This window comes from Nonomuraea sp. NPDC052634 (assembly GCF_040678535.1).
Lineage (GTDB): Bacteria > Actinomycetota > Actinomycetes > Streptosporangiales > Streptosporangiaceae > Nonomuraea > Nonomuraea fastidiosa.
This window is the reverse complement of the sequence record NZ_JBFATY010000002.1, coordinates 645819-748247: the sequence shown is the minus strand read 5'-3', so window position 1 is coordinate 748247 and position 102429 is coordinate 645819. Positions and strand designations below refer to the sequence as shown.

General features: G+C 69.7%; 95 protein-coding genes and 2 rRNA genes (2 of these 97 running past the window's edge). 50 read left to right on the top strand and 47 right to left on the bottom strand.

All coding sequences use genetic code 11. The annotated features are described in order from the left end of the window. The 3 genes from AB0K67_RS16040 to AB0K67_RS16030 all read left to right on the top strand — a co-directional run. A 23S ribosomal RNA gene (locus AB0K67_RS16040) occupies positions 1–1173 on the top strand; it begins 1784 nt to the left of the window's first position. A 64-nt stretch (positions 1174–1237) separates the two neighbouring features. Then, positions 1238–1354, top strand: a 5S ribosomal RNA gene (gene rrf, locus AB0K67_RS16035). 824 nt (positions 1355–2178) lie between these two features. Next, positions 2179–3159 (top strand): serine hydrolase, encoded by a 981-nt coding sequence (locus AB0K67_RS16030; protein WP_364059527.1) that lies wholly within the window; start codon positions 2179–2181, stop codon positions 3157–3159. Here the strand turns inward: AB0K67_RS16030 and AB0K67_RS16025 are convergent. The 5 genes from AB0K67_RS16025 to pstS are packed head-to-tail and all read right to left on the bottom strand — an operon-like array spanning position 3128 to position 7611. Beyond that, on the bottom strand, positions 3128–3853 hold the full coding sequence (locus AB0K67_RS16025; protein ID WP_364059524.1) for a response regulator transcription factor: 726 nt from the start codon (positions 3851–3853) through the stop codon (positions 3128–3130). The genes AB0K67_RS16030 and AB0K67_RS16025 overlap by 32 nt on opposite strands. Continuing rightward, a complete protein-coding gene (pstB, locus tag AB0K67_RS16020; RefSeq protein ID WP_364059522.1) occupies positions 3853–4632 on the bottom strand; it encodes a phosphate ABC transporter ATP-binding protein PstB in 780 nt (259 codons plus the stop codon). The genes AB0K67_RS16025 and pstB overlap by 1 nt, the downstream gene beginning before the upstream one ends. 15 nt (positions 4633–4647) lie before the next feature. After that, a complete protein-coding gene (gene pstA, locus AB0K67_RS16015) occupies positions 4648–5523 on the bottom strand; it encodes a phosphate ABC transporter permease PstA (RefSeq protein ID WP_364059519.1) in 876 nt (291 codons plus the stop codon). After that, a complete protein-coding gene (pstC, locus tag AB0K67_RS16010) occupies positions 5520–6500 on the bottom strand; it encodes a phosphate ABC transporter permease subunit PstC (protein WP_364059516.1) in 981 nt (326 codons plus the stop codon). The genes pstA and pstC overlap by 4 nt, the downstream gene beginning before the upstream one ends. 7 nt (positions 6501–6507) lie before the next feature. Next, entirely contained in the window at positions 6508–7611 is a 1104-nt protein-coding gene (pstS, locus tag AB0K67_RS16005) for a phosphate ABC transporter substrate-binding protein PstS (RefSeq protein WP_364059513.1), read from the bottom strand. A 201-nt stretch (positions 7612–7812) separates the two neighbouring features. Between pstS and AB0K67_RS16000 the strand changes: the two genes are divergently transcribed. Together AB0K67_RS16000 and AB0K67_RS15995 are read left to right on the top strand one after the other, a co-directional pair. Continuing rightward, positions 7813–8286, top strand: coding sequence for a low molecular weight protein-tyrosine-phosphatase (locus AB0K67_RS16000; protein WP_364059510.1), 474 nt, complete (start codon positions 7813–7815; stop codon positions 8284–8286). Further along, positions 8273–9058, top strand: a complete 786-nt coding sequence (locus AB0K67_RS15995; RefSeq protein ID WP_364059507.1) for a fructosamine kinase family protein — start codon at positions 8273–8275, stop codon at positions 9056–9058. Before AB0K67_RS16000 ends, AB0K67_RS15995 begins: the two co-directional genes overlap by 14 nt. A gap of 16 nt (positions 9059–9074) precedes the next feature. Here the strand turns inward: AB0K67_RS15995 and AB0K67_RS15990 are convergent, their stop codons facing one another. Beyond that, complete coding sequence (locus tag AB0K67_RS15990; protein ID WP_364059504.1) at positions 9075–9971, bottom strand: TetR/AcrR family transcriptional regulator; 897 nt, start codon at positions 9969–9971, stop codon at positions 9075–9077. A 60-nt stretch (positions 9972–10031) separates the two neighbouring features. On the opposite strand from AB0K67_RS15990, the gene AB0K67_RS15985 reads away from it, so the two are divergent. Further along, entirely contained in the window at positions 10032–11732 is a 1701-nt protein-coding gene (locus AB0K67_RS15985; RefSeq protein ID WP_364059501.1) for a right-handed parallel beta-helix repeat-containing protein, read from the top strand. Here AB0K67_RS15985 and hisN read toward each other — a convergent pair. Further along, on the bottom strand, positions 11729–12526 hold the full coding sequence (hisN, locus tag AB0K67_RS15980; protein WP_364059498.1) for a histidinol-phosphatase: 798 nt from the start codon (positions 12524–12526) through the stop codon (positions 11729–11731). The genes AB0K67_RS15985 and hisN overlap by 4 nt on opposite strands. A gap of 98 nt (positions 12527–12624) precedes the next feature. Here hisN and AB0K67_RS15975 point away from each other — a divergent pair, with 98 nt between their 5' ends. Next, positions 12625–13071 carry a DUF4442 domain-containing protein gene (locus tag AB0K67_RS15975; protein WP_364059495.1) on the top strand — a complete coding sequence of 149 codons (447 nt, stop codon included), beginning with the start codon at positions 12625–12627 and terminating at the stop codon, positions 13069–13071. A gap of 431 nt (positions 13072–13502) precedes the next feature. Here the strand turns inward: AB0K67_RS15975 and rsgA are convergent, their stop codons facing one another. Together rsgA and aroA are read right to left on the bottom strand one after the other, a co-directional pair. Continuing rightward, the gene (rsgA, locus tag AB0K67_RS15970) at positions 13503–14558 is read right to left on the bottom strand and encodes a ribosome small subunit-dependent GTPase A (protein ID WP_364059593.1); all 1056 of its coding nucleotides are present in this window, start codon (positions 14556–14558) and stop codon (positions 13503–13505) included. A 1085-nt stretch (positions 14559–15643) separates the two neighbouring features. Beyond that, entirely contained in the window at positions 15644–16918 is a 1275-nt protein-coding gene (gene aroA, locus AB0K67_RS15965) for a 3-phosphoshikimate 1-carboxyvinyltransferase (RefSeq protein ID WP_364059492.1), read from the bottom strand. Between the two features lie 397 nt (positions 16919–17315). Here aroA and AB0K67_RS15960 point away from each other — a divergent pair, with 397 nt between their 5' ends. Both AB0K67_RS15960 and AB0K67_RS15955 read left to right on the top strand, forming a co-directional pair. Beyond that, the gene (locus AB0K67_RS15960; protein ID WP_364059489.1) at positions 17316–18062 is read left to right on the top strand and encodes an SOS response-associated peptidase; all 747 of its coding nucleotides are present in this window, start codon (positions 17316–17318) and stop codon (positions 18060–18062) included. A gap of 155 nt (positions 18063–18217) precedes the next feature. Then, positions 18218–18550 carry a TraR/DksA C4-type zinc finger protein gene (locus AB0K67_RS15955; protein WP_364059486.1) on the top strand — a complete coding sequence of 111 codons (333 nt, stop codon included), beginning with the start codon at positions 18218–18220 and terminating at the stop codon, positions 18548–18550. Positions 18551–18595: 45 nt separating this feature from the next. On the opposite strand, the gene AB0K67_RS15950 is transcribed toward AB0K67_RS15955, so the two are convergent. Continuing rightward, the gene (locus tag AB0K67_RS15950; RefSeq protein WP_364059483.1) at positions 18596–19336 is read right to left on the bottom strand and encodes a methyltransferase domain-containing protein; all 741 of its coding nucleotides are present in this window, start codon (positions 19334–19336) and stop codon (positions 18596–18598) included. A 233-nt stretch (positions 19337–19569) separates the two neighbouring features. Here AB0K67_RS15950 and AB0K67_RS15945 point away from each other — a divergent pair, with 233 nt between their 5' ends. The 7 genes from AB0K67_RS15945 to AB0K67_RS15915 all read left to right on the top strand — a co-directional run bounded on the left by AB0K67_RS15945 (position 19570) and on the right by AB0K67_RS15915 (position 26001). Beyond that, a complete protein-coding gene (locus tag AB0K67_RS15945) occupies positions 19570–20175 on the top strand; it encodes a sigma-70 family RNA polymerase sigma factor (protein ID WP_364059479.1) in 606 nt (201 codons plus the stop codon). Further along, positions 20172–20438, top strand: coding sequence for a mycothiol system anti-sigma-R factor (gene rsrA / locus AB0K67_RS15940; protein WP_364059476.1), 267 nt, complete (start codon positions 20172–20174; stop codon positions 20436–20438). Before AB0K67_RS15945 ends, rsrA begins: the two co-directional genes overlap by 4 nt. Before the next feature lie 10 nt (positions 20439–20448). Continuing rightward, positions 20449–21390 carry an NAD-dependent epimerase/dehydratase family protein gene (locus tag AB0K67_RS15935; RefSeq protein ID WP_364059473.1) on the top strand — a complete coding sequence of 314 codons (942 nt, stop codon included), beginning with the start codon at positions 20449–20451 and terminating at the stop codon, positions 21388–21390. A gap of 224 nt (positions 21391–21614) precedes the next feature. Then, positions 21615–22970: an HD-GYP domain-containing protein gene (locus AB0K67_RS15930; RefSeq protein ID WP_364059470.1), complete on the top strand. Its 1356-nt coding sequence runs from the start codon at positions 21615–21617 to the stop codon at positions 22968–22970. Further along, positions 22967–24259, top strand: a complete 1293-nt coding sequence (locus AB0K67_RS15925) for an HD domain-containing phosphohydrolase (RefSeq protein ID WP_364059467.1) — start codon at positions 22967–22969, stop codon at positions 24257–24259. The genes AB0K67_RS15930 and AB0K67_RS15925 overlap by 4 nt, the downstream gene beginning before the upstream one ends. Before the next feature lie 132 nt (positions 24260–24391). Beyond that, on the top strand, positions 24392–25747 hold the full coding sequence (locus tag AB0K67_RS15920) for a biotin carboxylase N-terminal domain-containing protein (protein ID WP_364059464.1): 1356 nt from the start codon (positions 24392–24394) through the stop codon (positions 25745–25747). A gap of 41 nt (positions 25748–25788) precedes the next feature. After that, positions 25789–26001, top strand: coding sequence for a biotin/lipoyl-binding carrier protein (locus AB0K67_RS15915; RefSeq protein WP_364059461.1), 213 nt, complete (start codon positions 25789–25791; stop codon positions 25999–26001). Here the strand turns inward: AB0K67_RS15915 and AB0K67_RS15910 are convergent. Then, a complete protein-coding gene (locus tag AB0K67_RS15910; RefSeq protein ID WP_364059458.1) occupies positions 25991–26374 on the bottom strand; it encodes a hotdog domain-containing protein in 384 nt (127 codons plus the stop codon). The genes AB0K67_RS15915 and AB0K67_RS15910 overlap by 11 nt on opposite strands. A 243-nt stretch (positions 26375–26617) precedes the next feature. Between AB0K67_RS15910 and AB0K67_RS15905 the strand changes: the two genes are divergently transcribed. Then, positions 26618–28285 (top strand): protein kinase, encoded by a 1668-nt coding sequence (locus AB0K67_RS15905; RefSeq protein ID WP_364059455.1) that lies wholly within the window; start codon positions 26618–26620, stop codon positions 28283–28285. A gap of 4 nt (positions 28286–28289) precedes the next feature. Here the strand turns inward: AB0K67_RS15905 and AB0K67_RS15900 are convergent, their stop codons facing one another. From AB0K67_RS15900 to AB0K67_RS15875, 6 genes are all read right to left on the bottom strand, one after another. After that, positions 28290–29936 (bottom strand): acetolactate synthase, encoded by a 1647-nt coding sequence (locus AB0K67_RS15900; protein ID WP_364059452.1) that lies wholly within the window; start codon positions 29934–29936, stop codon positions 28290–28292. A gap of 83 nt (positions 29937–30019) precedes the next feature. Continuing rightward, complete coding sequence (locus tag AB0K67_RS15895; protein ID WP_364059449.1) at positions 30020–30823, bottom strand: DUF4097 family beta strand repeat-containing protein; 804 nt, start codon at positions 30821–30823, stop codon at positions 30020–30022. After that, entirely contained in the window at positions 30820–31476 is a 657-nt protein-coding gene (locus AB0K67_RS15890; protein ID WP_364059446.1) for a response regulator transcription factor, read from the bottom strand. Before AB0K67_RS15890 ends, AB0K67_RS15895 begins: the two co-directional genes overlap by 4 nt. Further along, positions 31467–32627 carry a histidine kinase gene (locus tag AB0K67_RS15885; RefSeq protein WP_364059443.1) on the bottom strand — a complete coding sequence of 387 codons (1161 nt, stop codon included), beginning with the start codon at positions 32625–32627 and terminating at the stop codon, positions 31467–31469. Before AB0K67_RS15885 ends, AB0K67_RS15890 begins: the two co-directional genes overlap by 10 nt. A 102-nt stretch (positions 32628–32729) precedes the next feature. After that, positions 32730–33443, bottom strand: coding sequence for a dethiobiotin synthase (bioD, locus tag AB0K67_RS15880; RefSeq protein ID WP_364059440.1), 714 nt, complete (start codon positions 33441–33443; stop codon positions 32730–32732). 66 nt (positions 33444–33509) lie between these two features. Then, positions 33510–34229, bottom strand: a complete 720-nt coding sequence (locus tag AB0K67_RS15875) for a GntR family transcriptional regulator (RefSeq protein ID WP_364059437.1) — start codon at positions 34227–34229, stop codon at positions 33510–33512. A gap of 536 nt (positions 34230–34765) precedes the next feature. Between AB0K67_RS15875 and AB0K67_RS15870 the strand changes: the two genes are divergently transcribed. Continuing rightward, positions 34766–36235, top strand: coding sequence for a histidine kinase N-terminal domain-containing protein (locus AB0K67_RS15870; protein ID WP_364059434.1), 1470 nt, complete (start codon positions 34766–34768; stop codon positions 36233–36235). 34 nt (positions 36236–36269) lie between these two features. Here AB0K67_RS15870 and AB0K67_RS15865 read toward each other — a convergent pair whose 3' ends face one another. Together AB0K67_RS15865 and AB0K67_RS15860 are read right to left on the bottom strand one after the other, a co-directional pair. Continuing rightward, positions 36270–36524 carry a WhiB family transcriptional regulator gene (locus AB0K67_RS15865; RefSeq protein WP_364059431.1) on the bottom strand — a complete coding sequence of 85 codons (255 nt, stop codon included), beginning with the start codon at positions 36522–36524 and terminating at the stop codon, positions 36270–36272. Between the two features lie 274 nt (positions 36525–36798). Next, positions 36799–37761, bottom strand: coding sequence for a diacylglycerol kinase family protein (locus tag AB0K67_RS15860; RefSeq protein WP_364059428.1), 963 nt, complete (start codon positions 37759–37761; stop codon positions 36799–36801). 89 nt (positions 37762–37850) lie between these two features. On the opposite strand from AB0K67_RS15860, the gene AB0K67_RS15855 reads away from it, so the two are divergent. Further along, positions 37851–38234, top strand: a complete 384-nt coding sequence (locus AB0K67_RS15855; protein ID WP_364059425.1) for a hypothetical protein — start codon at positions 37851–37853, stop codon at positions 38232–38234. 75 nt (positions 38235–38309) lie between these two features. Here the strand turns inward: AB0K67_RS15855 and AB0K67_RS15850 are convergent, their stop codons facing one another. The 3 genes from AB0K67_RS15850 to sodN form a co-directional block, all read right to left on the bottom strand. After that, entirely contained in the window at positions 38310–39089 is a 780-nt protein-coding gene (locus tag AB0K67_RS15850) for an RNA polymerase sigma factor SigF (protein WP_364059422.1), read from the bottom strand. Positions 39090–39106: 17 nt separating this feature from the next. Further along, positions 39107–39544 (bottom strand): anti-sigma factor, encoded by a 438-nt coding sequence (locus AB0K67_RS15845; protein WP_364059419.1) that lies wholly within the window; start codon positions 39542–39544, stop codon positions 39107–39109. 128 nt (positions 39545–39672) lie between these two features. Beyond that, positions 39673–40074 carry a superoxide dismutase, Ni gene (gene sodN / locus AB0K67_RS15840; protein ID WP_364059416.1) on the bottom strand — a complete coding sequence of 134 codons (402 nt, stop codon included), beginning with the start codon at positions 40072–40074 and terminating at the stop codon, positions 39673–39675. On the opposite strand from sodN, the gene AB0K67_RS15835 reads away from it, so the two are divergent. Beyond that, positions 40038–40490 (top strand): S24 family peptidase, encoded by a 453-nt coding sequence (locus AB0K67_RS15835; protein WP_364059413.1) that lies wholly within the window; start codon positions 40038–40040, stop codon positions 40488–40490. The two genes, sodN and AB0K67_RS15835, sit on opposite strands and share 37 nt — an antisense overlap. On the opposite strand, the gene AB0K67_RS15830 is transcribed toward AB0K67_RS15835, so the two are convergent. The 4 genes from AB0K67_RS15830 to AB0K67_RS15815 all read right to left on the bottom strand — a co-directional run bounded on the left by AB0K67_RS15830 (position 40427) and on the right by AB0K67_RS15815 (position 43383). After that, positions 40427–40885, bottom strand: a complete 459-nt coding sequence (locus AB0K67_RS15830; RefSeq protein WP_364059410.1) for a CGNR zinc finger domain-containing protein — start codon at positions 40883–40885, stop codon at positions 40427–40429. The genes AB0K67_RS15835 and AB0K67_RS15830 overlap by 64 nt on opposite strands. 69 nt (positions 40886–40954) lie before the next feature. Continuing rightward, positions 40955–41698, bottom strand: coding sequence for an amino acid ABC transporter ATP-binding protein (locus AB0K67_RS15825; RefSeq protein WP_364059407.1), 744 nt, complete (start codon positions 41696–41698; stop codon positions 40955–40957). Beyond that, positions 41695–42522: an amino acid ABC transporter permease gene (locus AB0K67_RS15820; protein ID WP_364059405.1), complete on the bottom strand. Its 828-nt coding sequence runs from the start codon at positions 42520–42522 to the stop codon at positions 41695–41697. Before AB0K67_RS15820 ends, AB0K67_RS15825 begins: the two co-directional genes overlap by 4 nt. A 3-nt stretch (positions 42523–42525) precedes the next feature. Next, a complete protein-coding gene (locus AB0K67_RS15815; RefSeq protein WP_364059402.1) occupies positions 42526–43383 on the bottom strand; it encodes an ABC transporter substrate-binding protein in 858 nt (285 codons plus the stop codon). Positions 43384–43746: 363 nt separating this feature from the next. Here AB0K67_RS15815 and AB0K67_RS15810 point away from each other — a divergent pair, with 363 nt between their 5' ends. Further along, positions 43747–44937 (top strand): NADP-dependent malic enzyme, encoded by a 1191-nt coding sequence (locus tag AB0K67_RS15810; RefSeq protein ID WP_364059399.1) that lies wholly within the window; start codon positions 43747–43749, stop codon positions 44935–44937. Positions 44938–45198: 261 nt separating this feature from the next. Continuing rightward, positions 45199–46557, top strand: coding sequence for a hypothetical protein (locus tag AB0K67_RS15805; RefSeq protein WP_364059396.1), 1359 nt, complete (start codon positions 45199–45201; stop codon positions 46555–46557). Positions 46558–46617: 60 nt separating this feature from the next. On the opposite strand, the gene AB0K67_RS15800 is transcribed toward AB0K67_RS15805, so the two are convergent. The 6 genes from AB0K67_RS15800 to AB0K67_RS15775 all read right to left on the bottom strand — a co-directional run bounded on the left by AB0K67_RS15800 (position 46618) and on the right by AB0K67_RS15775 (position 56545). Then, positions 46618–48102 (bottom strand): hypothetical protein, encoded by a 1485-nt coding sequence (locus AB0K67_RS15800; protein ID WP_364059393.1) that lies wholly within the window; start codon positions 48100–48102, stop codon positions 46618–46620. Between the two features lie 175 nt (positions 48103–48277). Continuing rightward, positions 48278–49831: a hypothetical protein gene (locus tag AB0K67_RS15795; protein WP_364059390.1), complete on the bottom strand. Its 1554-nt coding sequence runs from the start codon at positions 49829–49831 to the stop codon at positions 48278–48280. 483 nt (positions 49832–50314) lie between these two features. Beyond that, positions 50315–51847 (bottom strand): hypothetical protein, encoded by a 1533-nt coding sequence (locus tag AB0K67_RS15790; protein WP_364059387.1) that lies wholly within the window; start codon positions 51845–51847, stop codon positions 50315–50317. A gap of 752 nt (positions 51848–52599) precedes the next feature. After that, entirely contained in the window at positions 52600–53760 is a 1161-nt protein-coding gene (locus tag AB0K67_RS15785) for a hypothetical protein (protein WP_364059384.1), read from the bottom strand. Positions 53761–53958: 198 nt separating this feature from the next. Then, positions 53959–55068, bottom strand: a complete 1110-nt coding sequence (locus tag AB0K67_RS15780; protein WP_364059381.1) for a trypsin-like serine protease — start codon at positions 55066–55068, stop codon at positions 53959–53961. 301 nt (positions 55069–55369) lie between these two features. Continuing rightward, positions 55370–56545: a serine protease gene (locus AB0K67_RS15775; protein ID WP_364059378.1), complete on the bottom strand. Its 1176-nt coding sequence runs from the start codon at positions 56543–56545 to the stop codon at positions 55370–55372. A gap of 293 nt (positions 56546–56838) precedes the next feature. On the opposite strand from AB0K67_RS15775, the gene AB0K67_RS15770 reads away from it, so the two are divergent. The 6 genes from AB0K67_RS15770 to AB0K67_RS15745 all read left to right on the top strand — a co-directional run bounded on the left by AB0K67_RS15770 (position 56839) and on the right by AB0K67_RS15745 (position 61604). Next, a complete protein-coding gene (locus tag AB0K67_RS15770; RefSeq protein WP_364059375.1) occupies positions 56839–58275 on the top strand; it encodes an acetyl-CoA synthetase in 1437 nt (478 codons plus the stop codon). Between the two features lie 95 nt (positions 58276–58370). Then, entirely contained in the window at positions 58371–58634 is a 264-nt protein-coding gene (locus tag AB0K67_RS15765) for a hypothetical protein (RefSeq protein WP_364059372.1), read from the top strand. After that, complete coding sequence (locus tag AB0K67_RS15760) at positions 58621–59049, top strand: type II toxin-antitoxin system VapC family toxin (RefSeq protein ID WP_364059369.1); 429 nt, start codon at positions 58621–58623, stop codon at positions 59047–59049. The genes AB0K67_RS15765 and AB0K67_RS15760 overlap by 14 nt, the downstream gene beginning before the upstream one ends. A 45-nt stretch (positions 59050–59094) precedes the next feature. Further along, positions 59095–59973 (top strand): hypothetical protein, encoded by an 879-nt coding sequence (locus AB0K67_RS15755; protein ID WP_364059366.1) that lies wholly within the window; start codon positions 59095–59097, stop codon positions 59971–59973. 162 nt (positions 59974–60135) lie between these two features. Next, entirely contained in the window at positions 60136–61092 is a 957-nt protein-coding gene (locus tag AB0K67_RS15750; protein ID WP_364059363.1) for a zinc-binding dehydrogenase, read from the top strand. Positions 61093–61166: 74 nt separating this feature from the next. Further along, on the top strand, positions 61167–61604 hold the full coding sequence (locus AB0K67_RS15745; RefSeq protein WP_364059360.1) for an oxygenase MpaB family protein: 438 nt from the start codon (positions 61167–61169) through the stop codon (positions 61602–61604). Positions 61605–62441: 837 nt separating this feature from the next. Here AB0K67_RS15745 and AB0K67_RS15740 read toward each other — a convergent pair. From AB0K67_RS15740 to AB0K67_RS15720, 5 genes are all read right to left on the bottom strand, one after another. Next, positions 62442–63194, bottom strand: a complete 753-nt coding sequence (locus AB0K67_RS15740; RefSeq protein ID WP_364059357.1) for a helix-turn-helix transcriptional regulator — start codon at positions 63192–63194, stop codon at positions 62442–62444. Further along, on the bottom strand, positions 63194–63994 hold the full coding sequence (locus AB0K67_RS15735; protein WP_364059354.1) for a DUF4097 family beta strand repeat-containing protein: 801 nt from the start codon (positions 63992–63994) through the stop codon (positions 63194–63196). Before AB0K67_RS15735 ends, AB0K67_RS15740 begins: the two co-directional genes overlap by 1 nt. 122 nt (positions 63995–64116) lie before the next feature. Then, on the bottom strand, positions 64117–64296 hold the full coding sequence (locus tag AB0K67_RS15730; protein WP_364059351.1) for a DUF6104 family protein: 180 nt from the start codon (positions 64294–64296) through the stop codon (positions 64117–64119). A gap of 257 nt (positions 64297–64553) precedes the next feature. Beyond that, positions 64554–68186, bottom strand: a complete 3633-nt coding sequence (locus AB0K67_RS15725; RefSeq protein WP_364059348.1) for a multifunctional oxoglutarate decarboxylase/oxoglutarate dehydrogenase thiamine pyrophosphate-binding subunit/dihydrolipoyllysine-residue succinyltransferase subunit — start codon at positions 68184–68186, stop codon at positions 64554–64556. 204 nt (positions 68187–68390) lie between these two features. Continuing rightward, on the bottom strand, positions 68391–69035 hold the full coding sequence (locus tag AB0K67_RS15720; protein WP_364059345.1) for a phenylalanine--tRNA ligase beta subunit-related protein: 645 nt from the start codon (positions 69033–69035) through the stop codon (positions 68391–68393). A 74-nt stretch (positions 69036–69109) separates the two neighbouring features. Here AB0K67_RS15720 and AB0K67_RS15715 point away from each other — a divergent pair, with 74 nt between their 5' ends. The 3 genes from AB0K67_RS15715 to AB0K67_RS15705 all read left to right on the top strand — a co-directional run bounded on the left by AB0K67_RS15715 (position 69110) and on the right by AB0K67_RS15705 (position 71456). Next, positions 69110–69676 carry a winged helix-turn-helix domain-containing protein gene (locus AB0K67_RS15715; protein WP_364059342.1) on the top strand — a complete coding sequence of 189 codons (567 nt, stop codon included), beginning with the start codon at positions 69110–69112 and terminating at the stop codon, positions 69674–69676. Positions 69677–69704: 28 nt separating this feature from the next. After that, complete coding sequence (locus AB0K67_RS15710) at positions 69705–70988, top strand: MFS transporter (RefSeq protein ID WP_364059339.1); 1284 nt, start codon at positions 69705–69707, stop codon at positions 70986–70988. 309 nt (positions 70989–71297) lie between these two features. After that, complete coding sequence (locus tag AB0K67_RS15705) at positions 71298–71456, top strand: hypothetical protein (RefSeq protein WP_364059336.1); 159 nt, start codon at positions 71298–71300, stop codon at positions 71454–71456. Positions 71457–71732: 276 nt separating this feature from the next. Here the strand turns inward: AB0K67_RS15705 and AB0K67_RS15700 are convergent, their stop codons facing one another. Continuing rightward, positions 71733–72578, bottom strand: coding sequence for a glutathione S-transferase C-terminal domain-containing protein (locus AB0K67_RS15700; protein WP_364059333.1), 846 nt, complete (start codon positions 72576–72578; stop codon positions 71733–71735). A gap of 46 nt (positions 72579–72624) precedes the next feature. Between AB0K67_RS15700 and AB0K67_RS15695 the strand changes: the two genes are divergently transcribed. From AB0K67_RS15695 to AB0K67_RS15660, 8 genes are all read left to right on the top strand, one after another. Beyond that, positions 72625–73683 (top strand): MBL fold metallo-hydrolase, encoded by a 1059-nt coding sequence (locus AB0K67_RS15695; protein ID WP_364059330.1) that lies wholly within the window; start codon positions 72625–72627, stop codon positions 73681–73683. 96 nt (positions 73684–73779) lie between these two features. Then, entirely contained in the window at positions 73780–74652 is an 873-nt protein-coding gene (locus tag AB0K67_RS15690) for an SDR family oxidoreductase (RefSeq protein WP_364059327.1), read from the top strand. A 245-nt stretch (positions 74653–74897) separates the two neighbouring features. Then, positions 74898–76055, top strand: coding sequence for an ROK family transcriptional regulator (locus AB0K67_RS15685; protein ID WP_364059324.1), 1158 nt, complete (start codon positions 74898–74900; stop codon positions 76053–76055). 12 nt (positions 76056–76067) lie between these two features. After that, entirely contained in the window at positions 76068–77552 is a 1485-nt protein-coding gene (locus AB0K67_RS15680) for a sugar ABC transporter ATP-binding protein (RefSeq protein WP_364059321.1), read from the top strand. Next, positions 77552–78559, top strand: coding sequence for an ABC transporter permease (locus AB0K67_RS15675; protein WP_364059318.1), 1008 nt, complete (start codon positions 77552–77554; stop codon positions 78557–78559). The genes AB0K67_RS15680 and AB0K67_RS15675 overlap by 1 nt, the downstream gene beginning before the upstream one ends. After that, positions 78556–79605 (top strand): ABC transporter substrate-binding protein, encoded by a 1050-nt coding sequence (locus tag AB0K67_RS15670; protein WP_364059315.1) that lies wholly within the window; start codon positions 78556–78558, stop codon positions 79603–79605. Before AB0K67_RS15675 ends, AB0K67_RS15670 begins: the two co-directional genes overlap by 4 nt. Positions 79606–79622: 17 nt before the next feature. Next, on the top strand, positions 79623–80774 hold the full coding sequence (locus AB0K67_RS15665; RefSeq protein ID WP_364059312.1) for a Gfo/Idh/MocA family oxidoreductase: 1152 nt from the start codon (positions 79623–79625) through the stop codon (positions 80772–80774). Beyond that, on the top strand, positions 80771–81778 hold the full coding sequence (locus tag AB0K67_RS15660; protein WP_364059590.1) for a sugar phosphate isomerase/epimerase family protein: 1008 nt from the start codon (positions 80771–80773) through the stop codon (positions 81776–81778). Before AB0K67_RS15665 ends, AB0K67_RS15660 begins: the two co-directional genes overlap by 4 nt. A gap of 182 nt (positions 81779–81960) precedes the next feature. Here the strand turns inward: AB0K67_RS15660 and AB0K67_RS15655 are convergent, their stop codons facing one another. From AB0K67_RS15655 to AB0K67_RS15645, 3 genes are read right to left on the bottom strand one after another with little or no spacing between them, the layout of a single operon-like run. After that, entirely contained in the window at positions 81961–83052 is a 1092-nt protein-coding gene (locus AB0K67_RS15655) for a Zn-dependent alcohol dehydrogenase (RefSeq protein WP_364059309.1), read from the bottom strand. A gap of 42 nt (positions 83053–83094) precedes the next feature. Then, entirely contained in the window at positions 83095–83286 is a 192-nt protein-coding gene (locus AB0K67_RS15650) for a ferredoxin (protein ID WP_138716482.1), read from the bottom strand. Then, entirely contained in the window at positions 83283–83735 is a 453-nt protein-coding gene (locus AB0K67_RS15645) for a pyridoxamine 5'-phosphate oxidase family protein (RefSeq protein ID WP_364059305.1), read from the bottom strand. The genes AB0K67_RS15650 and AB0K67_RS15645 overlap by 4 nt, the downstream gene beginning before the upstream one ends. 85 nt (positions 83736–83820) lie before the next feature. Here AB0K67_RS15645 and AB0K67_RS15640 point away from each other — a divergent pair, with 85 nt between their 5' ends. Next, positions 83821–84450 carry a class I SAM-dependent methyltransferase gene (locus AB0K67_RS15640; RefSeq protein WP_364059587.1) on the top strand — a complete coding sequence of 210 codons (630 nt, stop codon included), beginning with the start codon at positions 83821–83823 and terminating at the stop codon, positions 84448–84450. A 24-nt stretch (positions 84451–84474) separates the two neighbouring features. Here the strand turns inward: AB0K67_RS15640 and AB0K67_RS15635 are convergent, their stop codons facing one another. From AB0K67_RS15635 to AB0K67_RS15620, 4 genes are all read right to left on the bottom strand, one after another. Next, on the bottom strand, positions 84475–85455 hold the full coding sequence (locus tag AB0K67_RS15635) for a DUF1702 family protein (protein WP_364059302.1): 981 nt from the start codon (positions 85453–85455) through the stop codon (positions 84475–84477). Positions 85456–85662: 207 nt separating this feature from the next. Next, entirely contained in the window at positions 85663–86712 is a 1050-nt protein-coding gene (locus AB0K67_RS15630) for a prenyltransferase (RefSeq protein ID WP_364059299.1), read from the bottom strand. Then, positions 86709–87419 (bottom strand): methyltransferase domain-containing protein, encoded by a 711-nt coding sequence (locus AB0K67_RS15625; RefSeq protein ID WP_364059296.1) that lies wholly within the window; start codon positions 87417–87419, stop codon positions 86709–86711. Before AB0K67_RS15625 ends, AB0K67_RS15630 begins: the two co-directional genes overlap by 4 nt. Beyond that, positions 87419–88672, bottom strand: a complete 1254-nt coding sequence (locus AB0K67_RS15620) for a glycosyltransferase family 4 protein (RefSeq protein WP_364059293.1) — start codon at positions 88670–88672, stop codon at positions 87419–87421. Before AB0K67_RS15620 ends, AB0K67_RS15625 begins: the two co-directional genes overlap by 1 nt. Positions 88673–88922: 250 nt before the next feature. Here AB0K67_RS15620 and AB0K67_RS15615 point away from each other — a divergent pair, with 250 nt between their 5' ends. Then, positions 88923–89948 carry a GDP-mannose 4,6-dehydratase gene (locus tag AB0K67_RS15615; protein ID WP_364059290.1) on the top strand — a complete coding sequence of 342 codons (1026 nt, stop codon included), beginning with the start codon at positions 88923–88925 and terminating at the stop codon, positions 89946–89948. A gap of 208 nt (positions 89949–90156) precedes the next feature. Here AB0K67_RS15615 and AB0K67_RS15610 read toward each other — a convergent pair whose 3' ends face one another. After that, entirely contained in the window at positions 90157–90990 is an 834-nt protein-coding gene (locus tag AB0K67_RS15610) for an AraC family transcriptional regulator (RefSeq protein WP_364059287.1), read from the bottom strand. Positions 90991–91042: 52 nt separating this feature from the next. Between AB0K67_RS15610 and AB0K67_RS15605 the strand changes: the two genes are divergently transcribed. The 4 genes from AB0K67_RS15605 to AB0K67_RS15590 all read left to right on the top strand — a co-directional run bounded on the left by AB0K67_RS15605 (position 91043) and on the right by AB0K67_RS15590 (position 94452). Next, positions 91043–91621, top strand: coding sequence for a helix-turn-helix domain-containing protein (locus AB0K67_RS15605; RefSeq protein ID WP_364059284.1), 579 nt, complete (start codon positions 91043–91045; stop codon positions 91619–91621). Next, a complete protein-coding gene (locus AB0K67_RS15600) occupies positions 91614–92450 on the top strand; it encodes an SRPBCC domain-containing protein (protein ID WP_364059281.1) in 837 nt (278 codons plus the stop codon). Before AB0K67_RS15605 ends, AB0K67_RS15600 begins: the two co-directional genes overlap by 8 nt. Positions 92451–92677: 227 nt before the next feature. Next, positions 92678–93088: a DUF2000 domain-containing protein gene (locus AB0K67_RS15595; protein ID WP_364059278.1), complete on the top strand. Its 411-nt coding sequence runs from the start codon at positions 92678–92680 to the stop codon at positions 93086–93088. A 662-nt stretch (positions 93089–93750) separates the two neighbouring features. Continuing rightward, entirely contained in the window at positions 93751–94452 is a 702-nt protein-coding gene (locus AB0K67_RS15590; protein WP_364059275.1) for a DUF559 domain-containing protein, read from the top strand. A gap of 1113 nt (positions 94453–95565) precedes the next feature. On the opposite strand, the gene AB0K67_RS15585 is transcribed toward AB0K67_RS15590, so the two are convergent. Beyond that, complete coding sequence (locus AB0K67_RS15585; RefSeq protein ID WP_364059272.1) at positions 95566–96750, bottom strand: cytochrome P450; 1185 nt, start codon at positions 96748–96750, stop codon at positions 95566–95568. A gap of 455 nt (positions 96751–97205) precedes the next feature. On the opposite strand from AB0K67_RS15585, the gene AB0K67_RS15580 reads away from it, so the two are divergent. From AB0K67_RS15580 to AB0K67_RS15560, 5 genes are all read left to right on the top strand, one after another. Beyond that, complete coding sequence (locus AB0K67_RS15580) at positions 97206–98051, top strand: fumarylacetoacetate hydrolase family protein (protein ID WP_364059269.1); 846 nt, start codon at positions 97206–97208, stop codon at positions 98049–98051. After that, complete coding sequence (locus AB0K67_RS15575) at positions 98048–99367, top strand: enolase C-terminal domain-like protein (protein ID WP_364059266.1); 1320 nt, start codon at positions 98048–98050, stop codon at positions 99365–99367. Before AB0K67_RS15580 ends, AB0K67_RS15575 begins: the two co-directional genes overlap by 4 nt. Then, the gene (locus tag AB0K67_RS15570) at positions 99364–100104 is read left to right on the top strand and encodes an SDR family oxidoreductase (RefSeq protein ID WP_364059263.1); all 741 of its coding nucleotides are present in this window, start codon (positions 99364–99366) and stop codon (positions 100102–100104) included. Before AB0K67_RS15575 ends, AB0K67_RS15570 begins: the two co-directional genes overlap by 4 nt. Positions 100105–100361: 257 nt before the next feature. Further along, entirely contained in the window at positions 100362–101384 is a 1023-nt protein-coding gene (locus AB0K67_RS15565; protein ID WP_364059260.1) for a sugar ABC transporter substrate-binding protein, read from the top strand. Next, on the top strand, positions 101384–102429 hold the 5' portion of the coding sequence (locus tag AB0K67_RS15560; RefSeq protein ID WP_364059257.1) for a sugar ABC transporter ATP-binding protein. The gene runs 433 nt beyond the window's last position; only the first 1046 of its 1479 coding nucleotides appear in the window; the start codon lies at positions 101384–101386; its stop codon lies off the right edge, out of view. The genes AB0K67_RS15565 and AB0K67_RS15560 overlap by 1 nt, the downstream gene beginning before the upstream one ends.

Below are 102429 nucleotides of genomic sequence, written 5' to 3'. Positions count from 1 at the left end.
CGGGAGCTGGTGGGGGTCGCAGTGGCCAGGGGGAAGCGACTGTTTACTAAAAACACAGGTCCGTGCGAAGTCGTAAGACGATGTATACGGACTGACGCCTGCCCGGTGCCGGAACGTTAAGGGGACCGCTTAGCTGACGTAAGTTGGCGAAGGTGAGAACTTAAGCGCCGGTAAACGGCGGTGGTAACTATAACCATCCTAAGGTAGCGAAATTCCTTGTCGGGTAAGTTCCGACCTGCACGAATGGCGTAACGACTTCCCCGCTGTCTCAACCGCAGACCCGGCGAAATTGCACTACGAGTAAAGATGCTCGTTACGCGCAGCAGGACGGAAAGACCCCGGGACCTTCACTACAGCTTGACATTGGCGTTTGGAGCGTCTTGTGTAGGATAGGTGGGAGACTGGGAAGCTCGGACGCTAGTTCGGGTGGAGTCGTTGGTGAAATACCACTCTGGTCGTTTTGAACGTCTAACTCTGGTCCGTGATCCGGATCGGGGACAGTGTCTGGTGGGTAGTTTAACTGGGGCGGTTGCCTCCTAAAGGGTAACGGAGGCGCCCAAAGGTTCCCTCAGCCTGGTTGGCAATCAGGTGTTGAGTGTAAGTGCACAAGGGAGCTTGACTGTGAGACTGACGGGTCGAGCAGGAGCGAAAGCTGGGACTAGTGATCCGGCATCGGCGTGTGGAAGCGGTGTCGCTCAACGGCTAAAAGGTACCCCGGGGATAACAGGCTGATCTTCCCCAAGAGTCCATATCGACGGGATGGTTTGGCACCTCGATGTCGGCTCGTCGCATCCTGGGGCTGGAGTAGGTCCCAAGGGTTGGGCTGTTCGCCCATTAAAGCGGTACGCGAGCTGGGTTTAGAACGTCGCGAGACAGTTCGGTCCCTATCCGCTGCGCGCGTAGGAGACTTGAAAGGGGCTGTCCCTAGTACGAGAGGACCGGGACGGACGAACCTCTGGTGTGCCAGTTGTACCGCCAGGTGCACGGCTGGTTGGCTACGTTCGGAAGGGATAACCGCTGAAGGCATCTAAGCGGGAAGCTCGCCTTGAGATGAGGTCTCCCACCCACGTTGTGGGGTAAGGCTCCCGGGTGATGACCGGGTTGATAGGCCGGAGGTGGAAGCGCGGTAACGTGTGGAGCTGACCGGTACTAATAGGCCGAGGACTTGACCACAAAGCTTTTGCTCGCGTTCACTAGGCAATTCTGAGACAGCAAATGGTGTGCTGTTTCGTGGGGTTACGGCGGTTATGGCGGGAAGGAAACACCCGGTTACATTCCGAACCCGGAAGTTAAGCTTCTCAGCGCCGATGGTACTGCACTCGGGAGGGTGTGGGAGAGTAGGTCACCGCCGGACAATCTTTGATGAGAGGGGTCTTGGTATCTGGTTTCGGATACCAAGGCCCCTCTTTTTTGTGTGTGTTGGGGTGGGGTTCTGGCATCTGTTGTGGTGTCGGAGCCCCTCTCTCTTTGTGTGTGTGTTTTGTGTGTGCGTGTGTGGGGGTGGGGTTCCGGCGTCTGGGGTGTCGGGGCGCCTCCCCCTTTTTGCGTGCGGGGCCGGTGTTCTTGGTGTCGGGGTTCTTTTGGTGCGTGGGGGGTGCTAGCGGTTGTGGTGTCAGGGCTTTTCTTCGGTGTGGGGAGGGGTTCTGGTGCCTTGGGTGTCTCCCTTTCTTCGTGTGGGGGAGGGGATGTGACGTTTTAGGGCGTCGTGGCCCCTCCCTTTTTTGAGTGGCTGGGTTTTTCTCCCTGGAGGGGCTTTTCGTGGCGGGTGTGTGGGGTTTCGTGCGTTGAGAGTGTGTGGGTGCGGTCGGGTTTTCTGTGGGGTGGGTTTTCGGCTGTTGCCGACCTTGCTTGGGCCTGTTCGCGCGCTCCAGGGTGCATTTGTCAGCGCGGGTGGGTCGGGGGTTCGTTGCTGCCGGTGGTGTTCGGGTGTGCCTTACAGGATGGACTGTTCGGGGTGGTGGGTTTTGGTGCCGGACTTGGGCGAGGGCGCTTGCCGGGGTGTGAGGGCTGGGGGTGGACGGGTCGGCTGGTGTTGCGGGTCGCGTGCTTGAGAGCCTGGGGTGGCTGGGTGGGAGAAGTTGTCGGGGGCGGTCTTCGGGTGAGGGCTGGGTTTCGGGGGCGGGAGTGGGGCTTCGGGCGGGGTGGCGGGGGTGTCGGGGATGTCGTGATAATGCTCGAATGGTCGGGGCCTGGGGCAGGGTGGCGTGGCTGTTCGTGGGGTTGCTCGCGTTGATTTCGCCGCTGGTCGTCGCCGGGGATGTCAAGGCGGTGGCTCGGGCGCCTGAAGGACGTGCGCGGGTGGGCCGTGTTGCGTCGCTGACCGTGCGGGTGCCGCTGCTCACGGCCGGGTGGGGGGTCTTACGGAGGCCGGAAGACGGACGACTGCTGGTGGAGCAGCAGCGGGTCGTGGCGAGGGGAGAGGTGCCGGGCAAGGAGATCTCGCGGCGGCTGGATCGGTATCTCGCGGGGCGGACCGGGCGGGTGGCGGTGATGGTGAAGGAGCTGGGGTCCGGGCGAACCTACGCCTATCACGCCGAGGAGCGGATGATCACGGCCAGCGTGGCCAAGGTGCAGATTCTCATGGCCTTACTGTTGCGCACGCCGTGGAAGAAGCTGCCGGCGGCGGTGCGGCGGGATGCCGATCGGATGATCCGCTACAGCGACAACCACGCGGCCGATCGGCTGTGGGAGCGGATCGGTGGGGTGAGAGGGTTCGACGCGGCGGGGCGGAGGTTCGGGCTGCGGCATACCCGGGGAGTGGCGGGCAGGTGCGTGGACCTGTACTGCTGGGGGATCACGCAGACGTCCGTCGACGACCTGGTACGGCTCATGGCGGCCCTCGTCGCGAAGAAGAGCCCGCTCAGGCGGCAGGACCGCGCTCAGGTGCGCAGGCTCATGGGCGCGGTCGTGGACGGGCAGGACTGGGGCATCAGTGCCGCCGCCTGCCGCGGTGAACGGGTGGCGCTGAAGAACGGCTGGCTGCGCCGGGTGTCGAACGGGCGCTGGGCCACGGCCAGCGTGGGCCTCGTCAGAGGTGACGGGCGGGACTTCGCCGTGGCCGTGCTGAGCGAGGGCAGCCCTCAGGTGGAGTACGGCATCGCCACCGTCGAAGGCGTGGCCGAGCGCGTCATGCGGGCTTTTCGGAGTTGCCCGGGGTGACCAGCCGGTAGCCCACGCCGCGTACGGTCTGGATGAGCTGGTCGTCCTCGTCGCCCAGGCGCGCCCGCAGCCGTTTGACGTGCACCGCGATGGTGTTCGTCGAGGTGTTGGCGGCGGCGTGCCAGACGTGGCGCATGATCTGCTCGCGGGTGACCGTGCGGTCGGCGTTGCGCATGAGGTACTGCAGCAGCTCGAACTCGCGCAGCGGCAGGTGGACGGCGCGGCCGCCGACGCGTACCTGGTAGGCGTGGACGTCCAGCTCGACGCCGCCGACGGTGAGGACCTTGCGCGGCTCGGGGGAGCTGGCCTGGATGAACGGCAGCAGTTCCGGCACCCGGTAGGGCCGGGCCACGCAGGCGGCGGCGCCGGCCGCGAGCGCGCGTACGGCCTGGTCGGCGTGCCCCTCACCGACGCCGAGCAGGACGGGCACCGAGCGCGCGAGCCGTACCGCGCGGACGAACTCGACCGGGTCGATGACCGGCAGCGTGGCCGCGACGAGCACCACGTCCGGCTGGAGCGCTCCGGCCTGCAGCAGCCCTTGGGCGCCGTCGGGCGCCCCGGTGACGGCCACGCCCTCGCGTTCGAGGGCGGTGGCGACGTCGTCCACCACGGAGCCGTCGGGGTCGGCGATGAGCAGTACGGGCTTGGCCCTGGTGTCCCCGTTCATCGTGGGCGCCGCCTGCTGGTGGGTCATCAGCCGAAGCGCCCCGTGATGTAGTCCTCGGTGGCCTTCTGTGAGGGGTTGGTGAACATGCGCGACGTCTCGTCCATCTCGATGACCCTGCCGGGCTTGCCCTGTTCGGCGAGGTTGAAAAAGGCGGTGCGGTCGCTGACCCGGGCGGCCTGCTGCATGTTGTGGGTCACGATGACGATCGTGTACTGGTCCTTCAGCTTGGCCATGAGGTCCTCGATGGCCAGCGTGGAGATCGGATCGAGGGCGGAGCAGGGCTCGTCCATCAGCAGGACCTCGGGCCGTACGGCGATCGCGCGGGCGATGCACAGGCGCTGCTGCTGGCCGCCGGACAGGCCGGCGCCGGGCTTGTTGAGGCGGTCCTTGACCTCGTTCCACAGGTTGGCGCCCTTGAGCGAGTCCTCGACGATGTCGTCCATCTCGGACTTGCTGATGCGGCCGCCGTTGAGCCGGAGCCCGGCGGCGACGTTCTCGTAGATCGACATCGTGGGGAACGGGTTCGGGCGCTGGAAGACCATGCCGATCATGCGGCGCACGGAGACGGGCTCGACGTCCGGGGCGTACAGGTCCTCGCCGTCGAGCAGCACCTTGCCCTCCACGCGCGCGCCGGGGATGACCTCGTGCATGCGGTTGAGCGTGCGCAGGAACGTCGACTTGCCGCAGCCGGACGGGCCGATGAACGCGGTGATCGACCGCGGCTCGATGGTCATCGACACGTCCTCGATCGCCTTGTGCGACCCGTAGTACGCGTCGAGGCCCGAAACCTGGATCTGCTTGGACATTGTGGTTATTACCCCCTATCGGCCCTTGGCGGGCGCACGCCACCAGGCGATCAGGCGCGCCACCAGGTTCAGCAGCATGACGATCAGGATCAGCGTGAGGGCTCCGGTCCACGCCCGGTCGATGGCGGTGTCGTTCGGACGGGCCGCCTGGTCGAACACGAAGAGGGGGAGGCCCATCTGCGGTCCGTTGAACGGGTCGTGGTTGATGGAGTTGGTGAAGAACACCGTCATCAGCAGCGGAGCCGTCTCGCCGGCGACGCGGGCCACGGCCAGCATGACGCCGGTGACGATGCCGGTGAACGCGGTCGGCAGCACGACCTTGACGATGGTGCGCCACTTGGGCACGCCCAGCGCGTACGATGCCTCGCGCAGGTCGTTCGGCACCAGCCGCAGCATCTCCTCGGCGGACCTGACGACCGTCGGCATCATCAGGATGGACAGGGCGAGCGCGCCCGCCCAGCCGGAGTAGGGGAAGCCGAGGAAGAGGATCCAGAACGCGAGGATGAACAGCCCGGCGACGACCGACGGGATGCCGGTCATGACGTCGACGAAGAAGCTGATGGCCCGGGCCAGGCGGCCGCCCGCGCCGTACTCGACGAGGTAGATGGCGGTGAACAGGCCGATCGGCACCGAGATGACGGAGGCCAGCAGGACCTGTTCGAGGGTGCCGACGATGGCGTGGTACGCGCCGCCGCCCGCGTCCCTGGCGCCGATGCCGTTCATGGAGTGGGTGAGGAACTCCATGTCGAAGCGGGCCAGGCCGTTGGAGACCACCAGCCACAGCACCGAGACCAGCGGCACCACGGCCAGCACGAACGCCACATAGACCAGGGCCTGAACGACCCGGTCCTTGATGCGGCGGCCGGTGGAGATGCGTTGAATCGAGGTCATGCGCCGGCCCTCGCGTACTCCTTGCGGCGGTTGATGATCAGTCGCGCGGCCATGTTGACCAGCAGCGTGATGAGGAACAGCACCAGACCGGAGGCGATCAGCGCGCCCCGGCCGATGTCGGTGGCCTCGCCGAAGCCGTTGGCGATGTTGGCGGCGATGCTGTTGGCGTGCGGGGTGAGGATCTCGAAGGTGATGTCGAAGGTGGCCGGGAAGATCAGCGCGACCGCGATGGTCTCGCCCATGGCGCGGCCGAGGCCGAGCATGGCGGCGCTGATGACACCCGGACGGCCGAACGGCAGCACGGCCATCCTGATCATCTCCCAGCGGGTCGCGCCGAGCGCGAGCGCCGCCTCCTCGTTCATCTTGGGCGCCTGGAGGAACACCTCGCGTGAGATGGCCGCGATGATCGGCAGGATCATGATGGCCAGCACGATGCCGCCGGCGAGCATGGTCTTGCCGCCGATCACGCCCTCGCCGGCGAACAGCGGGAACCAGCCGACGTGCTCGTTCAGCCACTGCGACGGCGTCCGCATGAACGGCACCAGGAACGCCAGGCCCCACAGGCCGTAGACGACGCTGGGCACCGCGGCGAGCAGGTCGATGAGGTAGCCGAGCGGGGCGGCGAGCTTGCGGGGCGCGTAGTGCGAGATGAACAGCGCCACGCCGACCGCGATCGGGGTGGCGATGACCAGCGCGAGCGCGGAGCTGAGCAGGGTGCCGAAGGCCAGCGCGGCGATGCCGAAGACCTGCTGCCCGTTGGGGTCCCAGGTCAGCTCCGTGAGGAAGTTCGCCTTGTTCGCCTGCAGCGCCGGGATCGCCTCGCTGATGAGGAACACGGCGATGGCCGCCATGATCGCCAGCAGGATGACGCCCGCCGCCGTGGAGACGAACCGGAAGGGACCTTCACCGATGCTGCGCCGCGAGGCGGACCGGCTGGTGTCCGGTCCGCCTTCACGGGTACGTACGTCCGTCGTCATGAGCCGCTCAGGAGATGGCCTCGACGGCGGTCCTGACCTTGGTGAGCAGGTCGCCCGAGAGCGGGGCGTAACCCAGCTCCTTCAGCACCGCCTGGCCCTCGTCGCTGGCGGTGTAGGTCAGGAAGCTCTTGACGATCTTCTGCTGGTCGGCGGGCAGGCCCTTCTCGCAGGTGATCTCGTACGTCACCAGGACGATCGGGTAGGCGCCCGGGGTCTTGGTGGCGTAGTCGATGGACAGCGCGAGGTCGTTGCCGGTGCCCTTGATCTCGGCGGTCTCGACCGTCTTGGCCGCGCTCTCCGGGGTCAGCTCGACGAACTCGCCGGAGCCGTTCGCGATCTTGGCTTTCTGCAGCGAGGAGTTCTCGGCGTACGAGAGCTCGACGTAGCTGATCGCGCCCTCGGAGTCCTTCACGCTGGCGGCGATCTGGTCGGAGCCCTTGGCGCCCTGGCCGCCCGCCTCGGCGGGCCACGCCTTGGCCGGCTCGTACGGCCAGTCACCGGTGGCCTTGAGGAACTTGGTGAAGTTGTCGCTGGTGCCCGACTCGTCCGAGCGGTGGACCGCCTGGATGGGCGTGGACGGGAGCTGGGCGTCCGGGTTCTCGGCCTTGATGGCCGGGTCGTCCCACTTGGTGATCTTGCTGTTGAAGATGCCGACGAGCGTCTTCGGCGACAGCTGCAGGCCGTCGACGCCGGGGAGGTTGTAGACAACCGCGATCGGGCCGGTGACCATCGGGATGTTGATGGCCTTGCCGGTCTTGCACCGGGCGTCGGCCTGGGCCGGCTCGTCGTCCTTCAGCGCCGAGTCGGAGCCGGCGAAGGCGACCGTGCCCTGGATGAACGCCTGCACGCCCGCGCCGGAGCCGCTGGGCTGGTAGTTCAGGGTCACCCCCGGGTTCGCTGCCGTGAAGTTCTTCGTCCACTCGGTGATCGCGTTGGCCTGGGCCGAGGAGCCCGCGGCGTTGATGGAGCCGCTCAGACCGTTGTCCGCCGCGGGCGCGGCGGCGCTTGCGGAGGTCGTGCTGCCCGAGGGGTTGTTGTTGTCTGTGCCGCACGCAGCGAGCGAGAGCGCGCCGGCGACGGCGACGGCGGCGAGCCGGCCTGCATACTTCACGGTTGGGTTCCTCCCACTTGGTCCTTAGTCGGGCATGAAGCTAGGCGGCGAAAGTGACTCGGCCCCCGAGAGCGGATGAACGGACAGTGAACGCTGTGGGTCGGTGTGCTGCACCGGCCCCGCTGCGGCCGGTTCATCCGGCGCGGTCCGTACGTGAACGGCGCAGGTCGGAGCACTTGCCCGGCTGGCCACAATGGAGGCATGACGTATCGCGTATGCGTGGTGTGCATGGGGAACATCTGCCGGTCGCCGATGGCCGAGGTCGTGCTGCGGAAGGTGCTCGCCGACCGGGGTCTCGACGGCCAGGTCGTCGTCGAGAGCGCCGGCACCGGAGGATGGCACGTGGGCGACCCGATGGACGAGCGGGCGCTGGAGACCCTCTCCCTGCGCGGCTACGACGGCTCCTCGCACCGGGCCAGGCAGTTCACCAGGGACTGGTTCGACCGGTACGACCTCGTGCTCGCCATGGACCGGGACAACCTGTCCAACCTGCAGCGGATCGCCCCCGAAGGGGTCGAGGTGCGGTTGTTCCGGTCGTTCGATCCGGCCGCGCCGGAGGGGGCCGAGGTGCCGGATCCGTACTACGGGGGCCGCGAAGGGTTCGAAGAGGTCCTCGACCTGGTCGAGTCGGCCGCCGAGGGCGTCGCCAAGCACATCGCCGATGAGATTCACTGAGGAGCTGGGCACCTCGCACGGCAGGCGGCTGCGGCGGGGCGTGCTGGACGACGGGCGGGCGGTGTTCGTCAAGAGCGGTCCCGCCTCCGAGGTGCTGCTGTCGGAGGCCGCCGGGCTGCGCTGGCTCGGCGAGGTCGCCGCGGTGCCCGAGGTCATCGAGGCGGAGCCGGACCGGCTGGTGCTGGCCTGGGTACGCGAGGAGCGGCCCACCCCCGAGGCCGCCGAGCGGTTCGGGCGGACGCTGGCGAGGATGCACCGCGCGGGGGCGCAGAAGTTCGGCGCGCCGTGGCCCGGGTTCATCGCCGAGCTGCCGATGGACAACGCGGCCGCCCCCGACTGGCCGGCCTTCTACGGCGAGCGACGGGTGCTGCCGTTCCTGCGGCAGGCGCGGCTGCCCGCCTCAGACGTCGCGCTGGTCGAGCGGGCGGTGGAGCGGCTGCCCGAGGTGGCGGGGCCCGCCGAGCCGCCCGCGCGGATCCACGGGGATCTGTGGAGCGGGAACGTGCTGTGGTCCGGCGGGCAGGGCGTGCTGATCGATCCGGCGGCCCATGGCGGGCATCGGGAGACGGACCTTGCGATGCTCGATCTGTTCGGGCTGCCGTATCTCGATCGGGTGCTGGGGGCGTACCAGGAGGAGTGGCCGCTTGCCGACGGGTGGCGGGAGCGGGTGCCGCTGCATCAGCTCCATCCGCTGCTCGTGCACGTGGTGTTGTACGGCGGGGGATACCGGGACGCTTTGATGGCCGCCGTGCGGCGGGTGCTGGCGCTCTGAGCGGCCTCTGTGCCCGTCACGGCTTCTTTCTTGTGCGGTACGCGCGTTGCTGGCAGGCGCGCGAGCAGTAGACGCGGGGGCGGCCTGTGGCGGCCGGCTCCAGCGGTTTGCCGCATTCGCGACATGAATCGTCACGGGTTTCGTCACGTTCTTGAATGAGGGCCTCGATGCCGTCGAGGATGCGGCGCAGGCCGAACTCGAAGGAGTCCTCGGGGTCGTCCCAGCCGCCGGACTCCCACAGGCGGGTGATCGTGGGGTAGGCGGTCAGGCGTTCGTACAGGGAGTCGCGGGCGCCCCACCACTCCTCCTCGGAGACGCCGCTGCGGCGCTCCTCGCGCAGGGGCTCGACCAGGCTCAGGGCCTCGGCGTCCACGAAGCGGCCGATCAGGTTGACGGCGGCGATCACCTCGTGGGGGCGCAGCGGGGTGCCGATGAGGGTGCTCAGCATGCGTTCGAAGGTCGCGACCGCGTTCGGGCCGGGGATGTTGCGTGAGCCCCGCACCTCGGCCAGCCATGGGTGGCGGCGGCGGAGGCGCCAGCCCTGCCTGGCCAGGGCTTCGAGTCGGGGGCGCCAGTCCGCGCCCTTCTGGTCGCTTCCGTCTTCCTGTGGGCCGGCGTCCTGGTGGTCGCTTCGTGGCTCGTCCGTACGGTCGCTCGGGTCCTCCGGTGCGTGCTCGCTCATCACGGCGTCGCGCATGAGGGCGACGAGCTGGTCGCGGCCCGGTACGTGGCGGTAGAGCGACATCGTGGTGAAGCCGAGCCGGTCGGCCACCTTGCGCATCGACAGGCCCTCAAGACCCTCGGCGTCGGCCAGCTCGATGCCCGCGCGCACGATCCGGTCAAGGGTCAGCCCGGCGCGCGGCGCGCTCTCCTCGCCGCGCTCCCGCCACAACAATTCGACGCCGTCGTCCATGGGTCTAGTTTATGGTGTACAAATCTGTGTACGGCATAAACGAGGCAGAGGCGGTTTGTCATGATCCAGATCTATGTGTCGCCGTCCGGTGACGACTCCGCGCCGGGCACCGAGGACCGGCCGTTCGCGACGCTCGAACGCGCCCGGGCGGCGGCCCGCGAGGCGGGTGGGAAAGCGGTCGTGCATCTCGGGGGCGGTGTCCACGTACTGAATCGGCCGTTCGAACTGGGCGAGGCCGACTCGGGGACGGTTTACCAGGCGGCCGGCCACGGCACGTCCGGGCAGGAGGAGGCCGTCATCAGCGGCGGGCGGGAGATCGCCGGCTGGCGCGTGCGCGACGGGGTGTGGCTGGCCGACGTCGGCGGCCTCGACATCCGCCAGCTCTACGTAAACGGCCGCCGCGCGTCCCGTGCCGCCGTACCGGGGCTGCCTGGCACGGTCACCGCGACCGAGACCGGTTACGTCACCGACAGCCCCGAGCCGCTGACCTGGCAGAACGTCGAGTTCGTGCACCGGGGCGTCTACCCGTGGACCGAGGCCCGCCTCCAGGTGGCCCGGATCGCGCGCGAGGGCGACTCCACCGTGATCACCATGGCGCAGCCGGGGTTCGGGTGGGCGTACGAGCTGTACCGGTCCGTCTACGAGGGCCACACCTCGATCGGACCCGGGCTGCCCACCTCCGTCGAGAACGACCCGAGCTTCCTGCGCGAGCCCGGCACGTTCGTGCTCGACCGGTCGCGGCCGGGCCGGCACGTGCTGATGTACCTGCCGCTGCCGGGGGAGGAGCCGGGGTCCGCGCGGGTCGTCGCGCCGGTCCTGGAGACGCTGGTGCGGGTGGCGGGGGCGCGGGACGTGGCGTTCAGGGGGCTGGTGTTCGCCGAGGCCACGTGGACGCGTCCCGGGCGGCCCGAGGGGTTCGTGCACTATCACGGCAGCGGGTTCTACGAGGGCGGGCCGGTCGAGCGGGCGGAGCTGGGGGAGGGCGCATATGTGACGTATCCCTTGAGTTCCGTCACGATTCCGGCGTGTGTGGAGTTCGTGGACGCGGGTGGGGCCGAGGTCGAGGGGTGCCGGTTCACCCGGCTGGGCGCCACCGGACTCGGCGTCAGCGGGGGCGAGGGCGTCACCGTATCCGGGTGCGAGTTCGACACGCTGTCCGGCGGCGGCGTCACCATGAACGGCACCCGGGGCGGCGTGATCGAGGACAACCGGGTGCGCGGGATCGGGCTGGAGTTCAGCGGGTCGCCCGGCATCGCCGTCACCGGCACCCGAGGCTGCGTCGTCGCCCACAACGAGGTCACCGACGTGCCCCACTGCGGCATCGTGGCCGGGCCTGGCGAGGGCACTCGGATCCTGCGCAACCTGACCGCCGGCACCATGCAGGTGCTGGCCGACGGAGGCGGCGTCTACCTCTCCGGGCCGCAGGGCGACTCGGCCGAGACCGGGGCCGTGGTGCGGGGCAACGTCATCAAGGACACGCGCACGCCGTACAACTTCGGGCTCTACACCGACTACGGCGCGAGCTGGGTGCTCGTCGAGGAGAACGTGGTCATGCGCGCCGACAACACGGCCGTGCTGCACGTCGGGCCGCCGCTGGAGAACGTCACCTACCGGGGCAACTTCTGGGACGCCGATCCGATCGGGCACGACGATCCGCCGAGCGGGGTGACGTACGAGGAGAACGTCACGATCGCCGACGAGGACGCGCTGGCCGCCGCGACCCGGGAGATCCGGGGCAGGGCGGGCGTGCGGCGTTCCTAGGTCCTGACCGTCGTGCCGTTGAGGCGGTCGATGACCTGGTCGTGCAGCAGGCCGTTCGTGCAGACGAGGCTGCCGCCCTCAAGGCCCTTGACGCCGGCGACGTCCGTCCAGACGCCGCCGGCCTCCTCCACGATCACGGTGAGCGCCGCCATGTCCCACGGCGACAGCTCCGGCTCGGCCGACACGTCCACCGAGCCCTCGGCGACCATCATGTGCGACCAGAAGTCCCCGTACGCGCGGGTCCGCCAGCAGGCGCGGCTCAGGTCGAGGAAGTTGTCCAGCTTGCCGGCCTTCTCCCAGCCGCCGAAGCTCGAGTACGAGAACGACGCGTCCTCCAGCGACGACACCGATGACACGTGCATGCGGGTCGCCTTGGTCAGGCTCTTGCCCGTCCACGCCCCGCCGTCGGCCGCCGCCCACCAGCGCCGGCCCAGGGCGGGGGCCGAAACCAGGCCCACGACGACCTTGCCGTACTCCATGAGCGCGATCAGCGTCGCCCAGACGGGCACGCCGCGAACATAGTTCTTGGTGCCGTCGATGGGGTCGATGATCCACGAGCGGGCGCCCCAGCCGGTCTTGCCGAACTCCTCGCCGACCACCGCGTCACGCGGCCTGGCGCGGCGCAGCGTACCCCTGATGGCCTCCTCCACCGCGCGGTCGGCGTCGCTGACCGGCGTCAGATCGGGCTTGGTCTCGACCGTGAGGTCGACCGCCTTGAACCGTCGCATGGTCAGGTCGTCGGCGGCGTCCGCCATGACATGCGCGAGGCGCAGATCATCGTTATAACTCTGCACGGTCGCCCACGCTACCGTGTCGGCCTTACGGACATCAGTTACCAACGCCCCTTTTCTGGTAACCGCCTTTTCAGTTACTCATCAGTAGCATGTCCTGCATGTCGCAAGATGTCGGTGAGCTTCTGCTGCGGTCGGTCCCTTTCGCCCGGACCCTGGGCATCGTCTTCGACACGGCCGAGGACGGGCGGGCGGTCTGCCGCGTACCTCCGCGGGCGGACCTCGCCAACCACGTCGGCGGGCCGCACGCGGGGGTGCTCTTCACGCTCGCCGAGTCCGCGTCCGGGGCCGCCGTGCTGTCTCTTTTCGCCGATCAGCTGGACCGGGCGGTGCCGCTGCCGACCACGGCGACCATCGCGTTCCGTAAGGTCGCCACCGGCGAGGTGCGGGCCTCGGCCCGGCTGTCGGCGTCGCGGGATGACGTCCTGGCGCGGCTGGACGCGGGGGAGCGGCCGGAGTTCGATGTGGAGGTGGAGATCACGAACGCGGACGGCGTCGTCGTCTCCACCCTCACCGTCACCTGGACCCTCCGCCCCAACCGCCCCTGACCACCGCCGTGGCGGGTCGGTGGCCTGGGGCGCATCCGTTCGCTTCGCTTTCGCTGCCCGGCTCTCGGGGGTGGACTCGCTGGCTTTCGGGGTGGACTCGGTGGCTTTCGGGGTGGACTCGGCGGCCGGACCGCGCCGCCGGCCGCCACGCTTCCACCTCTGCCAGGCGAATCTCATGACGACCGCTCGCCTCGGCACTTGGGGTGGCATCGCCGAACCGGGGTGCTCGCCGGCGCCTGGTAGGGCGCGCGGCCGGGAGCCGGTCGTGGAGCCGCCCGGGGCCAGGGGCCGTGCGCCGGTGCTGAGCAGCGGCGTGCTGCACCGCTTCGTACGCGTTGTGGCAGCGGTGTGCAGCACTGCTTCGCACGCGTTGTGGCAGTGGCCGGTCGCTGGAGACGTTGCCTGGTCGGGGGTGTCAGCGGGCGGAGGGTTCAGGCGCTGCGGGTGGCCGTGGGGTCGTCCAAGGTGCCCTCGCGGCTCGCCAGGAGACGGCGCAGGGACTCCAGGCGGGCGGGGTCGGCGTTGCCCGCCGCTACCCAGGCGTCCAGAGCGCAGCCCTCGCTCAGGTGGTTGCAGCCCTTCGGGCAGTCGACGGTGCCCTCCACCAGGTCAGGGAACGCCGCCAGCACCGTCTCCGTCGAGACGTGGGCCAGTCCGAAGCTGCGTACGCCCGGCGTGTCGATGATCCAGCCGCCCTCCGGCAGCTCCAGCGCGACGGCCGAGGTCGAGGTGTGACGGCCGCGGCCGGTGACGGCGTTGACCTGGGAGACGGCGCGGTTGGCGTTCGGCACCAGCGCGTTGACCAGGGTGGACTTGCCCACTCCCGAATGCCCGACCAGGACGCTGATCCGCCCCACCAGGCGCTCGCGCAGCTCGTCGAGCGGGCCGCCCTTGTGCACGACGACGTACGGCACGCCCAGCGGCTCGTACAGGGCCACCAGCTCGTCGGGCGGCGCGAGGTCGGACTTGGTGAGGCAGAGCAGGGTGTCGATCTCCGCGTCGAACGCCGCCACCAGGATGCGGTCGATCATGCGCGGTCTCGGCGGCGGGTCGGCCAGCGCGGTCACGATCACGAGCTGGTCGGCGTTGGCCACCACCGGGCGCTCGATGCCGTCGCTGTCCTCCACGTCGTCGGCCGAGCGGCGCAGCATCGACGTGCGCGGCTCCACGCGTACGACGCGGGCCAGCGTGTCGGGCTTGCCGGATACGTCGCCGACCAGCGCGACCCTGTCGCCCACGACGATGCCCTTGCGGCCCAGCTCGCGGGCCTTCATGGCGACCACGAGCCGGCGCTGGGGCGGCTTGCGTTTCTGCGCCGAGCCCTTGGGGCGTTCGGCCTCGACCAGCGTGGTGTAGCGGCCGCGGTCCACGGCCACCACAAACCCTTCCACAGCGTCCTCATGCGCAGGACGAATTCGGGTCCGCGGCCTGGAACCCTTGCCCGGCCTGACCCTGACGTCGTCCTCGTCGTACTCCCGCCTCCTCAGCGGTCCGCTCCCATGCGCTCGCTCCCCTTTCGTGAAAATTGTCTTGGTTTGTAGTGGTGATGGTAGGCAGGTGCGGAACGTCCTACGACATCCCGCGACCGATCGTCACCCGATCGTCAATCTGCCTGCCTGCCCGTTCGGTCGCACGCTCGTCGATCCGTCGGCTGCCGTCCGCTCGTCTCCCTGCGCCGGCCGTTGTCCGCTCGTCTCCCGCTGTCGACCGGCGCTGTCGACCGGCGCTGCCGATCGTCGTCCGCTCGTAGGCAGCGCATCCCGCCCCCCTGGCTTGTGTGCTCGGTCTGCAGGTGGGAGGGGCCAGGTGGTCGGTCGGTGCATCGGGTGTGCGTTGGTCTGCGTGCCGGTTTGTGCGGCGGCCTGCATGCCGACCCGTGCGAAATCTGCACGCCGGTCCATGCCGACCTGCGCGCAGACCCGTGCGAAACCTGCATGCCGGTCCGTGTTGGCCTGCGTGCCAACCCATGGGTGGCCTGCGTGCCGATCCGTGCGTGGCCAACGTGCCGGCGTGCGGTGGTGCGAGTCGGCGGGTCATGTGAGTCGGGTGGGTGGGGCCAACCGGGTGGTGGGGCGAGCCGGCGGGCTGGGGCGAGCCGGGTGGGCGGCTGGTGTCCGGCTCTCCGTGGGATGCGGTCGGGCCTCGGGTGGTGGGCGAAGGTACGCCTTCTGCCCGAGCGAGTGGCTTTCGGGGTGGGATGGGCGGCTTCACCCGGGGTCGCTCGGGCGGCGGTGTCGTGCTGGTGGGTCTCATGGTCGTCATCCGGGCGACGTGCTCTCACGTGGTGGCCTTCACCGACGTGCCCGGGGCTTCCACGGTGAAACCAGCGGTGCCGGAAAAGTAGCCGTTCGCGCAGGTGAGGCGCGTGACGCCGCTCTGGTGAGCGGAGGGCGCCCGCAGCCGGGCCCCGGAGGCCGAGGCCGCCGGGGCGTGGTGCGCGTGGGGCTGAGCGGAGATCCTCGCGGATCCAGTGTGTGCAGTCCGCAGGGCCAGGCTCACTGCGGGCCCTACATCCGGTGTCCGCATGGGCAGGCTCATCGCGGGTCCGGCATCGACGTCCACGTGGCGGTGGTCACTGGGAGGCCAGCATCGTGGTCCACATCTGGACGAACTCCGGCAAGGTCTTGGCGGTCGTCGCGATGTTCTCCACCTCGACATCCGGCACCGCGAGGCCGATCACGGCGCCGGCCGTGGCCATGCGGTGGTCGTCGTAGCTGTGGAAGACGCCGCCGTGGAGCGGGCGGGGCCGGATGATCAGGCCGTCGTCGGTCTCCTCGGCGTCGCCGCCCAGGCGGTTGATCTCGGTGACGAGCGCGGCCAGGCGGTCGGTCTCGTGGCCGCGCAGGTGGCTCACGCCCCTGATGCGGCTCGGCGTGGTGGCCAGGGCGGCGAGCGCGGCGATGGTCGGGGTCAGCTCGCCCACCTCGTGGAGGTCGGCGTCGAGACCGGTGACCTTCCCGGTGCCGGTGACCACGAGGTCGTCGCCGGAGCGGGTGACCGTGGCGCCCATGGACGTGAGCAGCCCGCGCAGCGCGTCGCCCGGCTGGGTGGTGCGGGCCGGCCAGGCCGGGATCGTCACCGTGCCGCCCGTCACCAGGGCCGCCGCGAGGAACGGGGCCGCGTTGGACAGGTCGGGCTCGACCGTCACGTCTCTGGCCGTGATCGGCCCTGGCTCCACCCGCCACACGTCGCGCTCGCTGGCGTCGACCGAGACGCCCACCGCCCGCAGCATCTCGATCGTCATCTCGATGTGCGGCTGCGAGGGCACCGGCGGCCCCACGTGGCGTACGGTGATGCCCTTCTCAAAACGCGCGGCCGTCAGCAGCAGACCCGAGACGAACTGCGACGAGCCGGACGCGTCGAGCGTCACCTCGCCGCCCGTCGTCGGCCCGCTGATCGTGAACGGCAGCGCGTCGTTGTCGACGCGGGCCCCGAGCGAGCGCAGCGCGTCGAGCATGGGGCCCATCGGGCGCTTGCGTGCATGGGGATCGCCGTCGAACGAGACCGGCCCATCGGCCAGCGCCGCCATCGGCGGAACGAACCGCATCACCGTGCCGGCCAGGCCGACGTCGATGTGGGCGCCGCCGCGGATCGGGCCCGGCGTCACCGCCCAGTCGACGCCCGCCGAAGTCTCGCGCGTGGCCTCGAACGTGGTGCCGAGCGCGCGCAGCGCCGCGACCATGAGGTCGGCGTCGCGGCTGCGCAGGGCCTGGCGTACGACGCCTGGACCGTCGGCGAGCGCGGCCAGCAGGAGCGCGCGGTTGGTCACCGACTTGGAGCCGGGCAGCGGGACGGTGGCGACGACGGGATCTGTCGCCGTCGGGGCGGGCCAGTGCTGAGCGGGCATGGTCAAAGAGTACTGGCCGTGGGTGGCCGGAGGCCGCAGGCTGTGGATGACGGGGCTGTTGTCGTCGCTCCCTGTGGACGACCGTCACATGCTCCGTCGGTGGTCGCCGCAGACGATCGTGTGCGGGTCGGTGTGTGAGAGCGGGGCGTGTGAGGGCGGGGGCGTCCCCGCGCGTGGGCGTGTGCGGGTCGGCAGGTGAAGGTGAGGCACCGTGACAGTGGGGCGGGTGAACGGTGGGCACGCGCTGGTGGGGAGTGTGACGGCGAGGCCGTGCGCCGCCCGACCCGGTACGTGCCGGTAGGCGCCACCCCAGCGGTTGGACCGCATGGGCGGCTGCAACCGGCCGGCACCGTGAGGCGAACATGCGCGCGAAAGCCTGACGTGGCAGTGTGGGGTCATGTGCGGTAGATACGCCTCGGCGCGCAAGAAGCACGAGTTGCTGGAGGAGTTCCAGGTCGAGCAGGACCCGGAGCCCGACAAGGAGCTCGGGCCCGACTACAACGTCGCGCCGACCAAGAACGTCTACGCAGTGCTGAGCCGCGTGCCCAAGGATGCCGAGCGGGCGGTGCGGCAGCTGAGGGTCGTCAAGTGGGGCCTGGTGCCGGCGTGGGCCAAGGACCCGTCGATCGGCTCCCGGCTGATCAACGCCAGGGCCGAGACTCTGGCGGAGAAGCCGTCGTTCCGGCAGGCGTTCGCCAAGCGCAGGTGCCTGCTGCCGGCCGACGGCTACTTCGAGTGGATGCCGGTCGAGGGCGAAAAGAAGAAGAAACAGCCGTACTTCATCCATCCGGCCGATGGCGGGGTGCTGGCCATGGCCGGTCTGTACGAGTTCTGGAAGGACCCGTCCAGGGACGATGACGACCCGCTCAAGTGGCTGGTGACCTGCACCGTCATCACCACGAACGCCGAGGACCAGCTCGGCCGCATCCACGACAGGATGCCCATGATGATCGACAAGGATCACTGGGCGGAGTGGCTCGATCCCAAGCTGACCGACACCGAGCAGGCGGGGCGGCTGCTGGTGCCCGCCGAGCCGGGACGGCTCACCGCGTACCCGGTGTCCACGGACGTCAACAACGTCCGCAACAACGGACCGGACCTCATCAAACCCCTCCCCGACGAGGAGGAGACCGCGCTCTTTTAAAGGTGTAAGAAGCCCGGTAAGTGGGCATCCGGTGAGGAAAGCGATGCAACCGTTCACACGGTGTCACCGCTGAACCTTGCCCCCTTGATCACACCGGGCGGGACATCCGGGGGGTCCTGGCCGCGGCGTACCCCTTTACCCGGAGGTGCGGATTCGTGGATGTCACGACCGCTCGTGAGCGGCTGGAAGAAATGCTCGCCGACCTCGACCGTTCGATCGGGGTCCTGCGCGGCGAGCCGGTCGGCGTGCGCGACCGCTCTGCGGCCGACGCCGGCTCCGACCTGACCGACGCCGACCGGGCCCAGGCCATGCTGACCGTTGCCACGAGCCAGCGGCAGGCCATCGTCGAGGCGCTCAAACGCATCGACGAGGGCGCGTACGGCCGGTGCGTCGACTGCGCCAAGCCGGTGCCGGAAGGCAGGCTCGAAGCCCGGCCCGAGGCGGCGCGATGCGTGCCCTGCCAGGGCAAACGCGAACGCCGCCGCTGATCCGATCCGGTCGTACAGGAGGGAGTGGAGGGCGCGGCCCTGGCCTCACTTCTTGCGGGCGCTGGCCACCAGGTGGATGCCGACCGTGTCGTCGTCATCGGGATGGGCTTCGAGCTCGGTGCGCACCAGGTAGTTGAGCGCCCGCGCGTCCGAGCCGAGCACGTGGTCGACCGTGGACGGCGACAGCACCGTACGGGGCCGCATCCACTCGATCTCGAGGCCGGCGCCCTGGAGCAGCTCGCGCAGCTGCGTGCTGCTGAAGCAGCGCGTGATGCTGCCGTCGGGCCACGGCACCAGCATGACCTCGCCGGTCTGCCGGAGGTGCTGCCACTGCTCCTGCTCGGCCAGGATGGCCATGCCGAGCACCAGGGAGTCGACGCACACCAGAGCGCGCCCGCCGGGCCGCAGCACCCTGGCCACGTCGTTCATGGCGGACTCGGCCATGAGCTCGATGGACATCACGCGCTCTTCGGCGAGCACCGCGTCCACGCTCTCGTCGGGCAGGAACGCCAGGTCGTCGGCGCGCACGTGGCGTACGCGGTCGGCGTCGCGCAGCCGGGACTGACTGTCGGCGGTGCGGCGGAAGTCGAGCACCTCGATCACCCGGTGCCCGGCTCTGGCGGCCTGGCCCGACCATCGCCCGCGGCCGCCGGAAAGGTCGAGGATGACGGAGGGTTCGGCGGGAAGCCATCGGTTGAGTTGTTCGGCGGCGACGGCGCGGTAGAAGGTCCAGTACGGCCCGAGCGTCCCTGAGCCGTTCAGTTCCTCGGCCGGAATGGGCAGCACACGCGACTCCTGGGTTCCGGAAAAAGGGCTACCAGCCGGTACGTATGACGTTCCCCGCACCGGGTCCTTCGTACCTTCTATCTTGCGGGAACAGACAAGGGCTCGGGTGTGTTGCGACGAGCATGCTCACATTGGCTGAACCCCGACCCGCTGACCCATCGGTCGCGAGCCAGCGGGTATCCTCCCCTGAGTACGGTGTACCGCCACAGCCGGCCACCGGTGATCTTAGGGGGGTGGGTCCGGTGCCCGCGACAGGCGCGGAGACGCTGGAGCAACGAAGCGAGCGCTTCGAGCGCGACGTCATGCCTTATCTCGAGCAGCTCTACTCCGCGGCGCTCCGGATGACCCGGAACCCCGCGGACGCGGAGGACCTGCTGCAGGAGACGTTCGCCAAGGCGTTCGCGTCCTTCCACCAGTTCCAGCAGGGCACCAACCTGAAGGCGTGGCTTTACCGGATCCTCACCAACACCTTCATCAACAGCTATCGCAAGAAGCAGCGCGAGCCGAAGCAGTCGGGCACCGAGGAGATCGAGGACTGGCAGCTCGCGCGGGCCGAGTCCCACACCTCGAGCGGTCTGAAGTCCGCCGAGGTCGAGGCGCTCGAGCACCTGCCCGACGGCGACATCAAGAAGGCGTTGGCGTCTTTGCCCGAGGAGTTCAGGATCGCGGTCTACCTGGCCGACGTCGAAGGCTTCCCCTACAAGGAGATCGCCGACATCATGGGCACGCCGATCGGCACCGTGATGTCGAGGCTGCACAGGGGACGCAGGCAGCTGCGGGGCCTCCTTGAGGACTACGCCCGCGAGCGCGGCCTGGTCCCGGCGGAGGGATCGAAATGAGCTGTGGCAACCCGCACGACACCGACTGTCGTGAAGTGCTCGACAAGGTCTACGAGTACCTCGACGGCGAGCTGACCGAGAGCGACGTCGCGCAGATCAAGGTGCATCTCGACGAGTGCGGTCCCTGCCTCAAGGAGTACGACCTGGACAAAGCGGTCAAGGAGCTGGTCCACAAACACTGTGGTTGTGACCCGGTTCCGGCCGACCTGCGGTCCAAGGTGCTCGATCGCATCGCGCAAGTGAGGGCGGAGCTCGCCGACTAAGATTCACTTCATGCGCGTGTTGGTCACCGGTGGTGCCGGGTTCATCGGATCGAATCTCGTCGATCGCCTGTTGGCCGACGGCCATGAAGTCGACGTCGTCGACGACCTGTCGTCCGGCAGTCGCGACAATCTCGCCGAGGCGGCCACCAGCGACCGCTTCCGGCTGCACGAGATGGACATCCGCGACCGCGCGCTCGTCGACCTGATGACCGAGCTGCAGCCGGAGGTGGTCTGCCACCTCGCGGCGCAGATCAGCGTGCGCAAGAGCGTGGCCGACCCGGCCTACGACGCCAGGCTCAACGTCGAGGGCACGGCCGCGGTGCTGGCCGCCGCCCACGAGGGCCGCACCCGCAAGGTGGTCTTCGCCTCGTCGGTCGCCGTCTACGGGCGGCCGGCCACGATCCCGGTGCCCGGTGACGCGGCCACCGACCCGCGCTCGCCGTACGCGGCGTCCAAGCTGAGCGGCGAGATCTACCTCGCCACGTTCAAGGCCCTGTACGGCCTCGAATACACCACGCTGGTGCTGTCCAACGTCTACGGCCCCCGCCAGGCACCCGACGGCGAGGCCGGCGTGGTCTCGATCTTCACCGACGCGCTGCTCAACGGCACGCCCACGGTCGTCTACGGCGACGGCAGCCAGACCCGCGACTACGTCTACGTCGACGACGTGGTCGACGGTTTCGTCCGCGCCTGCGGCCCCGAGGGCAACGGCCGCCGCTTCAACCTCGGCACCGGCATCCAGACCACCGACCGGCGCCTGCACAGCCTCATCGCCGACGCGGCCGGCGCGCAGGACAAGCCGGGCTTCGCGCCGCCGCGGCCGGGCGACCTGCCCGCGATGGCCGTCGACCCGGTGCCCGCCCACGAGGGCCTCGGCTGGCAGCCCCGCACCGACCTCGCGACCGGGCTGAAGAAGACGGTCGAATGGGCCGCCGCGCGTCGCGGCAAGTAGTGACTTGATTACGCTTTGCTTGCGATTTCCGACTCTCCCCTTGCGGCCACCCTGTCTTCTGTAGCGTGAGACCCACAAGTCGACGTGGAGGCATGTGGATGTCGAAGGTTACGGTCGCCCGGCTGCTCACCACCCTCGTGCTGATCGCTCCCGCGGTCGCGTTGATGTCCGGCGGCATCCTGCCTCCCGGAGTGACCTGGACCTGATGGCTATGGGGGGCCGCCATGCGTGATCTGCCGTGGCCCGCAAGGGTCTATCTGGTCGCCGTGATCGGGGCGGCGGCCGCTCTCATCGTCCGCGGCGTGATCGTCTCCGGCGCGCCCGTGGTCACCGAGGACCTGGACATTCTCCTGGTCCTCGCCCTGCTGTTCCTGGTGTGCGAGTCGATGCCGACGCTGCTCAACGTGGAGCAGACCGCGGTGTCCGTCAGCTTCTCCGCCTCGCTCGCGGCGGTGGTGCTGATCGGCCCCGAGGGCGCCGCGCTGGTCGGGCTGACCGCGATGGTCAGCGTCAGGCCCGGACTGCCGCTGGTCAAACGGCTGTTCAACGGCGCTCAATTCGCCATCTGCGGTTACACCGCCGGGCGGGTCTACGAGGCGTTGGACGGCCGGGTCGGCGTGCCCGACGTCAACGCGTTCGACGACCTCATCGGCCCGTACGCCGCGGCCACGGCCGTGTTCGTGCCGCTCAACATCGCGCTCACGCTCACCATGATCGGGCTGGCCACGCACGTGCGGGCCACCGAGATGCCGATGCGCGGCATGGCCCAGTTCCTGCTGTCGTATCTGGGCTACGGCACGTTCGGGCTGCTGGTGGCGGGGCTGTGGGCCACGGTGGCGTCGATCTCCGCGGTGCTGGTGCTGGTGCCGCTGTTCGTGGCGCGCTGGGCGTTCGGGCAGTATCACGCGCAGCAGCGCTCGTACGACGCGACGATCGCCGCGCTCTGTCAGGCCGTGGAGACGAAGGACTACTACACGCGCGGTCACTGCACGCGCGTCTCACACGCGTCGTCCATGATCGCGCAGGAGATCGGCATGGGCCCCCAGCGGGTGCGCGCCATCCGCTACGCGGGCATGCTGCACGACGTGGGCAAGCTCGGCGTGCCCACCAAGGTGCTGCAGAAGGAGGGGCCGCTGACGGAGGAGGAGTTCGCCGCGATCCAGCTTCACCCGATGCGCGGGCTGGAGATCGTGCGCGGCATCGGCTTCCTCGACGAGGCGTACGCCGGGATCATGCACCACCACGAGCGGCACGACGGCACCGGATACCCGATGGGGCTGGCGGGCGACGAGATCCCCGAGTTCGCCAAGGTCATCGCGGTGGCCGACGCGTTCGACTCGATGACGTCGGACCGTTCCTACCGGGGCGCGCGGCCGGTGCCGGTGGCCATCGACGAGCTGCGCAAGAGCGCGGGCACGCACTTCGACCCGGTCATGGTGGCGGCGTTCATCCGCGCGCTCGAACGCGAGCCGTGGCAGCCGCCGCGCCGTGTCGATCCGCCGCCGCCCGAGGTCGCCGAGACGCAGATCAAGGACCACGACGACCCGACGATGCCCATCCAGGTCGTGACCGGGCCATGATCACCACTGAGCGTGTGAGGAGACGGGATCGGTCGCTGCACACGGTCCTGCGCAGGCTCGACTCGGGGCAGCTGCTGCTCATCTGCGCGGCCGGGCTGGTGGCGCTGACCGGTGTGGCGTACACGGCGGCCGAGGGGCTCGACCGGCCGGAGATCGCGGTCGGGTTCGGCGCGCTGATCGCGGTCGGCGAGCTGGCCAGGCTGACCATGCCGGGCAACAGGGAGGTCGCGCCCATCGGGGCCGCCGCCGCGCTGGGCTACACGCTGCTGCTCGACCTCAGCCAGAACCCGCTGCGCCACTCGGCGCTGCAGGTCGTGGCGGTGATCGCGGTCGGCATGCTGGCGGGGGCGCTGCCGCACCTGGCGGTGGGCCGCCCGCCGCGCCTCGACGCGATGGCCAGGCGGCTGCTCACCGGCGCGCTGCTGGCCTTCGCCTTCCGCCCGCTGGCCGACCCCCTGTACGAGCTGACCACGCCGCCCACGAGCACCTGGTGGCCGGCGCTGGCGGTGATGGTGACGTTGATCACGATCACGCTGCTGGTGGACGTGCTGATCGCCGCGCTGCTGCGGGCCGAGCAGGTGCGCACCGCGTTCCGGGTGGCGGTGCGCGACGAGCTCAACATGGCGTTCCCGCTGGGGGCCGCCGTGGGGTCGTCGGGCGTGCTGCTGGCGCTGGCCACGCACAGCATGGACCTGGTGGCGCTGCTGGTGTTCGCCGCGCCGCTGCTGGTCACGCAGGTGGCCTTCCGCAAGTACGCCGGCATCCGCGCCACCTACCTGCAGACCGTGCGCGCCCTGTCGCGGGTCACCGAGGTCGGCGGCTACGTCGAGCCGGGGCACTCGCGCCGGGTCAGCCGCCTGGCCGTGGCCATCGGCAGGGAGCTGGGCATGGCCGAGCCCGAGCTGCTGGAGCTGGAGTACGCCGCGCTCATGCACGACATCGGCCAGCTCTCGCTGCGCGACCCCATCCCGGGCGGGGCGACCGTGCTGACCGAGCCCGACCAGGCGCGCCGCATCGCCGAGCTGGGCGCCGAGGTCATCAAGCAGACGGGCGTGCTCGACCGGGTGGCCGAGGTGGTGCGCAGGCAGTGCGACATGATCGCCGACGATCCGCCGCTGTCGAGCCGCATCATCAAGGTCGCCAACGCCTACGACGACCTGGTGGGGCCCTCGACCGACCGCGACAGGAGCGGGGCGGCGCTGGAGCGCATCCGGTTGTCGGCCGGCAGCGCGTACGATGCCCATGCGGTGGAGGCGCTGGCCCGCGTGATCGACCGCGGCCGGATCTGAGATCTACAGCCGGCCGCGCTCCGGAGGTGTTTCCAGCCGTTCACTTTTGTGGGTTTCCTACAGATCGTGCTCGCCGGATCGGTGGTTTAGGGGGAAAGGGGTCAAGGCAGTGGCGGTCGTAGGGTTGTCGGCGTGCTTACTGAGACGCTCGGACCCGTTCTGATCGCCAACCGAGGGGAGATCGCGCGGCGGATCATCCGCACGGTCAAGCGGATGGGCCTGCGAGCCATCGCGGTCCACTCCGAGGCCGACGCCGACCTGCCCTACGTCCGCGAGGCCGACGAGGCCGTGCTGCTCGGACCGGCCAACCCGGCGCAGAGCTACCTCGACGTCGCCAAGGTGCTGCAGGCGGCGCGCGACACCGGCGCCAAGGCGATCCACCCCGGCTACGGCTTCCTCGCCGAGAACGCCGCGTTCGCCAGGGCCGTGATCGAGGCCGGGATGGTGTGGATCGGCCCGTCGCCCGAGGCCATCGACAAAATGGGCGACAAGATCAACGCTCGTAACCTCATGGAGGCCGCCGGCGTGCCGGTCGCGGCGGGCACCCGCGAGCCGGTGACGGACCTGTCGCAGGCGCTCAAGGCCGCCGAGTCCATCGGCTACCCGGTCATGGTCAAGACCGCGGGCGGCGGCGGTGGCATCGGCATGAGCGTCGCCCACGACGAGGAGGCGCTGGCCAAGGCGTACGAGCAGGCCGCCAGGGCGGCGGCGCGGTTCTCCGGCGACGCGCTCGACGGGCCCGCCGTGCTGCTCGAGCGCTACATCGAGCGGGCCCGCCACGTCGAGGTGCAGATCCTCGGCCTGCCCGGTGGCGAGGTCGTCGCGCTGGGCGAGCGCGACTGCTCGGTGCAGCGCCGCCACCAGAAGGTCGTCGAGGAGTCGCCGTCGCCCGGCATCAGCGCCGAGCTGCGCGAGCGCATGCTCAAGGCGGCGGTGCGGGCCGGCGAGGCGGTCGGCTACGTCGGCGCGGGCACGGTCGAGTGCCTGGTCGACGCCGACAAGCAGGACTTCGTGTTCCTGGAGATGAACACCAGGCTGCAGGTGGAGCACCCGGTCACCGAGCTGGTGACCGGCCTCGATCTGGTCGAGCTGCAGCTGCGGGTGGCGGCCGGCGAGCGCCCCGAGGTGCGGCCCGAGCCGCGCGGCCACGCCATCGAGTTCCGGGTGTACGCCGAGGACCCCAAGCGGTTCTTCCCCGGCCCCGGAAAGATCACGGCGTGGGAGGAGCCTGCGGGCGACGGCGTGCGCGTCGACTCGGGCTACGCGGAGGGCAACACCGTCACCCCGTTCTACGACCCGCTGATGGCCAAGCTGTGCGTCCACGGCTCCGACCGGGCGGAGGCGCTGGAGAAGGGCCGCAAGGCGATCGCGGAGTTCGTCGTCGAGGGCCCGAAGAACAACCTGCCGTTCTGCGCGGAGCTACTGGAGAACGCGGAGTTCGCCGCCGGCGACTATGACACCGGCCTGGTCGCGCGGATGCGCGCGTAGGCCGCATGAGATTGTTGGATCAGTGAAAGAGGGAGGTCCCGGTGGCTGAGGTACGCGCTGAGATGGTGGCGAACGTGTGGAAGGTCCTCGTCAAGGAGGGCGACACCGTCTCCGACGGCGACACGCTCGTCATCCTCGAGTCCATGAAGATGGAGATCCCGGTGATCGCCGAGGACGACGGCGTGGTGGCGCAGCTCAAGGTGGCCGAGGGCGACGTGATCCAGGAAGGCGACCTGATCGCGGTCATCGAGTAGTGCGGGCGAGGAACCTGGCACGGTCGACCACGACGCGCTCGATCGTGCCCTTGCCGACCACGGCGCCGCGCTCGTCGTGGGCCTCGAACGCGAAGACCAGCCGCCGCCCGTCGACCTCGGTCAGCTCGACGCCGACCTGCACGCGCGCGCCGAGCGGGCTGGCGGCCAGGTGATCGAGGGCGACCCGGGTGCCGACGGAGGTCTCGCCGGGCGCGAGATGCCGGCCGACGGCGCGTACGGTCGCGGCCTCGGCCAGGGCGAGCAGCCGGGGTGTGGCCAGCACGGGCACATCACCGCTGCCGATCTCCTTGGCGGTGTCGGCCATCTCGACGACGGTCGAAAGCTGGGCGCGCAGCCCTGGTGCGAGCGTCATGGGGATCAGCCTAAGGGCGGCGGAATGGGCCCGCTGACTTCCCGGAAACGCGGACAAGTGCTCCTGCAAGGCCTCAGGATAGGCTTTGTACGGCTTGAGGCTTTTGAGTGGCATGTGAGACAGGTGAGTCGTACACTCTCTGAGTTCCGTGACCACTGTGTAACCTCACCGCGACAAAACTTCGCTTTGTTGGAGATCCGCGGGGTGGGAGAGGTACGGACGTAGGGGGGTAGCGGGGGAATCATGGTGGCCCAAGGGACGACGCTGGCGGGACGGTATCGCCTGGATACCCGCATCGGCGCCGGTGGCATGGGCGAGGTGTGGCGAGGCGAGGACACCGTGCTCGCCCGCACCGTCGCCGTCAAAGTGCTGCTCCCAGGCCGCATGCAGGACCCCGGCTTCGTCGCCCGCTTCCAGGGGGAGGCGCGGGCGATGGCCACGATCAACCACCCCGGGGTCGTGGACGTCTACGACTACGGCGTCAGCGGCGACACCGTCTACCTGGTGATGAAGTTCGTCGACGGCGAGCCGCTCGACCGGCTGCTCGCCCGGCTGGGCCGCATCCCGCCGCAGGCGGCCATGGAGCTGATCGCGCAGGCCGCCTCGGCCCTGCAGGCCGTCCACGACCAGGGCATCGTGCACCGTGACGTCAAGCCGGGCAACCTGCTCGTGCAGCGCGACGGCACGCTCGTGCTCACCGACTTCGGCATCGCGCGCTCCGACATCGCAAGCCGGCTCACCGACGCCGGCATGGTGCTCGGCACCGCCGCCTACTGCGCTCCCGAGCAGGCCGAAGGCGCCCCCGTGACGCCCGCCGTCGACATCTACGCGCTCGGCGTCGTCGCGTACGAGTGCCTGGTGGGCCAGCGGCCCTTCGACGGCGACAGCGCCGTCACGATCGCGCTCAAGCACATCCGCGAGGCTCCGCCGCCGCTGCCGGCCGACATCCCGCAGCCGGTGCGCCGGCTCGTGGACATCGCGCTGTCGAAGGACCCCGCCAGGCGCTACCCCAACGCGCGCGCGATGAGCGAGGCCGCCAGGGCGATCGCGAGCGGGCAGACCCCGGCCGCGCCCGAGGCGCTGTCCGGCGCGCTGTCCACCGCGCCGTCCACGGGGGCGACGATGGCGCCGCCGCCCGAGGCGTACCAGCAGACCGGCTCCTACCAGCCGCGCGAGACCGACCCCTACCAGACCGGCGCCCGGCTGGCCCAGGAGGACACCAACGTCTCCGAGCGGCGCGGGAGCCGGCGTGCCGCCAAGGCGCCGCGCAGGACCGGGCTGGTCGCCGGCATCGCGGCGGCCGTCGTGCTCGGCGCGGGCGCCGGTGCGGTCGCGCTGACCGGCATCACCGGCACGCCCGCGGAGCCGACCCAGACCACCTCCGCTGTGGCCAACCAGGGCGACGGTAAGGAGGGCAAGCCCAAGACGAGCAGGCCCCCCAAGACCAGGACGGCCGAGCCGCCCACCCGCGAGCCCGAGCCGACGCGAGCCGCCGAGCAGACGGTCAACCGCCCCTACAGCCCGAAGCCCTCGGTCACCCGGAGCACCCCCGTGGCGACCGAGGAGCCCGCCAAGACGCCCACCACCACGCCTTCCACCAGCCCGACGCCGTCGAAGTCGCCATCCGCGAGCCCGACGGTCAAGAAGGTGCTGGTGCCGAACGTGGTGGGCAGGCGTCTGCTCGAGGCCCAGGGCATGATCGAGGCGGCCGGCCTGCAGCCGGTGATCGAGGACCGCACGACCACCACCGACGGCCGGCGCTGCGGGCGGATCAAGCAGACCACGCCGGGGCCGGGCAAGGCGGTGGACAAGGGCACGGAGATCAAGATGGTGCTCATCGACAGCGTCTGCCCCGAGGACAGCCCGCCGGAGACGCCCACGCCGACCCCCACGCCCTCCAAGGCGCCCTGACGGGTCAGACGCCCGTCGTGTTGCGCGGGTAGGCGATCTGCGGGTCCGTCGCGATGTTCACCATGTACGGCACCCCCGAGTCGAACGCCCTGCGCAGCGCGGGACCGATCTCCGACGGCTTGGTCACCAGCTCGCCGCCGCCGCCGAGCGCGGTGACCACCTGGTCGTAGCGGCACTGCGGCTGCAGCTCGGCCGCCACGTCGTAGCCGTACAGCAGCTGCATGGGGTGCTTCTCCAGGCCCCAGATGCCGTTGTTGCCGCAGATCATGACGACCGGCAGCCTGTGCCGCACCAGCGTGTCGACGTCCATCAGCGAAAAGCCCGCCGCGCCGTCGCCGAGCAGCAGCACCACCTGTGAGGACGGCCTGGCCAGGCGGGCGGCGATGGAGTAGCCGAGCCCGGTGCCGAGACAGCCGTACGGGCCGGGGTCGAGCCAGTTGCCCGGCCGCTTCGGCTCGACGTACTTGCCCGCGTACGAGACGAAGTCGCCGCCGTCGCCGATCACCACGGCGTCGTCGTCGAGCACCTTGGCCAGCTCGCCGTAGATGCGCATCGGGTGGATCGGGTCGGCGTCGGAGGCCAGCAGCTCGGCGTCGCCGGCGATGGCGGCCTTGGCGGCGCCGGACAGCTTCTCCACCCACGGCGCGTACGCGTCGGGCTTCACCCCCGCCTCCGCGCAGGCCGTGCCGAGGCTCCAGAACACCACCGACAGGTCGCCCGCGGCCGACGCGGCCGGCTGCATGTGGGTGGTGAGCTGCGAGGGCGCGTCGGCGATGTGCACCACCCTGGCGAGCGGCGCGCCGTCCTTGCCGCCGAACCAGCCGTAGCCGAGCCGGAAGTCGAGCGGCGTGCCCACCACGATCACCAGGTCGGCCTGGCCGAAGGCCATGCCCCGCGCCCTGGTCACCAGCAGCTCGTGGCCCGATGGCAGGATGCCGCGGCCCTGCCCGTTGGGGATGACCGGCAGCCGCCACGTCTCGGCGAAGTCGCGGGCCGCCTCCTCCGCGCGGTCCATCCACACGTCGGAGCCGTACACCAGGACCGGGCGCTCGGCCTCGGCCAGCAGGCGCGCGATGCCCGCCAGGTCGTCGGGGTCGGGCTCCAGCGGGGACGGCGTCTGCGTGCGCACCTCGTGGACAGGGGAGGGCGAGAACAGGTGGTCCATGTAGAAGTCGAGGAAGACGGGGCCGCGATGCGGCGCCACCGCCGTACGGAAGGCCACCTCGACGTCCTGCCCGATCGAGTCGGCCCCGCTCGCCGTGAACGACAGCTTGGTGATCGGGTCGAGCAGCGGCGGATGGTCCATCTCCTGCAGCGCGCCGCTGCCCCAGCGCGACTGGGGCGCCCGGCCGCCGAGCACCACGACGGGCGAGCCGTTGAAGTGTGCCGTCGCCACGCCGCTCACCCCGTTGGTGACGCCCGGGCCCGCCGTCAGCACCGCCAGGCCGGGGCTCCTGGTCAGCCGTGCGGTCGCCTCGGCGGCGAAGACCGCGCTCTGCTCGTGGCGTACGTCGAGGATGCGCATGCCCTCGTGCACCGCGCCATCGTAGAGGGGGAAGACGTGGCCGCCCGAGAGGGTGAACATGGTCTCGACGCCATAGGCCTTGGACACGGCGACGGCGGCGTCACCGGCGTGCTTCGCAGACTCCATGCCCGGAACTTACCAACCAGTCACAGGAGTAAACAGACCTCGACCGGCGCGTTGACCGGCCTTTGGCGCGCGACGAACCAGGACTATTGGCAGCAGACCGTCACGATGCCGTCTTCGGTCGTCGCGACGATCGTGCGCTTGGCGTCCTCCCTCTGCGGGACGTCCACCGTGGTGTTGGTGCCGGAGACCGTGACGTTGTACGCGTGGGCGCCGTCCGTGCCCGCGCGCGCCTGCGGCGGCACGTTCACGGCGACGTTACCCGAGGTACGGACGACCGCCTTGACCTGCGACGGCGTCACCGCGAACATCAGCTCCACGTCGCCCGAGCCGACCTCCACGTCGGCCTTCTTGCCGGTGAGCCCGTCGGCGTCCACGCTTCCCGTGCCCGTACGCGCCCAGACGTCGCCCGAGACCTCTCTGACGTCGACGTCCCCCGACACCGACGTCAGGCGCACGTCGCCGAACAGCTCGTGCACCGTGATCCGACCGCCGCGGGTGCTCGCCTCAAGGTCCGTCTCCGGCGGCAAGAACAGCGTGTAGTCGGCCTGGCAGAGGGGGCCGTCGGGCTGGTCGGAGCCGGGGCAGACCGCGTCGAGCAGGAGCGTACCGGAGGCGGGGTTCCAGTCCTCCGTCACCTTCGGCCGGTCCCGGTCCCAGCGCAACGAGCGCTCCACGAGCAGCTCGCCCGCCTTGCCGGGCAGCACGGACAGGGCGACCTGCCCCTTGCCGGCCTTGACGCGGACGCTGTCGCCGTCGAACGGGATCGAGCGCAAGGTGACGTCCCTCGGCGTACGCGCCTGGGCGAACACCCGCCAGAGGGTCACCGTGGAGAGCGTCAGCGCGATGACCGTGGCCACCGCGCCCGCCACGAGCCACGCCGACCTCACGGCAGGCTCCTGATCTTGAGAAACTGCAGCACCGCGAGCACCCGCCGGTGGTCGCCCTCGTCCGGGGCCAGGCCGAGCTTGGCGAAGATGTTGCCGATGTGCTTGCCCACCGCGCCCTCGCTGAGCACCAGAGCCTGCGCGATGCCCGCGTTGGAGCGGCCCTCGGCCATCAGCTTCAGCACCTCATGCTCGCGCGGCGTCAGCCGCTCCAGCGGGTCGCTGTTGCCGCGCAGCAGGAGCTGGGCGACCACCTCCGGGTCGAGCGCCGTGCCGCCCGCCGCCACCCTGCGCAGCGCGTCGATGAACTCCGCCACGTCCGCCACCCGGTCCTTCAGCAGGTAGCCGACACCGCCCGTCGCGGCCGACGCGAGCAGCTGAGCGGCGTAGCGCTCCTCGACGTACTGCGAGAGCACCAGCACCGCGAGCTTCGGCTGCTGGCGGCGCAGCACCAGCGCGGCGCGCAGGCCCTCGTCGGTGTGCGTGGGCGGCATGCGCACGTCGGTGATGACCAGATCGGGCCGGTGCTCCTCGGTCGCGCGCAGCAGGCCCTCGGCCTCGTCGACGGCCGCCACGACCTTCATGCCGGCCGCGTCCAGTAGCCTGATCAGCCCTTCGCGCAGCAGTACGGAATCCTCTGCGAGCACTACTCGCACGGCAGCTCCACCTCGATCGTCGTCGGTCCGCCCAGCGGGCTGGACAGTCGCAGCGTCCCGTCCACGGAGTCGACCCGCTGGGCCAGGCCGCGCAGCCCGGTGCCGCCGTCCATCCTGGCACCGCCGCAGCCGTCGTCCCAGACGAGCACGTGCAGGCGGTCGCGCTCACGCCGCACGCGCACCTCGGCCTTGGTGGCCGCCGCGTGCTTGGCGGTGTTCGTCAACGCCTCGGACACGACGAAGAAGGCCACCGCCTCGATGGTCGGAGTCGGCCGCCGCTCGATGTCGACGTGCAGTTTCACCGGGAAGGGCGCGCGGGCCGCCACACCCGACAGCGCCGCGTCGAGACCCTGGTCGTTCAGCACCGCGGGGTGCAGGCCGCGGACGAAGTCGCGCAGCTCTTTGAGCGCCTGCTTGGCCTCCTCGTGGGCCTGCGCGATCGCCTCGCGCGCGGGATCCGGCAGGTCCGTCAGCGTCGCCCTGGCCAGCCCCAGGTTCATGGCCAGCGACACCAGCCGCTGCTGCGCGCCGTCGTGCAGGTCGCGCTCGATCCTGCGGCGCTCGGCGTCGGCCGCGTCGATCACCCCGGCCCGGCTCTCGGTCAGCGTCTCGATCCGCTGGTCCAGCTCGCTGCGGCTCGGGCCGAGCAGCGTACGCGCCACCGCCAGGTCGAGCGCCGCCATGCCGCGCGCCAGCAGTGGCGCGAGCAGCGCCAGCGTCAGCCCCACGAGCATGTAGACGAGCACGACCCGGTTGTTGCGCAGGTCGAAGAGGAACTCAAGTGGCGGCTTCTGGAACTTCGCGGGCAGGAACGCCAGCAGCCCCACCACGGCACCGCCCCACGCCGTCGCGACCAGCCCTGCGGCGATCACGGTCACCCAGGGCGAGAGCAGGTGGTAGCCGATCTGCCGCCACGTCGCGGGCGTGCGCAGGTTCGCCGGAGAGCGTACGGGCGGGATGCGGGCGTCGAGGAACGCCTCGAACCGCGATCGCTGCACCCCCGTGAACCTCGGGACCACCCGCGCCAGCAGCGGCGGCACCACGGCCAGGGCCAGCGTGAGCATGCCGAGCAGCAAGGAGACGGGCACGCCGGCCATGACATGCGCCGTGTCCAGCCAGGCACGCGCCGACCAGGGACGGGGGACTTTCATGGCTCAACGGTATTGATCGGCGGCAGGGATTTGAAATGGGCCTGGTGTGCCGGTGGAAGGTAGGGAAAACCCCACCCTCGTGCCCGTCTCGCCGGCCCGGCTTCAGGTGGTCTGGCGGAAGACCGACGGGTCGAACGTGCCGCCCAGCATGGGGCTCAGCCCGCGCCGCGCGACGTCGAGGAACGCCTCAGGGCCCGCCAGGTCGCCGGCGCCGTCGGGGAGCACTCCCGCGAGGGGCCGCGCCGCCAGCATCTCCAGGTCGGCCACGGCGGCGCGCTCCGCCTTCCCCGGCTCGGCCGGCCAGCGCCCGATGACGACCCCCGCCAGGTCGAGCCCCCGGTGGGCCAGCGCCTCCAGGGTGAGCGCGGTCTGGTTGACCGTGCCGGCCCCTGCGCCCACCACGACGAGCACCTGCGCGCGCAGCGTACGCGCGAGGTCGGCGATGGTGGCGCCGTCCTCGTCGTAGCGGTCGAGCAGCCCGCCTGTGCCCTCCACCAGCACCAGCCGGTTGCTCTCCGCCAGCTCGCGCGCCAGCGTGGCCGCCGAGGCCATCGACGCGGGCGGCATCTCGCAGGCGCGGGCCGCCGCCGCGGGCGGCAGCGCGTCGGGGAAGCGGCTCAGCTCGAACGTCGTCCGCACCCCGGACAGCCGCATCACGCGATCGACGTCGCCATCGTCAAGGGGGGCCGCCCCGGTCTGGGCGGGCTTCACCACGGCGACGTCGGCCCCGCGGTCCACCGCTAGCGCGGCCACCGCGGCCACCACCACGGTCTTCCCCACACCGGTCCCGGTGCCTGCGACGACGAGAACGCTCATGCGCCCAAGCGTAGAAGATCGGCGTCAGGGGAGAGGATCCGGTCAAGGGCCGTCGTGCCGGGAGGGTCAGGGGCGGCGCAGGCGGGTGACGAACTTGTACCGGTCGCCGCGGTAGAGCGACTGCGCCCACTCCACGGGGTTGCCGTCGGCGTCGAAGGCGTGGCGGGTGAGCAGCAGCATGGGCAGGCCCACGTCCACGCCGAGCGCCTTGGCGTCGTACGGGGTGGCGAGGACGGTCTCGATGATCTCCTCGGCGTCCGTCAGGCGCACGTTGTAGGCGTTGTGCAGGGTCTCGTACAGCGAGGAGTGCACCTCGAGCTCGCGGCGCAGGCGGGGGAAGCGGCGCGCGGACAGGTGGGTGGTGTCGATGGAGACGGGCTCGCCGTTGGCCAGGCGCAGGCGGTGGATGCGCAGCACGCGGCCGCCTGGCTTGATGGCGAGCCGGCGGGCGAGCGTCTCGTCGGCGGTGATGTAGCCCATCTCGAGGATCTTGGTGTCGGGCTCGAGACCGGCGGTGCGCAGGTCGCCGATGTACGAGGTGAGCTGGAGCACCTGGGCGACCTTGGGCTGTGCGACGAACGTGCCCTTGCCCTGGATGCGCAGCAGCCGCCCCTCGACGACCAGCTCGGTGAGCGCCTGCCTGACGGTGGTGCGCGAGGTCTCGAACCGGACGGCGAGCGTACGCTCAGGGGGCAGCGCGGTGCCCGGGGGAAGGGTCTTGGTGAGTTCGAGCAGGGCCCGTTTCACGTCGTAGTACTTCGGTACGCGGGGGCTGTCGTCGCTCACGCTCTCACCTTCACTTCTGCCACGGCGGTGAGGGCGTGTCTGGTCACCGCGAGATCATCGGAACTCACTTCGGCCCGAGTGGTCAACCGCGGGCCGCGGCGGCCGACCGGCGCCGGGCGCGTGCGGGTGTGGGCACGCGCGGATCCGGGCAGCTCAGGTTGATGGTGAAGAATATCCACAGCACCGTGCGCGATCGCAACCGAGGCGGCTTCGCGCGCCGTGTCGCATGGGGGCCGGGAGAACCTCGCGCTCGTGGGGATCACCTCCGGCTGGTCGCGTACCGGCGCGTTCTCGTGGGCTCGCGGCTTCGGCGGTATGACGCTTCTCACAATATGAGATTTCGTGATGAGTCCAGCGAAGTGGCCGGTGTCGTGTCCGTCTCACTGTACGAGTGAGCAGCCGTGCCACCGGTCCGCACGCCGGCCGTGCCGGAGGAAAGGGCGCAGCGCGCCCACCCGTCACCTCTGTAGTGAAACATGTCCGCCCGCCCGGGGGTCGGTTTGGTTGTTGCGGCCGAAAGCACGCATGATGCACTCGTGCCGACACTCAGCGACCTCGTAGCCCGCCACACCGCTCTCGACGAAGCGGATCTCGACTGGCTGCACTCGCTGGTCTCCGACTGGCAGCTGCTGGCCGACCTGTCGTTCGCCGACCTCATCCTGTGGGCGCCGCTGCTGGGGGAGAACGGCTGGATCGCCATCGCCCAGATGCGCCCGACCACGGGTCCCACGGTCTATCACGACGACATCGTGGGCACGGTCGCGGCGAAAGGCGAGCGCCGGCTCATCGACACGGCGTGGAACGAGCGGCGCATCTGCCGCGAGGGCGACCCCGACTGGTCCACGGGCGTGCCGGTCAGGGAGGAGACCATCCCCGTGCGCCGGGCGGTCGAGGGCGGCGAGGGCCGCTTCCTCGCGGTCATCCAGCGCTCGACGAACCTCTCCTCGGCCCGCACCCCGTCGCGCCTGGAGCTGACCTACCTGCAGAGCGCCTCCGACCTGGCGCAGATGGTGGCCGAGGGGCGCTTCCCGTTCTCGGAGGACGAGCCGATCCTGGTCCGCTCGCCGCGCGTGGGCGACGGCCTGCTCAGGCTCGACAGGGCGGGGCGCGTCACGTACGCATCGCCCAACGCGCTGTCGGCCTACCGCAGGCTCGGCCTGCACGCCGACCTGGTGGGCGCGGAGCTCGGCCGGGTCACGGCCCAGCTGTGCTACTCCGACGAGCCGATCAACGAAGACCTCATGGTCGTGGCCAGCGGTAAGGCGGCCAAGGAGACCGAGGTCGAGTCGGGCGGCACGATCGTCCAGCTCCGCGCGATCCCGCTGATCGTCGGCGGCGGCCGCATCGGCGCGCTCGTCCTCATCAGGGACGTCACCGAGCTGCGCAGGCGCGAGCGCGAGCTGATGACGAAGGACGCCACCATCCGCGAGATCCACCACCGGGTCAAGAACAACCTGCAGACCGTGGCCGCGCTGCTGCGGTTGCAGGCCAGGCGGCTGCAGGTGCCCGAGGGGCGCGAGGCGCTCGAAGAGGCCGTGCGCCGGGTCGGGTCGATCGCGATCGTTCACGAGACGCTGTCGCACGCTCCCGAGGAGTTCGTCGACTTCGACGAGATCGCCGACCGGGTGATCGCCATGGCGGGGGAGGTCTCGTCTCCCGAGGTGGCGGTCACGCCGCGCCGGGTGGGGGAGTTCGGCGTGCTGCCGTCGCTGATCGCGACCCCGCTGGCGATGGCGCTGACCGAGCTGTTGCAGAACGCGATGCAGCATGGGCGGCCCAAGCGGCTGGAGGTGATGGTCGAGTCCGCGGACGAGCGGCTGAACGTGACCGTCTGGGACGACGGCCGCGGGCTGCCCGACGGCTTCGATCTCGACAGCTCCACCAGCTTGGGGCTGCAGATCGTGCGCACGCTGGTGGAAGGGGAGCTGTCGGGGCGACTCGCCATCGAGCCGCGCCTTGAGGGCGGTACGGAGGTCGTGTTGTCGATCCCGCTTCCGCCCGGCTGACAGCGCCGTCGTAGGGTGGGGAAGGTGATCGGGGTCAGGCGGTGGCACGGGCGCGGGCGCGAGCGGTGCGGCGCTTGAGCGCGCGACGCTCGTCCTCGCTCATGCCGCCCCAGACGCCGGCGTCCTGGCCGGACTCCAGGGCCCACTTCAGGCAGGCGTCGATGGCCGAGCAGGAACGACAGACCTGCTTGGCCTCCTCGATCTGCAAGAGTGCCGGGCCGGTGTTGCCGATCGGGAAGAACAGCTCGGGGTCCACGTCACGGCAGGCAGCTCGGTGGCGCCAGTCCATGCGTCCACTCCTTAGTAGATGGAGCCTTCGGTCGGGCTCCGCGCGGCTACTACTTTGTGAAGAGTTTCACTAACTCGTGCGAACAATGACCCGGATCCTGTGGGGGATCGGGCTTGTCCGCCGTCCGCCGGAGGACCCTGGGGTTGTTAAAGGTCCTACGTTCGGACGTCATGCTTGAGCCTGTCAGCCACGCAGAGTGCACGCAAGGGGGTTGCAGGTAACTTTTGGCGGTTATGGGTGTCGGATGCGTCACACAATGACCGAATGTAACCGCCTAGACCAGAACTTGTAACGCGTTCGGTGTAGACCGGAACGTTACGGTCTCGCGTTCGCCCAGGTAGTCACCGTCCAGCTGGAAGGCCACGGGACGGTCCGCGGTGATCGTGAACTCGGCCTCGTCGTGGAGCTGGACGAGGTTCCGGCCCGACGGAAGTGCCTCACTCTCCGTGAGGATATGCCGGATCACCGGCGCGAGCGTCAGCGGGCCCATCTTGCGCAGGCCCAGAAGGTCGAGCCCGGTCTCGAAGCTCGCCCACGGGGTGGGGCGCACCGGGTGGCTGCCGACGTACGTCCACGGCGAGGTGTTGGAGATGATCGCCATGAACACCCCTCCGGCCGCCGGGATGCCGGGGCCGGTCACGGTCATCGCAGGATGCCGCTTGTCCGTGGCCAGATAGTGCCTCAGAGCCGTGTTCACATACCGGGCGGGGGTCGCTTTACGGCCGGTGCCTCTCAGGCCTTCTACGGCCCGTACAACCTCGGCGTCGTACCCCATGCCCGAGCAGAAGGTGAAGTAGCGGCTCTGGCCCTCCCAGAGGGCCTGCCCCAGGCCCACGGTCCTGCGCCGGCCGCGGCTGAGCGCTTCGAGCACCTGGCCCGTCGCCTCCACCGGGTCGTTGGGCAGGCCGAGCGCGCGGGCGAAGACGTTGGCGCTGCCGCCGGGGATGACGATCAGCCCGGGCCGGCCTGTGCTGGGGTCGCCGGGCGGCGGCGCCTCGCCGTTGACCGGGTTGAGCAGGCCGTTGACGGTCTCGTTGACCGTGCCGTCGCCGCCCAGCACCGCCACCAGGTCGTAGCCTTTGGCGCGGGCGGTGGCCGCCAGTGACGCCGCGTGGCCCCGGTAGAGGGTCTCCTCGACGGCGAGGTCCACGGCCGCCCCGAGCGCGCGGATGAGCACGTCGCGCGTGCGGGCGTTCGTCGTGGTGGCCTTGGGGTTGACCAGCAGCATGGCGCGCATAGCGCCAGCGTATCCGGTGAGCTTGTCCGGCTTATCAGCCGAAAGTCCCATTTCTCGGGGCGGCCGCCCTTGGAGGTAGGGTACGGACCGTGAACGGTCGCCCGCTTACCCTTCTCATCGCCGCCGCGATCGTCGCCGTCGAGGGTTTGATCGCGCTCGGGCTCGGCGTCTTCGTCGCGGTCGAGACACTGACCGGCCAGCCGGACGACACGACCACCGCCCTGGCGGAGGCGGCGTTCGGGTTCCTGGTCGGCGCCGGGCTGCTCTGGGTCGCCCTGGGCGGGCTGTTCCAGATGGAGAAGTGGGGGAGGTCGCCGGCGGTGCTGACCCAGATCTTCATGCTGCCGGTCTCCGTCACGCTGATGCAGTCGGGCCAGGCGCAGCTCGGTATCCCGCTGCTCGTGGTGGCCGTCGCCGGGATCGTGACGCTGCTCGCTCCCCCCACCACCCACGCGCTCTACGGCGACGGATAGGCGCGCAGGACGGCGGCAAGGCGTGTTTTCCGCACGTCGCCCCCTTTCGCGGCGCGGGTGCGGAAAACCCGGGTGTCAGTCTTCGGCCGTCAGGCCCTCGCGGAGCTGGGCCAGGGTGCGGGCCAGCAGGCGAGAGACGTGCATCTGTGAGATGCCCAGCTCGGTGGCGATCTGCGACTGCGTCATGTTGCCGAAGAAACGCAGCAGCAGGATGCGCTTCTCGCGCGGCGGAAGCCGTTCGAGCAGCGGCTTGAGCGATTCGCGATATTCGACGCCCTCAAGCGACTCGTCCACGATGCCCAGCGAGTCGGAGACCGCGGGCGCGTCGTCGTCGCCGGAGTCGGGCGCGTCGAGCGAGACCGTGGAGTAGGCGTTGGCGGACTCGAGCCCTTCGAGCACCTCCTCCTCGGTCATCTTGAGGTAGGAGGCGAGCTCTGCCACCGTCGGGGCACGCCCCTCGCGCTGCGACAGGTCGCTGATCGCCTTGGTCAGCGAGAGCTTCAGCTCCTGAAGCCTGCGCGGCACGCGAACCGCCCAGCCCTTGTCACGGAAGTGCCGCTTGATCTCGCCGACGATGGTGGGCGTGGCGTAGGTGGAGAACTCCACGCCGCGGTTGAGGTCGAACCGGTCGATGGACTTGATCAGACCGATGGTCGCGACCTGGGTGAGGTCGTCGAGCCACTCGCCCCGGTTGCGGAAACGGCGCGCCAGATATTCGACCAGGGGAAGGTGAAGCTCGACCAGCTCATCCCTGATGCGCTGGCGGCGCGGCTCGTCGGGGCCCAGCTCGGCCAGCTCGGCGAAGAGCATGCGAGCACGCACCCGGTCGGGCACGGCGTGTTCGCTGGTGGCCATGGCTCCAGTCCTTTCCGTCACGCCGGCCCCGCCGCATTCTGGGCCGCGCCTCGGCGCTTACGCAGGACGATCGCCATGCGATCGGGGGAGTCGGTCACCGCGTCGACGTCGTCGGCCAGAGCGGTCAGGACCATCCAGGCGAAGTCGTCGCGTTTGGGCGCGGAGCTGCCGACCGTGGTCACCTCCACTCTGACCTGCATCTCCTGCCCCGTCAGCTCGAACTCGGCGGTGAGGTCCGTGCCCGGCACCGCCTCGCTCAGCAACATCGCGCAGGCCTCGTCGACGGCGATGCGAAGGTCCTCGATCTCGTCCAGGGTGAAGTCAAGCCGCGCAGCCAGGCCGGCGGTAGCCGTACGCAGCACAGACAGGTAGGCACTCGCCGCGGGAAGCCTGATGCTCACCACATCGCGGATGCCGGCCACGCCCTCCGCGCGCGTCTCGGTTTCCTCGGTCACGTTCCTCCTCGCGAATCCGACGCTGACTGCAACTTACCGCCCCTGAGCGGTGCTTGGACGATTCAGACTCGCCATCAACGGAAAAGGCTCTGTGCGGTACGTAACCGCACAGAGCCTTATGTGCCGTTTTAGGCGGCCTTGGTCTCCCAGAAGATCTTGGAGATCTCGTCGATCTTGCCCAGCAGCTCCTCGGCCTTCGACACGTCGACCGTGCCCTTGGCACCGGCCGCGCCGGCCAGCTTCGTGGCGTCCCAGAAGAGCTGGTGCAGCTGCGGGTACTGCTCCAGGTGCGGCGGCTTGAAGTAGTCGGTCCAGAGCACCCAGAGGTGGTGCTTGACCAGCTCGGCGCGCTCCTCCTTGATCTTGATGGCGCGGGCGCGGAAGACCGGGTCCTCGTTGGCCGCGTACTTCTCCATGATCGCCTTGACCGACTCGGCCTCGATGCGGGCCTGGGCGGGGTCATAGACACCGCAGGGCAGGTCGCAGTGTGCGGATGCGACATGCCTCGGTCGTAGCAGTCGTGCGAGCATCAGAAAGTCCTTCCTGGATGCTGAATCAGCTTGGTCCACAACCGACCTTACTCGGGTCCCGACGCCTGCGGAGTAGGGGGTCACAGCCGATGAGAGTGCGTGTCGAAGGGGATTCGATGCGGCCGGCGCTGCTGCCGGGCGACTGGCTGCTCGTACGCAGGGGCGCCGCCGTACGGCCCGGCGACCTCGTCGTCGCGCGCATGCCCGGTGACGGCAGGCTGATCGTGAAGCGCGCCCAGTGGCACTCCGACGAGGGCTGGTGGCTGGAGAGCGACAACCAGCGGGCCAGCGGGCGCCGCGACAGCTGGGACTTCGGGCCCGTGCGCGACATCGTGGGCCGGGTGGTGCTGCGCTACTGGCCGCTGACGCGCGGGCCGCTCGTCGGCAGGACGCCCTCGCGGCGGCGGGCGCGGTAGGCGGCCACGTTGGCGCGGCTGGCGCAGCGGGTCGAGCAGTAGCGGCGCGAGCGGTTGGACGAGGTGTCGAGGAACGCGCGGCCGCAGCGCGCGTCCTGGCAGCGCCCCAGGCGGTCCACGCCCAGCTCCGCCACCACCGCGGCCAGTCCCATCACCGCCGTCGCCGCGGGATCCTCGGCCAGGTGCAGATGCCAGCCCGAGCCGTCGTGGTCCGTGAGCTGCGGGCGTACGGGATAGCGCTCGAGCAGGGCGTTGAGCCGCGCCGCCACCGCGCGCTCGTCACCGGCGGCGCCGAACACGGCGGCCAGCTCATCGCGCAGCCGCCGCAGCTCGGCCGGCGGCGCGAGGTCGTTGACCAGCCGGACCGCCCACTCCGCGTAAGAGGTCAGGTCCATGCCGGTGTATTACACCAGAAGGGCGGGGACGCCGCTCGCGTCCCCGCCCTCCCGATCGCGGAGAACCGATCAGTCCTCCGGGTGCAGCACGCGGTGCAGGAACGTCCGCGTACGCTCGTGCTGCGGATCGCCGATGACCTGGGACGAAGGGCCGTCCTCGACGATCACACCGCCGTCCATGAACACCACGCGGTCGGCCACCTGGCGGGCGAAGCCCATCTCGTGGGTGACCACCATCATCGTCATGCCCTCCTCCGCCAGCTTGCGCATGACGGTGAGCACATCGCCGACCAGCTCGGGGTCGAGCGCCGACGTCGGCTCGTCGAAGAGCATGAGGTCGGGGTTCATGGCCAGGGCCCTGGCGATGGCCACCCGCTGCTGCTGGCCGCCGGAGAGCTGGCCGGGCAGCGCGTCGCACTTGGCGCCGACGCCCACCTTCTCCAGGTTCTCCCTGGCGACGGCCTCGGCTTCCTTCTTGCTCCGCTTCAGCACCCGCCGCTGGGCGATCATGACGTTCTCCAGCACGGTCATGTGCGGGAACAGGTTGAACTGCTGGAAGACCATGCCGATGCGGCGGCGTACGGCGTCGATGTCCACGTCGGGGTCGGTCACCTCGACGCCCTCGACGAACACCTTGCCCCTGGTGGGCGTCTCCAGCAGGTTCACGCAGCGCAGCAACGTGGACTTGCCGGAGCCCGACGGCCCGATCACGCAGACCACCTGGCCGGGGTCGACGGTCATGTCGATCCCCTTGAGCACCTCGTTCTTGCCGAAGTGCTTGTGCAGGTCGCGCAGTTCGATGGCGTGCGTCATCGCGTCCCTCCCTTACGTCCCTCAAGCCGGGACGCGAGGTAGCCCAGCGGGATGGTGACGATCAGGTACGTCACGCCGGCGACCATGATGGGCGTGGCGTTGGCGAACTGGGACGCCAGGTCGTTGCCGAACTTGGCGAGCTCGACGTACTCGCCGGAGACGCCGAGGAACAGCACCAGCGACGAGTCCTTCAGCAGGGCCACGAACTGGTTCGTGGTGGGCGGGATGACCATCCTGACCGCCTGCGGGATCACCACCGTGAGCTGCGCCCTGAAGGCGGACATGCCGAGCGAGCGCGCGGCCTCGATCTGCCCCTTGGGCACGGCCTGCAGGCCCGCGCGGAACACCTCCGCCTGATAGGCCGAGCCCACCAGCCCGAGGCCCAGGATGCCCTGACCGTACGTGCCGAACGGCACCTCGAAGCCGGGCAGCGCCAGCGGCAGGAACGTGATCAACAGGAAGATCAGCAGGGCCGGCAGGCCGCGGAAGATCTCGATGTAGAGGATCGCGATCCACCGGTACGGCAGCACCTGCGACAGCCGCATCAGCGCCAGCACCAGGCCGAGCACGAACGAGAAGACGAACCCGCCGACCGCGTAGATGATCGTGTTGCGCAGCGCGATGGTGAACAGGTCCGGCAGGGCCTCGCGCGCCACCTCGCCCTTGGCGAAGTTCTGGGCGAGGCTGCCCCAGTCGGCGTACAGGATCACGCCGACCAGCAGGACGGCCAGGATGGCGTACTGGATGCCCCGGCTGATCTGCTGCTTCTTGCGGGGGCTGAGCCTGGCGCGGGCAGGCTCAGCCGTCTTGGGCTGTTCGGCCATGGATCAGCCCAGCTCGCCGGGCTTCTTGCCGAACCACTTCACGTAGATCTTTTCGTAGGTGCCGTCCTGCTTGGCCTTGGCGATCTCCTCGTTGATCGTCTTGAGCAGCACCGGGTCGGCGTTCTTCTTCAGGCCGATGCCGTACTGTTCGCCGGTGTCGAGGCTGGCGATCATCTCGAACTTCTCCGCGATGTCGGGCTTCTTCAGCCAGGTGAGCACGACGGGCAGGTCCTGGACGATCACGTCGGCCTGCCCGGCCTGCAGCGCGAGCAGCTCCTTGGCGGAGTCGGCGTACTCGGTCGGGTCGAAGCCCTGCTTCTTGACGTAGTCGAGGCCGGTGGTGCTGGCCTGCGCGCCGAGCTTGAGCCCCTTGGCCTTGACGTCCTCAAGGGACTTGGCCCCGGTGCCCTTCTTGGCCAGCAGGGCCTGCGTGGCGTCGAAGTAGGGGTCGGAGAAGTCGATGTTCTGCTGCCGCTCGGGCGTGATGGTCATGCCGGCGGCGGCGACGTCGCACTTGCCGGCGGCCATGGCGGCGCCGCTCTTGATCACCGCGAAGTCGATGTCGACGATGTTCTGCTCGACACCGAGCTTCTTGGCGGCCAGGTCGACGATGTCCACGTCGAACCCGACGATCTTGCCGCTCTCGTCCTTGAACTGGAACGGCTCGTACGGAATGTTCGTGCAGACGGTGAGCTTGCCTGGCTGCACCAGCTTGACGCCGGCTGCCGCGCCGGAGGCGCTCGCGCTGGTGGTGCCGGAGCTCGAGCCGCTCTCGCCGCCGCACGCGGTCAGCGTGAGAGCGGCGGTCAGGGCGAGCACGCCGGCGGCGTAGCCGCGGCGGCCCTTCGGGCTGAGGGCCATGTACGGCCTCCTCGGGAAGTCAAGTGCCATGAAGTGCGTTTTGTGCAGTTTAAATGGGGTTTTGTCCGTAACTGTCATCGGGCGTTTAACGATGCGTCAACGGAACGGCGTCGGCGGTGACACCGGACGGCCCGGAACAGCGGCGGGCACGGGGAAACGGCACGTGACCGGCCCTCGGGCCGCCGTGGCTCCGCGGAAACGACATCGATCACCATCTCACGATGTGGCAGTATGGGGACACGGGTGACCCCCGAACCCCCTCAACGAGACGTTCGGCGAGGGGACTCTGGCAGCTACCGAAGCCAGCCCGCTCGCGCTCGTCCGCAGAAGGTTTCTCCGCTACCAATCACTACAGGGGTCGCTGTGGCTGCCACGCCCGCTTCAGATTCCACTTCATCGCTCGACGACGATCCGGCCTTCGCGCTGCACCGCGGCGGAAAGATCGAGATCCGCTCCACCGTGCCCGTCCGCGACGCCGCCGACCTGTCGCTCGCCTACACGCCCGGCGTCGCCAGGGTCTGCTCCGGCATCGCCGACGATCCCGCGCTCGCCGCCGACTACACCTGGGTCTCCCGGGTGGTCGCGGTGATCTCCGACGGCACCGCCGTGCTCGGGCTCGGCGACATCGGCCCGTCGGCCGCCATGCCGGTCATGGAGGGCAAGGCGCTGCTGTTCAAGGAGTTCGGCGGCGTCGACGCGGTGCCGCTCTGCCTCGACTGCACCGACGTCGACGCGCTGGTCGAGACCGTCGTACGCCTCGCGCCCTCGTTCGGCGGCATCAACCTCGAGGACATCGGCGCGCCGCGCTGCTTCGAGATCGAGCGGCGGCTGCGCGACGCGCTCGACATCCCCGTCTTCCACGACGACCAGCACGGCACCGCCATCGTCGTGCTCGCCGCGCTGAAGAACGCCGCCCGGCTGACCGGCCGCGCGCTCGGCGACCTGCGCGCCGTCGTGGCGGGAGCCGGGGCGTCCGGCGTCGCCGTCACCCGCATCCTGCTGGAGGCCGGCATCGGCGACATCGCGGTGGCCGACTCCAAGGGCATGATCTACGAGGGCCGCGACGGGCTCAACCCGGTCAAGCAGGCGCTCGCCCGCGACACCAACAAGGCCGGGCACACCGGCTCGACGGAGGAGGCGCTGGCCGGGGCTGACGTGTTCGTGGGGCTGTCCGGCTCCACGGTCCCCGAGCGGGCGATCGCCTCCATGGCGGAGAACGCCATCGTGTTCGCGCTGTCCAACCCGACGCCCGAGGTGCACCCCGATGTGGCCGCGAGGCACGCCACCGTGGTCGCCACCGGCCGCTCCGACTTCCCCAACCAGATCAACAACGTGCTCGCCTTCCCCGGCGTCTTCAGGGGCGCGCTCGACGTGCGCGCCACGGCGATCACCGAGAACATGAAGGTGGCCGCCGCCGACGCGCTCGCCGAGGTGGTGGGCGACGAGGTGTCGGCGACGTACGTCATCCCGAGCCCGTTCGACGAGCGGGTCGCGCCCGCCGTCACCGCCGCGGTGGCCGCGCAGGCCAGAGCCGACGGCGTCGCGCGCCTCTGACCTGCGCGGCGTTCATGCGTCCGCGACCACGGGGCGGGCGAGGGCTTTCCGCTCTCGCCCGCCCTTTCCGATCTTCTCGTACGCGCCGATTGCCCGCCCGTTTCACGGGTAGCTGCGTTCCCCGTCCAGGAGCGTGGCCGGCGCCGGGTGCGGACGGAATTTGGGGTGACCTTGGCGAACCGTCACGGATCTTTTACTCAAGGTGATATAACAGTAGCTCTCTGTAAGGATGTGGGCGCCGACTCCTTGACGAGGAGAGCGATGGAACGCGAGCCGAACCGACTGCTGCAGCAGCTCATCGCAGAGGCGGGCTTCTCCCACAAGGGACTGGCCAGGCGTCTCAACGATCTCGGAGCCGCCCGTGGCACCCCGGGCCTCAAGTACGACCACAGCTCCGTGCTGCGCTGGATCGGCGGACAACGGCCGCGCGATCCGGTTCCCGCCCTGCTCAGCGAGATCTTCGCGCTGCGGCTGGGCCGGCCGATCACCTCTGAGGATCTCGGCATGCCGGCCACCATCACACCCCTCGATCTCGGACAGCAGTTCACGCACACGTGGCAGGAGGGGGTCGCGACCGTGACGGCACTGTGGCGGGCCGATGTGGAGAGACGGAGGTTCCTGATCGACTCGACGTTCGCGATAGGAGCCGGCTCCGTCGGAGCCGTACGCTGGCTGACGTCTCCACAAGAAGGACGCTTGAGCGGCACAGGGACGCGGCGGGTAGGCCGCGCCGACATCGCCGCCATCCACGAGGTCACTCGATCGTTCAGTGAGCTCGACAACCGATTCGGCAGCGGCAGGGTCCGCTCGTCCGTCATCAAATATCTCGACACCGCCGTCTCGCCTTTGCTGAAGGACGGCGCCTACGACGAGGCCACCGGCCGCCGCCTCGCCTCCGCCGCGGCGGAGCTGACCAGGCTGGCCGGATGGATGGCCTACGACATGGAGCAGCACGGTCTCGCCCAGCGCTACCTCATCCAGGCCCTGCGCCTGGCCAGGGGCGCCGACGACCAGACCCTGGGCGGCGAAATCCTGGCCGGGATGGCCCACCAGGCCATCTACATGGGCCAGCCGGCACACGCGCTCGACCTGGCCAGGGCCTCCCAGCTCGCGGCCCGCAAGGCCGGCGTGCAGACGCTCCTCGCATCCGCCCACGTCCTCGAGGCGCACGCGCACGCCGGCCTGGGCGACGCCCGCGCCTGCGGCGCCTCGCTCAACGAGGCCGAACGCGCCTTCGAGGCCAGAAAGCCCGATGACGAGCCCACCTGGCTCGGCTACTTCGACGAGGCATACCTGTCCGCCAAGTTCGCCCACTGCTTCCGTGACCTCGGTGAGGGCGAGCGCGTCGTACGCCAGGCGCGGCGCTCCCTCGACATGGACGGCCGCTACGTGCGGGGGCGGATGTTCAATCTGTCCCTGCTCGCGGCGGGCCTGCTGCAGTGCGGTGAGCTCGAGGAGGCGTGCTCGGCCGCGGCCGAGGCGCTGGCGCTGGCGGGGGAGCTGCAGTCGGCGAGGTCCCGGTCGTACGCGGCCGACCTGCGGCGGCGGCTCGAACCGTACAAGAACGAGCGGCCGGTGCTGGCGCTGCGGGAGCGCACCCGCGAGCTGACGGCCGTCTGAGCGCGCGAACGGCCAGCACCCTGACGCGTCGCCGGGGTGCTGGCCGTCAGCGGGCGGTGCTTACTGCAGCAGCTCGCCCTTGGGGGTCACGATGGCCCCGGTGTCCTTGTACTGGGCCTTGTTGTAGACGTCGGCGACCTCGCCGTCGAAGATGGCCGAGCTGATGTGGTCGATCCGGCCGTTGCCGTCGTTGTCGGCGAACACGCTGGTCACGCCGTTGACGTAGCCGGTGCGCTTGCTGTTGTTGTACTTGAGGAGCCAGGGGCCGCCGTCGGCGCCGCCGGTCATCGTGCACTTCAGCATCTGGTGCGTCTCGACCTTGAAGGTGTTGACCTGCACGCTCTTGGTGTAGGTCTTGCCGGCGCACCACTTCGGCGTCACGCCGGTGAACGGCTTGTCGCCGTCCGGGTGCGGGGCGCTCGGGTAGCCGAAGGCCGTCACCTGCTGGCCGAGCGGCTGGTTCCAGGCCACACCCTGGCCGCCGACCACGTCGCCGAGCGCGCCGAGGTCCTTGGCGATGCCGACGATCCACTGCGCGCGGTAGTACTTGCGGCCGCTGTCGGGCTTGACCCACTTCTGCGTGTAGTAGTGGGTGATGGTGTAGTTGCCGAGCTTGTCCTTGCCCTTGGTGCCGGGGCCCTTGTAGGCGGCGTACTCGCGGGCGGTGACCTGCTCGGTCACGGGCGTGCCGAACTTGTAACCCTGGCCCTTGCCGACGCGGGCGCGGTCGTAGACGGCCTTGGAGACCTCGACCCGCTCGACCACGGCGTCCGGGTGGTCAGGACCGACGAGGCTCGGCGCCCCGTGACCCTGCGTCCAGCACTCGCCGAAGTTGAGCTTGCACTTGATGTACTCCTGCGGGCTGATCTCGCGGGCCTTCACCCACTTGTCGCCCAGCCAGGCGTCGAACTCCTTGCGGGAGACCTCGCGCTCGGGGGCGAGGGCGAAGCCGTTGTGGACCGCGACGAACGCGAAGTCGCCGTCGTAGTCGTCGTAGGTGTCGAGGTCGTAGGCGGTGTAGGCGTACGCGCCGACGTACACGCCCCAGGGGGCCTTGCCCTGGTAGTAGCCGGGGACGAACACCCACTTGTCGAAGACGTCGTCCTTGCCGTGCTCGAACACGCAGTGACCGGCGGTCGCGACCAGGTTGCGGTTCCTGGACTGGATCGCGGTGGCGGAGCACCAGCGGTACCGGCCCTTCTCGTCAAGGAAGAAGACCTTGCCGATGGTCTTGGGCAGGTTGACGTTCTTGCTGGTGGTGGCCTTGGTGTTGGTGGTGGGGCCGGTCATGCCGGGCTTGCCGCTCGGCGCGGACTTGCTTCCGGTGGAGACGAGCTTGGGCGCAGCCTTGGTGTCCAAGGTGTACTGCGTCGCCTTGCGGAGGGCGGCCCCGTTGGCGTCGAGCCAGAAGTAGGCGGCTCCGTACGCGTCGGCTGGTTTCGGCGTCAGGGGATCGGAAGCCCAGTGCGGCTGGGCGGTGGCGGGTGCTGCCAGAACTGCGGCGCTGAGGCCGGCGCTAACTAGGGGGATGAGCAGGCGCTTCAACGGAGGCTCCACTGTTGTCAAAAAGGGCGTAAAGACCCTATCGACTCACAGGTCACTCTGGTATGCGAATTGCTCACAAATTCCTCACGAAAGGCCGAAAGGCCCGGCTAGCTGCCGAGCCCTTCGGGGTGCGCCGTCTCCGATCAGGAACGTTCGCTGATCACGAAGCCGCGTCTTACGGAACGAGCTTGCCGGACCACGAGTTCGCGGCGGCCTGGTAGACCACGTTGGTCTCACCGTCGAAGTAAGGCGAGGTGATCGTGTCGTAGCGGTCGTTCTTGTCGAGGTCGACGAAGAGGCTGGTGACACCGTTGACGTAGCCGAGACGCTTGGCGTTGCTGTAGTTGTACAGCCACGGACCACCGTCGTAGCCCGCCGTCACGGCGCACTTGAAGGACAGCTGCTCCTCGACCTTGCGGGATTCGATGATCAGCTTCTTGTGCGAGGTCTTGCCGTAGCACCACTTCGGCGTGACGCCGGTGTACGGCTTGTTGCCGTCCGGGTGCAGGCCCTGCGGGTAACCGAAGGTCCGGACGTTCTTGCCGGCCGGCTGGTTCCACGCGAAGCCCTGACCGCCGACGTTGTCGCCGAGGCGGCCACCGCTCTTCAGGCCACTGACGACGATGTAGAAGTCCTTGCGGACCCAGCCCCGCTCAGTGCCCTTCTTCACCCAGTGCTGCACGAAGTAGTGGGTGATGGTGGAGTTGCCGCGCTGGTCGAGCTTGACCGTGCCCGGGAACTTCTCGTTGGGAACGGCCGGCTTGTTGTTCTTCGGGTCCCAGCCCTGGCCCTTGAGGTACTCGATGGCCTCGTTGTACGTGACCTGCTCGACCTCCGGCTCGCCGTACTTGCGACCCTGGCCCTGGCCGGTCTTGGCACGGAAGTACTCCTGGGCCGTGACCTCGCGCTTGGTCAGCTCGGCACCCGGGTAGTCGGGGCCGACCTTCTCGTCGGGCACAGCGCCCTTGAGGTAGTACACGTCCTTGTTGTGCGGGTCCAGACGCTTGCGAGCCTCTTCCCGGGAAACAGGGACTTCCTTGACGAACTTCTCGCCGCGGTACTTCTTGAACTCGTCCCAGTACACCTTCTTCGGCTCCTTGACGGAGCCCTTGAGGGCGTCGTACACCGTGACGAAGGCGTAGTCGCGGTCGAAGTCCTCGTAGACCTCGAAGTCGTAGTGGGTGAAGGCCTGCTTGCCCACGTACAGACCCCACGGGGTCTTGCCCTGGTAGTAACCGGGGACGAACACCCAGCGGGAGACGACTTCCTTGTTCGAAACCACGTCGTAGACGCAGTGCCCGGCCGTGGCGACCAGGTTGCGGTACTTCGACTGGATCGAGGTGCCGGAGCACCAGTAGAGCTTGCCGTCGTGGCCCTCGAAGAAGACCTTACCGATGGTCTTCGGCAGGTTGACGTTCTGAACCTTGACGGACGCCTTCTTCTCGCCGCCGATCGGCGCGGTCATGCCCGGCTTTGTGTCGGCCGTATAGCCGCCACCGGAGACGGTCTTCTTGACCTCGAGCGAGTCGGGGCTGAAGGCCACGGCCTTCTTCAGGGCCGCGTTGTTCGACTTGGTCCAGAACTCGACGATCTCCTGGGCCGCGGCGACGTTCTTCGCCAGGTCGGCGTTGGCGACCTTCGAGTCGGCCTGCGCGGTAGTGGACAGGCCGGCGGCGAGGAGGCCGGTGGCCAGTACGGCACCACCAGCCGGGAGGAGGATGCGCTTCACAGTAACTCCTTGCGCTGTCGTGGGACGCCTTTTGCGTCCCATGCGTCAGTAAAGGGATGCGAGGAACATACAGTCTCGATCTTGAGCTCCGGTAGAAGCTTTGAGATGAAAAAGCGCGACATGCCGGGCGTAATCGATCTGTGATGTTTAAAAGGCGTAAACGCGCGGAGTTAACCGGTGGTGATCGCCGGCCCGTCTTGGCTGATCAACATAAAGAAGGTGTCAGTGTGACGTCCGGAGGGTGATGGGACGCCCCGAATCGGGGCGAAATGTCAAGTGTGATGCAGATCACACAGGTTTGGTGGCACCGTATCGGGCTCCCGTACGTCCAAGGAACCCACAAAATCAGGCGAAACCGGGCGGGGTTCGTTCGGGGGTCGAGCGGAGAGCGCGGTCCGGGAACAGCAAAAGGGCCCGGCGGGATGCCGGGCCCTTCGCTTGTAACGTTGAACGATCGGTCAGAACCGGTCGCTAAGCGTTACGTCAGACAACCTTGCCGGACCAGCTGTTCGCGGCGGCCTTGTAGACCGTGTTGGTCTCGCCGTCGAAGTACGGCGACGAGATGTAGTCCACGCGGCCGTTGCCGTCCTGGTCGTTGAAGGTGCTGGTGACACCGTTCACGTAGCCGAGACGCTTGTTGTTGCTGTAGTTGTACAGCCACGGGCCACCGTCGGCGCCCTCGGTCATGGCGCACTTGAGGGCGACGTGCTCCTCGATCTTCTTGGCAGCAGAACCGACCAGCTTCTTGGTGGTCTTGCCGTAGCACCACTTCGGAGTAATGCCGGTGTAGTTCTTGTTGCCGTCGGGGTGCGCAGCGGCCGGGTAGCCGAACACGCGCACGTCCTTGCCGGTCGGCTGGTTCCACGCGAAGCCCTGACCGCCGACGTTGTCACCGAGACGCCCGGCGTCGAGCGACTTGTGGTCGATGATGTAGAAGACGGTCTTGAAGTACTTCGTGTCGGTGCCGGGCTTGTACCACTGCTGCACGTAGAAGTGCGTGATGGTCCAGTTGCCACGGCGGTCCCGCTCGACCTTGGCCGGGTAGCGGCTCGGGCTGCGGCGCTGCTTGGCCTTGTAGGCGGCGGCCTCGTTGGCGGTCACGACCTCGGTGACGGGCTCACCGAACTTGCGACCGTTGCCCTTGCCGATGCCGGCGCGCTTGTACTGGGCCTCGGACACCTCGACCTTGCCGACCTCGGCGCCCGGGTAGTCGGGGCCGGTCGCCTCGGGGGCGGAGCCCCGCTTGACCCAGAAGGACTCGGTCGAGGTCGGGTCGAGCTTGCCCTTAAGGAACTCTTCCTTGCTGATCTCGACGTCCTTGGCGCCCTTCAGGCCCGTGTACTTGTCCCACTCGGCCTTGGAGACGTTGGTGCTCTTCTCGCTGCCGTCGACCTTGACGCCGTTGTAGACGGTGACGAACGCGTAGTCGCGGTCGTAGTCCTCGTAGACGTCGAAGTCGTAGTGGGTGAAGGCCGTCTTACCGACGTAGATGCCCCAAGGAGCCTTGCCCTGGTAGTAGCCGGGGACGAAGACCCACTTGTCCATCACGTCGCGGTTGGCGCCAGTGTCGTACACGCAGTGACCGGCCGTGGCGACCAGGTTGCGGTACTTCGACTGGATCGAAGTGGCGGAGCACCACTTCTTCTCGCCCTTGCTGTTGACGAAGAACACCTTACCGATGGTCTTCGGCATGTTGACGTTCTGCACCTTAGCGGCGGTCTTCTTCTCCTCGCCGATCGGCGCGGTCGAGCCCGGCTTGGTGTCCGTGGTGGCGCCGCCCTTGCTCTGCAGCTTGGCGACGTCCGTCTTGTCCCAGACGTTGGACTCGGTGGCGGCCTTGAGGGCAGCACCGTTGTTCTCGGCCCAGAACTGAGCGATGGCGTTCGCGTTCGCAGCAGAGGTCGCCAGGTTGTCCTTGGCAACGTCAGACGCGGCGGAGGCCGTACCGGCGAGGCCGGCGGCCAGCAGACCGGTGGCCAGAACGGCGCCACCGGCGGGGATGAGGATGCGCTTCAAGGGAACTGCTCCTTGCTCTGTCGTGGGTCGCAACTTGCGTCCCATGCGTCAGTAAAGGGATGGCAAGGACCATAGCGTGGTGATCTCCGCAGGTGAAACCCGCTTCGCAAGATCCGGCACCCACCCTTACCTCCGTTACCTTTCCGTTATCGGTCAGAGATCTTCGCGCGGCGTGACTAGTGGATCACGTTGTCGCAGGGTATGTGGGAGATGATGCTCTTGAGGTGGAAGTACGGTTAGTATGTCGATACGACGGGTTACCAGATGAATGTGACTTAGATCACAGGAACCAGATTGGAGCCTCCGCCCGTCTAACCTCCCCCTCGCCTCCCAGGTGATCTTCAGCTCCCGCCTCTTGACTCTTCAGGAACCCCGCTCGTACCGGGGGTTTCGTGCATGCGAGGCCCTCTGCGCCGCTGGAGAGCGAAGATCGCGAACGGGCCCTCAGGGCCGCTCTGGCCGTCCCATGACCCCTGTGAAGGCTTGGAGCCGTGCGCGGGCCTCCGCGGGCTCCCAGGCGCGTGTGAGGCGCTTCTAGAGGGGTATGGCGGGGTTCGTTCCGGGGTGAACCGCCGCAAAACCGCGGCTTTATGGCCGATCCACCAGGGAAATCGGACTTGCGGGTGGAACTCTCGCAGAGGCTGAGCTTCAGTACTTAATAGCCTCAGAGACCACGTGTCCGGGCTGAACCGCCCCAGAAAACAAGGCGAGGGTCTCGGTGACCCGAGACCCTCGCCTTCCCCTGGTAGGGCTTACTTGTACAGCTCGCCGTTCCGGCCGACGATCTTGCCGGACCAGACGTTCTTGGCCGCGTTGTAGACCGCCGCCGTCTCGCCGTCGAAGTACGGCGAGGTGATGTAGTCGATCCGGTCGTTGCCGTCCTGGTCGGCGAACGTGCTGGTGACGCCGTTGACGTAACCGGTGCGCTTGCTGTTGCTGTAGTTCAGCAGCCACGGGCCGCCGTCGAAGCCGGGGGTCACCGCGCACTTCAGGCCCACGTGCTCCTCGATCTTGAGCCAGGAGGCGCCGACCCGCTTGCCGGTGGGCTTGCCGTAGCAGTGCTTCGGCGTCACGCCGCTGTACGGCTTGTCACCGTCGGGGTGCGGCGCGGCCGGGTAGCCGAACGCGCGCACCGGCTTGCCGGTGGGCTGGTTCCAGGCGAAGCCCTGGCCGCCGACGTTGTCGCCGAGCCGGCCCGCGTCCTTGACCAGCAGGAGGTGGTAGCGGCCGCCCCAGGCGCGCTTGGGGCCGGTGAAGCGCTGGTATTCGCGCCGGTTCACCGGCTTGACCCGCTGGAGCGTGATGCCGTTGTAGACGGTGACGAACGCGAAGTCGCGGTCGTAGTCCTCGTAGACGTCGAAGTCGTAGTGGGTGAAGGCCTGCTTGCCCACGTAGATGCCCCAGGGAGCCTTGCCCTGGTAGTAGCCCGGGACGAAGACCCACTTGTCCAGCGTGTCCCTGTTGCTGTCGGTGTCGTACACGCAGTGGCCGGCCGTGGCGACCAGGTTGCGGTAGTTCGACTGGATCGAGGTGGCCGAGCACCAGCGGTACTTGCCGTTCGCGTCGACGAAGAAGACCTTGCCGACGGTCTTGGGCAGGTTCACGTTCTGGCCGCCCGCCGCCTTCGTGCCACCGGTCGGCGCGGTCGTGCCAGGACGGCCGTCAGGGGTGTAGCCGCCCTTGGAGACGACCTTCCTGACCTCCTTCGAGTCCCACGTGTACTGGGTCGCGGAACGCAGCGCCGCACCGTTCGCGGCGAGCCAGAAGGAGGCGATGGAGACCGCGGCGGAAGAGTTGCGGGCCATCGGGTCGTGGGCGACGCGGCCGGCGGCCTGCGCGGTGACGGGCAGGCTGGAGGCGATCAGGCCGGTCGCCAGAAGGGCGCCGCCGGCGGGCAGGAGGATTCGCTTCAACGTAACTCCAGGTTGCGCTGGCAGGGAGGTGCCTCTTGCCCCTCCTGAACTCAGCAAACGGACAGCCCGGAACCTACAGCTTTGATCCTCTTCCTGGGAATTTGCTGGAGATCATCCCCGCACGTTCCAAGCGCGCCGTGATCGTCTCGTGACAGAGAAGGCGCTGGACACCTGAGTGGCTCGATCGGTTGCTATGATCTACGTCACATTTGCCGGGGTGGTCAGCCTGGCGGCGTGCCGGTAGACCTCTCCGGTGGTGGTGTCGAAGTAGGGCGACGACACCGCGTCATAGCCGCCCTTGGCGTCCCTGTTCCAGGTCAGGCTGTTGACGCCGTTGAGGCTGCCGAGCCGGCGCGTGTCGTCGTAACCGATCACCCAGGGCCCGCCGCTCGCGCCGGGGCTGAAGTCGCACGGCGCGAGCTCCACGCCCTTTTGCAGGTCGCGGCTCGGCGCGACGGTGAAGCGGGTGGTGCGCTCCGGGCACTTGCGCAGCGTCTTGCCGTTGAACGGGGCCGAGCCGTCGGGCTGCAGCCCCGCCGGGTAGCCGAACGCGGCCACCGAGTACGTGCCGGGCTTCTTGTTCAGCTCGATGCCGAGGCCGCCCACGTTGTCCTGGAGCCGGCCGACGTCCTGCATGACGTAGCCGCCGTTCTTGGCCGTCCAGGTGAAGCCCCGGTGCACGGTGACGAACGCGTAGTCGTAGTCGTAGTCGGCCTTGCCCGACCAGTCCTCGTGCAGGGCGATCGACGAGCCGACGTAGATGCCGTCGGGCGTCTCGCCGTTGGGGCCGGGGTTGGGGACGAAGATCCAGTAGTCGGCGGGCTTGGCGTGGCGGGAGTCGTACGCGCAGTGTCCCGCCGTGGCGACGACGCTGCGGTTCCTGGCCGCGACCGAGGCCGCCGAGCACCAGTACTCCTTGTCGCCGAACCGGAAGAAGACCTTGCCCATGGTCCGCGCGGCGCCGCCCTTGCGCGGCGGCACGGCGTTCACGCTCTGCGCTGCCGTCGAACGCCGGACCGCCGCCACGGGGGCGGCGGATGCGGTGGTGGTCGTGGAGACGTTCTCGGAGGTGCCCGGCGTGGCGGGGTTGAAGCTGTCGGCCTTCTTCAGCCGCTCGGGCTTCCAGTACTCGGCCACCCGCTTGACGTCCGCGGCGGTCTTGGCCAGCGGGGCGGCGTAGACCTTGCTCGTGGGGGCGGCCACCGCGGCCGTCCTGGCCTCCGCGTGCGCGGGCGTCGTGAGCGCAGGCAGCACAAGCAGCGCGCTGCCCAGGGCAGCGGCCGCGAGGTGCCTGGCTCGGGGGATCATGAATTGCCTTTCTCGGGTGGTAACGGTGGATTTTTCCAGAAGTACAGACTCTATTGCAGCTCGGATAGAGATTCGTTACCTGATCAAGAGTGCATCGTGAGCTATAAGGATGTCGTCAGTGATAGCGCGACGATACGCGTAAATGATCATTATCTTGCGGCGTTCGCGCAGGTCAGGGGTGGTGTCAGCGTACCCGAATTTGCGCGTGACGCAGTACCGCGCGCGAGCCGCCCGCGGCGGCTTTCCGTGCACGGCGAGAGGCCCCGGAACCAGGGGAACCGGGGCCTGAGGCGCCGTTCGATCAGCGCGGCATGTTGCCCGTCCAGCGGTTGGCCGCCGCCTTGTAGACCTTGTAGGTGTCGCCGTTGAAGTACGGCGAGGAGATGTGGTCGTAGCGGTCGTTGCCGTCGGTGTCCCACGCGACGCTGTTGACGCCGACGAGGTAGCCGGTGCGCGCGGCGCTGTTGTAGTTGACCAGCAGCGGGCCGCCGCTCGCGCCCGCGGTGAAGGCGCACTTGACGCCGAAGTGCTCCTGGAGGTTGTACTTCTTGGACTCCGGCATCGGCTTGGTCTTGCCGTAGCACCACTTCATGGTCCGCCCGGTGTACGGCCTGTCGCCGTCGGGGTGCTGGCCCGCCGGGTAGCCGAACGAGAACACGTTCAGCTTGGTGCTCCTGTTCCACGTGAAGCCCTGGCCGCCGACGTTGTCGCCGAGCCTGCCGACGTTCTTGACCGTCCAGCGCCAGCGCTTGCCGGCCTTCTCCCAGTCGACCTTGATGCCGTTGTAGACGTTGACGAACGCGTAGTCGTAGTCGTAGTCCTCCTTCACCACGAAGTCGTCGTGGGCGTTGAAGGTCTTGGCGGCGTAGATGCCGTAGGGGGCCTTGCCGGTCCAGGCGGTGTCGCCGTCCCAGTACGACGGGATGAAGACCCAGTTGTCGTAGAAGGTGTTCTTCTTCGTGTCGTACACGCAGTGGGCCGAGGTCGCCACGAGGTTGCGGTACTTGCCCTGCACGGATGTGGCCGAGCAGTAGCGCCAGTTCTTGGGGTTACGGGGGTTGGCCTTCGGCAGCGTGAAGAACACCCGGCCCACGGTGTTGGGCAGGTTGACCTGCTTGCTCTTCGTGCTCTTGGCCTTCTCCGCGCCGATGGGCGGGACGGAGCCGGATGGGCCGTCGGGGGTCTCGCCGCCGGCGCGCTTGAGGCCCTTGGTGGTGAGGTCGAGGCCGTCGTTGTGGTCGGTGGCCCGCTTGACGCGGTCGGGGGTCCAGAACCGGACGGCCTGCTCCGCGGGGGTGGCCGCGTTCCTGGAGACGACGTCGGAACGCGCCGTGCTGCTGCTGGTGGTCGTGGCGGCGGCGGTGCTTGTCGCGGTACCGGCGGTGCCGGCCGCGGCGCTGCTGACCGTCCCTGCCGTGAGCCCGATGGCCATCAGGCCGGCGAGGGGGATCGCGATGCGCCTTGCTCGGGAAGACATGGAGCTCCTCTCAGCTTTCGGCGGCCCAGAGCGGGGTGCTGCGCCCCGGTGGGCCAGGAAAACGCCCGAAACGCTAATGAATGGCTTGAGCGGGCTTCCAGAAAGCGACGAGAAAAAGCATGGGACGGTTCCGTTCTGTTATCTGAATAGCGAATATGCATGTATTCGTGATGGGCATCTCTGCTGGTCGAGGCTGTGTTTAATGTCACTGGCAACAGCTGTAACGGGCATTAGCGTGCGCCACTCGATATGCGGTGCTTATCAACAGAGCGATGTTCTGGTTAGCTGTGCTCATGGATTCACGCACCCCCTGTCTCATCGGCATCGCGCAGCGCACGATTCGCGAGCAACCCGGCCCTGAACCGCTCGATCTGTGGGAGTCGGTCGCGCGCGAGGCCGCCGAGGACGCGCGGCTGCCACCCGACCGGCTCGGCTCGATCCAGATCGTCTGGACCGACTCCTGGCAGTACGACTCGCCCGTCGGCCGCCTCGCCGAGCGTCTCGGGGCCCACCCGCGCCACCGCGCCTACTCGGCCGTCGGCGGCACCGCGCCCCAGCGGCTCATCGGGGAGGCGGCGGCCGGGATCGCGGCGGGCGAGTTCGACAGCGCGCTCGTCGCCGGGGCCGAGGCGCTGGCCACGCGGCGGGCGTACCGGAAGGCGGGGGAACACGCGCCGTGGAGCCACCCCGCCGACCCCAAGCCGCCGTACGGATGGGAGCGCCCGCCGCACCCGTCGGCGCTCGCGCACGGGCTGTTCATGCCCGTGCACACGTACCCGATCATGGAGACCGCCCGCAGGGCCCGGCTCGGCCTCACCATCGAAGAGGAGATGAGCGAGCGGGCCCGGATCATGGCGCCGATGACCGAGGTGGCCGCCGCCAACCCCTACGCCTGGCGCAGGACCGCGCGAACCGCCGACGAGCTCGCCGCCGACCGGCGGTTCGTCGGCTGGCCGTATACGCGCTCCACCGTGGCCGTGCTCGAAGTCGACCAGGCGGCGGCCGTCGTGCTGGCCGGTGCCGGGCTCGCCGACCGGCTGGGCGTGCCTGAGGAGCAGCGGATCTACCTGCGCGGGTGGGCGTACGCCGAGGACACCTGGGAGGTGGCCCCGCGGCCCGACCTCGCCTCGTCCACCGCCGCCGGGGCCGCCGCACGTGCCGCCTTCGAGCGTGCCGGGCTGGAGCTCGGCGACATGGACGCACTCGACGTCTACAGCTGCTTCGCCATCGCGCTGCGCCAGGCGTGCGACGCGTTCGGGCTCGACCCGTGCGATCCGCGCGGGCTCACCGTCACGGGCGGGCTGCCGTACGCGGGCGGGCCCGCCAGCGACTACGTGCTGCACGCGACCGCCACCATGGCCGGGCTGCTGCGCGCCAGGCCCGGGCACGGGATGGTGACCGGCGTCGGGATGCATCTGACCAAGCACACGTGCGCGGTGTGGTCCAGCGAGCCCGGCGGGCGGCTCGGCGACCCTTCGCCCGTGCACGTCGCGCGCGAGGTACCCGTGGTTTCTGCTTACTCGGGCTCCGGGGTGGTGGCCGGGTACACGGTGGCGCACGGGCGGGACGGCGTCGTGGAGAAGGGGTTCGCGGTGGTGGAGGTGCCCGGCGGGCGGGCGTACGCGGTGATCGAGGACGAGGCGCTGGCGACCGAGGCCGAGCAGCGTGAGCTGGTGGGCCAGGAGGTGCGGGTGAGCACGGACGGCAAGGTCAATGTGGCCAGGTGGTGAGGGAAAGCGGATGCGAAGCCGTGTTCGAGTGACTACTATCCGTGGTTGACATTTTTATGTCACGGGCTCACGCTGGAGTCATGCGGAGGACAACCGTGCGCATCGACGAGGCGCTCCTCAACGAGGCGAAGGCGTACGCGGCCAGAAACGGACGGAGTCTCACCTCAGTGATGGAGGACGCCTTGCGGCAACTGCTCAACCGCGCCACGGAGGCGGCCGAACGGCCCCGCGTGGAGCTCGTCACCAGCGACGCGCGGCTCAAGCCGGAGATCGACCTGACCCCTGAGCTCATCTACCACCTGATGGAGCAAGACGACATCGAGGGATACGGAAAGGCGGAGGCCGATGCAGCTCGCTGACGTCAACATCCTCGTCAACGCCTTCCGTACGGAGGCGCCGCACCACGTCGTCTGCCACAAGCTGATCGATGAACAGGTCAACGGCGAATCCGCCTACGCGGTCTCCGACTTTGTGATCAACGGGTTCATCCGCGTGCTCAGCAACGGAGCCATTCACCAGGATCCGCCGGACATGCGGAAGATCCTCACCTTCGCCGACCAGGTGCGAAATCAGCCTCATGCCATCGTCGTCACTCCAGGGAAGCGTCACTGGGAGATCTTCACCAGGCTCTGCAGGCAGACCGACGCCCGGAGAAAGCTCATTCCCGACGCCTATCTCGCCGCGCTGGCCATCGAGCACGGATGTGAGTTCGTGACCTGCGACAGGGATTTCGCCCGGTTCGAGGGGTTGCGCTGGCGGTCGCCGCTCAACTGAACTGAGCACAAGGGCGCACGCCAGCACTACTCGGCTAGGAACGTCGTGGCGGACCGGTTCGACGTCATCGAGTCAGACGAGCGTGGCCACCGCCGATGGGTCGAGTGGACGGTGGTGGTGGCGCTCGTGGCCATCTGCGCCGTCAGTGTGCTCACCAGCCGGGAGCCCGAGCCCGAGACCGACGCCGAAGGGCCGACGCCCGCGCCCATCCGGTCGCTCACCAGGGTCGAGAGCGCGCCCAACATTCTCACCGCGCGGCCCGCCCGCAAGGGCGGCGACGAGCTGCTCGAGGTCGTCTTCCCCGACGGCACCCGCGCCGAGGTGCGCTACCCGGCTAAGCTGGGGCTCGCGGAGATGGGGTCGCGGCCGTTCTGGAGCGCGTGGGTGGACGGCCGCTTCCGGCAGTTCGTGGCCCCTTACGCCGGTGAGATCGAGATCACCCGGGGCGGCAAACCGATCAGGAACTTCACGCCCAACGTCACCCTCTGGCCGCGTCCTGCGGGCAGCGGGGCGCGCGGGCAGGTGCTGCTGTTCGCGTTCGGGCGGTGGCGGCTCGCCCTGCACGACGTCGGGCAGGGGCTGACGTTCGAGCAGCGGATGACGATGGCCCGCCAGGTGAAGGGACGGGTGACCAAGGACGGCTACCTCGTGCTCTCGGCCGGCAAGGGAGTCCGGCTGGCAGCGCCGGGCACGGTCGTGCAGGGCCGTCCCGTGGGGCCGCAGCTCTGGTTCGGCGGCTTGGGGGAGCGGGTGGCCCTCGTTCCGACGCCTGACTGCGCCGACAGGGCGCGGATGCCGGCCGTGATCGACGGGCCCGGGCGGCGCGGCGAGATGGTGTGCCGGGGTGACGTCCTGGTCGCGGTCACCGGGCCACCCGAGTTCCGGCGCACGGTGCTCGACCAGCTCCGCGTCACGCTCACCTGAGCGCGTCCGTGGCCGGCGGCTGAGCGCGGGCGGCTGGTCGCGGGACGGCCCACCTGAGCGGCGGGCGCGCGGTCGCGCGTGCGCATGCTCACTTGAGCGCGGTCTGGTGGCCGCGCCGGTGCGGGGCTGGGGTGACGGGATGGGCTGAAGTAGGGTGCGGCCATGTTCGCCGTTACCGCCACACAGATCGATCCCGACAATCCGCTCACCGGGCTGACGCTGGGCGAGCACCCCGAGCCGAAGGTGCCGGACGGGTGGACGACGGTCACCGTACGCGCCGCCGCGCTCAACCACCACGACCTGTGGACGCTCAAGGGCGTCGGCATCACTCAGGACCGCCTGCCGATCGTGCTGGGCTGCGACGCCGCCGGCGTGGACGAGGACGGCAACGAGGTCATCGTGCACTCCGTGATCGGCTCGGGCCCCGACGAGACGCTCGACCCGAAGCGGTCGCTGCTGTCGGAGGTGCACGACGGCACGTTCGCGGACCGGGTGGCGGTGCCGCGCCGCAACCTGGTGCCCAAGCCCGCCGCGCTGAGCTTCGAGCACGCCGCCTGCCTGCCGACGGCGTGGCTGACCGCGTACCGGATGCTGTTCGACAAGGCCGGGCTGCAGCCCGGCTCGACCGTGCTCGTGCAGGGCGCGGGCGGCGGCGTGGCGACGGCGCTGATCGCGCTCGGCCGGGCGGCCGGATACCGCATCTGGGCCACCAGCCGCTCGGAGAGCAAGCGGCAGCGGGCCCTGGAGCTGGGCGCCGACCAGGTGTTCGAGCCGGGGGCGCGGCTGCCCGAGCGGGTGGACGCGGTGATGGAGACCGTCGGCCAGGCCACCTGGAGCCACTCGCTCAAGTCGCTCAAGCCGGGCGGGCGCATCGTGGTGTCCGGGGCGACCAGCGGCGCGGTGCCGCCGGCCGACCTGCAGCGGGTCTTCTTCCTGCAGCTGTCGGTGGTCGGCTCGACGATGGGCACGCTGGAGCAGCTGCGGCGGCTCGCGGTGTTCCTGGAGCAGACCGGGGTGCGGCCGGTGGTCGACCGGGTGATGCCGATGACGGAGGCGCGCGACGGCTTCGCAGCCCTGGCGTCGGGCGAGATCTTCGGAAAGATCGTCTTTACCCGGTGAATAAGTGACAAGTTACTTCTGCTGGCTTCTGGGCGATACAGAGGGGATGGGCCCCTCACCCAGGAGTGATCAGCATGGACGTTGTGCCGTTCGGCCCGGGCTCGATGCACTGGGACACCGCCGGCGAGTACCGCAACCTCCTCGTCGCCGGCAGCGCGCTGGTGCTTCAGATCATGCATCCGGCGGTGGGGGCGGCGGTCGCCGAGCACTCCACGTACCGGCAGGATCCCTGGGGGCGGCTGCAGCGCACGCTGATCTCCGTGCAGAAGTGGGTGTACGGCGGGGCCGAAGGGCCCGCAGAGGGGCGGCGGCTGCGGCGGTTACACGCGCCGATCGGCGGCGTGGACGCGCGCGGGCGGCGCTACCACGCCCTCAACGGTGAGGCGTGGGCGTGGGTGCATCTGACGCTGTTCGAGCGCTTCATCGCGCTCAACCGGTACTTCGGCACGCCGTACACCGAGGAGCAGCAGCGGCGCTTCTACGAGGAGTCGCGGCAGCTCGCGGCGATATGACTCGCGCGGGCCTGCGGGTGCCCGAACGTGAGGTGCCGCGCGACCTGCCGCCCCGGCGGTACCGCCTCCGCTACATGCCCTCGCCTACCACGCCCGCCGCGCCGAACGCCGCTCCTGCCGCGACGCCGCCTGACTCTCGCCTGCCGGTAGGCGGCCCCCACCTTGGGGCTGACGACGTGGGATCGCCGGGGCCCGGCTCGCACGCCTGCTCGAGCGCGCCCGGCTCGCACTCCATGCTGTCTCGCGCTCCATGCTGTGGGGTGGGCGTCATGCTGCGGGGTGGGCGTCTGGTCGCGCACCGCCCATAGCGGGGCGGCGGGGTGTTGCGCCGGGCGAGGGGTGAGGCTTCGGGCACTTGGCCGGAGGGCGGCTGGTGCGCGGGGCCGTAGGAGATCGAGCGGGATCGTGCTCAGCGGTGGTCGGGGCGTAGGTCGGTGGGCGTCTGGGCGGAACGCGCCTGTGGCCGTCGGACCGGTCAAAGGAAGGCGGTCGATTCGCGCCAGTGGCCGTCGGACCGTGTGCGGGAAGGCGGTCGATCCGCGCCGCCTGGCCTGCGTGTGGCTGCGGGCGGCGCAGGACGGCCGGGGCGCATGGCTGGTCAGCGGTGACCGCTGCGCGCGCCTGGCCGAGGGCGGCCTGTTCGCGTGCCCGGCCTCGGCGAGCCGCAGAGGTTCGGGGCGTGCGACTCCCGGCAGGCCCCGGTGGTCGGGGCGCGGGTCTCGGGGCGGCTCCCGGTGGTCGGGGCGCGGGTCCCGGGGCGGCTCCCGGTGGTCGGGGCGCGGGTCCCGGGGCGGGCCCCGGTGGTCGGGGGCGTGGGTTTCGGGGCGGGCCCGGTGGTCAACGTTCGAGGATTTCTCTTACGTTGCGGGAGGCGGCGTCGAGGGCGGCGCGGAGGTCGGCGAGCTTCCGCGGGGTCAGCCGGGCCTGCGATGCCTCGCGGCGGGCCTGCCCGACGAAGTCGGCGAGGAGCTCGCCCAGCTCGGCGTCCAGGGCGGCGCGGTTGGCGGGGCCGTCGGACGGCGGGCCGCCGAGCGTGCTCCACGCCTCCTGCCAGATCCTGCGCCACTCTCTGCGCAGCCGCTCGCTCTCGTCCTGCCAGTGCGAGGCGTGCTCCATCCACTGGCGCTTCTGCTCGTCGCGCAGCCGCTTGAGCGCCTCCTTCTGCCGCTGTCGCTGCCGCCGGGCGTCCTCGGCGGTCCCGGTGCGTACGTCCCGCGCCATCCGGGTCAGCTCTTCGCGCAGCGACTTGACGGTGTCGCGGACGTCCTCCTTGACCTCGCGGGCGATGTCGCGGACGGAGGCGGAGATCTCCTGTTCGAGGTCGGCGAGTTCGTCGAGCCGGTCGTTGAGCTCGTCGCGTCCCTTGTCGGTGATGGAGAAGACCTTCTTGCCCGAGACCACCTCGTGGGTCACCAGGCCCTCTTCCTCCAGCCGGGCCAGGCGCGGGTAGATGGTGCCGGGAGAGGGCGAGTAGACGCCGAGGAAGCGGTCCTGGAGCAGCCGGATGACCTCGTAGCCATGGCGCGGGCTCTCGCTCAGCAGCTTCAGCAGGTACAGCCGGAGCCGGCCGTGACCGAAGACAGGGCTCATTACCTCTCTCCCTTGAGCAGCGCGACCTCGCCGTTGACCGTGATGGCCGACAGGGAGGCCATGCCGCCGCCGAGTCGTCCCGACATCGACTTGCTGCCGGGAGCGCTCTTGGTGGACAGTTCCTCGAACGTGCTGACGAGCCGCCCGGAGGTGGACTTGACGCTGACGTCCGCCTCCACGTTCTTGGGCAGCCTGACCAGGATGTCACCGGAGACGCTGTTGAGCGTCACATGCCCGGTGGGGCGGAGCATGAGGTCGGCGGTGATGCGGCCGGAGACGGTGCTGGCCTTCAGCCGCCGCGGCGTGCCCTTGGCCACGGTGAGGTCGCCTGAGACGCTGATGAACGACAGATCGCCCTCCATGGCCCGGCTCTCGACCGCGCCGGAGACGGTGTTGGCCAGCACCTCCCCGCTGACGCCGTCGAGCACGATGTCGCCGGAGACGCTCTTGACGTTCGTGACCCGCTCGAACCCGGCGACCACGGCCGGGGCCGTCACCACGCCCGCCTTGACCCGGCAGGTCCTGGGGACGGCGATGGACAGCACGGTTCTGCGTTTGTCGCGGCGCAGCCAGCCGAGCAGGCCGTCCCAGGTGAGGTCGCGGTAGGCGACGGTGAGCGTGCGGGTCTCCTCTTCGTAGGTGACGAGCAGCGGGGAGGCCGAGTCGATCTCGGCGACCTCCAGGGTGGACGAGCCGTCGCTGGCCAGGACGTCGAGCCGGCCGGCGACGATGCGTACATCGAGGTCGTCGACCTGGTCGAACGTGAGCCGGTCCGGCGCGTCGATCGTCCACTGCGGCATGCTTCCCACCCCTTCTCCACGGACATCGTCTCTACGCAAAACACGATATGTCGCGTTCGAGTCGAACTCAAGATGTATCGCGTCCTGTTTTCGAGACTACCGCCGTGGCCCCGGGCGTGCGGTCACTCGTCCTCGTCGTCGTCCAGCCGCGCCAGCCACGTGGCCAGCCGCTCGATCGGCGTTTCGAACTCGGGGTTGAGGTCGACGAACTCGCGCAGCCGCTCGCCCAGCCACAGCAGGCTGACCTCTTCCTCGCCGCGCCGCTCGACCAGCTCTTCGATCCCCCGATCGGTGAAGTACATCGTCCTCCCTCGAACCTTCCTGGGGCGCGCCCCAGCGCCCCGCCCCGACTTTAGCCTGCCGTGACAGCAGTGAGCCCCCGGCCACCGAAGGCAGGGGGCTCACCGGAGGTCACGCGAGCCGGTGATCACGAGCCGGCGATCGCGAGCCGGTGATCACGAGCCGGCGATCACGAGCCGGTGATCACGAGCCGGTGATCACGAGCCGGCGTTCGCGAGTCGATGATCAAACGCGGGTGATCACGCGAGCTCGCACGAGATCAGCCGAAGATCTGGCGCAGGATCTCCTCGGACTCACGGTCGTGCTGGTTGTGCGAACCGGTCGCCGGCGAGCTGTTGGGCGTACGCGACACCCGCCGGATCGGCCGGCCGCCCAGCGTCTGCGGGTCCTCGGCCAGCTTGAGCGTGAGGTACGGCCACGGGCCCATGTTGACCGGCTCGTCCTGAGCCCAGACCAGCTCGGCCTGCGCGCCGTAGCGGCCCAGCTCGGCGGCCAGCTCCTCCGCCGGGAACGGGTAGAGCCGCTCCAGCCGGACCAGCGCCACGTCGTCGCGCCCGAGCTTCTCGCGCTGCGCCAGCATCTCGTAGTAGATCTTGCCGGAGCTGAGCACCACCTTGGTCACCTTCGCCGGGTCCACGGTGGTGTCACCGAGGACCGGCTGGAAGGTGCCCGAGGTGAAGTCGGACGCCTTGGACGTGGCCGCCTTGTGGCGCAGCAGCCACTTCGGCGTGAAGACCACCAGCGGCTTACGCCGGCCCGACTGCACCTGCCAGCGCAGCAGGTGGAAGTAGTTGGCCGGCGTGGTGGGCTGGGCGACGGTCATGTTGTCGAGCGCGCAGACCTGGAGGAAGCGCTCGATGCGGGCCGAGGAGTGGTCGGGACCCTGACCCTCGTAGCCGTGCGGCAGCAGCAGCACGACCGAGGACTTCTGGCCCCACTTCTGCTCGCCCGAGGCGATGAACTCGTCGATGATCGTCTGGGCGCCGTTGACGAAGTCGCCGAACTGCGCCTCCCAGCAGACCAGGGCGTCGGGCCGGACCACGCTGTAGCCGTACTCGAAGCCGAGCGCCGCGAACTCGCTGAGCAGCGAGTCGTAGACGTAGAACTTCGTGGTGCCCTCGTTGAACGCCTTGAGCGGGGTGTGCTCGGCCCCGGTCATGCGGTCGACGAGGACGGCGTGGCGCTGGGTGAACGTACCGCGCCGGGAGTCCTGGCCGACCAGGCGCACCGGGTGGCCGTCGATGAGCAGCGAGCCGAAGGCCAGCGTCTCGCCCATCGCCCAGTCGATCGCGTCCTGCTCCACCATCTGGCCGCGGCGCTGCAGCACCGGCGCGAGACGCGGGTGCGGCGTGAAGCCCTCGGGGAGGTTGAGCTGGGTGTCGACGATGCGCTTGAGCGTCTCGTCGGTGATCGCGGTGTGGGTGTCGGCGTGGGACCACTTGACGACCTCGGCCGGCGGCACCCGCATGGCGGCCGCCTCCTGAGGCTTCTTCGCCGCCTCGCGGACCTCGGTGAACGCCTGCTCCAGCTTGGCCTGGTAGTCGCGCAGCGCCTGCTCGGCCTCTTCGACCGTGATGTCGCCGCGGCCGATCAGGGCCTCGGTGTAGAGCTTGCGGGTCGAGCGCTTGGCGTCGATGAGGTCGTACATCAGCGGCTGGGTGAAGGCGGGGTTGTCGCCCTCGTTGTGGCCGCGGCGGCGGTAGCAGATGAGGTCGATGACGACGTCCTTGCGGAACGCCTGCCGGTATTCGTAGGCCAGCCGGCCCACGCGCACCACGGCCTCGGGGTCGTCGCCGTTGACGTGGAAGATCGGCGCCTGGATCATCCGCGCGACGTCGGTGGCGTAGACCGACGAACGGGACGAGGCGGGCGAGGTGGTGAAGCCGACCTGGTTGTTGACCACGACGTGGACGGTGCCGCCGGTGCGGTAGCCGCGCAGCTGCGACAGGTTGAGCGTCTCGGCCACGACGCCCTGGCCGGCGAAGGCCGCGTCGCCGTGGACGAGGACGGGAAGGACGGTGAAGCCCTCCTCGCCGCGCTCGAGGAGGTCCTGCTTGGCGCGGACGACGCCCTCGAGCACCGGGTCGACCGCCTCCAGGTGGGAGGGGTTGGCGACCACGGACGCGGTGATGGTCTTGCCGCTCGGCGCGGTGAACGTGCCGGTGGCGCCCAGGTGGTACTTCACGTCGCCGGAGCCGTGGGCGGTGCGCGGGTCGATGTTGCCCTCGAACTCGCCGAAGATCTGCGCGTAGGACTTGCCCACGATGTTGGCGAGCACGTTGAGGCGGCCGCGGTGGGCCATGCCGATGACGACCTCGTCGAGGTCTTCGTCGGCGGCCTTGCTGATCACCGAGTCGAGCAGCGGGATGAGGGACTCGCCGCCCTCCAGCGAGAAGCGCTTCTGGCCGACGAACTTCGTCTGCAGGAAGGTCTCGAACGCCTCGGCGGTGTTGAGCCGCGACAGGATGTTGAGCTGCTCGTCACGCGCGGGCGACTTGTGCGGCTTCTCCACCCGCTCCTGGATCCAGGCCCGCTCCTCGGGGTTCTGGATGTGCATGTACTCGATGCCGACCGTACGGCAGTAGGAGTCGCGCAGCACGCCCAGGATGTCGCGCAGCTTCATCAGCGGACGGCCGCCGAAACCGCCCGTGGCGAACTCGCGCTCCAGGTCCCACAGCGTCAGGCCGTGGCTCTGGATGTCGAGGTCGGGGTGCTTGCGCTGCTTGTACTCCAGCGGGTCGGTCTCGGCCATCAGGTGGCCGCGCACGCGGTAGGCGTGGATCAGCTCCAGCACGCGAGCGGACTTGGCCACGTCGTCGTCGTGGGAGGCCGAGATGTCCTGGACCCAGCGGACCGGCTCGTACGGGATCCGCAGCGCCTCGAAGATCTCGTCGTAGAAGCCGTCCTCGCCGAGCAGCAGCCGGTGGATCTGGCGCAGGAAGTCGCCCGACTGGGCGCCCTGGATGATCCGGTGGTCGTAGGTGCTGGTCAGCGTCATGACCTTGGAGACGGCCAGGCGCGACAGCGTGTCGGGCGATGCGCCCTGGTATTCGGCCGGGTATTCCATGGCGCCGACGCCGATGATGGTGCCCTGGCCGGGCATCAGGCGGGGGACGGAGTGGACGGTGCCGATGGTGCCGGGGTTGGTCAGCGAGATGGTGGTGCCGGTGAAGTCGTCGACCCCGAGCTTGCCCGCCCGGGCCTTGCGCACGATCTCCTCGTAGGCCATCCAGAACTGCCGGAAGTCCATCTGCTCGGCGGCCTTGATGGAGGGCACGAGGAGCTGGCGCTCGCCGTTGCTCTTCTGGACGTCGATCGCCAGGCCGAACCCGACGTGCTCGGGCTTGACCAGGGTGGGCTTGCCGTCGATCTCCGCGTAGGAGTAGTTCATCTCCGGCATGGTCTTCAGCGCCTTGACGATCGCGAACCCGATCAGGTGCGTGAAGGAGACCTTGCCTCCGCGACCCCGCTTGAGGTGATTGTTGATCACAATGCGGTTGTCGATGAGCAGCTTGGCCGGGATGGCGCGGACGCTGGTCGCGGTCGGCACCGACAGCGACGCGTCCATGTTGGCGGCCGTGCGTGCCGCCGCGCCGCGCAGCCTGACCTCTTCGGCGCCCTGGGGCACCGGGGTGGCCGGCTGCTTCGGCTTTTCGGCCGGTGGCGCCTTCGGCGCCTGGGGAGGCGCGGGCGCGGTCACACTGCCGTTCGCCGCCTCCCTGGCCGGGGATCGGCCCGGTCCATAGTCAGGGTTGTAGTCAGCGAAGAAGTTCCACCAGGCCTTGTCGACAGACTCAGGATCTTGGAGGTACTTCTGATACAGCTCGTCGACAAGCCATTCGTTCTGACCAAAGCTTGCCAGCGGGTTTGTCCGCGACGACTCAGACGACACGGCGGAAATCGCCCTCTTCCGCAGATCGGCGTTGATGTTAGAGAACCTGTCCAAGGCTACTCGCCCAGACCGGTAGCGCGCGCCCAAGAGGGCGTGCCGCCTCGAACGATCGTCTCAGGACCGTGCAAAGACGTCACGCCCCCCTCGTCAATCCGGGTGGTGCAGCCTTTATTACTCTTTGGTATCAACACCGTGGGCGGAGGTTTATTTCCCGGATGTCAGTACTCTGCGCGCGATGCTGACGTCCGGCGACAGCTCCCTGAGGAGTGCGGCCAGCTCATCGCCTGCCTGCTCCAGCTCCTCCAGCGACATCGGCTCGAGGCGTTCGAGCAGGAAGATCGCGTTGGTGGTCTCCTCGGTGAGCCGGGTGCGCACGACCTGGCGCCAGTTCCAGCGGCGGCAGGTGACGCCGATGTCGTCGCGCCAGATGACCTCACCGGGCTCGGGCTGCCCGAGCGCCTCCTCCGACGGCTCGTCGCCGGTGGCGCGCACCAGCCGGGCGGGGCCTGAGTAGCGGTCGAGGTCCTCGCCGCCGATGGGCAGCGCGTGCTTGACGCTCACCGAGTTGTACGCGTCGACCGCCAGGTTGATCTCCGGCAGCGGCATGCGCCGGGTGAGCGCGTCGACCGAGGGCCTGGTGCGCGACGGCTTGGCGCCGAACGCGCGGTAGGCGTCCTTCCAGGCGTCGATCTTGGCCGTCTGGACCTCCACCTCGGCCGCCTCTTTCAGCCAGCCGCGCGACCTGTCGTCCGTGGGCCCGTTGCGCAGGCCGTGTGCGGTCATGGCGAGCACCGCGAAGTCGGGGCGGAGTGCGAAGACGGAGTCGTCAACCCAGATGTCGTCGAGCATCCCCACAGTCTAGGAGCGCGCAAAACCGCAAAAGTACCTTTGCAAAATTGCTTTTGCGGGTTATCGTCGGCGGCATGGAGGACCGCTACAAGATCAGTGATCCGCAGGCGCTCAAGGTGGTCGCACACCCGCTGCGCGGCCGGCTGCTCGGCCTGCTGCGCACCGAAGGGCCCGCCACGGCCAGCGAACTGGGCCGCAAGACGGGGGAGAGCTCGGGCTCGACCAGCTATCACCTGCGCGAGCTGTTCAAGTACGGCTTCATCGAGGAGGACCCGGGCGGCCGTGACGGCCGCGAGCGCCGCTGGCGCGCCCGCCACCGCTACACCTCGTGGAACAGCCGCGAGATGGTCGGCGTGCCGGGCGGGCGCGAGGCGGTCGAGGTCATCAGGACCCGGCAGGCCGAGGTGCTGGCGGAGCGGATCCTGGGGTTCGACGAGGACGACTGGCCGCCGGAGTGGGTCGAGGCGGCGGGCGTGGACGACCACTTCGCCGAGCTGCCGCCGCAGGCGCTCGCCGAGTTCATGAGGCGGGCCGAGGAGCTGCTCGGCGAGCTCACCGCCCGGTACGCGGGCGCGCAGGACAGCCGCCCCGTCCACCTGTTCGTGGGCGGCTTCCCGCAAAAGCGGGAGGAACGGACGTGACGGCCCCGCGAGAACGGAAGGAGCGGACGTGACCGCGCGCTCGGCTCTGCGGCGTTACATGCTCGTCAGCTTCCTGACCTGGCTGCCCACCGGGCTCCAGATGACCGTCATGGTGCTGCTGATGAGCGAGCGCGGGCTCGGCCTGGCGGAGATCGGGCTGGCTACGATGGTGTTCTCGGTCGTCACCGTGAGCCTGGAGCTGCCCACCGGCGGGCTGTCCGACGTCGTGGGGCGGCGCGTGGTGCTGGCCGCATCGGCCGCGTTCACCGTGGCGGCGCTCGTGCTGATGAGCGTCTCGACGACGTTCTGGATGTTCCTGGCCAGCGGCGTGCTCAAGGGCGTGGCGCGGGCGCTGTCGAGCGGCCCGGCCACCTCCTGGTACGTCGACACGCTGCACGCCGTCGAGGGCCGGGAAGCCGACCTCGCGCCCGGCCTGGCCAAGGGCGCGATGATGGAGTCCGTCGCCCTGTGCACGGGCGTGCTGGGCGGCGGCTGCCTGCCGCTGCTGGTGCCGTCGTCGCTGATGTTCCCGCTGGCCGCGCCGCCGCTTGCGGGGGTGGTGGCCGCCGCGGCGCTGCTGGTCGTGGTGCTGTTCGCGCTGCCCGAGCCGGCCCGCGCGCGCAGGTCGCTCGGTGGCGTGCTGCGCGAGGTGCCCGCCACGGTCGTGGGCGGCGTCCGGCTGGCGGCGGGAGCGCCGGTGCTGCGCCGCATGATGGGCGCCGCCGCCGTCTCCGGCCTCATGCTGGTGAGCGTCGAGCTGCTCACGCCGGGCCGGCTGGCCGAGCTGGCGGGCACGGCCGAGCGGGGCAGCCTGTTCTACGCGGTGGTCGCGGCGCTCGGGTTCGCCGGCAGCGCGGCGGGCAGCGCGCTCGCGCCCCGTACGGCCGCGCTGGCGGGCGGCTCGGCGCGGGGAGCGATGGCAGGGACGCTGCTGAGCGCGCTCGCCGTCGCGGCGCTCGCCGCCACGTCGTCGCTCGACGGACTCGCGGGTACGGCGAGCGCCGGTGTGGCCTACGTCGTGCTGTTCGTCGGCGCCGCGATCACCTCGGTGCTCTGCCTGGAGCTGACGCACAACGCGGTGACCGCGGCCGAGCGCATCACCGTGACCTCGACCGGCTCGCTGGCGTTACAGGGCGGCAGCGCGGTGGGGAACCTGGCGCTCGGCGCGCTGGCCGCCCAGGCGGGCCTGGCGTGGGCGTGGACGGTCGTGGTCGTGGTGCTGCTGGCCTCGGTCCTGTTCTTCGTACGGCTGCCGGTGGCTCAAGGCTCCAGTCCGGCTCAGGCCCCGCGGGCGCGATCCGGCTCGGGTTGATGCCGATCCGCGGCCTGCTCGGTCGTCGTCCGGGCGGGCTGTCGTCGTCCGGGCGGGCTGAATGCCCCCACGCCGGGGGATCCGGCAAGGCGGCCCCCGACCCCGTCCGAATGGTGCCGGTCGTTCCGGATTTGCGGCTTTGTTGCTCCACGTTGGTTCACGGATCGGGAAAGAATTCTTGCGACACGCCGATCACTTGAATGCATCGGTCCTGGTAGATGCGCGATGATCCTCGGCATGCCAGGAATACCAGGGAGAGTGCAGCGGCCTAAGGGGACCGGTGGGGGCAATGTGCCTTTGCAGACCCGTGTGCCGGAAGTGCTCAAGAAGCGATTCGACCTGGCCGCCAAGCGGCGCGGGATCTCGTTGTCGCTCTACATGGAGTGGTTGATCGATCTGGACCCGGAGGCGCCCACGCCTGCCGAGGTTCTGGCCGAGGAGGGCGGCGACAGGCTTCTGACCGCATAAAAAGGCAGGCCCCGGCAGGCCGGCGGCACGCGCCAGAGGGGGCGGCCTTACCGCCCGCCTTCCTGGCAGAGAGGAGGGCCTCAGGGGCGGGCGTCCCGGGCGGCCTGCGCGCCGGCCGCCCCGGCCGGCCTGCCTGGGCGTGGGCGGGTCGTGACCGCCCAGGCCGGCCCCAGGCAGGGCGTGGGTGAGGCGTGGTCGCGGTGCTGACGGCCCCGGGCAGGGTGTGGGCGGGTCGTGGTCGCGGTGCCGGCGGCCCCGGGCCGCCGGTGGCCGGAGCTAGAGGCTCCAGTCCAGCTCAGGCCCCACGGGCACGATCCGGCTCGGATTGATGTTGGTCTGCGTCATGTAGTAGTGGCGCTTGATCTGGTCGAAGTCGGTGGTCTCGCGGAAGGCCGGGATGGCGTAGAGGCGGCGCGCGTACGCCCACAGCGCCGGATAGTCCACCAGCCGCCGGACCGAGCACTTGAAGTGCGAGTAGTAAACGGTGTCGAAGCGGGCCAGCGTGGTGTAGAGGCGGATGTCGCTGTCGGTGAGCGTGTCGAAGAGGAACTCCGACTCCGCCAGGCGCACCTCGAGGAAGTCGAGGGTGGTGAACACGCGGGCCACCGCCTCCTCGTACGCCTGCTGGCTCCGCGAGAAGCCCGCCTCGTAGACCGCGTTGTTGAGCCCGTGGTAGAGGCGGTCGTTCATGATGTCGATGTCGGGACGCAGGCGCTCAGGATAGAGGTTGGGCGAGGTGCCCCAGGACATCTCCAGATCGAGGGTGATCTGGGGGAAGTCGTTGGTGACGATGCGCTTTTCCTTGATGTCCCAGATGCAGGGGACGGTGTAGCGGCCGGTGTAGCCGGGGTCGGTGGCGTGGTAGAGCTCCGACAGGTATTCGGGGTCGCCGCCGGGGACGCGCCAGCCCTTCTCGTCGCGGATGGGGTCGGTGATGGCGACCTCGAGCAGCTCCTCCAGGCCGAGGAGCTTGCGGACGATCAGTACGCGCTGGGCCCACGGGCAGGCGTAGGAGGCGTAGAGGCGGTAACGGCCGGGCTCGGGCGGGCCGAGCCGTTCCGTGAAACGGTTCGGCTGGCGGACGAAGCGGCCATCATCGGAGATCTCGCGGCTCGGCTTCATGACCCCTAGTAGAACACGATTCTGTGACAGAACTATATTCGGGCGTGTGGCGAAATTTGTGGTGACCCCCGCGAACGCGGCACAGCGGGAGGCATGGGCCGGTGGGAGCGTTCCCGGCGTCGAGCGCGTACGCCCCGGCCTGTGGTCCATCCCGGTGCCGATCCCCATCAACCCCCTCCGGTACGTGCTGGTCTACGCGCTCGAACTCCCCGACGGCGTCGCGATCATCGACGCCGGATGGAACACCGACGAGGCGTACGACGCGCTCGTGGCCGGCCTGGGGGTGGCCGGGTACGCGATCACCGACGTCAAAGGGGTGCTCGTCACCCACATCCACCCCGACCACTACGGCCTGGCCGGGCGGGTCCGCGAGGTGTCGGGCGCCTGGATCGCGCTGCACCCCGCCGACGCCCGCCTGATCCGCGAGCGCTACGACGACGACGTGATCGACGCCCTGGTGCGGCGGGAGCGGGCGCTGCTGCGCCGCTGCGGCGTGCCCGAGCTGACGCTGGACGAGCTGGCCGGCGCGTCCATGATGATCAGGCACGTGGTCACCATGGCCAAGCCGGACCGCCTGGTCGAGGACGGCGACGACCTGGGCCTGCCCGGCTGGGACCTGCGCGCCGTCTGGACCCCCGGTCACTCGCCCGGCCACCTGTGCTTCGTCTCGCCCGAGCGGCGGGTGCTGTTCTCCGGCGACCACGTGCTCGCGAAGATCACGCCGATCGTGGCCGTGCACCCGCAGTCGGGGCCGAACCCGCTCGCCGACTACCTCGACGCGCTGGCCGCCGTGCGCAAGCTGGAGGTGGACGAGGTGCTGCCCGCCCACGAGTACCGCTTCCTGGAGCTGGCCGAGCGGGTGGACGCCGTGATGGCGCACCACGACGCGCGCCTCGCCGAGATCGAACGGGTGCTCGCCGAGGGCGGCGCGGCGGCCTGCTGGGACGTCGCCACCAGGCTCACCTGGTCGCGGCCGTGGGAGACGATCCCGCCGTTCATGCGGCGCTCGGCCAACAACGAGACGCTGGCGCACCTGGCCTGGCTTGAGGCCAAGGGCAGGGTGGTGCGCGAGCCGGGCGAGCCGGACCTGTGGCACGCGCCTTAAGGCGATCGCGAGCGGGGCGAGCCGGATCTGTGGCGCGCGCCCTGAGCCGGTTATCGTAGGCGTACTAGAACGATGTTCTCCTGCCTGGGAGGTTCGATGCTTCGGTTCGACGACAGGGTCGCGATCATCACGGGGGCCGGGCACGGCCTCGGCAGGTCGCACGCGCTGCTGCTGGCGGAGCGCGGGGCCAAGGTCGTGGTCAACGACCTCGGCGGCGCGCTCGACGGCACCGGCGCCTCGGAAGGGCCCGCCGCCGAGGTCGTCGACCTCATCACGAAGAACGGCGGCCAGGCCGTCGCGAGCACCGACAACGTCGCCACCCCCGAGGGCGCGCGGGCCATTGTGCAGACCGCCGTCGACGCCTTCGGCAAGGTGGACATCGTCGTGAACAACGCGGGCATCCTGCGCGACAAGTCGTTCGGCAAGATGACCGTCGAGGACTTCGACGCGGTGCTGGCCGTCCACGTACGCGGCTCGTACCTGGTCAGCCAGGCCGCGTACCCGCTGATGAAGGCCGCGGGCTACGGCCGCGTCGTCAACACCTCCAGCCCGGCGGGCCTGTTCGGCAACTTCGGCCAGGCCAACTACTCCACCGCCAAGATGGGCCTGGTCGGCCTGACCAAGACGATCGCCATCGAGGGCGCGCGCAACGGCATCAAGGCCAACGCCATCGCGCCCATCGCCTGGACTCGCATGACCGAGGCGCTGCTGCCGGCCGAGTTCGAGGCCAAGTTCACCCCCGAGCGGGTCAGCGCGCTGGTCGCCTACCTCGTGCACGAGTCGTGCGAGACGAGCGGCGAGGTGTTCAGCGTCGGCGCCGGCCGGGTGGCACGGGTGTTCGTGGCCGAGGGGCCGGGCTGGAAGACCGACGACATCACGCCCGAGGCGATCGCGAGCAACTGGGAGTCGGTGATGGCCGAGCAGCCGTACGTGCTGACCGCCGGAGACTCCATGAAGGCCATGCTCTAGCACCGTACGTTCCTCGGGGGCCCCGTCGCCGCACGCCGGCGACGGGGCCTTCGTGTCGGTCCGCTTCCCGAGTGCGCGTAGGCCCGGAGCCGCGCCGTCGCCGCACGTCGGCGAGGGGGGCTTTTGTGTCAGAACGGTGGATTTTTGAGAACAAACAGGTCTTTGTTCGATCTTCGGCGGAAGTAAGGCGAGTTTGGTCGATACAGGCTCTTGATTTGCCGCATCAGCGATCTTATTGTCGCGGCATGACCCCCCAGCCGGGTTCCGCCGGCGACGTGCTGACGCTGATCAGCGCGGGCTCGGCGACCACCCGTTCCGACCTGGCGAGGCTCACCGGCCTGGCCAGATCCACGATCTCCCAGCGCGTGGACGCCCTCATCGAGCGCGGCCTCATCGAGGAGACCGAGAGCGGCGAGTCCACCGGCGGCCGGCCGCCGCGCCAGCTCCGCCTGCACACCGAGGACCACGCCTTCGCGGGCGTGGACCTGGGCGCCACCCACTGCCGGGTCGCGCTCATGGACATCTCCGGCAACGTGCTGGCCGAGTGCGAGGACCCCCTGCTCATCGCCGACGGCCCGGAGAGCGTGCTGGCCCACGTGAACCAGCGCATCGACCACCTGCTCGCCCAGGCGGGCCGCCCCCACAGCGCGCTGCGCACGATCGGGATCGGAGTGCCCGGACCGGTCGAGTTCGCCACCGGACGGCCCAACAACCCGCCGATCATGCCGGGCTGGAACGATTACCCCATCCCCGAGTACTTCGAAGGCGTCGACGTCCTGGTGGACAACGACGTCAACGTGATGGCGCTGGGCGAGCACCGCAACGCCTTCACCGACATCAAGCACCTGCTGTTCGTCAAGGTCGGCACCGGCATCGGCTGCGGCATCATGGCCGACGGCAAGCTGCACCGGGGCGCCCAGGGCTCCGCGGGCGACATCGGTCACATCCGGGTCAGCGGCCACGACGACGCCGGCTGCCGGTGCGGCAACAGCGCCTGCCTGGAGGCCGTGGCCGGCGGCGCCGCCATCGCGCGCCGGCTGAGCGAGCTGGGCCTGCCCGCCGAGTCGGGCGCCGACGTCGTGGCGCTCGTGCAGTCGGGCAACACCCAGGCGCTGCGCCTGGTCAGGGAGGCGGGCCGGCTCATCGGCGAGGTGCTCGCCAGCCTGGTCAACTTCTTCAACCCCGAGGTCATCGTCATCGGCGGCGCGCTGTCGCGGGTGCACGAGCACCTCGTCGCCGGCATCAGGGAGACCGTCTACCGCAGGTCGCTGCCCCTGGCCACCCATCACCTGTCCATCACGCCGAGCCGTACGGGGATCAACGCCGCCGCCCTGGGCGCCGGGATCCTCGCGATCGAGCACTACCTGTCACCGGAAAACATCAACCGCATCGTCAACGCCTGAAAGGGACTCCCGATGCTGGTCATGAAGGGCATCGTCAAGCAGTTCCCCGGCGTGCGCGCGCTGGACGGAGTCGATCTGGACGTACGGGCGGGCGAAGTGCACTGCCTGCTCGGCCAGAACGGCGCCGGCAAATCCACCCTGATCAAGGTGCTGGCAGGGGTGCACCAGCCGGACGAGGGCACGATCACCTTCAACGGGACCGAGGCCCGCCCGAGCAGCCCCATCGACGCCATCAGGCTCGGCATCGCCACCATCTACCAGGAGCTCGACCTGGTCGACGGGCTCACCGTGGCGGAGAACATCTTCCTCGGTCACGAGCACGCCCGCTTCGGCTTCGTCAACAGGGCGGCCGGCCGCCGCGCCGCCGCCGCCGTGCTGGAACGCCTCGGCCACCCGGAGATCCGGCCGTCGGCGGAGGTCGGGCGGCTGTCACCGGCCGCCAAGCAGGTGGTCTCCATGGCCCGCGCGCTCTCCCACGACGCCCGCCTCATCATCATGGACGAGCCGTCGGCCGCGCTCGCCCACGACGAGGTGGAGAACCTCTTCCGCATCATCCGCGAGCTGACCGCCCAGGGCGTCTCCGTGGTCTACATCTCCCACCGCCTGGAGGAGATCCGCGAGATCGGCGACCGGGTGACCGTGCTGAAGGACGGCCGCACGGTCGCGGTCGGCCTGTCCGCCCGCGACACGCCCACCTCCGAGATCGTCTCGCTCATGACCGGCCGCAACGTCGAGTACGTCTTCCCGCCCAGGGCCGAGCGCCCTCCGGGTGAGGAGGTGCTGCGGGTGGAGAACCTGAGCTCGCCCGGCGTCTTCTCCGGGGTGTCGTTCTCGGTGCGGGCCGGGGAGATCGTGGGGCTGGCCGGGCTCGTCGGCTCCGGCCGTTCGGAGATCCTCGAAGCCGTGTACGGCGCCCGCCCCGCCACCGGCCGCGTCCTGCTCGACGGCCGCCCGATGCGGCGCAGCGTCGTCGGCACCGTACGCGGGGGCATGGGCCTCGCCCCCGAAGAGCGCAAGGCTCAGGCGCTGCTCCTCGACCAGAGCGTCACCGCGAACATCACGCTGGGCACGCTGCCGGGCTTCGCCAGATTCGGCTGGCTCGACCGCAAGCGGGAGCGCGCCGAGGCCCGCCGCCTGGCGGAGATGCTCGACATCCGCCCGCCCGACCCCGAACGCCCGATCAGGACCCTGTCGGGCGGCAACCAGCAGAAGGCCGTGCTGGCCCGCTGGCTGCTCGGCGGCCGCAAGCTGCTCCTGCTCGACGAGCCGACCAGGGGCGTGGACGTGGGCGCGCGGGCCGAGCTGTACGCGGTCATCCGCGACCTGGCCGAGCAGGGCATCGGCGTCCTGCTGGTCTCCAGCGAGGTGCCCGAGGTGCTCGGCCTGGCCGACCGGGTGCTGGTGCTGCGCGAGGGCCGGGTCATCCACGAGGGCGAGGCGGCCGAGCTGGACGAGCATCGCGTACTGGACATGATCATGAATGGGAGGGCGGCGTGATGAGCGAGCCCGCAACAGACCAGCCCGCCGCGAAGGCGGTGCTGCCGATGCGGCCGTCGATCCGCGGGGTGACCGAGATGCGCCACCTCGGCCTGATCGGCGCGCTGGCGCTGCTGGTGATCGTCGGCCTGATCACCAGACCCGAGAACTTCGCGACCGCCTCCAACCTGGTCAGCATCCTGTCGCTGGCCGCCACGATCGGCGTCATCACCGTGGGGGCGACGTTCGTCATCATCGGCGGCGGCATCGACCTGTCGGTGGGCGCGGTCATGGCGCTGGCCAGCGTGTGGGCGACGACGGTCGCCACACAGTCGTACGGGCCGGCGGTGATGGCCATGTGCGCCATCCTCGTCGGCACCGGGGCAGGGCTGGTCAACGGCATCCTCATCGCCTACGGGCGGCTGGTGCCGTTCATCGCCACCCTGGCCATGCTGGTCGCCGCCCGCGGCCTGGCCCAGCGCATGTCCGACCGCAAGACGCAGCTCATCCAGCCCGAGAACACCGCCATCGTGGAGCTGTCGACCACCCGCGTGCTCGGCATCCCGCTGATGGTCTACATCTTCGCCCTGGTCGTGGTGCTGGGCTGGATCGTGCTCAACCGCACGACCTTCGGGCGGCGCACGTACGCGGTGGGCGGCAACCCTGAGGCCGCCCGCCTGGCCGGCATCGACGTACGCCGGCACACGATGCTGCTGTACGCCCTGTCGGGGCTGTGCTGCGGCATCGCCGCGATTCTCATCATGGCGCGCACGACGACGGGCTCGTCCACCCACGGCGACCTGTACGAGCTGGACGCCATCGCGGCCGTCATCATCGGCGGCACGCTGCTCACGGGGGGCAGGGGCACGATCATGGGCTCGATCCTGGGCCTGCTGATCTTCACCCTGATCACGAACCTCTTCATTCTCAACGGGCTCAACACCAGCGACCAGCTGATCGCCAAGGGCCTGATCATCGTCGTCGCCGTCCTTCTCCAGCGGCGGAACCTGAAGGAGAGAGCACCATGAGTGACCACGTCGCGCGCAGGGGATTCCTCGTCGGCGGAGCCGTGCTGTTGGCGGCGGGCTGCACCAGCAACGAACCGGCGGCGGCGCCGAGCAGCGCGGCGCCCGCGCCGTCCGCCGCGGCCACCGGCGGCAACGACCAGCCGGGCGAGAAGGTGACGATCGGCTTTTCGGCCCCCGCCGCCGACCACGGCTGGATCGCCGCCATCGCCAAGAACGCCGAGGCGACCGCGAAGCAGTACTCCGACATCGACTTCAAGCCCGTCGAGCCCACCAACGACATCAACCAGCAGATCTCCGCCGTGGAGTCGCTGATCGCGGCCAAGGTGGACGCGCTGGTGATCCTGCCCAACGACGGCCAGCAGCTCAACCAGGTGGCGCTGCAGGCCACCGAGGCGGGCATCCCGGTCGTCAACCTCGACCGCATCTTCCCCGACAAGCTGGCCTACCGGACGTGGATCGGCGGCGACAACTACGGCATGGGCGTGGCCGCCGGCCACTTCATCGGCAAGCAGCTCAAGGACAAGGGCGTGTCGAACCCGGTGATCGTCGAGATCCAGGGCATCGCCACCCTGCCGCTGACCCAGGAGCGCAGCAAGGGCTTCGAGGACGCGCTGAAGACGTACGGCTTCAGCGTCACCGCCAAGCAGGACGCGCAGTTCACCGTGGAGACCGGCAACGAGGTCGCCACCTCCCTGCTGCAGGCGCACAAGAAGATCGACGCGATGTGGAACCACGACGACGACCAAGGCGTCGGCGTGCTGGCCGCGATCAAGGAGGCGGGCCGCGACGAGTTCATCATGGTCGGCGGCGCCGGCTCGCTGAACGCGATGCGGGAGATCCAGTCGGGCACGTCCGTGCTCAAGGCGACGGTCACCTACAGCCCGACCATGGCCTCCTCGGCGATCAAACTGGCGCGTCTGATAGCACAGGGGAAGGGCATGAGTGATCTGGTGGAAAACCAGGTGCCCCAGTCCATAACGCTCGCGTCCGAGACCATCACCAAGGACAACGTCGAGAACTACCTGGCGCTCGGCTTCGAATCCTGAACCTGATCGGGGGTTGCATGTCAGACAAGACCACCATCGGCGTGGGCATGGTCGGCTACGCCTTCATGGGCCGCGTCCACTCCCAGGCCTGGCGCAGCGTCGGAGCGTTCTTCGACCTGCCGCTCGCACCGCGCATGGCGGTGCTCGCGGGACGGTCGAAGGAACGCACCGAGGCGGCCGCTGCGCAGCTCGGCTGGGCCGACGTCGAGACCGACTGGAGAGAGCTGGTCAGACGCGACGACGTGCAGATCGTGGACATCTGCACGCCCGGCGACTCGCACGCCGAGATCGCCATCGCCGCGCTTGAGGCCGGCAAGCACGTCATCTGCGAGAAGCCACTGGCCAACACCGTCGCGGAGGCCGAGGCCATGACGCAGGCGGCGGCCAAGGCACCGGGCAAGAGCATGGTGGCCTTCAACTACCGGCGGGTGCCCGCGGTCGCGCTCGCCCGCCGGTACGTCGAGGAGGGACGCGTCGGCGAGATCCGCCACGTCCGCGCCGTCTACCTGCAGGACTGGATCGTCGATCCGGAGTTCCCGCTGGTCTGGCGGCTGCAGAAGGACAAGGCGGGCTCGGGCGCGCTGGGCGACATCGGCGCGCACATCGTGGACGCCGCCCAGTTCATCACCGGCCAGAACCTCCTGGGCGTCTCCGCGCTGACGGAGACGTTCATCAAGGAGCGCCCGCTGGCCACCGAGTCGGCGGGGCTGGGCGCCACCGGCTCGGCGGAGCGCGGTCCGGTCACGGTCGACGACGCCGCGCTGTTCATCGGCAGGATGTCCGGCGGCGCGCTGGCCTCCTTCGAGGCCACCCGCTTCGCCAACGGGCGCAAGAACGCCATGCGCATCGAGATCAACGGCTCGCGCGGCAGCCTCGCGTTCGACTTCGAGTCGATGAACGAGCTGTGGTACAGCGAGGGCGGCGGCGGGTTCGAGCGGATCCTCGTCACCGAGCCCGACCACCCGTACGTCGGCGCCTGGTGGCCGCCGGGCCACGGCCTCGGCTACGAGCACACGTTCACTCACGAGGTCAAGGACTTCTTGGAAGCGATCGCCAACGGGACCGACCCGTCGCCGTCGTTCGCCGACGGCCTGCGGGTGCAGCGGGTGCTGGAGGCGGTCGAGCGCAGCGCGGCCGACAACAGCCGCTACACGGAGGTGGAGGACTGATGAGACCGATCACGCTGTTCACCGGGCAGTGGGCCGACCTGCCGTTCGAGGAGGTGTGCAGGCTCGCGGCCGAGTGGGGCTACGACGGCCTGGAGATCGCCTGCTCGGGTGACCACTTCGACGTCGAGCAGGCGGTGTCCGACCCCTCCTACGTGGAGCAGAAGCGCGCCCAGCTCGAAAAGCACGGCCTGAAGGTGTGGACGATCTCCAACCACCTGGTCGGCCAGGCCGTCTGCGACCACCCCATCGACGAGCGGCACAAGGCGATCCTGCCGGCCCGCATCTGGGGCAACGGCGACCCCGAGTCGGTGCGGCAGGCCGCGGCCGAGGAGATGAAGAACACCGCCCGCGCCGCCGCGGCGCTCGGCGTGAAGACCGTGGTGGGCTTCACCGGCTCGTCGATCTGGCACACGGTCGCGATGTTCCCGCCCGTGCCCGCCTCGATGGTGGACGCCGGCTACCAGGACTTCGCCGACCGCTGGAACCCGATCCTCGACGTCTTCGACGAGGTCGGCGTGCGCTTCGCCCACGAGGTGCACCCGAGCGAGATCGCCTACGACTACCACACCACCGTGCGCACCCTTGAGGCCATCGGCCACCGGCCGGCGTTCGGCCTCAACTGGGACCCGTCCCACATGGTGTGGCAGGACATCGACCCGGTCGGGTTCATCCTCGACTTCAAGGACCGCATCTACCACGTCGACTGCAAGGACACGCGGGTCCGCGTCGGCGACGGCCGCAAGGGCCGCCTGTCGTCGCACCTGCCGTGGGCCGACATGCGCAGGGGCTGGGACTTCGTCTCCACCGGCCGCGGCGACGTGCCGTGGGAGGACTGCTTCCGCGCCCTCAACGCGATCGGCTATGACGGGCCGATCTCGATCGAGTGGGAGGACGCCGGCATGGACCGGCTCGACGGGGCCAAGGAGGCGCTGAGCTACATCCGCAGGCTCAACGCCATCACGCCGCCGAGCCAGGCCTTCGACGCCGCTTTCTCCACCACCTGAGCGGCGGGGGACCGGACCGGCCGGCGTCCCTGCGGGGGCGCCGGCCGGCGTATGTCCGGATGTCCGCTTTCTCTCCTCTTGGGCGGGAGGCCCCTGTGCGGGAGGCCCCTGTGCGGGAGGCCCCTGTGCGGGAGGCCCCGACCACGCCGGCGTCTCCTTGCGGCGCGGAGCGCGTCCGGGCGTCAGTCCATCACCACGATCTGGCGCAGCACCTCGCCGCCGCGCAGCGCCTCGACGGCGTCGTTGAGGTCGCCGAGCCGGATCCGGGCGCTGATCAGTGATTCGAGGTCGAGCAGCCCGGCCTTGTAGAGCTTGGCGAAGTACGGGAAGTCATGTCGCACGTCGGCCTCGCCGTACAGGCTGGACAGCAGGTTCTTGCCGTCGAAGAGCAGGTTGAACGCGGAGATCGACACCATGTCGTCCAGCGCGCCCGCACCCACCACGATCACGTCGCCGCCCGCGCGGGCGAGCTGCCAGGCGCTCTGGATGGTCGCGGACTTGCCGACCACCTCGAAGGCGTAGTCGAAGCCCGCGCCGCCGGTGAGCTCCTTCACCGCCTCGGCCGCCTGCTCGGGCGTGGTGGTGTGGGTGGCGCCGACCTTCCTGGCCAGCTCGTGCTTGGACACCAGCGGGTCCACGGCCAGGATCGTCCGCGCGCCGCTGACCCTGGCGCCCTGGATGACCGACAGGCCGACGCCGCCGCAGCCGATCACCACGACCGTGGAGCCGGGCCGCACCTTCGCGGTGTTGATGGCCGCGCCGACGCCGGTCGTGATGCCGCAGCCGATCAGCGCCGCCGCCTCCCACGGCAGGTCGTCGTCGATCTTGATCGCGCCCTGCCAGGGCACGATCACCTCCTCCGCCCAGGTGCCGCACCCGGCCATGCCGAACGCCGTCGCGTTGTCGCCGCCGAAGCGGAAGTTGCCCTTGCTGAAGGACTCGATCAGGTACTTCATGCACAGGAACGGCTGACCGCCCACGCACAGGTCGCACTCGCCGCACGCGGGACGCCAGCTGATCACCACGTGGTCGCCCGGCTTGACCGAGCTGACGTGCTCGCCCACCTCGACCACCTCGCCCGCGCCCTCGTGGCCGGGGATGAGCGGCACCGGCTGCGGCAGCACGCCGGACATGGCCGACAGGTCCGAGTGGCAGACGCCGGTGGCCCGGATCCGTACCCGGACGTCGGCCGGCCCGACGGGGGCGAGGGTGACGTCGTCGCGGAGGTCGAGCTTGCTGTCGGTGCCTACGGCGTGCAGGATCGCGGCGCGCATGGAAGTTCCTCCTCGTGCCTGGGGGTGGTCCGCCGTGTGCGGCTATTCTTCGATGGACAGGGCGGCTTTCGGGCAGGACCTGACCGCGTGGCGGACGCGGTCCTGCAGCTCGGGGGGTGGTTCGGGGAGCAGGATGTGCAGCTGGTCGTCGTCGTCCACCTCGAACACCTCGGGTGCGAGCCCCATGCACACGGCGTTGGCCTCGCAGACCAGCTCGTCGACCTTCACCTTCATCTGAGCCTCCTGTGATCCCATGAGACCACTCTGGTGCGCTCGACGACGTACGCGACCCGCTTGAGCCCGGTTTTCTCGACGTAGGGGAGCAGCAGCTCGTCGGCCACTCCCGGCGTCGTGCGGCGGGCGACCTTGAGGCCGATGGCCATGACGTGGTCGCGGTCCTCCACGAGCGTGGCGGTGCCGTAGACGAGCGCGCCGCGCAGCTCGTCGTAGCTCTCTCCTGCCTCGACCAGGCAGCTCACGCGGGGGTCGCGGGCGATGTTCCGGGCCTTCTGGGACTTGCGGTAGGTCCAGAACGCGATCCGGCCCTCGTCGAGGCCGTAGAACATGGTGACGAGGTGCGGCGTCCCGTCGGGGTTGATGGTGGCCAGCTGCAGCTTGCCGGAGCTTTCGAGGAACGCGGCGATCTCGTCCTCCGGCATCGCGATGCGAGCGCGCTGATTCACGTGCCAAGTAGAACAGGTTGCAGAACGGCCCGGCAAGAGCCCGGCGGAATGTTATTCGGTTCGGCTAGGGTGCAGGGCTATGACGATGCCGCCAGAGCTGCTGCGCGCGGCCCAGCAGGCCAAGGGTTTCATGCCGGACGACGAGGGCCTGGCGCTCTACGAGGCGGCCCGCCGCTACGGCAAGCTCGGCCCCATCGGCGAGATCGGCACCTACTGCGGCAAGTCGGCCATCTACCTCGGCGCGGCGGCCCGCCAGACCGGCTCCGTGGTCGTCACCGTCGATCACCACCGGGGCTCGGAGGAGATCCAGCCCGGCTGGGAGCACCACGACCCCAGCCTGATCGACCCCCGCTTCGGCAAGATGGACTCGCTGCCGTTCTTCCGCGCCACCATCGCCGCCGCCGGTCTCGAAGACGAGGTGATCGCCATCGTCGGGCGCTCCGAGCAGGTGGCCAGGCTGTGGAACACCCCGCTCGGCATGCTGTTCATCGACGGCGGACACTCCGACGAGCCCGTCACCCGCGACTATGAGGGCTGGGCGCCCCACGTCAGGACCGGAGGCGCGCTCGTCTTCCACGACATCTACCCCGACCCGGCCGACGGCGGGCAGGCCCCGTACCGGGTCTATCTGCGGGCGCTGGCCTCCGGCGCGTTCGCCGAGGTGGCCGTGACGGGGTCGCTGCGCGTACTGGAACGTGTCGCGCCCGGCATCTGAGTCGCACCTGGCACCTCGCGCCCGTCAGTAGCGGTGCCTGCGGGTCCACGCCTGGCGGATCCGCGACTGCCAGCGCTGGAAGTCCTCATTCGTGTGCGCCTCGTGCCCGAGCGCGATGAGCGCCTCGTCCGTCCAGGAGGCGGCCTCGTCGGGCTCCGCGCCCGCCAGGATCGGCACGGCCTGCGCCGCATGGTCGGGCAGCAGCCCCGAGCGCAGCCGCGCGCTCACCGCGAACGCGCACCCCTGCGCCAGGTACGCGCGGAACCCGTCGGCCCCCGCGTGCTCCGTCAGCCACCACAGCTCGTCGGCCTCGGCGCCGCCGGTGTAGGTCGCCGCGAACCCGACCCCGCTCCACAGGTCGGCCCGGCGCGAGGGCGGGTAGCTCGCGATCCGCGCCGCCACGTCGTCGGGCGAGGCGCAGTCGTGGTACCACAGCAGCCGCCCCAGGCCCTGGTCGAACACCGCGCAGTGCGCCCGGGTCAGCAGGTCGGGCATCATGCGCTCGCCCACCATGCGGTCGGTCCTGGACAGCCCCCACTGGAAGCCGAACCCGTCCACGGCCAGCCAGCGCAGCAGCGGATGCGCCCGCCGCGCGCCCCACACCGGGCGCAGCCGCAGCAGCGCGTAGCCGCGCCCGGCACCGAGGTAGGCGGCGTGGCGGTGATGCTGGGCGGGGCCGGCCAGTAGCTCGTGAAGGCGCCGGCCCCGGGTCAGAGTGAGCAGGTCGAGCACCGTGCACGCCGCGGCGGCGCCCTCGTAGCCGAAGGGCCGCTGCTCCTGCGGGATCTCCTCGACCTTCTCGATCTCGCGGGAGATCGCCGCGTTGTAGCCGAAGACGTACGACTGCTCGGCCTTGCCGAAGACGGTACGGGCGGTGCCGCCCCTGAGCCGGAACCTGCGCCGGCTCAGATCGGATTCCAGCGGGTCCTTCGCCAGCAGCCTCAGCAGCCCTTTCGGGCGCGACAGTGCCGGCAGGGTTGTCGGCTCGGTCCTGACCTGGTCCAAGAACGAAGTTGTGCCCGTGTCGCCCACGCTTCCCCCGAAGACGCCTCGTACGGCCAGACACGAAGCTAGTAACCGCATTAGGGCGTTCGGCGGCGGCGCACCGGATTTCCCCGGCAAAGAACCGGCAAAAGCGCTTGTGCGGCGCTGAGCGGCTCTCCGTCGCGTGCGAGGTGCGTACGACGTGCGTACGGCGGGCTCGGGCGCCGGTCAGCGGCCTTCCTCGGCCCCGCGTACGGCCGCGCACCCGCACACCTCGGGATCGGACACGGCGGTCCCGTCCACGTCGCGGAAGATCCCCGACCCGCCCGACAGCCCGAGCAGCGCGTCCGCCGCCAGCACCGCCGCCGCGGCGGTGTAGCCGGAGCGCTCGTGCGGGAAGTGCCGCTGGTTGGCGAACTGCCAGCCCGTCCAGTACGAGCCGTCCTCGTGCCGCAGGTGCTGTACGTCGGTGAAGAGGGCCTTGGCCCGCTCGGTGTCGCCCAGCGCGTCGAGCGCCAGCACCAGCTCGCACGTCTCGGCCCCGGTGACCCACGGCTGGTCGGAGACGCACCGGATGCCGAGCCCCGGCACCACGAACGTCTCCCACTCGCGCTCCAGCAGCTCGACCGCCTGACGCCCGCGTACGGCGCCGCCCAGCACCGGGTAGTACCAGTCCATCGAGAAGCGGCTCTTGTCGGCGAACGCCTCCGGGTGCGCCGCCACCACGTGGGCCAGCCGCCCGGCCGCCAGCTCCCAGTGCGGCTGCGGGTCGCCCAGGAGCTCGGCCAGCAGCACACCGCAGCGCAGCCCCTGGTGGATGGAGGAGCATCCGGTCAGCAGCGCGTACGAGGCGGCCCTGCCCTGCGCGTCGCGCTCCCAGACGATCTCGCCCCGCTCGGTCTGCAGCCCCGCCACGTAGTCGAGCGCGGCCTTGACCATCGGCCAGTGCTCCTCGGTGAAGCCCCGATCGCCGGTGACGAGGTGGTGGTGCCAGAGGCCGACCGCGACGTAGGCGGCGTGGTTGGTCTCGCCGCCCCGCTCGACGGGCTCGCCGCCCACCAGCTTCATCGGCCATGAGCCGTCGGTGCGCTGGTGGCGGGCCAGCCAGGCGTAGCCGCGGCGTACCGGCTCGCGCAGGCCGGCCACGGACATCGCCATCAGGCACTCGACGTGGTTCCACGCGTCGACGTGACCCTCGGGCCACGGAACGCCGCCGTCCTCCTGCTGGATCGCGGCGATGCTCTCGGCCGTCCGCACGACCTCCGCGCGGGAGATCATGGCTTCCTGATGTAGAGGACCACGCTCTTGCCGATGATCGGGTTGAGCAGGCTCTCGGCGATCCTGGTCGCGGCGGGGCGCTTCATGATGTCCCACACCAGGAGCTGGTGGTAGGCCTTGGCGAGCGGGTGGTCGTCGTTGTTCACGCCGACCGCGCACTTGATCCACCAGTACGGCGAGTGCAGGCCGTGCGCGTAATGGTGCGGCCCGATCTCGAACCCGACGGACTTCAGCTTCGCCGACAGCTCGGCCAGCGTGTAGATGCGCACGTGGCCGCCCGGCGCGGTGTGGTACGCCTCGCTCAGCGCCCAGCAGATCCGCTCGGGCAGGAAGCTCGGCACCGTCACCGCCGCCGTGCCGCCGGGACGCAGCACGCGGAAGATCTCCCGCATGGCCGTCATGTCGTCGGGGATGTGCTCGAGGACCTCGGCCGCGATCACCCGGTCGAAGCTGCCGTCCTCGAACGGCATGTCCAGCGCCGTGCCCTGGACGATCTCCCCGGTGGCGCCCTCCGGCACCTCGCCCGCCTTGTCCATGGCCGTGAACATGGCCGCGACGCTGTCCAGCTCCGACTGGTCCATGTCGAACGCCGTCACGTCGGCGCCTCTGCGCAGCGCCTCGAACGCGTGCCTGCCGCCGCCGCAGCCCAGGTCGAGCACGCGCACGCCGGGGCCCACGGGAAGGCGGGCGAAGTCCACGGTCAGCACTACTTGCCTCTCCTCTTGTGGTTCTCGATGGCCTCGTGATACGCCTCGACGGTCCGCTTGGCCACGACGTGCCAGGTGTAGCGCTCCATGACACGGTCGTAGCCCGCCTTGCCCACGCGCTCGCGCTCCTCGGGCGAGTCGTGCAGGCGGCGCAGCACCGCGGCCAGCTCTTCGGCGTCGCCCGGCCGCACCTGCACGGCCGCGTCGCCGACCACCTCGGGCAGCGCGCCCGTACGGCTGGCGACCAGCGGCGTGCCGCAGGCCATGTGCTCGACGGCCGGCAGGGAGAAGCCCTCGTACAGGGAGGGCACGACGGAGATCTCCGAGGTGGCGATCAGCTCGCCCAGCTCGTCGTCGGAGATGCCGTGCACGAAGCGCACCCTGTCCTGCAGCGACAGCTCCTGCACCAGCTGCTCTGTGGGGCCGCCGGGGGTGGGCTTGCTGACGACGGTGAGGTGCACGTCGCGTTCCGTGGCCAGCTTCGCCACCGCGCGCAGCAGCGTGGCCACGCCCTTCATGGGCGAGTCCGCGCTGGCCACCGCCACGATCGAGCCCTTGCGCCGCGGCTTTTCGGGGCGGGGGTGGAAGTAGCGGGTGTCCACGCCGAGCGGGATCAGCCGCATGTTGGCCTGGGGGACGTTGAAGTCCCGGTGGATGTCGGCCAGCGACGACTCGCTGACCGTGAGGATGGGGCTGAGCCTGGGGGCGACGCGGGCCTGCATCTTCACGAAGCCGTACCAGCGGCGCAGGCTCAGCCTCTTGGCGCCCTCGGCGGCCTCCAGCTCGATGCGGCGGTCCACGCTGATCGGATGGTGGATGGTCCCGACCACGGGGAACAGCCGCTTGATGCCGAGCAGGCCGTAACCGAGGGTCTGGTTGTCCTGGACGACGTCGAAGTCGCCGACGCGTTTCTTCAGCTCGCGGTAGGCCCGCAGGGTGAACGTCAGCGGCTCGGGGAAGCCGGCCGTCCACATCGTGCCGACTTCCAGCCAGTCGATCCAGTCGCGGTACTCGTGCAGTTTGGGGGTGCGGAACGGGTCCTCGTCGCGGTAGAGGTCGAGGCTCGGCACCTTCTGCAGGATGACGCCTTCGTCCAGCTCGGGGTACGGCTGGCCGGAGAAGACCTCGACGTGATGCCCGAGCGCGACGAGTTCCCGGCTGAGATGACGGAGATAGACACCCTGACCACCACAGGTGGGCTTGCTGCGGTAGGACAGAAGCGCGATCCGCAGCTTTGGCTCCCGCACGGACACCCCTTTCTCCGCCGGTAGGGCCCAGGATCGGGCGTGTACCGTGGCAGATGACCTTAGTCCGAAAAGGCTACCATTCGGTAGGTCGGCTGGAATTGTTCACAAACACTGTCACAGGGCGTGCGAACTGCGACATCTTCGTGACCGAGTGTGGTTCGGTGGAACGTGTTCTAGACGACTTGGTGCCTCGTAGAGGTGCTTGGCGGTACATTCCGTCCCTGAGGGATGGGGCAGGCGATCGTTGGAGGACCCCTTGGCCAGGCGCGCTCTGATCACCGGAATCACCGGCCAGGATGGTTCTTACTTGGCGGAGCATCTCCTGGAGCAGGGGTACGAGGTCTGGGGCCTGGCCCGCGGTCAGGCGAACCCGCGCGTGTCGCGGATGCGCAAGCTGCTCTCCGACGTCCAGGTGGTGCGGGGCGACCTGCTCGACCAGGGGTCGCTGATCTCGGCGGTGGAACGCGTTCAACCCGATGAGGTCTACAACCTGGGCGCGATCTCGTTCGTGCCGATGTCGTGGGAGCAGGCGGAGCTCACGGCCGAGGTGACCGGGATGGGCGTGCTGCGCATGCTGGAGGCCATCCGGGTGTGCTCGGGCGTGTCGCGGGGCGGCTCGGCCTCCGGCGGACAGATCCGCTTTTATCAGGCTTCGTCCTCCGAGATGTTCGGGCAGGTCAGCGAGACCCCGCAGAACGAGCGCACCGCCTTCCACCCGCGCTCCCCGTACGGCGTGGCCAAGGCGTACGGCCACTTCCTCACCCAGAACTACCGCGAGTCCTACGGGATGTTCGCCGTCTCCGGCATCCTGTTCAACCACGAGTCGCCGCGCCGCGGCGCCGAGTTCGTCACCAGGAAGGTCTCGCTCGGCGTGGCCAGGATCAAGCTCGGGCTGGCCAGCGAGCTGCGGCTCGGCAACCTGGAGGCGCGGCGCGACTGGGGCTTCGCCGGCGACTACGTCAAGGCCATGCACCTGATGCTGCAGGCCGATCACCCCGAGGACTACGTCATCGGCACCGGGTGTATGAAGTCGGTGCGCGAGCTCGTCGAGGCCGCCTTCAGCGCGGCCGGGCTCGACTGGGAGCAGTACGTCGTCACCGACCCGACCCTCCACAGGCCCGCCGAGGTCGACCTGCTGTGCGCCGACCCCAAGAAGGCGCGGGCGCAGCTCGGCTGGGAGCCGAAGGTGTCGTTCGACGAGCTGGTGGCGATGATGGTGGAGGCGGATCTGCGGCTGCTCAGGGACGGCGGCGACCCCCACGACGACAGCTCCTGGCCCTGACCCTGAGGATTCCCAGCGGCTCCCCGACGCTCGCCGGCCCCTTCCCTCGCGCCTTCCGCCTCCTTCCCGGCGCTCTTCTCCGGCGTTGGCCGGCGCCTCCTAGCGTCGCCTTCGGCCGAGAGGTGCGAGGCGGCGCCCTCGATCGCGAGACGGCACGCCTGACCGCGAGGTGTCACGTCCGACCGCGACCGAGGTGCCCGGGGGACGCTCAGCGGTTGGTGGTGATGGCGGCGCGGTAGGCCCCCGGCGTCAGGCCGAAGCAGCGGGTGAACCACCGGGTCAGGTGGCTCTGGTCGGCGAAGCCCGTCAACGCGGCCGCCTGCGCGATGGGCGTGCCGGACGCGATCAGGTCGCGGGCCCTCCTGAGCCGGAGCTGACGCTGGTAGTCGCTGGGCGCGAGGCCGTAGGCGTCGTGGAAGGCGCGGTAGACCGCGTACCGGCTGGCTCCCGCCGCCCTGGCGAGGTCGTCGATGGTGAGATCGTCGGTCAGGCGGTCGTGCAGGACGCTCCTGGCGCGGGCGGCCACCGCATGGGGGCGTACGCGGGCGGTCGCGATAGGGGAGGCGGCGGCACGCCGTACGATCTGCGCGATCGTGGCGGCGAGCAGCTCGTCACGGCGCAGAGCGGTCGCGCGGCCGGTCTCGTCGAGGAGCGCGGCGTGCAGGGCGCGTAGCGCGCCCGCGAGGGCCGGATCGTCCACCACGGGTGCGGCGAAGAGGGGCAGACCCGTACGCCGTCCCGTCGCGTCCTCCAGCGCGTCCGCCACCAGCTCGGGACCGATGTGCACCATCCGGTACGTGAACCCGAGCGCGTTGGCGGCGTGCCCGTCGTGCGGGTCCTCGGGGTTGAAAGCCATGATCATCCCGGCGGCGCTCGTGTGCGCCGCACCCCGGCACGTGAACGACTGGGCTCCGTCTTCGGTGACCCCGAACGAGTAGGTCTCGTGGCTGTGCCGGTGGTAGACGTGCCGCTCGAAGTGGGCGTGCATGGCCTCCAGAGGCCGGTCGGGCGACCTCCAGTAGCGGGACCAGTCGTGCGTCACCCTTCCCATGCTATTGACAAAGCCAGTTTTTACGTAAAACATGATTTTTGCAATGAGAGACGTCCTGTACCTGGAAGAGATCGAGCAGGCCGAAGCCCTGCTCAAGCCGCAGCGCGTGGAGGTGCTGCGGCAGCTGGCCGAGCCCCGCACCTGCTCAGAGGTCGCGCAGGCGCTCGGCCAGACGCCGCAGCGGGTCTACTACCACGTCAAACGGCTGGTCGAGGCGGGGCTGGTGGACCAGGTGGCCGAGCGCAAGGTGCGCGGCGTCCACGAGGGCATCTACCAGGCCGGCGCACGGTCGTACTGGCTGTCGCCGCGCCTCGTCGGCCGCATCGGGCTGCGCAAGGTCCGCGACGAGCTGAGCCTCGGCTACCTGCTCGACCTCATGGAGGAGGTGCAGGCGGACATCGCGGCGCTCGACCGCAGCGCCCCCGAGCTCCCGTCGATCGGCCTGTCCGGCGAGATCCGCGTGCTCCCGGAGCGGCGGCAGGAGTTCCTGAACGAGCTTCAGACCACGCTGCAAGACCTTTTCACCCGCTACGGCGGCAGTGAGGGCGACGCCTTCAAGCTGGCGGTCGCCTGCTACCCCCACGCCGTACCCCAGCCAGAAGGAGAACCAGACGATGAATGAGCCGATGATTCTTCGTGCCCGCATCCCCGCCACCGCCGACCAGGTGCGCCGCGCGCTCACCGACCCCGACGCGCTGCGCGTCTGGCTGGCCGAGCACGTGGACGTCGACCTCGAGGCGGGACGTTTCGCGTTCTGGGGGCGTACGACGCCCGAGGGCGACGCGCCGCACCAGCGGCTGCTGCACGCCGACGAGCGCACGCTGGGCTTCTCCTGGCTGCTCGACGGCGAGGAGACCACCAGCGAGCTGACCTGGGAGGCCGACGGCGACCACACCGTGGTGACGCTGTCGCAGACGCACTTCGACTTCCAGGACGTCATCACCGGCAAGAGCATCAGGGGCGTGCTCCAGACGTACTGGTGCCTGGTGCTCGCCAACCTCGCCGAGTACCTCGAAGGCCGCCCGCTCACCGAGAAGACCGACTTCACCTCGGCCGAGCTGCGCACCAGCGTCGAGATCGCGGCCTCGCCCGAGCGGATCTTCGAGTCGCTGACGTCGTCGGAGGCGGTCACCAAGTGGTTCGGGTACCCCATCGAGATCGAGCCGCACGTCGGCGGGCGGTTCGCCATGGGCGGCTTCGACAACGACCCCGACCCCGCCAAGATCCTGGAGCTGGAGCCCGCCCGCAAGCTCTCCATCGGCTGGGGCGAGAACGGCGTCGGCACCTGGGAGCTGGAGGGGTCCGGCGGTAAGACGCGGCTGACGCTGGTGCAGAGCGGGTTCGACGAGTCCCGGCCGCCGTACGCGGCGTGGGGCGGGATCGTGGCGGGGCTGGCGGAGCTGCGCCGCTACCACGAGGTCCCGAACTGGCAGCCGATCCTGGCCGCGTAGGGGCGCGCTGGGGCCTGGCGCGCTGGGGCCTGGTGCGCTGAGGTCTGGTGCGCTGAGGTCTGGTGCGCTGAGGTCTGGTGCGCTGAGGTCTGGTGCGCTGAGATCTGGCGCGCTGGGGTCTCGCGGCGGGGCGCCCGAGTGCCCGGGCTTGGGCGCTCGGGGCCGGGCCGGCGGTGGCGCACGAGCGTTCTATACGGATGACACCCAGGCCCGGAATGCTGCCGAACATGCGTTTCGACACCAAAATCGGCATCGTCGTCCGCTCGGACCTCGCCGCCTGGCAGCGCCTGAACGTCACCGCCTTCCTCGCCAGCGCCATCGCCGGCGGGGTGCCCGAGGTGATGGGGGAGGACTACGAGGACGGGTCGGGGAACCCGTACCTGCCGATGTTCCGCCAGCCCGTGGTCATCTATCAGGCGGACCTCGATGAGCTGCGCAAAGTCCGGGAGAAGGCGAAGGCGCGGGACCTGCGCGTGGCGGTCTACACCGAGGAGATGTTCAAGACGGGCAACGACGAGGACAACCGCGCCGCCGTACGGGCGTACTCGGCCGAGGACCTCAACCTGGTCGGCGTCTCCGTCTACGGCCCCAAGACCCCCGTCGACAAATCCCTCAAGGGCCTGACCCTCCACCCCTGACGGTCCAGGAGCCCCGCTCACCGAGCCCAATGAGCGGCGAAGCGACTGGGCCCAAAAGGCAAGCCGGGGTGGAAAGGACCGAGCTTGCCGCCGGGAAGGATCGGGCGGCCGACGGAGAGGGGCCGGGCTGGCCGCCGGGAAGGGGCCGGGCCGGCCGACGGGGAGAGGCCGAGTTGGCCGCCGGAAGGGGGCCGGGCTGGCCGACGGGGAGAGGCCGAGTTGGCCGCCGGGAAGGGGCCGGGCTGGCCGACGGGGAGAGGCCAAGTTGGCCGACGGAGAGGGCCGAACAACAGGCTTGTGGATACCTCACTTCATCCACAGAACCACGCTCGGCCCCTCCGCAACCGGCCACCCTCCGCCACCCTCAACCCATGGCTCACCCCACCAAGCCCCTCAGGAGCTCAACCACCTGGCAACCGTTCGCGCACGCACCCGTTCCCGACGCCGGTACGACCGGATCCTCAAACCGCGGAACGACCACATCCTCAGGGTCCGGTACGACCGGACCCGCAGACCCCGGAACGACCACATCCTCACAGCTCGATACGACCGCGTTCGTAGGCATGGGAACGACCGTGTCCCTGACGGAACGCGCCCGTCGGATCACTTCGGCCATCCCTCAAGCCGTGGCCTGCGGTCGTACGGCCGCTCATATCTGGGGCTTGCAGGCTCTGACCACCCCCGAGTCCGAGTGGCCCGTCGAAGTGATCGCTCCCAGCTACCTGGCGGTCGCCGACTGCGTGACGTACCTGGCCCCGCTCCCGCAGGAGGACGTCACCGACCACAAGGGCGTCCGTCTCACGACCAGGGAGCGCACGGCCCTCGACTGCGCCCGCTGGCTGCCTCGCATGGAGGCGGTGGCCATCCTCGACCAGTTCGCGCGGCGGGGCGTCGACATGGAGGCGCTGCGGCATCGTCCGCTCAACTCCTGGCGCCTGCGCGACACCCTCAGCCTCGCCGACAAGGGAGCCGGTTCCCCACGGGAGAGCTGGCTGCGGGTCATCCTCGTGGACGGCGGCCTCCCCAGACCCACCACCCAGATCAAGGTGCAGTTGGGCGACGACCGCTGCGCCTATCTCGACCTGGGCTGGGAGGAGTTCAAGGTCGCCGTGGAGTACGACGGGCGCGAACACCACACTTCGCCGACCGACCAGCAACGCGACGCGGACCGCCGCGAGGAGCTGCGCCGCCAGGGCTGGCGGGTGATCGCCGTCCGCCGAGACGTCATCCCCGGCCAGATCGCCGGCCTCCTCCACCAGGTGGCCGACACCCTGATCGAGCAAGGCTGGCGACCCGCCCCCCAAGTGACCACCCGCATCCTCGCCCGCATCCGCGCCGCCCGCCGAAGATCCCGCTACCGTTGACCCCTCCCAGAGCCCTCTTTCCGGCTGACCCGGGCGGCCGGTCACCTCCTGATCGCGGACTCGCCCTGTCCACGGCCGCCTTCGGGCCGGCCCCGCGGACGGCTACCCCCTTCGCACGGGTTCCCCTGCCTGAGGCCACCTGCGCGAACACACCGCCCACCTCCGTCGTTCGCTGCGGGGGCCGGTCACGGTGAGGGGCCGATCGCCGTGCGGGTGAGGGGAGTCGGCGGCTGCTGTAAGGGCCGGTCGCTGCAGGCGGTCTGCCATGTGGCGGGTTGTTGCGCCGGCCGCTCTCGACGCGCGGGCTGTCCCTGGCGCGTGGGCTGCTCCCGGCGCTTGGGCTGCTCCCGGCGTGTGGGCTGCTCTCGGCGTGCAGGCCGTCTCGGGCATGTAGGTCGCCCCAGCGCACGGGCCTCGTGTGTGGGTCTACCGGCGGGTGGGTCGTCCTCGGGGCGTGGGCTGTCCCTGGCGCGTGGGCTGCTCCCGGCGTGTGGGCTGTCCCTGGCGCGTGGGCTGTCCTCGGCGTGTGGGTCGCTCAGCGGGTGTGCTGCCTGGTGGTGCGAGCTGCCCTTGCCGCCTGGGTTGCCCAGCGCGCCTGTCCAGCACGCGTGCGCCCGGTGTGCGAGCCGTCGCCGCTGCCTGGGGTGCCCAGTGCGCGCTGCCCAGCTCACGTGCTGGCTACCTCGCGTGCGCCCAGTGCGGGGGTGATCCGATGCGTGCACCGCCTCGGCTTGTGAGCTACTCGACGCAGGGACCGCTCAAACGCACGGACCGCAAGCACAGGCACCGCAGCGCATGGACCGCAGCGCGCGGACCGCTCAAGCACAGGCACCGCAGCACACGGACCGCAGCACACGGACCGCAGCGCATGACCGCAGCGCGTGGACCGCGCAGGCGCTTGGGCTGCCTCCGCAGACGGAGTGTCCGCTGTGGCGCCCGCGCCGCGCACCGCGCGGGCGCTCGTGCTGTCCTGAGCTTGCTCCGTTCCCCCGTGCGCTGTACGCCCGGTGCGGCGCCCGTGCCGCGTGCGGGTCGCCTGTCCGAAGGGTCGGTCAGCCGACCCGCCCGGTGCGGCGCCCGTGCCGCGTGCGGGTCGCCTGTCCGAAGGGTCGGTCAGCCGACGCTCACCGGGAGTTCTTTGATGCCGTTGATGAAGTTCGAGCGGAGGCGGCGGGCCGCGCCGGTCTGGCGGATGCGGGGGTAACGGCGGGCGAGCTGTTCGAAGAGGACGCGGAGTTCGAGCCGGGCGAGGTGGTTGCCGAGGCAGAAGTGGGCGCCGCCGCCACCGAAGCCGATGTGGGGGTTCGGGTCGCGGCCGATGTCGAAGACGTCGCCGTCGGGGAAGACGGAGGCGTCGCGGTTGGCGGAGGCGTAGAAGACGACGACCTTGTCGTTCTCCTTGATCTGTTGCCCGCCGAGCACCTGGTCGGTGGTGGAGGTGCGGCGGAAGAGGTTCACGGGCGAGACCCAGCGGACGATCTCGTCGGCGGCCGTCTTGCCCAGTGTGGGGTCGGCGATCAGCCGGTCCCACTGGCCGGGGTGCTCGAAGAAGGCGAGCATGCCGCCGGAGGCCGCGTTGCGCGTGGTCTCGTTGCCGGCCACGACAAGCAGGAGGACGAACAGGTCGAACTCGTCCTCGCCGAGGGTCTCGCCGTTCTCGTTGGGCTGGAGGAGCCGGGTGACGATGTCGTCCCTGGGGTTGGCGCGGCGCTGCGCGGCGAGCTGGTTGGCGTACGCGTACACCTCCATGGCCGCGTCCGAGCCCTCCTCCGGGCTGGGGGCGTAGTCGGGGTCCTGGGCGCCGATCATGCGGTTGGACCAGGTGAACAGCTTGTCGCGGTCGGCCACGGGAGCGCCGAGCAGCTCGCAGATCACGTACAGGGGGAGGGGCGCGGCGATCTCGGTGACGAAGTCGACCTCGCCGGACACCTTGTCGAGGAGGTCGTCGCAGATGTCGCGGATGTGCTGTTCGAGCGCGCCGATCGTACGCGGGGTGAATCCCCGGTTCACCAGGGCGCGCCGTCTGGTGTGCTCGGGCGGGTCCTGGTTGAGCATCATCAGGCGCTGCAGCGCGATCTGGTCCTCTTCGAACTCGTCGAAAAGAGCGAGCCTGCGGTGGGAGGAGAAGAGCTCGGAGTGCCGCGACACGTGCACGACGTCGTCGTAGCGGGTCACGGCCCAAAAGCCCGGCTCGCCGTCGTGCCAGTGGACCGGTGAGTTCGCGCGCAGCCAGGCGAGCTGGGCGTGAGGGGGTCCTGCGGTCGCGTAAAGGTCCCTGTCGACCAGGTCGATGTGCACGCGGGGTCACCTCGTAGGTCAAGCGCTTGGTCAAGCGATTCCTGAAACGTGTTCTATTACGTGGTTGTACGCCCGTCAAGGACGGGTGCGGGCTCTTCCCGCTGCATCCCCATTTCGTGGCCGATTTTGCGCCCAAGAGCTCGGAGGTCATCCCAAGGAATGGGCATGGATTTAAGGCTGCGGGTTTTCGGTCAGGGCCTCGGTGGTTTCTGGCTCGGGGATTATGTCGTCGATGGTGTGAAGGGTCAGAAATAGGCGGTTCAGGCGTATTTCGGCCTTCGGGTGCCTGGCCGACCCCTTCGCGTGGTGGTGGCGAAACATCGGACGACAGGTCGCGCCAGGGTCGCCGTGGAGGTGCTCGGAGCGGCCTTCCGGGGAGTGGCCCTTGACACGTTGCACATGCCCGCACGAGCATCGTGAGGCGAGACATCCGATGTATAGGCGAAGGATGCGATGTGAAGCTGCTGCGAGTAGGACCTGTCGGCCAGGAACGACCGGTGGTCATGGACGACGCCGGCAACCTGCGTGACATTGGCGAGCCCGAGATCGACGGGGCATTTCTCGCCTCCGGTGGTGTGGCGCGGGTACGGGAGGCGCTGGAACGGGGTGACCTGCCCGTCGTCGAAGCCGAAGGGCTGAGGGTCGGAGCTCCGATCGCGCGGCCGGGAAAGATCGTGTGTATCGGGCTCAACTTCAGCGACCACGCCGCCGAATCCGGGGCCGCGGTGCCGACGGAGCCGGTGGTGTTCATGAAGGCGAGCAACACCATGGTCGGCCCGTACGACGAGGTGCTCGTGCCCCGCGGCAGCGTGAAGACCGACTGGGAGGTGGAGCTGGCCATCGTCATCGGACGTGAGGCGCGCTACCTCGGCAGCCGGGAGGAGGCGCTGGAGGTCGTCGCCGGGTACGCGATCTCCAACGACGTGTCCGAGCGGGAGTTCCAGCTTGAGCGCGGCGGCCAGTGGGACAAGGGCAAGTCGTGCGAGACGTTCAACCCGTTGGGCCCCTGGCTGGTGACGGCGGACGAGGTGGGCGACCCGCAGAACCTCGCGATGCGCCTGTGGGTGAACGGCGAGCTGCGCCAGGACGGCAACACCAAGAACATGATCTTCGATGTGGCGGAGATCGTGCGGTACCTGAGCCAGTTCATGGTGCTGGAGCCGGGCGACGTGATCAACACCGGTACGCCCGCCGGGGTCGCCATGGGCCGTCCCGACCAGCCGTACCTGCGCGCGGGCGACGTGATGGAGCTGGAGATCGAGGGCCTGGGCCGCCAGCGCCAGACGGTGGGGCAGGCATGACGGCCGCAGGGGCGTACCGGATCGTCGACATGGAGACGCACGACGTGCGTTTCCCCACCTCCCGCCACCTCGACGGCTCCGACGCCATGAACCCCGACCCCGACTACTCGGCCGCGTACGTGGTGCTCAAGACCGACGACGGCTACGAGGGCCACGGCTTCGCGTTCACCATCGGCCGCGGCAACGACGTGCAGACCACGGCGATCGGGGCGCTGCGGCCGTACGTGATCGGCAAGGACGCCGAGGACCTCGGCGCGCTCTACCACGAGATGATCAACGATTCGCAGCTGCGCTGGCTGGGCCCGGAGAAGGGCGTCATGCACATGGCGATCTCCGCCGTGGTCAACGCGCTGTGGGACCTCAAGGCGAAGCGGGCGGGCAAGCCGATCTGGCGGCTGCTCGCGGACATGTCGCCGGAGGAGATCGTCGAGCTGATCGACTTCCGCTACCTGAGCGACGCGCTGACCAAGGACGACGCCCTGGCGATCCTGCGGGCGGCCGAGAGCGGCAAGGCCGAGCGCATCGCCCGGCTGCAGGAGACCGGCTACCCGGCGTACACGACGTCGCCCGGCTGGCTCGGCTACGACGACGAGAAGCTGCGCAGGCTCTGCAAGGAGGCCCTGGAGCAGGGGTTCGGCCAGATCAAGCTCAAGGTCGGCGCGGACCTCGACGACGACCGGCGGCGGTTCAGGGCCGCCAGGGAGGTCTGCGGCGACGGCTTCCCCATCGCGATCGACGCCAACCAGCGCTGGGACGTCGGCTCGGCCATCGAATGGGTGAACGCGCTGCGCGAGTTCGACCCCCACTGGGTCGAGGAGCCGACCAGCCCCGACGACGTGCTCGGACACGCCGCCATCGCGCGGGGCATCGCGCCGATCCCGGTGGCGACCGGCGAGCACGTCCAGAACCGCATCGTGTTCAAGCAGCTGCTGCAGGCCGAGGGGCTGTCGTACCTGCAGATCGACGCCGCCCGCGTGGGCGGGCTGAACGAGAACCTCGCGATCTTGCTCCTCGCGGCCAAGTTCGGGGTGCCGGTGTGCCCGCACGCGGGCGGCGTGGGGCTGTGCGAGCTGGTGCAGCACCTGGCGATGTTCGACTACGTGGCGGTCAGCGGCACGATGGACGGCCGGGTCATCGAGTACGTCGACCACCTGCACGAGCACTTCGTCGACCCCGTGGTCATCAAGGACGGCAGGTACATGGCGCCGTCGCGGCCGGGCTTCAGCGCGGAGATGCGCCCGGAGTCGATCGCCGCCCACACCTTCCCCGGCGGCGAGGTCTGGAGGACGGACTCCCATGGAGGTGACGACGCATGAGTGACGGCCTGAAGGCGATCGTGACCGGCGGCGGCTCGGGCATCGGCCTGGCGGCGGCCTCGGCGCTGCACGTACGCGGCATGCGGGTCGCCTGCCTCGACCTCAACCCGCCGGGCGAGCCGTTCATCGGGATCAAGGCGGACGTCACGGACGACGCCGCGGTGCGGGCCGCGGTCGCCGAGGCGGCCGAGCGGCTCGGCGGTATCGACGTGCTGGTGAACAACGCCGGCATCGGCGCGCAGGGCACGATCGAGGACAACCCGGACGAGGAGTGGCATCGGGTCTTCGACGTGAACGTGGTCGGCATGGTGAGGGTGGCCCGCGCCGCGCTGCCGTACCTGCGTCAATCCAAGCACGCCGCGATCGTCAACACCTGCTCGATCGCCGCCACCGCCGGGCTGCCGCAGCGCGCGCTCTACAGCGCCACCAAGGGCGCGGTGCTGTCGCTGACGCTTGCCATGGCCGCCGACCACCTGCGCGAGGGCATCCGGGTCAACTGCGTCAACCCCGGCACCGCCGACACCCCGTGGGTGGCCAGGCTGCTGGAGGCGGCCGACGACCCCGAGGCAGAACGCGCGGCGCTCAACGCCAGGCAGCCCATGGGCCGCCTGGTCACCGCCGAGGAGGTCGCCGCGGCGATCGCCTACCTCGCGAGCCCCGAGTCCGCCTCGACCACGGGCACGGCGCTCGCGGTCGACGGCGGCATGCAGGGCCTGCGGCTACGTCCATCCACCTGACCGACGACCCCGCGATCTCGAAGACCCGCCGGCCGAGCGGCGGGAGACGTGCGAAGGCCCCGACCTGTGGCCGGCGACCCGCGAGGCCGCCGGCCGACCGGCCCTCCGCCCCGAGGGTCAGGCGACGAAAAGCCGACCGGCCCTCCGCCCCGAGGGTCAGGCGACGAAAGGCCGACGGTCCTCCGCCCCGAGGGCCGGGCGACCAAGGCCGATGGCCCTCCGGCCGGAGGGCCAGGCGACTAAGGAAGGTACCCCCCATGAAGTTCGGACGGGCGGTCGCGGCAGCGGCCCTGCTGGCGGCTATGACCGCGTGCGGTTCAGGCGCCACGACGGCAGGAGGAGGCGGCGGCGGAAAGGTCGGCATCGACCACCCCCGCGCCGACTCCGACTTCTGGAACTCCTACATCAAGTACGTCCCCCAGATGGCCGAAGAGCTCAAGGTGGACCTCATGCCCGCCACGAACTCGCAGAACGACGTGGCCAAGCTGGTCAACAACGTGCAGGCGCTGATCGGCCAGGGCGCCAAGGTCATCGTCATGGCCCCGCAGGACACCGGCGCCGTCGCCAACATCCTGCAGCAGCTGGAGAACAAGAAGATCCCGGTCGTCACCGTGGACACCCGTCCCGACAAGGGCAAGGTCTACATGGTCGTACGCGCCGACAACCGCGCGTACGGCACCAAGGCCTGCGAGTTCCTCGGCGAGAAGCTCGGCGGCAAGGGCAAGGTGGTGCAGCTCCAGGGCTCGCTCGGCTCGATCAACGGCCGCGACAGGTCGGAGGCGTTTCTGGACTGCATGAAGACCAAGTTCCCTGACATCACGGTGTTCAGCGAGCCGACCGAGTGGGAGGGCACCAAGGCCGCGTCGATGCTGCAGACCCGCCTGGAGCAGAACCCCGACATCAAGGGGATCTACATGCACGCGGGTGGCGTGCACCTGGCGCCGACGCTGCAGGTGCTCAAGCAGAAGGGTCTGCTGGTCCCGCCGGACGACCCCAAGCACATCTTCGTGGTCTCCAACGACGGCATCCCGCAGGAGTTCGAGTCGATCCGCAAGGGCGAGATCGACGCGACGGTCTCGCAGCCGGCCGACCTGTACGCCAAGTACGCCCTCTACTACGCCAAGGCCGCGGCCGAGGGCAAGACGTTCCAACCCGGCCCGACCGACCACGACAGCACGATCATCCGGCTTCCGAACGGCCTGGAGGACCAGCTCCCCGCGCCGCTCGTGACGAAGGAGAACGTGGACGACAAGGCCCTCTGGGGCAACCAGGCCCAGTGATGAACGTTCACGTCGAAGCCAGGAACGTGGTCAAGCGCTTCGGCCCGACGACCGCGCTCGACGGCGCGCACATCGCGATCGCCGAGGGCGAGACGCATGCGCTGGTCGGCAGGAACGGCGCGGGCAAGTCCACGCTGGTGTCGATCCTGACCGGGCTGCAACGCCCGGACGAGGGCGAGGTGCGCTTCTCCGGCGAGCCCGCGCCGCCGCTCGGCGACCGTGACGCCTGGCGGCGGCGGGTGGCCTGCGTCTACCAGAAGTCCACGATCATCCCGGCCCTGACCGTCGCCGAGAACCTGTTCCTCAACCGCCAGTCCGACGGGCAGAAGATCAACTGGCGGGCGCTGCGGGCCAGGGCCAGGGAGCTGCTGGACACGTACGAGGTGGACGTGGACGCGCAGGCGCTGGCCGGCGACCTCAGCGTCGAGCAGCGCCAGCTCGTGGAGATCGCCCGCGCGCTGTCGTTCGGCGCCAGGTTCATCATCCTGGACGAGCCCACCGCGCGGCTCGACGGGCCGGCGATCGAGCGCCTGTTCGCGCGCATGCGCTCGCTGCGCGAGCAGGGCGTGACCATGATGTACATCTCCCACCACCTCGACGAGGTCTACGAGATCTGCCAGAGCGTCACGGTCTTCCGCGACGCCCGGCACGTCCTGACCAGCCCGGTCGCCGACCTGCCGCACGACGAGCTGGTGGCGGCGATGACCGGCGAGGCCACGACCGAGTACCAGGCCCGCGAGCACACGCCGGGCGAGCGCGTGGTGCTGGAGGGCAAGGGGCTGTCGCTGGCCGACCGCTACTCCGCCATCGACCTCGCGGTCAGGTCCGGCGAGGTCGTCGGCCTGGCCGGCTCGGCGAGCAGCGGCAAGGTCAGCCTCGCCGAGACCCTGGTCGGCCTGCGCAAGGCGGACGCCGGGACGGTCACCGTCAACGGCACCCGGGTCAAGCCCGGCGACGTGCCCGCGGCGATGCGGGCCGGGCTCGGGTTCGTGCCGCAGGACCGCCACCACGAGGGCTTCGTGCCGCTGCTGTCGGTGGGGGAGAA

Excerpts from the sequence above, each read along its gene's own strand:
- AB0K67_RS15975 (WP_364059495.1), top strand. The coding sequence starts at position 12,625 with ATGTCGCAAGATGTCGGTGAGCTTCTGCTGCGGTCGGTCCCTTTCGCC.
- AB0K67_RS15715 (WP_364059342.1), top strand. The coding sequence starts at position 69,110 with ATGGAGGACCGCTACAAGATCAGTGATCCGCAGGCGCTCAAGGTGGTC.
- AB0K67_RS15680 (WP_364059321.1), top strand. The coding sequence starts at position 76,068 with ATGCTGGTCATGAAGGGCATCGTCAAGCAGTTCCCCGGCGTGCGCGCG.
- AB0K67_RS15865 (WP_364059431.1), bottom strand. The coding sequence starts at position 36,524 with ATGGACTGGCGCCACCGAGCTGCCTGCCGTGACGTGGACCCCGAGCTG.
- AB0K67_RS15925 (WP_364059467.1), top strand. The coding sequence starts at position 22,967 with ATGATCACCACTGAGCGTGTGAGGAGACGGGATCGGTCGCTGCACACG.
- AB0K67_RS15990 (WP_364059504.1), bottom strand. The coding sequence starts at position 9,971 with ATGGACGACGGCGTCGAATTGTTGTGGCGGGAGCGCGGCGAGGAGAGC.
- AB0K67_RS15900 (WP_364059452.1), bottom strand. The coding sequence starts at position 29,936 with ATGGAGTCTGCGAAGCACGCCGGTGACGCCGCCGTCGCCGTGTCCAAG.
- AB0K67_RS15630 (WP_364059299.1), bottom strand. The coding sequence starts at position 86,712 with ATGATCTCCCGCGCGGAGGTCGTGCGGACGGCCGAGAGCATCGCCGCG.
- AB0K67_RS15825 (WP_364059407.1), bottom strand. The coding sequence starts at position 41,698 with ATGACGCACGCCATCGAACTGCGCGACCTGCACAAGCACTTCGGCAAG.
- AB0K67_RS15670 (WP_364059315.1), top strand. The coding sequence starts at position 78,556 with ATGAGTGACCACGTCGCGCGCAGGGGATTCCTCGTCGGCGGAGCCGTG.
- AB0K67_RS15905 (WP_364059455.1), top strand. The coding sequence starts at position 26,618 with ATGGTGGCCCAAGGGACGACGCTGGCGGGACGGTATCGCCTGGATACC.
- AB0K67_RS15605 (WP_364059284.1), top strand. The coding sequence starts at position 91,043 with ATGAGAGACGTCCTGTACCTGGAAGAGATCGAGCAGGCCGAAGCCCTG.
- AB0K67_RS15995 (WP_364059507.1), top strand. The coding sequence starts at position 8,273 with ATGAGATTCACTGAGGAGCTGGGCACCTCGCACGGCAGGCGGCTGCGG.
- AB0K67_RS15835 (WP_364059413.1), top strand. The coding sequence starts at position 40,038 with ATGCGACATGCCTCGGTCGTAGCAGTCGTGCGAGCATCAGAAAGTCCT.
- AB0K67_RS15775 (WP_364059378.1), bottom strand. The coding sequence starts at position 56,545 with ATGTCTTCCCGAGCAAGGCGCATCGCGATCCCCCTCGCCGGCCTGATG.
- rsrA (WP_364059476.1), top strand. The coding sequence starts at position 20,172 with ATGAGCTGTGGCAACCCGCACGACACCGACTGTCGTGAAGTGCTCGAC.
- AB0K67_RS15780 (WP_364059381.1), bottom strand. The coding sequence starts at position 55,068 with ATGATCCCCCGAGCCAGGCACCTCGCGGCCGCTGCCCTGGGCAGCGCG.
- AB0K67_RS15770 (WP_364059375.1), top strand. The coding sequence starts at position 56,839 with ATGGATTCACGCACCCCCTGTCTCATCGGCATCGCGCAGCGCACGATT.
- AB0K67_RS15675 (WP_364059318.1), top strand. The coding sequence starts at position 77,552 with ATGAGCGAGCCCGCAACAGACCAGCCCGCCGCGAAGGCGGTGCTGCCG.
- sodN (WP_364059416.1), bottom strand. The coding sequence starts at position 40,074 with ATGCTCGCACGACTGCTACGACCGAGGCATGTCGCATCCGCACACTGC.
- AB0K67_RS15745 (WP_364059360.1), top strand. The coding sequence starts at position 61,167 with ATGGACGTTGTGCCGTTCGGCCCGGGCTCGATGCACTGGGACACCGCC.
- AB0K67_RS15815 (WP_364059402.1), bottom strand. The coding sequence starts at position 43,383 with ATGGCCCTCAGCCCGAAGGGCCGCCGCGGCTACGCCGCCGGCGTGCTC.
- AB0K67_RS15820 (WP_364059405.1), bottom strand. The coding sequence starts at position 42,522 with ATGGCCGAACAGCCCAAGACGGCTGAGCCTGCCCGCGCCAGGCTCAGC.
- AB0K67_RS15750 (WP_364059363.1), top strand. The coding sequence starts at position 60,136 with ATGTTCGCCGTTACCGCCACACAGATCGATCCCGACAATCCGCTCACC.
- AB0K67_RS15910 (WP_364059458.1), bottom strand. The coding sequence starts at position 26,374 with ATGACGCTCGCACCAGGGCTGCGCGCCCAGCTTTCGACCGTCGTCGAG.
- AB0K67_RS15930 (WP_364059470.1), top strand. The coding sequence starts at position 21,615 with ATGCGTGATCTGCCGTGGCCCGCAAGGGTCTATCTGGTCGCCGTGATC.
- AB0K67_RS15600 (WP_364059281.1), top strand. The coding sequence starts at position 91,614 with ATGAATGAGCCGATGATTCTTCGTGCCCGCATCCCCGCCACCGCCGAC.
- AB0K67_RS15575 (WP_364059266.1), top strand. The coding sequence starts at position 98,048 with ATGACGGCCGCAGGGGCGTACCGGATCGTCGACATGGAGACGCACGAC.
- AB0K67_RS15595 (WP_364059278.1), top strand. The coding sequence starts at position 92,678 with ATGCGTTTCGACACCAAAATCGGCATCGTCGTCCGCTCGGACCTCGCC.
- AB0K67_RS15640 (WP_364059587.1), top strand. The coding sequence starts at position 83,821 with ATGCCGCCAGAGCTGCTGCGCGCGGCCCAGCAGGCCAAGGGTTTCATG.
- AB0K67_RS15805 (WP_364059396.1), top strand. The coding sequence starts at position 45,199 with ATGGAACGCGAGCCGAACCGACTGCTGCAGCAGCTCATCGCAGAGGCG.
- AB0K67_RS15860 (WP_364059428.1), bottom strand. The coding sequence starts at position 37,761 with ATGCGCGCCATGCTGCTGGTCAACCCCAAGGCCACCACGACGAACGCC.
- AB0K67_RS15830 (WP_364059410.1), bottom strand. The coding sequence starts at position 40,885 with ATGGACCTGACCTCTTACGCGGAGTGGGCGGTCCGGCTGGTCAACGAC.
- pstC (WP_364059516.1), bottom strand. The coding sequence starts at position 6,500 with ATGACGACGGACGTACGTACCCGTGAAGGCGGACCGGACACCAGCCGG.
- AB0K67_RS16030 (WP_364059527.1), top strand. The coding sequence starts at position 2,179 with ATGGTCGGGGCCTGGGGCAGGGTGGCGTGGCTGTTCGTGGGGTTGCTC.
- AB0K67_RS15740 (WP_364059357.1), bottom strand. The coding sequence starts at position 63,194 with ATGAGCCCTGTCTTCGGTCACGGCCGGCTCCGGCTGTACCTGCTGAAG.
- AB0K67_RS15735 (WP_364059354.1), bottom strand. The coding sequence starts at position 63,994 with ATGCCGCAGTGGACGATCGACGCGCCGGACCGGCTCACGTTCGACCAG.
- pstB (WP_364059522.1), bottom strand. The coding sequence starts at position 4,632 with ATGTCCAAGCAGATCCAGGTTTCGGGCCTCGACGCGTACTACGGGTCG.
- pstA (WP_364059519.1), bottom strand. The coding sequence starts at position 5,523 with ATGACCTCGATTCAACGCATCTCCACCGGCCGCCGCATCAAGGACCGG.
- AB0K67_RS15650 (WP_138716482.1), bottom strand. The coding sequence starts at position 83,286 with ATGAAGGTGAAGGTCGACGAGCTGGTCTGCGAGGCCAACGCCGTGTGC.
- AB0K67_RS15730 (WP_364059351.1), bottom strand. The coding sequence starts at position 64,296 with ATGTACTTCACCGATCGGGGGATCGAAGAGCTGGTCGAGCGGCGCGGC.
- AB0K67_RS15700 (WP_364059333.1), bottom strand. The coding sequence starts at position 72,578 with ATGAAGCCGAGCCGCGAGATCTCCGATGATGGCCGCTTCGTCCGCCAG.
- AB0K67_RS15960 (WP_364059489.1), top strand. The coding sequence starts at position 17,316 with ATGTGCGGTAGATACGCCTCGGCGCGCAAGAAGCACGAGTTGCTGGAG.
- AB0K67_RS15655 (WP_364059309.1), bottom strand. The coding sequence starts at position 83,052 with ATGCGCGCCGCGATCCTGCACGCCGTAGGCACCGACAGCAAGCTCGAC.
- AB0K67_RS15720 (WP_364059345.1), bottom strand. The coding sequence starts at position 69,035 with ATGCTCGACGACATCTGGGTTGACGACTCCGTCTTCGCACTCCGCCCC.
- bioD (WP_364059440.1), bottom strand. The coding sequence starts at position 33,443 with ATGAGCGTTCTCGTCGTCGCAGGCACCGGGACCGGTGTGGGGAAGACC.
- AB0K67_RS15570 (WP_364059263.1), top strand. The coding sequence starts at position 99,364 with ATGAGTGACGGCCTGAAGGCGATCGTGACCGGCGGCGGCTCGGGCATC.
- AB0K67_RS15690 (WP_364059327.1), top strand. The coding sequence starts at position 73,780 with ATGCTTCGGTTCGACGACAGGGTCGCGATCATCACGGGGGCCGGGCAC.
- AB0K67_RS15885 (WP_364059443.1), bottom strand. The coding sequence starts at position 32,627 with ATGAAAGTCCCCCGTCCCTGGTCGGCGCGTGCCTGGCTGGACACGGCG.
- AB0K67_RS15665 (WP_364059312.1), top strand. The coding sequence starts at position 79,623 with ATGTCAGACAAGACCACCATCGGCGTGGGCATGGTCGGCTACGCCTTC.
- AB0K67_RS16000 (WP_364059510.1), top strand. The coding sequence starts at position 7,813 with ATGACGTATCGCGTATGCGTGGTGTGCATGGGGAACATCTGCCGGTCG.
- AB0K67_RS16025 (WP_364059524.1), bottom strand. The coding sequence starts at position 3,853 with ATGACCCACCAGCAGGCGGCGCCCACGATGAACGGGGACACCAGGGCC.
- AB0K67_RS15685 (WP_364059324.1), top strand. The coding sequence starts at position 74,898 with ATGACCCCCCAGCCGGGTTCCGCCGGCGACGTGCTGACGCTGATCAGC.
- AB0K67_RS15985 (WP_364059501.1), top strand. The coding sequence starts at position 10,032 with ATGATCCAGATCTATGTGTCGCCGTCCGGTGACGACTCCGCGCCGGGC.
- AB0K67_RS15760 (WP_364059369.1), top strand. The coding sequence starts at position 58,621 with ATGCAGCTCGCTGACGTCAACATCCTCGTCAACGCCTTCCGTACGGAG.
- AB0K67_RS15935 (WP_364059473.1), top strand. The coding sequence starts at position 20,449 with ATGCGCGTGTTGGTCACCGGTGGTGCCGGGTTCATCGGATCGAATCTC.
- AB0K67_RS15565 (WP_364059260.1), top strand. The coding sequence starts at position 100,362 with ATGAAGTTCGGACGGGCGGTCGCGGCAGCGGCCCTGCTGGCGGCTATG.
- AB0K67_RS15850 (WP_364059422.1), bottom strand. The coding sequence starts at position 39,089 with ATGGCCACCAGCGAACACGCCGTGCCCGACCGGGTGCGTGCTCGCATG.
- aroA (WP_364059492.1), bottom strand. The coding sequence starts at position 16,918 with ATGCCCGCTCAGCACTGGCCCGCCCCGACGGCGACAGATCCCGTCGTC.